Source organism: Leptolyngbya sp. Cla-17 (assembly GCF_016807185.1).
In the GTDB taxonomy this organism is placed as follows: domain Bacteria; phylum Cyanobacteriota; class Cyanobacteriia; order Leptolyngbyales; family Leptolyngbyaceae; genus ULC077BIN1.
The window spans coordinates 2,003,403-2,118,745 of the sequence record NZ_JAEVYN010000002.1 but is presented as its reverse complement, the minus strand read 5'-3'; the positions used below and the strand labels follow the sequence as shown (position 1 = coordinate 2,118,745).

At 46.8% G+C, this 115,343-nt stretch carries 95 protein-coding genes, 2 tRNA genes and 3 pseudogenes (2 of these 100 cut by a window edge); 47 read left to right on the top strand and 53 right to left on the bottom strand.

The features are described 5' to 3' along the window. From JOY44_RS20650 to JOY44_RS20640, 3 genes are all read left to right on the top strand, one after another. Nucleotides 1-2,489, top strand: the 3' end of a protein-coding gene (locus JOY44_RS20650; RefSeq protein ID WP_171575410.1) for an ATP-binding sensor histidine kinase. It extends 3,070 nt beyond the left edge of the window; only the last 2,489 of its 5,559 coding nucleotides appear in the window; its start codon lies beyond the left edge, outside the window; its stop codon occupies nt 2,487-2,489. A gap of 270 nt (nt 2,490-2,759) precedes the next feature. Continuing rightward, a complete protein-coding gene (locus JOY44_RS32910) occupies nt 2,760-2,846 on the top strand; it encodes a hypothetical protein (RefSeq protein ID WP_415881130.1) in 87 nt (28 codons plus the stop codon). Nucleotides 2,847-3,029: 183 nt separating this feature from the next. Next, nucleotides 3,030-3,830, top strand: coding sequence for an SDR family NAD(P)-dependent oxidoreductase (locus JOY44_RS20640; RefSeq protein ID WP_171575409.1), 801 nt, complete (start codon nt 3,030-3,032; stop codon nt 3,828-3,830). A 142-nt stretch (nt 3,831-3,972) separates the two neighbouring features. Here JOY44_RS20640 and JOY44_RS20635 read toward each other — a convergent pair whose 3' ends face one another. Further along, nucleotides 3,973-4,689, bottom strand: a complete 717-nt coding sequence (locus tag JOY44_RS20635; protein WP_171575408.1) for a phycobilisome rod-core linker polypeptide — start codon at nt 4,687-4,689, stop codon at nt 3,973-3,975. 134 nt (nt 4,690-4,823) lie between these two features. After that, nucleotides 4,824-5,297, bottom strand: coding sequence for a phycobilisome protein (locus JOY44_RS20630; protein ID WP_171575407.1), 474 nt, complete (start codon nt 5,295-5,297; stop codon nt 4,824-4,826). A 185-nt stretch (nt 5,298-5,482) separates the two neighbouring features. Here JOY44_RS20630 and JOY44_RS20625 point away from each other — a divergent pair, with 185 nt between their 5' ends. The 6 genes from JOY44_RS20625 to JOY44_RS20600 all read left to right on the top strand — a co-directional run bounded on the left by JOY44_RS20625 (nt 5,483) and on the right by JOY44_RS20600 (nt 12,415). Further along, entirely contained in the window at nt 5,483-7,417 is a 1,935-nt protein-coding gene (locus JOY44_RS20625) for a response regulator (protein WP_171575406.1), read from the top strand. Then, nucleotides 7,414-10,593, top strand: a complete 3,180-nt coding sequence (locus JOY44_RS20620) for a GAF domain-containing protein (protein ID WP_171575405.1) — start codon at nt 7,414-7,416, stop codon at nt 10,591-10,593. The genes JOY44_RS20625 and JOY44_RS20620 overlap by 4 nt, the downstream gene beginning before the upstream one ends. A 64-nt stretch (nt 10,594-10,657) precedes the next feature. Continuing rightward, nucleotides 10,658-11,035, top strand: a complete 378-nt coding sequence (locus JOY44_RS20615; RefSeq protein WP_171575404.1) for a response regulator — start codon at nt 10,658-10,660, stop codon at nt 11,033-11,035. Between the two features lie 201 nt (nt 11,036-11,236). Then, nucleotides 11,237-11,608, top strand: a complete 372-nt coding sequence (locus tag JOY44_RS20610; protein WP_171575403.1) for a response regulator — start codon at nt 11,237-11,239, stop codon at nt 11,606-11,608. 169 nt (nt 11,609-11,777) lie between these two features. After that, complete coding sequence (locus JOY44_RS20605) at nt 11,778-11,963, top strand: hypothetical protein (RefSeq protein ID WP_171575402.1); 186 nt, start codon at nt 11,778-11,780, stop codon at nt 11,961-11,963. A gap of 62 nt (nt 11,964-12,025) precedes the next feature. Beyond that, nucleotides 12,026-12,415, top strand: a complete 390-nt coding sequence (locus tag JOY44_RS20600) for a hypothetical protein (protein WP_171575401.1) — start codon at nt 12,026-12,028, stop codon at nt 12,413-12,415. 48 nt (nt 12,416-12,463) lie between these two features. Here the strand turns inward: JOY44_RS20600 and JOY44_RS20595 are convergent, their stop codons facing one another. Further along, complete coding sequence (locus JOY44_RS20595; RefSeq protein ID WP_197985617.1) at nt 12,464-13,240, bottom strand: fatty acid desaturase; 777 nt, start codon at nt 13,238-13,240, stop codon at nt 12,464-12,466. A 327-nt stretch (nt 13,241-13,567) separates the two neighbouring features. On the opposite strand from JOY44_RS20595, the gene JOY44_RS32905 reads away from it, so the two are divergent. Together JOY44_RS32905 and JOY44_RS20585 are read left to right on the top strand one after the other, a co-directional pair. Next, nucleotides 13,568-13,741, top strand: coding sequence for a DUF1830 domain-containing protein (locus JOY44_RS32905; RefSeq protein WP_171575400.1), 174 nt, complete (start codon nt 13,568-13,570; stop codon nt 13,739-13,741). 170 nt (nt 13,742-13,911) lie between these two features. Further along, nucleotides 13,912-14,586: an NYN domain-containing protein gene (locus JOY44_RS20585; protein WP_197985616.1), complete on the top strand. Its 675-nt coding sequence runs from the start codon at nt 13,912-13,914 to the stop codon at nt 14,584-14,586. Between the two features lie 18 nt (nt 14,587-14,604). On the opposite strand, the gene JOY44_RS20580 is transcribed toward JOY44_RS20585, so the two are convergent. The 8 genes and pseudogenes from JOY44_RS20580 to JOY44_RS20545 all read right to left on the bottom strand — a co-directional run bounded on the left by JOY44_RS20580 (nt 14,605) and on the right by JOY44_RS20545 (nt 25,509). Next, nucleotides 14,605-16,467, bottom strand: a complete 1,863-nt coding sequence (locus JOY44_RS20580) for an ATP-binding protein (protein ID WP_171575399.1) — start codon at nt 16,465-16,467, stop codon at nt 14,605-14,607. A 44-nt stretch (nt 16,468-16,511) separates the two neighbouring features. Continuing rightward, complete coding sequence (locus JOY44_RS20575) at nt 16,512-20,720, bottom strand: chemotaxis protein CheB (RefSeq protein WP_171575398.1); 4,209 nt, start codon at nt 20,718-20,720, stop codon at nt 16,512-16,514. 293 nt (nt 20,721-21,013) lie between these two features. Continuing rightward, on the bottom strand, nt 21,014-21,373 hold the full coding sequence (locus tag JOY44_RS31560) for a WGxxGxxG family protein (RefSeq protein ID WP_171575397.1): 360 nt from the start codon (nt 21,371-21,373) through the stop codon (nt 21,014-21,016). A 275-nt stretch (nt 21,374-21,648) separates the two neighbouring features. Beyond that, nucleotides 21,649-22,068 (bottom strand): response regulator, encoded by a 420-nt coding sequence (locus JOY44_RS20565; protein ID WP_171575396.1) that lies wholly within the window; start codon nt 22,066-22,068, stop codon nt 21,649-21,651. A gap of 300 nt (nt 22,069-22,368) precedes the next feature. Continuing rightward, nucleotides 22,369-23,544: a zinc-dependent alcohol dehydrogenase gene (locus tag JOY44_RS20560; RefSeq protein WP_171575395.1), complete on the bottom strand. Its 1,176-nt coding sequence runs from the start codon at nt 23,542-23,544 to the stop codon at nt 22,369-22,371. Between the two features lie 61 nt (nt 23,545-23,605). Further along, nucleotides 23,606-24,088: an SRPBCC family protein gene (locus JOY44_RS20555; RefSeq protein WP_171575394.1), complete on the bottom strand. Its 483-nt coding sequence runs from the start codon at nt 24,086-24,088 to the stop codon at nt 23,606-23,608. A 32-nt stretch (nt 24,089-24,120) separates the two neighbouring features. Next, nucleotides 24,121-24,852: pseudogene (locus JOY44_RS20550) on the bottom strand (MBL fold metallo-hydrolase); the annotation flags it as partial. Between the two features lie 279 nt (nt 24,853-25,131). Beyond that, a complete protein-coding gene (locus tag JOY44_RS20545; RefSeq protein ID WP_171575393.1) occupies nt 25,132-25,509 on the bottom strand; it encodes a hypothetical protein in 378 nt (125 codons plus the stop codon). A gap of 596 nt (nt 25,510-26,105) precedes the next feature. Here JOY44_RS20545 and JOY44_RS20540 point away from each other — a divergent pair. Then, nucleotides 26,106-26,627 (top strand): DUF2231 domain-containing protein, encoded by a 522-nt coding sequence (locus JOY44_RS20540; RefSeq protein WP_171575392.1) that lies wholly within the window; start codon nt 26,106-26,108, stop codon nt 26,625-26,627. Nucleotides 26,628-27,104: 477 nt separating this feature from the next. Here JOY44_RS20540 and JOY44_RS20535 read toward each other — a convergent pair whose 3' ends face one another. Both JOY44_RS20535 and JOY44_RS20530 read right to left on the bottom strand, forming a co-directional pair. Next, on the bottom strand, nt 27,105-27,680 hold the full coding sequence (locus JOY44_RS20535; RefSeq protein WP_203032073.1) for a methylmalonic aciduria and homocystinuria type D protein: 576 nt from the start codon (nt 27,678-27,680) through the stop codon (nt 27,105-27,107). Between the two features lie 31 nt (nt 27,681-27,711). Then, nucleotides 27,712-27,785 (bottom strand) — tRNA-Arg (locus JOY44_RS20530). Nucleotides 27,786-27,820: 35 nt separating this feature from the next. On the opposite strand from JOY44_RS20530, the gene moaC reads away from it, so the two are divergent. Together moaC and JOY44_RS20520 are read left to right on the top strand one after the other, a co-directional pair. Next, nucleotides 27,821-28,336: a cyclic pyranopterin monophosphate synthase MoaC gene (gene moaC / locus JOY44_RS20525; protein WP_171575391.1), complete on the top strand. Its 516-nt coding sequence runs from the start codon at nt 27,821-27,823 to the stop codon at nt 28,334-28,336. A gap of 103 nt (nt 28,337-28,439) precedes the next feature. Further along, entirely contained in the window at nt 28,440-30,071 is a 1,632-nt protein-coding gene (locus JOY44_RS20520) for an alpha-D-glucose phosphate-specific phosphoglucomutase (protein WP_171575390.1), read from the top strand. 353 nt (nt 30,072-30,424) lie between these two features. Here the strand turns inward: JOY44_RS20520 and JOY44_RS20515 are convergent, their stop codons facing one another. Together JOY44_RS20515 and JOY44_RS20510 are read right to left on the bottom strand one after the other, a co-directional pair. Continuing rightward, nucleotides 30,425-31,816, bottom strand: coding sequence for a sensor histidine kinase (locus JOY44_RS20515; protein ID WP_197985613.1), 1,392 nt, complete (start codon nt 31,814-31,816; stop codon nt 30,425-30,427). Between the two features lie 32 nt (nt 31,817-31,848). Then, complete coding sequence (locus tag JOY44_RS20510; RefSeq protein ID WP_171575389.1) at nt 31,849-35,442, bottom strand: PAS domain S-box protein; 3,594 nt, start codon at nt 35,440-35,442, stop codon at nt 31,849-31,851. Nucleotides 35,443-35,948: 506 nt separating this feature from the next. Between JOY44_RS20510 and JOY44_RS20505 the strand changes: the two genes are divergently transcribed. Together JOY44_RS20505 and JOY44_RS20500 are read left to right on the top strand one after the other, a co-directional pair. Continuing rightward, nucleotides 35,949-36,263 carry a hypothetical protein gene (locus JOY44_RS20505; protein ID WP_171575388.1) on the top strand — a complete coding sequence of 105 codons (315 nt, stop codon included), beginning with the start codon at nt 35,949-35,951 and terminating at the stop codon, nt 36,261-36,263. Between the two features lie 180 nt (nt 36,264-36,443). Then, nucleotides 36,444-36,517 (top strand) — tRNA-Pro (locus tag JOY44_RS20500). Nucleotides 36,518-37,682: 1,165 nt separating this feature from the next. On the opposite strand, the gene cas12k is transcribed toward JOY44_RS20500, so the two are convergent. From cas12k to JOY44_RS20485, 3 genes are all read right to left on the bottom strand, one after another. After that, entirely contained in the window at nt 37,683-39,977 is a 2,295-nt protein-coding gene (gene cas12k, locus JOY44_RS20495) for a type V CRISPR-associated protein Cas12k (RefSeq protein ID WP_171575387.1), read from the bottom strand. A gap of 468 nt (nt 39,978-40,445) precedes the next feature. Continuing rightward, nucleotides 40,446-40,757, bottom strand: coding sequence for a hypothetical protein (locus tag JOY44_RS20490; protein WP_197985612.1), 312 nt, complete (start codon nt 40,755-40,757; stop codon nt 40,446-40,448). After that, nucleotides 40,754-40,999 (bottom strand): hypothetical protein, encoded by a 246-nt coding sequence (locus tag JOY44_RS20485; RefSeq protein ID WP_171575386.1) that lies wholly within the window; start codon nt 40,997-40,999, stop codon nt 40,754-40,756. Before JOY44_RS20485 ends, JOY44_RS20490 begins: the two co-directional genes overlap by 4 nt. Before the next feature lie 98 nt (nt 41,000-41,097). Here JOY44_RS20485 and JOY44_RS20480 point away from each other — a divergent pair, with 98 nt between their 5' ends. Then, nucleotides 41,098-41,424, top strand: coding sequence for a helix-turn-helix domain-containing protein (locus tag JOY44_RS20480; protein WP_242541811.1), 327 nt, complete (start codon nt 41,098-41,100; stop codon nt 41,422-41,424). Nucleotides 41,425-41,585: 161 nt separating this feature from the next. On the opposite strand, the gene JOY44_RS20475 is transcribed toward JOY44_RS20480, so the two are convergent. Next, nucleotides 41,586-41,879, bottom strand: coding sequence for a CU044_2847 family protein (locus JOY44_RS20475; RefSeq protein WP_281063332.1), 294 nt, complete (start codon nt 41,877-41,879; stop codon nt 41,586-41,588). Nucleotides 41,880-42,218: 339 nt separating this feature from the next. On the opposite strand from JOY44_RS20475, the gene JOY44_RS20470 reads away from it, so the two are divergent. After that, nucleotides 42,219-42,374: a hypothetical protein gene (locus JOY44_RS20470; protein ID WP_171575385.1), complete on the top strand. Its 156-nt coding sequence runs from the start codon at nt 42,219-42,221 to the stop codon at nt 42,372-42,374. Here the strand turns inward: JOY44_RS20470 and JOY44_RS20465 are convergent. Both JOY44_RS20465 and JOY44_RS20460 read right to left on the bottom strand, forming a co-directional pair. Continuing rightward, complete coding sequence (locus tag JOY44_RS20465) at nt 42,371-45,826, bottom strand: tetratricopeptide repeat protein (RefSeq protein WP_171575384.1); 3,456 nt, start codon at nt 45,824-45,826, stop codon at nt 42,371-42,373. The genes JOY44_RS20470 and JOY44_RS20465 overlap by 4 nt on opposite strands. Beyond that, the gene (locus tag JOY44_RS20460) at nt 45,823-47,856 is read right to left on the bottom strand and encodes an AAA-like domain-containing protein (protein ID WP_197985610.1); all 2,034 of its coding nucleotides are present in this window, start codon (nt 47,854-47,856) and stop codon (nt 45,823-45,825) included. Before JOY44_RS20460 ends, JOY44_RS20465 begins: the two co-directional genes overlap by 4 nt. A 43-nt stretch (nt 47,857-47,899) precedes the next feature. Between JOY44_RS20460 and JOY44_RS20455 the strand changes: the two genes are divergently transcribed. Genes JOY44_RS20455 through JOY44_RS20445 form a run of 3 tightly spaced genes read left to right on the top strand, consistent with a single transcriptional unit; the run spans nt 47,900 to nt 48,852 of the window. Further along, on the top strand, nt 47,900-48,313 hold the full coding sequence (locus tag JOY44_RS20455) for a hypothetical protein (RefSeq protein ID WP_197985609.1): 414 nt from the start codon (nt 47,900-47,902) through the stop codon (nt 48,311-48,313). A gap of 40 nt (nt 48,314-48,353) precedes the next feature. Further along, entirely contained in the window at nt 48,354-48,581 is a 228-nt protein-coding gene (locus JOY44_RS20450) for a calcium-binding protein (protein ID WP_171575383.1), read from the top strand. Beyond that, nucleotides 48,568-48,852 carry a hypothetical protein gene (locus tag JOY44_RS20445; RefSeq protein WP_171575382.1) on the top strand — a complete coding sequence of 95 codons (285 nt, stop codon included), beginning with the start codon at nt 48,568-48,570 and terminating at the stop codon, nt 48,850-48,852. Before JOY44_RS20450 ends, JOY44_RS20445 begins: the two co-directional genes overlap by 14 nt. A 217-nt stretch (nt 48,853-49,069) precedes the next feature. Here JOY44_RS20445 and JOY44_RS20440 read toward each other — a convergent pair whose 3' ends face one another. Together JOY44_RS20440 and JOY44_RS20435 are read right to left on the bottom strand one after the other, a co-directional pair. After that, entirely contained in the window at nt 49,070-53,947 is a 4,878-nt protein-coding gene (locus JOY44_RS20440; protein WP_171575381.1) for an AAA family ATPase, read from the bottom strand. Nucleotides 53,948-54,113: 166 nt separating this feature from the next. Further along, nucleotides 54,114-56,381, bottom strand: coding sequence for a hypothetical protein (locus JOY44_RS20435; RefSeq protein WP_171575380.1), 2,268 nt, complete (start codon nt 56,379-56,381; stop codon nt 54,114-54,116). Between the two features lie 144 nt (nt 56,382-56,525). On the opposite strand from JOY44_RS20435, the gene JOY44_RS20430 reads away from it, so the two are divergent. The 3 genes from JOY44_RS20430 (at nt 56,526) to JOY44_RS20420 (ending at nt 61,807) form a co-directional block, all read left to right on the top strand. Continuing rightward, nucleotides 56,526-57,077: a hypothetical protein gene (locus JOY44_RS20430; protein ID WP_171575379.1), complete on the top strand. Its 552-nt coding sequence runs from the start codon at nt 56,526-56,528 to the stop codon at nt 57,075-57,077. A gap of 46 nt (nt 57,078-57,123) precedes the next feature. After that, complete coding sequence (locus JOY44_RS20425; protein WP_171575378.1) at nt 57,124-57,495, top strand: calcium-binding protein; 372 nt, start codon at nt 57,124-57,126, stop codon at nt 57,493-57,495. Nucleotides 57,496-57,661: 166 nt separating this feature from the next. Further along, nucleotides 57,662-61,807 (top strand): hypothetical protein, encoded by a 4,146-nt coding sequence (locus JOY44_RS20420; protein ID WP_171575377.1) that lies wholly within the window; start codon nt 57,662-57,664, stop codon nt 61,805-61,807. Here the strand turns inward: JOY44_RS20420 and JOY44_RS20415 are convergent. Beyond that, nucleotides 61,785-62,762: an AAA family ATPase gene (locus JOY44_RS20415; RefSeq protein WP_197985608.1), complete on the bottom strand. Its 978-nt coding sequence runs from the start codon at nt 62,760-62,762 to the stop codon at nt 61,785-61,787. The two genes, JOY44_RS20420 and JOY44_RS20415, sit on opposite strands and share 23 nt — an antisense overlap. A 329-nt stretch (nt 62,763-63,091) precedes the next feature. On the opposite strand from JOY44_RS20415, the gene JOY44_RS20410 reads away from it, so the two are divergent. Together JOY44_RS20410 and JOY44_RS20405 are read left to right on the top strand one after the other, a co-directional pair. Then, the gene (locus tag JOY44_RS20410; protein ID WP_207211199.1) at nt 63,092-63,340 is read left to right on the top strand and encodes a hypothetical protein; all 249 of its coding nucleotides are present in this window, start codon (nt 63,092-63,094) and stop codon (nt 63,338-63,340) included. A gap of 195 nt (nt 63,341-63,535) precedes the next feature. Continuing rightward, nucleotides 63,536-63,715 (top strand): hypothetical protein, encoded by a 180-nt coding sequence (locus tag JOY44_RS20405; protein WP_171575376.1) that lies wholly within the window; start codon nt 63,536-63,538, stop codon nt 63,713-63,715. A 13-nt stretch (nt 63,716-63,728) separates the two neighbouring features. Here the strand turns inward: JOY44_RS20405 and JOY44_RS20400 are convergent, their stop codons facing one another. From JOY44_RS20400 to JOY44_RS20390, 3 genes are all read right to left on the bottom strand, one after another. Further along, nucleotides 63,729-64,244, bottom strand: coding sequence for a TniQ family protein (locus JOY44_RS20400; protein WP_171575375.1), 516 nt, complete (start codon nt 64,242-64,244; stop codon nt 63,729-63,731). Between the two features lie 65 nt (nt 64,245-64,309). Beyond that, the gene (locus tag JOY44_RS20395) at nt 64,310-65,275 is read right to left on the bottom strand and encodes an AAA family ATPase (RefSeq protein ID WP_171575374.1); all 966 of its coding nucleotides are present in this window, start codon (nt 65,273-65,275) and stop codon (nt 64,310-64,312) included. Nucleotides 65,276-65,280: 5 nt separating this feature from the next. After that, a complete protein-coding gene (locus tag JOY44_RS20390) occupies nt 65,281-67,245 on the bottom strand; it encodes an integrase catalytic domain-containing protein (RefSeq protein ID WP_197985607.1) in 1,965 nt (654 codons plus the stop codon). Nucleotides 67,246-67,577: 332 nt separating this feature from the next. On the opposite strand from JOY44_RS20390, the gene JOY44_RS20385 reads away from it, so the two are divergent. Next, nucleotides 67,578-68,072 carry an Arm DNA-binding domain-containing protein gene (locus tag JOY44_RS20385; RefSeq protein WP_171575373.1) on the top strand — a complete coding sequence of 165 codons (495 nt, stop codon included), beginning with the start codon at nt 67,578-67,580 and terminating at the stop codon, nt 68,070-68,072. 135 nt (nt 68,073-68,207) lie between these two features. Here the strand turns inward: JOY44_RS20385 and JOY44_RS20380 are convergent. Beyond that, nucleotides 68,208-68,750 (bottom strand): annotated as a pseudogene (locus JOY44_RS20380) (DUF928 domain-containing protein); the annotation flags it as partial. 127 nt (nt 68,751-68,877) lie between these two features. Next, nucleotides 68,878-69,603, bottom strand: coding sequence for a hypothetical protein (locus JOY44_RS20375; RefSeq protein WP_171575372.1), 726 nt, complete (start codon nt 69,601-69,603; stop codon nt 68,878-68,880). A 248-nt stretch (nt 69,604-69,851) separates the two neighbouring features. Between JOY44_RS20375 and JOY44_RS20370 the strand changes: the two genes are divergently transcribed. Then, nucleotides 69,852-70,673: an MOSC domain-containing protein gene (locus JOY44_RS20370; protein WP_171575371.1), complete on the top strand. Its 822-nt coding sequence runs from the start codon at nt 69,852-69,854 to the stop codon at nt 70,671-70,673. A gap of 220 nt (nt 70,674-70,893) precedes the next feature. Here the strand turns inward: JOY44_RS20370 and JOY44_RS20365 are convergent, their stop codons facing one another. Further along, complete coding sequence (locus JOY44_RS20365; protein ID WP_171575370.1) at nt 70,894-71,574, bottom strand: hypothetical protein; 681 nt, start codon at nt 71,572-71,574, stop codon at nt 70,894-70,896. A gap of 226 nt (nt 71,575-71,800) precedes the next feature. Between JOY44_RS20365 and JOY44_RS20360 the strand changes: the two genes are divergently transcribed. Beyond that, entirely contained in the window at nt 71,801-72,148 is a 348-nt protein-coding gene (locus JOY44_RS20360) for a hypothetical protein (RefSeq protein WP_171575369.1), read from the top strand. A 90-nt stretch (nt 72,149-72,238) separates the two neighbouring features. Here the strand turns inward: JOY44_RS20360 and JOY44_RS20355 are convergent, their stop codons facing one another. Then, the gene (locus JOY44_RS20355) at nt 72,239-74,020 is read right to left on the bottom strand and encodes an amidase family protein (protein WP_197985606.1); all 1,782 of its coding nucleotides are present in this window, start codon (nt 74,018-74,020) and stop codon (nt 72,239-72,241) included. Nucleotides 74,021-74,330: 310 nt separating this feature from the next. Here JOY44_RS20355 and JOY44_RS20350 point away from each other — a divergent pair, with 310 nt between their 5' ends. Then, complete coding sequence (locus JOY44_RS20350) at nt 74,331-76,088, top strand: amidase family protein (protein WP_203032072.1); 1,758 nt, start codon at nt 74,331-74,333, stop codon at nt 76,086-76,088. 77 nt (nt 76,089-76,165) lie between these two features. On the opposite strand, the gene JOY44_RS20345 is transcribed toward JOY44_RS20350, so the two are convergent. Together JOY44_RS20345 and JOY44_RS20340 are read right to left on the bottom strand one after the other, a co-directional pair. Beyond that, complete coding sequence (locus tag JOY44_RS20345) at nt 76,166-77,827, bottom strand: amidase family protein (protein ID WP_171576143.1); 1,662 nt, start codon at nt 77,825-77,827, stop codon at nt 76,166-76,168. A 168-nt stretch (nt 77,828-77,995) separates the two neighbouring features. Continuing rightward, complete coding sequence (locus JOY44_RS20340) at nt 77,996-78,208, bottom strand: hypothetical protein (RefSeq protein ID WP_203032071.1); 213 nt, start codon at nt 78,206-78,208, stop codon at nt 77,996-77,998. Nucleotides 78,209-78,747: 539 nt separating this feature from the next. Here JOY44_RS20340 and JOY44_RS20335 point away from each other — a divergent pair. After that, nucleotides 78,748-79,635 (top strand): hypothetical protein, encoded by an 888-nt coding sequence (locus JOY44_RS20335; RefSeq protein WP_203032070.1) that lies wholly within the window; start codon nt 78,748-78,750, stop codon nt 79,633-79,635. Nucleotides 79,636-79,907: 272 nt separating this feature from the next. On the opposite strand, the gene JOY44_RS20330 is transcribed toward JOY44_RS20335, so the two are convergent. Beyond that, a complete protein-coding gene (locus JOY44_RS20330; RefSeq protein ID WP_197985605.1) occupies nt 79,908-81,299 on the bottom strand; it encodes an LCP family protein in 1,392 nt (463 codons plus the stop codon). A 318-nt stretch (nt 81,300-81,617) separates the two neighbouring features. Here JOY44_RS20330 and serA point away from each other — a divergent pair, with 318 nt between their 5' ends. Next, the gene (serA, locus tag JOY44_RS20325) at nt 81,618-83,201 is read left to right on the top strand and encodes a phosphoglycerate dehydrogenase (RefSeq protein ID WP_171575365.1); all 1,584 of its coding nucleotides are present in this window, start codon (nt 81,618-81,620) and stop codon (nt 83,199-83,201) included. A 146-nt stretch (nt 83,202-83,347) separates the two neighbouring features. Next, a complete protein-coding gene (prmA, locus tag JOY44_RS20320) occupies nt 83,348-84,259 on the top strand; it encodes a 50S ribosomal protein L11 methyltransferase (protein WP_171575364.1) in 912 nt (303 codons plus the stop codon). Nucleotides 84,260-84,270: 11 nt separating this feature from the next. Here the strand turns inward: prmA and JOY44_RS20315 are convergent, their stop codons facing one another. Next, nucleotides 84,271-84,636 carry an EamA family transporter gene (locus JOY44_RS20315; RefSeq protein WP_171575363.1) on the bottom strand — a complete coding sequence of 122 codons (366 nt, stop codon included), beginning with the start codon at nt 84,634-84,636 and terminating at the stop codon, nt 84,271-84,273. Between the two features lie 112 nt (nt 84,637-84,748). On the opposite strand from JOY44_RS20315, the gene JOY44_RS20310 reads away from it, so the two are divergent. Then, a complete protein-coding gene (locus JOY44_RS20310; protein ID WP_171575362.1) occupies nt 84,749-85,456 on the top strand; it encodes a Mo-dependent nitrogenase C-terminal domain-containing protein in 708 nt (235 codons plus the stop codon). A gap of 7 nt (nt 85,457-85,463) precedes the next feature. Here JOY44_RS20310 and JOY44_RS20305 read toward each other — a convergent pair whose 3' ends face one another. Next, complete coding sequence (locus JOY44_RS20305) at nt 85,464-86,510, bottom strand: zinc-dependent dehydrogenase (RefSeq protein ID WP_171575361.1); 1,047 nt, start codon at nt 86,508-86,510, stop codon at nt 85,464-85,466. Nucleotides 86,511-86,777: 267 nt separating this feature from the next. On the opposite strand from JOY44_RS20305, the gene JOY44_RS20300 reads away from it, so the two are divergent. The 3 genes and pseudogenes from JOY44_RS20300 (at nt 86,778) to JOY44_RS20290 (ending at nt 90,010) form a co-directional block, all read left to right on the top strand. After that, nucleotides 86,778-87,851, top strand: a complete 1,074-nt coding sequence (locus tag JOY44_RS20300; protein WP_171571797.1) for an IS630 family transposase — start codon at nt 86,778-86,780, stop codon at nt 87,849-87,851. A 53-nt stretch (nt 87,852-87,904) separates the two neighbouring features. Beyond that, nucleotides 87,905-88,006, top strand: a pseudogene (locus JOY44_RS32900) (hypothetical protein); the annotation flags it as partial. A 153-nt stretch (nt 88,007-88,159) separates the two neighbouring features. After that, a complete protein-coding gene (locus JOY44_RS20290; protein WP_171575359.1) occupies nt 88,160-90,010 on the top strand; it encodes an FAD-dependent oxidoreductase in 1,851 nt (616 codons plus the stop codon). A gap of 33 nt (nt 90,011-90,043) precedes the next feature. On the opposite strand, the gene JOY44_RS20285 is transcribed toward JOY44_RS20290, so the two are convergent. The 5 genes from JOY44_RS20285 to JOY44_RS20265 form a co-directional block, all read right to left on the bottom strand. Further along, nucleotides 90,044-90,316 (bottom strand): DUF1816 domain-containing protein, encoded by a 273-nt coding sequence (locus JOY44_RS20285; protein ID WP_171575358.1) that lies wholly within the window; start codon nt 90,314-90,316, stop codon nt 90,044-90,046. Nucleotides 90,317-90,390: 74 nt separating this feature from the next. Beyond that, nucleotides 90,391-91,923: a 23S rRNA (guanosine(2251)-2'-O)-methyltransferase RlmB gene (gene rlmB / locus JOY44_RS20280; protein WP_197985604.1), complete on the bottom strand. Its 1,533-nt coding sequence runs from the start codon at nt 91,921-91,923 to the stop codon at nt 90,391-90,393. 110 nt (nt 91,924-92,033) lie between these two features. Next, complete coding sequence (locus JOY44_RS20275; protein ID WP_171575357.1) at nt 92,034-92,489, bottom strand: Mini-ribonuclease 3; 456 nt, start codon at nt 92,487-92,489, stop codon at nt 92,034-92,036. A gap of 217 nt (nt 92,490-92,706) precedes the next feature. Then, complete coding sequence (locus tag JOY44_RS20270; RefSeq protein ID WP_171575356.1) at nt 92,707-93,300, bottom strand: sulfite oxidase-like oxidoreductase; 594 nt, start codon at nt 93,298-93,300, stop codon at nt 92,707-92,709. Nucleotides 93,301-93,313: 13 nt separating this feature from the next. Continuing rightward, nucleotides 93,314-93,490 (bottom strand): 50S ribosomal protein L32, encoded by a 177-nt coding sequence (locus tag JOY44_RS20265; protein ID WP_171575355.1) that lies wholly within the window; start codon nt 93,488-93,490, stop codon nt 93,314-93,316. Nucleotides 93,491-93,789: 299 nt separating this feature from the next. Between JOY44_RS20265 and JOY44_RS20260 the strand changes: the two genes are divergently transcribed. From JOY44_RS20260 to JOY44_RS20245, 4 genes are all read left to right on the top strand, one after another. After that, nucleotides 93,790-94,806, top strand: coding sequence for a sulfate/molybdate ABC transporter ATP-binding protein (locus JOY44_RS20260; protein WP_171575354.1), 1,017 nt, complete (start codon nt 93,790-93,792; stop codon nt 94,804-94,806). A 122-nt stretch (nt 94,807-94,928) separates the two neighbouring features. Further along, nucleotides 94,929-96,488, top strand: a complete 1,560-nt coding sequence (gene lnt, locus JOY44_RS20255) for an apolipoprotein N-acyltransferase (RefSeq protein WP_242541810.1) — start codon at nt 94,929-94,931, stop codon at nt 96,486-96,488. A gap of 112 nt (nt 96,489-96,600) precedes the next feature. Further along, on the top strand, nt 96,601-96,912 hold the full coding sequence (gene clpS, locus JOY44_RS20250; RefSeq protein WP_322091354.1) for an ATP-dependent Clp protease adapter ClpS: 312 nt from the start codon (nt 96,601-96,603) through the stop codon (nt 96,910-96,912). Nucleotides 96,913-96,972: 60 nt separating this feature from the next. Next, the gene (locus JOY44_RS20245) at nt 96,973-97,263 is read left to right on the top strand and encodes a DUF2103 domain-containing protein (RefSeq protein ID WP_197985603.1); all 291 of its coding nucleotides are present in this window, start codon (nt 96,973-96,975) and stop codon (nt 97,261-97,263) included. Between the two features lie 9 nt (nt 97,264-97,272). Here the strand turns inward: JOY44_RS20245 and JOY44_RS20240 are convergent, their stop codons facing one another. Then, a complete protein-coding gene (locus JOY44_RS20240) occupies nt 97,273-97,587 on the bottom strand; it encodes a hypothetical protein (protein WP_171575351.1) in 315 nt (104 codons plus the stop codon). A 211-nt stretch (nt 97,588-97,798) separates the two neighbouring features. Beyond that, nucleotides 97,799-98,638 (bottom strand): MORN repeat-containing protein, encoded by an 840-nt coding sequence (locus JOY44_RS20235; protein WP_171575350.1) that lies wholly within the window; start codon nt 98,636-98,638, stop codon nt 97,799-97,801. 457 nt (nt 98,639-99,095) lie between these two features. On the opposite strand from JOY44_RS20235, the gene JOY44_RS20230 reads away from it, so the two are divergent. Next, nucleotides 99,096-100,550 carry a DUF3370 domain-containing protein gene (locus JOY44_RS20230; protein WP_171576139.1) on the top strand — a complete coding sequence of 485 codons (1,455 nt, stop codon included), beginning with the start codon at nt 99,096-99,098 and terminating at the stop codon, nt 100,548-100,550. 28 nt (nt 100,551-100,578) lie between these two features. Here JOY44_RS20230 and JOY44_RS20225 read toward each other — a convergent pair whose 3' ends face one another. From JOY44_RS20225 to JOY44_RS20195, 7 genes are all read right to left on the bottom strand, one after another. Further along, nucleotides 100,579-101,097 carry a GNAT family N-acetyltransferase gene (locus JOY44_RS20225; RefSeq protein ID WP_171575349.1) on the bottom strand — a complete coding sequence of 173 codons (519 nt, stop codon included), beginning with the start codon at nt 101,095-101,097 and terminating at the stop codon, nt 100,579-100,581. 52 nt (nt 101,098-101,149) lie between these two features. Further along, nucleotides 101,150-101,392 carry a hypothetical protein gene (locus JOY44_RS20220; RefSeq protein ID WP_171575348.1) on the bottom strand — a complete coding sequence of 81 codons (243 nt, stop codon included), beginning with the start codon at nt 101,390-101,392 and terminating at the stop codon, nt 101,150-101,152. A 172-nt stretch (nt 101,393-101,564) separates the two neighbouring features. After that, nucleotides 101,565-102,839 (bottom strand): AmpG family muropeptide MFS transporter, encoded by a 1,275-nt coding sequence (locus JOY44_RS20215; protein ID WP_171575347.1) that lies wholly within the window; start codon nt 102,837-102,839, stop codon nt 101,565-101,567. 110 nt (nt 102,840-102,949) lie between these two features. Next, the gene (locus JOY44_RS20210) at nt 102,950-103,576 is read right to left on the bottom strand and encodes a transglutaminase-like domain-containing protein (RefSeq protein WP_197985601.1); all 627 of its coding nucleotides are present in this window, start codon (nt 103,574-103,576) and stop codon (nt 102,950-102,952) included. Then, entirely contained in the window at nt 103,554-104,159 is a 606-nt protein-coding gene (gene lexA / locus JOY44_RS20205; protein WP_171575346.1) for a transcriptional repressor LexA, read from the bottom strand. Before lexA ends, JOY44_RS20210 begins: the two co-directional genes overlap by 23 nt. 142 nt (nt 104,160-104,301) lie before the next feature. Further along, nucleotides 104,302-106,719, bottom strand: coding sequence for a uroporphyrinogen-III C-methyltransferase (gene cobA / locus JOY44_RS20200; RefSeq protein WP_171575345.1), 2,418 nt, complete (start codon nt 106,717-106,719; stop codon nt 104,302-104,304). A gap of 32 nt (nt 106,720-106,751) precedes the next feature. After that, nucleotides 106,752-106,928 carry a hypothetical protein gene (locus JOY44_RS20195; RefSeq protein WP_171575344.1) on the bottom strand — a complete coding sequence of 59 codons (177 nt, stop codon included), beginning with the start codon at nt 106,926-106,928 and terminating at the stop codon, nt 106,752-106,754. On the opposite strand from JOY44_RS20195, the gene JOY44_RS20190 reads away from it, so the two are divergent. Both JOY44_RS20190 and JOY44_RS20185 read left to right on the top strand, forming a co-directional pair. After that, nucleotides 106,928-107,407, top strand: coding sequence for a DUF29 domain-containing protein (locus tag JOY44_RS20190; RefSeq protein WP_171575343.1), 480 nt, complete (start codon nt 106,928-106,930; stop codon nt 107,405-107,407). The two genes, JOY44_RS20195 and JOY44_RS20190, sit on opposite strands and share 1 nt — an antisense overlap. Further along, complete coding sequence (locus tag JOY44_RS20185) at nt 107,408-108,274, top strand: NAD(P)-dependent oxidoreductase (RefSeq protein ID WP_171575342.1); 867 nt, start codon at nt 107,408-107,410, stop codon at nt 108,272-108,274. On the opposite strand, the gene JOY44_RS20180 is transcribed toward JOY44_RS20185, so the two are convergent. Together JOY44_RS20180 and JOY44_RS20175 are read right to left on the bottom strand one after the other, a co-directional pair. Then, complete coding sequence (locus JOY44_RS20180; RefSeq protein ID WP_171575341.1) at nt 108,267-108,974, bottom strand: potassium channel family protein; 708 nt, start codon at nt 108,972-108,974, stop codon at nt 108,267-108,269. The two genes, JOY44_RS20185 and JOY44_RS20180, sit on opposite strands and share 8 nt — an antisense overlap. 174 nt (nt 108,975-109,148) lie before the next feature. Continuing rightward, complete coding sequence (locus JOY44_RS20175) at nt 109,149-110,495, bottom strand: TrkH family potassium uptake protein (RefSeq protein ID WP_171575340.1); 1,347 nt, start codon at nt 110,493-110,495, stop codon at nt 109,149-109,151. A 222-nt stretch (nt 110,496-110,717) separates the two neighbouring features. Between JOY44_RS20175 and JOY44_RS20170 the strand changes: the two genes are divergently transcribed. From JOY44_RS20170 to JOY44_RS20160, 3 genes are all read left to right on the top strand, one after another. Next, a complete protein-coding gene (locus tag JOY44_RS20170; protein ID WP_171575339.1) occupies nt 110,718-111,419 on the top strand; it encodes a DUF4333 domain-containing protein in 702 nt (233 codons plus the stop codon). A gap of 79 nt (nt 111,420-111,498) precedes the next feature. Next, nucleotides 111,499-112,365 (top strand): methyltransferase domain-containing protein, encoded by an 867-nt coding sequence (locus JOY44_RS20165; RefSeq protein ID WP_171575338.1) that lies wholly within the window; start codon nt 111,499-111,501, stop codon nt 112,363-112,365. 22 nt (nt 112,366-112,387) lie between these two features. Next, the gene (locus JOY44_RS20160) at nt 112,388-113,371 is read left to right on the top strand and encodes a homogentisate phytyltransferase (protein WP_171575337.1); all 984 of its coding nucleotides are present in this window, start codon (nt 112,388-112,390) and stop codon (nt 113,369-113,371) included. On the opposite strand, the gene JOY44_RS20155 is transcribed toward JOY44_RS20160, so the two are convergent. Continuing rightward, a protein-coding gene (locus tag JOY44_RS20155) for a GAF domain-containing protein (RefSeq protein ID WP_197985600.1) crosses the window boundary here: on the bottom strand, nt 113,352-115,343 show its 3' portion. The gene runs 1,998 nt beyond the window's last position; only the last 1,992 of its 3,990 coding nucleotides appear in the window; its start codon lies off the right edge, out of view — the gene reads right to left on this strand; its stop codon occupies nt 113,352-113,354. The genes JOY44_RS20160 and JOY44_RS20155 overlap by 20 nt on opposite strands.

The following is a 115,343-nucleotide window of genomic DNA, read 5'->3' as shown; positions in this document are numbered from 1 at the left end:
CGCAAATGCTGACCTATGAAATGTGCTTAAGCTGGAAGCATCCCATTGAACTGACTGAAAAGCGGCTCCATGAAACCTTTTTGCTTTGTCAAAACAATGGCGATTTGCAGTACTCTAGCTACGCCCTAATGGGGAAATATATTGCCAGTTTGGTGCAAGGTAAAGACTATGTTTATATTGCTGAACAGTGCAAAGTCTGGCATGATTTTTGCAAAGAATATGTGCCCTTAGAGTTGGGTCAAGCAAGGATTCGGCGATCGCTCCATCATCAATTGATGGATATTCCGGTTGACCCAATCGACATGAATGCGATTATTAAAAGCTATCAATCAGAAGGAAACTATACAGATGCTTGTGAGTCCCTAGCTGAAATGGCTAGCATGAATACACTCTTTGGCGACTACCAGACTGGGTTTGAAAACTTCCAATACATCGAACCCATTTTTGTAGCGGGTGCTGCCGGAAACCTCTTATTCCATGTTCTGCTATATCATTACTATGCAATTTGTTGTGCTCGTCTCTACCACTGGACTACAGATATTAAAGACAAGCAAAACTATCGCACAAAGCTAGAATCTAACCTGAAACGATTGGACTCTTGGGCAAAGCTAACTCCTGATAATTTCTACTCGTATTACTCACTCGTTGAAGCAGAACTAGCCCGCGTTGACTCAGACCCTGAAAAGGCAACCATTTACTATTTAAAGACCATTTGGCATGCTAGAGCACACGAATATGTCTTGCTAGAAGCTCTGGCAAATGAGTATTTGGGAGAACTGTATTGTCTAGAAGGCTATGCCACTGCCAAAGGACACTTTGAGGAAGCTTATAACCTTTACTGCAAGTGTGCTGCTAGAGGTAAAGCGAAAGACTTGAAAGCTAGATTTTCACAGTTTTTTCAAGGGGAAACTAGAGAATCTAACCAATTTGATGTCACATCCAATCGTTCTACGACAGGAGTAGCTGCGGCACTCGACTTAACAACGGTTATCAAAGCCTCCCAAGCACTGTCGAGCGAAATTCGTCTCAACAATTTGCTAGATACATTAATGCAAATTGTGATTGAAAATGCCGGAGCGCAGCGCGGTGCCTTAGTGTTGGAGCAAGCAGGGCGTTCAATGGTGGTGGCGGAGGGATCAGTTGAACAAACAGAATTAAAGTTAGTAGACGCGATCGCACTAGAAACAAGCCAAACTTTGCCGATCGCTCTCATTCACTATGTGAAACGGACAAAAGAAGACTTAGTGTTATATGATGCCGCAAACGAAGGGACATTCACCGCAGATCCCTACGTTCTCTTACATCAAGCTAAATCAATTCTCTGTATGCCAATCATCCATCAAGGTAAGTTAGCAGGGGTTTTGTATTTAGAAAACAATCTCACCATTGGGGCGTTTACTCCCAATCGCTTAGAAGTTTTGCGGTTGTTAACTTCTCAGGTCGCTATTTCAATCGAAAATGCCAACCTCTACACAAACTTGCACACCCACTCTCAAGCATTAGAGCAAAAAAATATAGCGCTTCAGCAGTCAGAAAGCCAACTCCAACAACAAGCCCAGCAGCTTGAACAGGCATTACACAACCTAAAGCAAACCCAAGCGCAACTAGTTCAGACCGAAAAGATGTCTAGCCTAGGGCAACTCGCTGCTGGCATTGCTCACGAAATTAACAATCCAGTTAACTTCATCTACGGAAACTTGACCCATACGAATGAGTACGTGAGCGATCTGCTGCATATGCTAGAGCTGTATCAACAGCAGCACTCCCAACCCAATCCGGTTATTCAAGCGGCGGCAGAAACAATTGACTTAGAGTTTCTCGTCGAAGATCTGCCCAAAATGTTGAGTTCGATGAAAGTAGGAGCTGATCGCATCCGGCAAATTGTGCTATCACTACGAAATTTCTCTAGGGTGGACGAGGCAGCGTTTAAACCCGTTGATCTGCACGAAGGGATTGACAGCACGCTCTTGATTTTGCAGCACAAGCTGAAAGCTAGCCCTGATCGCCCTGCTATTGAAATCATCAAAGAGTACGGCAATTTACCGTTGGTTGAATGCTTTGCTGGACAGCTCAATCAAGTATTTATGAATATCTTAGTTAATTCGATCGATGCACTAGATGACTCTAAACAGACACCGACTGGATCGCTCCAGGGCCAACCAAGTACCATCAAAATTCGTACTGAAGTGAGCGATCGCAACTATGTAACCATTCACATTTCTGACAATGGTCCGGGAATGTCAAACGAAGTGCAGCAGCGAATTTTTGATACCTTTTTTACCACTAAGCCAGTTGGTAAAGGTACGGGGCTAGGGCTGTCAATTAGCTATCATATTGTTGTAGAAAAGCATCGGGGGCAACTGCTATGTATATCTACCCCTGGGGCCGGAACGACCTTCAGTATTCACATTCCTCGCCCAAGTTTAAGTGAGAGCGATCAGCATCAAATGCTACAGTGCAGCACAGCCGCATCAACCACTATTAAATAAAACTGCAAAGAAAACTCACAAACCTTGTTTTTCAACTGTTTCTCAACGTTCGGTGGTGCAGGAATTGACTCGAAAGTCGCTTGAGCAAGACGAGTTAGTTTTACTGGCAACGTCAAAATTCTTGCATCCAAACTTAGTGCCGCTCTTTCCTTTAAGCGTCTAGTAATTCAAGTAGATTCTCTCTAACGATAGAGAGCAAGAAGCTTTCAGCTTTTGTTAAGATTGATTGCAGTGAATTAATCATAAATATCGAGAAGAGGATTCATCTCATTGACTGGTGCTGGAGGAGTGGCGATCGCCCTTGATAGCCTACCGCCATCATCGTCAGTTGAAACCGCATCGATACCAGATGCGTAAAGAGAAGCCGTACTAAGTAAGTTAGCTGCTTTCAATGCACCACCGCTCGATAAACTTCGCCCAAAAATGCCCGTAATAGCCCCAGTGCGTTAACTGTGGCAACGATTTACGCCAGAAGCCTTATTCACTTTTCCATATTCTGATCAAAGCTAAGCCTGTTAATTTAACAAAGAGAAGCAATCTATGAATAGTTCATCAACCCGTCCTTTGGCTGTCATCACAGGTGCCTCTAGTGGCATTGGCTACGAACTCGCCAAACAGTTTGCTCAAAATGGTTTCGATCTGCTGATAACATCGACAGGTTCAAGCATTGATGAGGCGGCTCCAGCCTTTGAGGCCCTGGGCGCTGATGTTAAAACCGTGCAAGTAGATCTTGCTACGTATGAGGGCGTTGAGACCCTTTACGACCAAATCAAGGCGACCGGACGACCTGTGGAGGCGATCGCTATCAATGCAGGGGTTGGTGTTAACGGCGCTTTTATTCAGAACGACCTGCAAGACGAACTCAACCTAATTAACCTGAATATCGTGTCATCTGTGCATCTGGCTAAACGGGTGGTGAAGGATATGGTTGCTCGTGGTAATGGCAAGGTTCTCATCACGGCATCGATCGCTGCCCTGATGCCAGGCCCGTTCTATAGCGTTTATGCCGCCTCCAAAGCGTTTTTGCACTCCTTCTCGCAAGGGTTGCGGAACGAGTTGAAAGATACAGGCGTGAGCGTGACTGCCCTGATGCCTGGACCAACCGATACCAACTTTTTTGACCGGGCAGACATGGATGACACAATAGCATCGGTAAGTCCGAAGGATGACCCCGCCCAAGTTGCCAAGCAGGGCTTTGAAGCACTGATGGCAGGCAAGGACGAGATTATTGCAGGGTCATTGATGACAAAGATTATGACCTCGGTGGGTAGGGTCTTGCCGGAAACCGTCAAGGCTGAATTGCACGGTCAGCTAATAAAACCAGAGTCGGCTAAGAATTAATTCACGCGATACTATATTGCCCCTCCTGTAACGCCCGTTTGAGATCGATTACGAATCAATTGCTATTAGGGTGACCCAGCGAAAGCGATCACTTTACTGGAACGACTTCCGTTTGGGGTTGTATATAGATAGCAAATAGATATTAAGTAGACTTGATGATGGCTTGCCGCAGTACTGCCTTTTGCTGGGGAGAGAGTGTTGTTAAAACCTGTTCAGCAGGGGCATATTGCAAAAGCTTGAAAACCTGCGACAAATCTTCCTGAGCCATTGTAGTTTGAATATCTTCGTAGGTTTCAGGAAGGTGGCAAACACCTGAATCACAGTGAAGCCCTAGCTGTCGCCAGTAGAGCGTGGGCAGCGATCGCCCACGCCGACCAATCTGTTCTTCATTGAGCAAATTAGATTCTAAATAAACATTGGGCGATAGATAGCAATTGGGCTGACGCGGATGAGGAACAGTGAAGCAACCAAAAGCTTTGAGATACTCCTCGGAATCCACAAGATCTAAAATCAATTGCTTCACCCCTTTATGGACCAATCGGTCAAAGTGGACTCTAATCTCCGCATGGTGTTGAGGAGCGCGTCCAAGAAAATGCTTAAAACATAGCTCTAGAAACTTCAGATTGGAAGTGGTGTAGTAGAAAGTATTGAGGTAAGGCTCTGACTGCCCAAACTCTTTCACAAAGCGCTTAACGCCAATCTTATTCGTTAAAAAGTCTTTTTCAATAGTGGCTAATAGGGTTCGTTCGCACCCATAGGGCTGCCGTTCTAAAATTTGTTGATAGATTTGGTGTAGTGCAATCTCACGATCCTTCAAGGAGGAAGAGTGATTAGTTGTAGTAGGTTGGGTGAAGGTCATTAAAATATCCTCAAATGTTGAATGAACTTGAGAAAACACTGGGGTTTGGAGAGCTAGGTCCGGCCGATAAGGAGCAATCTTATAGGAGGTGTTGAGCGAGGTCGAAACACCTCCTGACAAAAGGTGAAAGAAGCTCAAGCGTGAGATTCGAGGGTGTGCAGCATTAATTCCAAGTAGGGACGGATTAACCCTGTTTCTGCCGCTACAAAGTTAGCCGCGATCGCCTCTTGCAAGTTTTGATAGGCCTGCCTACAATGCACGTTTCGCTTATGGGCCAGCAAAATCGTATCTAGCCAGCCCAGCATTTGTTCCTTAAACAAACGTTCGTCATCTCGCAGAATTGACAACGCAATGTAGCGCAAAACCTCCGTCATATCGTATTTACAACGAGGTCCATGCTGCTGAATTAATTCTGGATAGAGCTGGGCAAGTTTTCGTAGAGCTAAAATTACTAGTTTTTCGCCGTGTTCCTGTAAGTGTCGATAGGCACTCAGTCGAGTCGTATAGCTTTGAATATAGGATTCTAACGGGTAAAGCTCTTGAGAGTCTAAGTAACGACCATCAGCATCTAGGATAGATTTATCAAGTTTGTAGTTAAGAGCATGCATAGGGCAGCGAGTAAAATTAAGAACCTTACTTATGAGATTGCCCTTAGAGAAATTTTATGGAACGGAATGCATAAATTTGAAAAAAAACGTAGTCTTTCTTAACACATGCATTGAATTGGTGCAAAGATTAATTGCCTAAACTGAATAGGTTTTTATTTATCCTCTCTCTATCTGTCAGTGAAACTGTGAAAATTTTATTAGTAGAGGATGATCAAGCAACTTGTGCCCTGCTTGAAAGCGCAGTGAGTGCTCATCATGTGGTTGAAACAGCGGCAGATGGGCAATCTGCGATGGATTTAGTAGAGCAGTTTGAATATGACTTGGTGTTATTGGATGTTGGTATTCCTGAAGTCGATGGAATCAGCGTTTGCAAGCGGCTGCGCGCTAGAGGATCTCAGGTGCCAATTTTGCTGCTAACGGCAAAGGATAGAGCAACCGATCGCGTGGTGGGTTTAGACGCTGGCGCAGATGACTACATGATTAAGCCGTTTAATACCTCAGAACTGCTGGCGCGGATTCGAGCTTTGTTGCGACGTGGCAGAACAGCGACTCCTTCTACCGTTACCTATGGAGATTTGCAAATTGACTGTGCAATTAATGAAATTCGCTATGGGCAGCAAGCACTCCGCCTAACGCCTAAGGAGTACGGGATTTTAGAATTACTGCTACTGCATCCTCAGCGGATTTTTAGTCGCGCAGTCCTGATTGATCGCCTGTGGGAGTTAGATGAATCACCGACTGAGAGCGCAATCAGCAGCCATGTTAAAGCGATTCGACAAAAGCTAAAGGCAGCCGGAGCCAATCAAGATTTGATTGAAACAATTTATGGCTTTGGATATCGCTTCCGATCTCTTAAAACGCCTACGCCCACCCACCTAGACGCATTATCCTCAGATGCACACAAGGTTGCAACTGAAGCCGCTGAGTCGATGCTGCTGGAGCTGTGGGAGCGGTTCAAAGATTCGTTTGATGACCAGATTGCTGTGCTGGAACAAGTGATTGTGGCTTTAGAGAGTGGTCGTTTGACGGATGACTTGCAGCAAACCGCAAAACAAACTGTTCACAAATTAGTTGGGTCGTTGGGTGTCTATGGGTTTCCGCAGGGGTCTGCGATCGCTAGACAAATTGAAGGCTTATTACAACCGTCTGAGCCTCAGTTACAAGCGGCGGCAATTAACCAAATCGCGCAACTGGTGACGGCTCTAAAACAAGAACTTCAGCGAGAACCACAGTTGGCACAGGCTGCTCAAGGGGCGATCGCGCAGTCAACCGATCTCGCTATGCCATTGCCGTTCGTGTTGGTAGTTGATGATGATCAGATATTGACTGATCGCTTAAAGGCCGAGGCAAACGGGCGATCGTTTCAGTTAGAAGCCGCTGTTAATTTGGCGGAAGCCCAACGGATTGTAGAGTACACCATACCGGATGTAGTGTTACTCGATCTCACCTTTGCGGATAGTAATGAAAATGGTTTAACCTGGCTGGAAACTCTCAGACATCAACATCCCCAGCTTCCGGTGCTAGTGTATACTGCACGAGATCATCTTTCAGATCGAGTCGCCGCCGCTCGCTTAGGAATCCAGGCATTTTTGCAAAAACCCATTGCTTCCGCCCAAATCTTTCAGGCAATTCAAGCGACCTTGCAGCAAACCAAAGCACAGGGATTGCGACCCCAGCCAGCGATCGCTGGAAAAGTGCTGATTGTCGATGATGATCCGGTGATTCTACACCGAGTCTCGCTGATGCTCTCACCGTGGGGATTGCAAGTAACCCCTCTGATTGAACCCCAACGCTTTTGGGAAACCCTAATCGATTCGGCTCCTAATCTACTCATTTTAGATGTAGAAATGCCGGGATTAAGCGGAATTGAACTTTGTCAGGTTGTCCGAAATGACCCACAATGGGGTGACCTGCCCATTCTTTTTCTAACCGCGCATCAAGATGAAAAGACTCTCGTCCAAGCATTTTCAGCCGGAGGCGATGACTACATCCGCAAGCCGATTCTAGAACCAGAGTTGATTGCTCGTGTACTCAATCGTTTACAACCAGAGCAAATTCGCCGCCAGCAATTTACAGCCGCTTTCATGAATCAGCTGCATGATGTAGAGGAGATGGCATGACTCAAGCAGCCCACACTATTTTAATTGTGCAAGACCGTTCAGCAGACCGGGAACTGCTGCGTCGCTATCTGCTGCAAGGCGATCGCGATCCTTACACCGTGCTAGAAGCAGCAACAGGAACGGATGGTGTAGCCCAGTTTCGTACTGCCCAACCGGACGCAATTTTGCTGGATACTCTCCTGCCAGACATGACTGAATTGCAGTTTTTGCAAGCTTTAGAGCAATATGAATCCTTGATTGCACCTGTAGTTGTTTTAACGGATGGTGAAGCACATACGGCACAGGCAATTCAGGAGGCACGGCACTATTTAAACAAAGCAACCTTAACGGCAGAGTCGTTGCAGCTAGCGCTCCACAGTGTGATTCAGCAAGGAAATTTGCTCCGTCAGGTGGCAGATTTGCGGAGTCAAACTCACCTGACCTTGGAAGCGCTGAGGCAGCAAGTTGAGCAGCAGCGCCTTGTAATGGAGATTACTCAACGCATCCGGCGATCGCTTAATTTGCAAGATATTCTCCAAACGACAGTGGATGAAGTGCGGCAGTATCTTCAAACCGATCGTGTGATTATTTTTCAATTTGCTTCCAACTGGAGCGGTACAGTCTTAGTTGAGTCAGTTAATGCCCCCGAACGAGCCATTTTAGCAACTCAAATCTACGACCCCTGCATTGGGGAAACCTACGTCAAACCCTTTAAGGACGGGCTTATTACGGCAAAATCTGATATTTATGCCGCCGACATTAGTCCTTGCCATCTTGAACTGCTGGTGAGGTTTGGAGTGAGGGCAAATTTAGTCGTTCCTATTTCGCAGGGCAACGATCTCTGGGGGCTGTTGGTTGCCCATCATTGTGCAATTCCGCGTTCATGGCAGCCATCCGAAATTGATTTATTGCGACAAATAGCGGCTCAGGTCGGCATTGCCATTCAACAATCTTCCTTGTTTGAACAAGTCCACACTGAGCTTGGATCTCGCAAACAAGCAGAATATGCCCTGCAACAGTTGAATATAGAATTAGAGCAGCGAGTTGCAGAGCGCACGGCTGAGCTGACCCAAGTCAACGATCGCCTATTGGCAACCCTACTGGCGAGACATCAAACCCAACTGATCCTGCAAGAGCAGGCACAACTGCTCGATTTGGCGCACGATAGCATCATTACCCATGACCTGAACGACATCATCACGTTTTGGAATGAGGGTGCTGAATATATGTATGGTTGGACAAAAGCAGAAGCCTTAGGTCAAGAAACTCATGCATTGTTGCAAACTCAGTTTCCTTGTCCTTTGATTGATATCAAAGCCGAGTTTCTAAACCAAAGCTATTGGGAAGGTGAACTAACTCAGGCTCACAAAAACGGTTCACTGATCACAGTCGATAGCCGCTGGGCATTGCAAAAAGATGAGATGGGTAGACCGATGAAGGTGTTGGAAATCAACAACGACATCAGTGAAGCAAAGCGTGACGAAATCGTGCGCAAACGGGCAGAAGCAGCCCTACAGCAGCAAGCGAAACAAGAGCAGTTGCTTTGGCGGATTACTCAAGCCATTCGTCAACCGCTGGAGCTTAACGTCATTCTCAATACGGCTGTGACTGAGGTGAGGCAACTATTACAGGCAGATCGAGTAGCAGTTTATCGATTTGATTCAGATTGGAATGGAACTTTTGTTGCCGAGTCCGTTGGGACGGAGTGGATGCCCCTCGTGGAAACCGATATTCAAAAAGTGTGGGAAGACACCTATCTACAAGATACGGAAGGAGGACGCTTCCAAAATCACGAAACCTTTGTGGTCGAAGATATCTACACATTTGGGTTGCGCCCTTGCCATATTGAACTGTTGGAGCAGTTTCAGGCAAGAGCTTACACGATCGCCCCTATTTTTTCAGGAGAGATGCTGTGGGGGTTGCTGGCGATTTATCAAAATGCCGCGTCTCGTCAGTGGCAAGCCTGGGAGATCGACTTATCTCAGCAGATTGCTAGCCAACTGGCGATCGCCATTCAGCAATCCGAACTCTATAGCCAACTGCAAATTGAACTGCAAGAGCGCAAGCAAACAGAAGCAGGGTTGCGAGAAGCCGAACGCCGCTGGCGATCGCTGTTTGAAAGCACAAATCTGGCAGTCATTAGCTTAGATACTGTTGGCACAATCCATGCAGCCAATCCTTTCTTTCTTAAATTGACGGGTCATACCGAAAGCGAAGTGCTGGGTCAAAACTGGTTTGATTTATTTATTCCCGCTGATCGTGTGCAGAGACAGCGACAACTATTTCAAGACAATCTCAAGCAAGAATTTTACCCCTCCGCTCAAAACAAAATTCTGATTAAATCAGGAGAACAAAAGATTATCAACTGGAGCATTACGCTGCTGCGGAACCCGAAAGGCGAGGTGATTGGCGTGACCAGCATTGGCGAAGATGTCACCCAACGGCAAGCGGTTGAGAAACTCAAGGATGAATTTATCTCCATTGTCAGTCATGAATTGCGAACTCCTTTAACTTCTATTCGAGGCTCGCTGGGTTTATTGGCAACTGGCGTGATGGACGATGAACCCGTTGCCATGAAACGGATGATTGAGATTGCTTCGATCGACACAGAACGGCTGGTGCGATTGGTTAACGACATTTTGGATTTGGAGAAATTGGAGACGGGCAGATTGTCTCTAGTACGAGAATGGTGCGATGTCGCAGACTTGATGCAAAGGGCGATCGCTGTCATGGAAAGCAGCGCTCAAGAGGCAAACGTGCAGCTTATAGTGCAGCCCTTATCGGTACAGATTTGGGTTGCCCCCGATCGCATTATTCAAACTTTTACCAACCTGCTCAGCAATGCCATCAAATTTTCTCCAAACAGCACCGTTTGGCTTAAGGCAGAATCGCCATACCCCACCACCCCAGCGCTCCAAAGTCCTACGGACATTTGTGAACACCCTAATACTTCGCCTGCATCCATTCTTTTCTCAGTCACCGACCAAGGCCGTGGCATTCCAACAGATAACTTGGAGAGTATTTTCGGTCGTTTTCAGCAGGTGGATGCTTCAGATTCTCGCGATAAAGGCGGCACGGGTTTAGGGCTGGCAATTTGCAAATCGATTGTGCAGCAGCATAGCGGTCAAATCTGGGTGGAAAGTGTGTGGGGGCAAGGCAGCACATTTTTCTTTACGTTGCCTTTGCAGCCTGAATAGTTCTCTTTGGTGGGTTTTGCCTTACCAATTTGGTTACCTTGGATAAAATCGGGTGGAAACTGCCATGACAAGTAAACGAATTTTGGTTGTGGATGATGAAGAACGGATTCGTGAAGTGGTGCGAATGTGTCTAGTAAAGCTTGCCCAATGGGAGGTGATGGTCGCTGGCTCTGGAGAGGAAGCCATTCAAGCCGCGATCTCCGAGAGGCCCGATGCCATCTTGCTAGATGTTTCAATGCCTGGAATGAATGGTCTCGAAATTTTGCAACACCTTCAGCGCCAACCCCAGACCGCTTCAATTCCAGTTATTTTTCTGACTGCAAAAGTTCAACCCAATGAGCAGTTACAGTACAAACAGTTAGGAGTTGCAGGATTGATTGTTAAACCCTTTGATCCAATCCAGATCTCAAAAGAAATTAGTCAACTACTAGGCTGGAACTAATCGGTAAATTCATCCGCAACTTAACGCTTCTTTACAACTTAGGATGGTTTCTGCAAACTTTCTCCATATTTTTTGCTTATTCTATAGCCACTGCTTGAGTTCCTACTGTGGGAGTAGTGTCTTTTGCCCTACTCCTAGCAAGGTTGCAGGCTATTCCAATCTGATCAGATTGGTTGAGAGCAAACAGTTGGAGTGTTTGATGTGACTGTTAAGCAAATTTTAGTTGTGGATGACGACGCTGCGATTCGAGAAGTGGTAGCAGCCTGCTTGCAGTATTTAGGTCACTGGGATGTGCGAACGGCAGCTTCTGGGAAAGAGGCATTGCGCCAAGCTAAAACTGAAAAACCAGACGCGATCGTTTTGGATGTGATGATGCCCGAAATGGATGGGTTTGCCGTTTTGCAGGATTTGCACTCTAATCCGACAACCCAACCGATTCCAGTAGTGTTATTAACGGCTCACAGCTATCTGCTCAACACTGACCGCTTACCAAACTTGGGGGTGGTGTTAGTTATTTTTAAGCCGTTTAATGCAGTTGATCTGGTTCGGCAAATTGCTCAAGCCCTGCAATGATTAGAAGCCACAACACTTCGACATTGTTCGCAAAAAAACTTAGTCAAATTCTTATCGTTCTCCAAACTTTCTCCATAATTCCCAAATATATTGAAGTCGTTGGATTTGAAAGATTGCTCAATCTTTTCTGTATCTTTCAATCCTCGTCCGGTCTATCTAAGGAATTTCCATGAACGACTGCCCTTGCTGTTCTCATTCCATGTTGCGCCACGTTCGCCAGCATCAAGTGTATTGGTTTTGCCGAAGCTGCTGGCAGGAAATGCCTCTATATGATCAAGGTGCTCGTTTAACATCCACAGCATTAGGACGAGAACTCAGTCTTTTAGCTCAAAAACATGCCTTACTAACTGCTTAAATCAAGCGTTTTACTGTTAACTGTCTAATAAATTAATCGTTTTTTATTTTCAGGGATTTAGCATGAAAATCGTCGATCAGTCCTATCAGTGTGTTGTTCCTGGACAAAACTTTGGCACTTGGCACTTACGATGCTATTTGCAAATTTTTCGCTCAAAACGTGGGCAAGACATCGTTGTAGTGTCTGATATGGGCTGCGAAACCGGATGGTTTTTTCCCTACAAAATTGAACAACTGGCGATCCAGATTGTGCAGAAGTTCCAGTTAAATCCCGATCGCTTAGTTTGGATCGAGCATTGCCCTGCTGATATCGATAGACCAAAGTGCAGCGGGTTTAGCCAGGTTTCATTTCAGTGGAAAGCAGGAAAAGCAACGAATCCACAATGGCAAGCGATTGATGCAGAGCTGGCAGCAACATTAAAAGAAGAAATGACCCAATTGGTGGCTGTTTAGTCTCATGTTGACCGCATCCACGTTGGCAGAGTATGGGAAAAGTCAGTATCAGGATGCTGAATTGGCGATCGCTGCTTTTGCTTGATGCTGTCTGCTGTGGTGAGCCTGTGGCAACTTATACCAAGCAATGTCAGGATACTCGTGATGCTCCCAGTGATAGCCAAAGTGGTAGCAGGTGAAGAAGGAAACAATTGTAGGAAAGTTGCTACTCACAGCATTGTGAGAATTGTGACTATCATAATTATTGCTCGATCTATGGGGTAGATACGTTCCAAAATAGAATAGCTGTAGGGAGCTGAGAATCAGCGGCAAAAGCCAAAATAAGAATAGGTTCAAACCAGAAACCTGTAGTCCAAATCTCAGGCTCACAAACGCGATCGCCATATATAGCAACAGCTTGCGCCGTAGTTCAGCGTCTACATATTCGTCTGTCATAAACTTGATGTACCAGGCAAGGAAGCCACGATGGACGCCATCATGAAAATCGGGGTCATCTGGTTGACCTGGAGAACGATGATGCTTCCAATGGTTCAAGGCCAACTTCTCGTAAGGCAGAAAACCATACAATGTAATTGCAAGATTGCCAATCCGATGGTTCCATAGGCGGCTTTTGGGAAATACACTGCCATGGATTGCGTCATGGACAACAATAAATAGTCCGGTTTGAATAAAAGTTCGCCCTAAGACAGCAGGCACAATTGACAGTAGCGTCCATTGGGTGAGATCAGCTGATAAAGAAATGACTAGGCTGCTAACCCAAAGAGAGATAATAACTGCGGCAACCAGAGGACCTGTCCATAAATCTGATCTTGACTTATTTTGCACGGGGATATACCTCGTTGAGAAGCACTGCCGTTTCATCACCAAGGCTGCTGGTCCAATCCGCATTTTCTTGAATTTTGGTCATAGATACTCCGCAGATTTATCGCTTGCAACTATCTTAACTGTTCTTAACAATAGCGAAAGCGATCGTAGATAACTTGCATCTTTCTAAATAAAAGAACAATCCATCAGCTATGTCTTTTGGAGGATTTTATAGAACTTATACAACTTATACACAACTCAAACTCGTATTCAAACAGGTTCAACAACAACAAGATGCCATATTAGTACTACTCAAAAATTTAGTCACATCGGTGACTCAAATACTAAATGTGTTTACTAGATGCGTTGCCAGCTAACTTGATTGACCAAGTAGGTTGTTATATCAATCGTAGTCATCAGATTGAAATGATTCAGATTGAAGATAATCCGAATGGGTATTTTGAGCGGGTCGTTTTCCAGGTGAGCGGCTGGTGTTTGAAGGGATACCAGAAGCTTACTTAGAAGTATAGACACGGCTCTAGTCTACCGTTGTTTTAATCAATCGCGTTCGGAGTGGTCGTCTAAGCAGTGAAGAGCTTCAAGCTCAACCAAATTACAACGTTTCCTAAGCAAAAGCTTCATAAACAAAATTTTATTAGACGACATTACTAAATTTTAGGGGTCAGCCAGCAGTGGATAAAATAATCTCTCAGAAAAATAATATAGCAACAGGTCCGAGGAAGCTTGAGCAACCAGGCTTTACAGATATTCCAGATCACGGCAAAGCCACGGCTCCGTTGCCTGCTGTTCACCATGGGATGCCTAACTACGGTAAGCGGGGTCGAGTCATCGTTTTTATTGATGGTGCGAATCTGTTTTATGCAGCAGCGCAACTTTGCATTGAGGTCGATTACGCCAAACTGCTGCATTATTTAACGGCACAGGATAATCTTGTGCATGTATTTTTCTATACGGGCTGTGATCCTGACAATGAACGACAGCATGGGTTCCTCCGCTGGATGGGTCATAACGGTTTTCGTGTGGTTACTAAAAATTTGGAACCCTGTTCACGGAATGGCAAAAAAGCCAATTTGGATGTAGAGATAGCGGTAGATATGATGAATTTGTCCCCCTACTGCGATACTGCTGTTTTGGTGAGCGGCGACGGAGATTTTGCTTATGTTGTGAATGCCATTGCCGCCCGGGGTGTTCGGGTGGAAATTGTTGGGTTGCGATCGATGACCAATAGCACTTTAATTGCAGCGGCTGATTGCTATGTTGACCTTGCCGAAATCCAACAGATTTTTCAAAAGTTTGATGGCTTTTGCGGCGTTCAGCAAGCAGCAGGCGATCTCAACATCTACTGATCTTTCATCTATTGACCCTTACCGATGGGGTAGATCAACAATAAAGTGAAGTTGTCCTATAGTCTGCTGAACGGCAATGGTGCCGCCCAATTGATGGGTCAAATGTTGCACAAGAGCCAATCCTAAGCCAGTGCCGCTTTGCTTCCACGGATCAGAACTGGGAATCCGGTAAAACTTTTCAAAAATGCGGGTAAGTTGATCAGGCGCAATCTCTGCGCTTGTGTTGCTAATTTTTATTTGCGTTGAGTCAGCTTGAGTTTGAACCATGATAGTGATGTTGCCACCTTGAGGCGTGTATTTGTAAGCGTTATTTAATAGCTCCTCTAAAATGCGTTCTAAACTGGCTGCATTGGATAGTAAGGGCGGTAAGTTGAAGGCAAGGATTAACTGAAGCGTTTGTTGACGGGCTTCCATTAATCCTTGTAAGGGTGCGATTAAGTTAGGCAACCATTGCTGTAGCTGAATAGTTTCCAAAACTAAGGGCTGCTGTACTGTCTGAAAGCGTTGCAAATCGAGCAGATCGTTGACCAACTTAATTTCACGATCGCACTCTGCTTCCAAAATTTTGAGGTACTGGTTAATCCGGTTTTCCCCATTTGATGGTGCGGATGTGGAACTGCGGTCTTGAGCGAGGGCAAGTTTCAACATCTGGGCTGCCATTTTTACATTGGCAATGGGCGATCGCAGTTCATGAGAGATGGTGCTAAGGAAATCATCTTTGAGGCAATCGAGTTTTTGCAATTCCTCAATTTGAGCTTGAGATGCTTGATAGAGCCGAGCTTGACGAATCGCGATCGCGCATTGATTTGCCACCTGCTGCACTAGTCGAATTTCTAACTCACTAAACGTATCTTGTCGCTGCTTAAAGAGCCACAGATCACCCAATACGCCCTGATCATCAAAGATTGGATGAGCCAAGATTGCGTAAGGACGCACTGAGTGGGTATCAATCTCACAGAACTGAAAATAGCTTCCCTGTAAAAGCTGATAGTAGTTTTCTTGCAAGGTTGACATTGAAACCACTTCGCCTAAAGCCGAGGGCGATGTCAGTTCGTCGGCCGTGGTGAACTCGTAGAGAATGGTGGAAGTGGCTAAGTCGATATCATATACCGCTGTATCGCAGCAAACTAAGCCAAGCACGAGGGTTAACTCCTGGACTGCTGCTTGTAAAATATGGCTTTCATCTAAACTATCCCGCACCTTATCGGTGATTCGTTTGAGACCCGCTTCAAAATGAAAAGACTGCTGCAATTGAGCGGTGCGCTCTTGCACCCGTGTTTCTAGCTCAACGTTGAGCCATTCTGTGAATCGCTGTAGCTGTTTGTGCTCAGTGATGTCGCGCACCGCCCACCGCAGGTTGATCAACTCATCGGTAAAATCGCAAACCGCAGAAACCGTTAGCGCTGCATCAAAAGGCAGACAAAACTTTGAACGTAGACGAACTTCCCAGTTTTGAATCTTGTCTATCAGCCGTAATTCATCGAGTTTGATGTGAAATTTAAAGCGATCGCCCTGTTCAATAAACATCAACAGCGGCTTACCGACCAAAAATTCCTGCGACACCTTTAGCATCTGAGCCATGACTTGATTGGCTTCTTGAATTTTTCCAGCCCGGTCGGTGACCAAGTATCCATCGGGTGCAAACTCAAATAGATCTTGATAGCGCTGGCGTTCTATCTCAATAGTTTGGTACGCCTGAATCAATGCTTCACTTTGAGCGCGCACTTCCTCTTCTGAAGTTTGCAACTCTTCTAAAACGGCTTGGAGTTCCTCAAATCCCTCTGCCAAGATTTTTTGGTAAGCGGCTGGCAATTCATCACTCTGCTGATGTAGAGAGAGAACCCGGCGATATACTGCATTTAGCTGAGGAGAAATAGTCATGCCATCCCTGATTTAATGTGAATCATCCTTTTCTTATAAATCCCCTAATCTCGTTCCGCCAACGTTGCAATCATCGCTGCCAGTTGAAATGGCTCGATCGGCTTAGTAATATGCACCTGAAACCCAGCATCAATCGCAAGTTGACGTTCGAGATCGCTGGCATAGGCAGTCACCGCTGCGGCAGGGATTTGTCCAACCGTTGATTCCATTGCTCTTACTTGACGAATCAAAGATAGACCATCTTCTTCCGGCATCCCAATATCAGAGATCAGCACATCGAATTTTTGAGGTGCGTTCGTCAGGGCAGCGATCGCCTCCCTTGCCGATGCCACCACCATAACCTTTGCTCCCAAATCCTCCAAAATCCATTGAATCAACTCTCGACTATCGGCTTCATTATCCACCGCTAAAATCCGCAAGCCAGTCAAAGAAGGCGCTATCGGCGTTGAATCAGCCGCCAATTGTATACTGTCGTCGTTTGCTGGCAACCCGCTGAGAGCTAAGGGATCGAGCACATCTGCCACCTCAAGCGGCTTGCCGCCTAAAGGCAATCGCACAATTATCGTGGTGCCCTGCCCCTCACCCCCACTCTCTGCCCTAATCTTGCCGCCATGAGATTCCACAATATGACGCACAATCGACAAGCCCAACCCCAGCCCTTGACTCGATTTACTGCTGCTGGAATCTCCTTGGCGGAAGCGATCGAAAATATAGGGCAGCAGCTCTACCGAAATCCCTTGCCCAGTATCGCTAACTCGAATCTCGGCATCCGTTTGCACGACCTCTAAGGTCACCTCCACTCGTCCAGCGGCAGGCGTAAATTTAATCGCGTTGGTGAGTAGATTCCACAATACTTGCTGAAGGCGATGGCGATCGCCCGTCATCATTACCGACGTTAAGTGAGACACCAGTTGAATTGTTTTTTCTTCAGCAGACACTTGCACTGACTCGATCGCGCCTGCCACCACCATCGCCAAATCAATCAAATCAGGGCTGAGATTCAGTTTGCCGCTAGTAATTCGGGAAACATCTAGCAAATCTTCAATTAACTGAGCTTGCGCCCTAGCGCTGCGTTCAATCACTTCTAAGGCACGCATGACCGTGTCTTCGCTTAACTGACGCGTGCGAAGCATTTTTGCCCAGCCCAACATAATGTTGAGCGGATTGCGGAGTTCGTGGGATAGGTTGGAGAGAAAATCATCTTTGGTGCGGTTGGCAGTTTCCGCCAACTGACGGGCTTCTTGCTCTTGCGTCAAAAGTCGCGATCGCTCTGCCTCATACTGCCGCCGCAGGGTAATATCTTCGATCGCCAACAGCAACAGTAGAGTGTCATCCGAGTGCAAAATCTTGTAGGCGTTCAGCAGCATGGTCTTTTGCCCAATCTGCTCAAAATAATGAGTGATTTCAAAATCTTGAAGCTGAGCATTGTTGAGAAGCACGTTTTCTAAGCGCGATCGCAGACCAGGCAGATTCCACTGTCCATTGCCCAAGTCATAGACTCGCGTTTGCTGCGTTTCGGGCGGCGCAACCTGAAACGTTTGATAAAATGAGCGATTGGCGCTATTGACCCGCAGTTGAGAATCCAGCACAATCAGCGGCATCTGCACGGTCTCAACGATCGCTTCTGCATAATTCCGCGCGGTTTCTAAGGCAACGGCTCCTCGCTTTAACGCATCAATATCCAGCAGCACCAGCACGACCCCATCAATCTGATTTTCGGTAGTGCGATAGGGACGAATACGCAGGGTAAACCACTGTCCCTGTTGGGTTTGCACCTCTATTTCCTTAACCGTCAGCGTTTCCAGAACTTCTGATATCCACACTTCCAAGTCGGGAAGATTAAGGTTCGTGCGAATATCGCTCACATGCCGTCCGGTATCCGTAGGAATGAAGTTAAACAACCGTTGCGCCATCGGTGTGAATCGGCGAATCCGGAAATCGTTTGCCAACATCAGAATTGGAATGTTGATACTGGCAAGCAGATTGGTCAAGTCGTTATTGGCGTGGTGTAGCTCAAGATTGCGGCTACGAAGTTCTTCATTCGTCGTATTGAGTTCTTCATTACTTGCCTGAATCTCTTCTTTGGCAGTTTCCAGCTCCTCATTGGTGCTTTGCAACTCCTCATTGCTCGACAAAATTTCTTCGTTGGCAACTTTCAGCTCTTGGTTGACATTCTCCTGCTCTTGGAGCATTGACTGTACATACTCTTGGGTCGTGATCTGCTCTTGAGTCATGGCTGCAAGTGCCTGCCGCAACTGCGCCACCTCCTGCTCCAGGTTTTCTGGTGCCCCTAGGGCGATCGCATCGTTCACCACCACTGAAGCCGCTTCAAACAAAATTAGAAAACAAGACTCGGCGCTCTCGGCTGGCTTGAAGGGAATCACCTTGAGAGTAACCGTACTGGGATTGTTTTCTCCTATGCGAACGCTGTCTCGTTTCACCACCACCGTTTGCTGTTGTGCCTGATAAATCGCCGCCCGAATCTCTACCAGCAACGCTCCACGCGCTACTTTAAGCAAATTGAGGCTGGCTTTTCCGGGGGCAAGCTGCAAATAAGCGCTGGTATCTCCTCGCACTTGCACAATCTCTAGCTTGTCATTCACTACTACCCCTACGGGCGCATAGTGATTGGCAATCAGTTGATCGGTTTGGGTTTGCAGGTCAACACCATTCGATGAGGGTTGAGTCATCGTTTTACGGTCTTTTACTTTGGCAATGGAATGTTTGCTAATCGCAAAGGAAAAAGGAGTGCGGTTAGCGTTTGGCTTTTTGGTATAAATTTTATACTTACGGTCAATCAAACTAAACAAATCTGAATATTTGCCCCTACTTTCTGAGGTGCCCAACATCAAAAAACCCGTGGGCTTAAGGCTGTAGTGAAAGAGCGGCATCAACCGTTGTTGCAGCTCCTCTCCCATATAAATCAACACATTCCGGCAGCTAATTAAATCCAGGTTAGAAAATGGCGGATCGCGGCTCAAATCTTGGCGGGCAAACACACATAGTTCCCGCACTGCTTTACAAATTTGATAGCTGCCGCCTTCCAAAGGAATGAAGAAAGCCTCGCGCCGTTCGGCTGAAACCTCTGCCATTTGGGATTCTGAATAGATTCCTGACCGGGCTTTATTAATGGCTGGATCACTAATATCTGTTGCAAAAATCTGAATTGAGGAATGCATCGCTTGGTTTTTGAGAAACTCTAGCAAGCAAATGGCAATGGAGTACACCTCCTCACCCGTAGCGCAACCTGCCACCCAAATGCGGATTGGAGTCTCGGCTGATTTATCCTGCGTGATGATGGGAAAAACGGTTTGCGTCAACTGATCAAACACTTCTGCGTCGCGGAAAAAGCTCGTGACGTGAATCAAAATTTCTTCATACAGTGCCTTCACCTCGTCTGGATGGGCTTGCAAGTACTGAGCATATTCATCCAAATGTTCCAGCTTATACAGCAGCATTCGTCGCTGAATCCGGCGATCCAGGGTCGTGCGTTTATAGAGTGAAAAATCAACGCCGCAGAGCGATCGCAGCAACCCAAAAATGATAGAAATGGCATCTGCGCTGACAGGGCTAATCTCTGGTGCCGAAATCAGCGGGATCAGCTGGGAAATCAGGGGGTGGCGACTGAGCTTGCCAATTTCCTCGGCAATTTGTTGCGGTGTCAAAACAAAATCTACGTTGCCCGTTGCCACTGCGGTATTCGGCATACTGTTAACCTGTGCAGTTGCTTCACACTGGGCAAAGGTGATTCCGCCTGCCGCCTTGATTGCGGTCAATCCACGGGAACCATCGCCATCGCCGCCAGACAAAACAACCGCGATCGCTTTGTGCCCGCGATCGTTGGCTAACGACTCAAATAATGCAGTCCCCGGTTGGTAACCATGCCCCATCACCTTCTCACGGGGAGCAAGTCTCAGTGCTCCCTCCACCAGAGTCATCTGACAGTTGGGCGGGATCACATAAATGTGATTTGGCTCCACCACCACGCCCTCCTGCACCTCATTGACAGGCATCTGAGTCGCCCGCGCCAAAATGTCAGACAGCATACTTTTATGGTCAGGGGATAAGTGCTGCACCAACACAAACCCCATCCCAGTATCGGTGGGTAGATGGCTTAATAGCTGCGTGAATGCTTCCAATCCACCCGCAGAAGCCACAATACCCACAATTGGAAATTCAGCCTCGGCATCTGTTTGCGGTGACCCATCGTTTTTCCCAACTGTTGATTCCGAAGGTGCCTGCTCAGCGGTCATAGGAAAAAGTATAAATATATCTGGATTTCATGGGCTATCAGCCAATCATGCTTTAGTTTAAGGCAAGCTTCTAGAACTTCCTTGTTTATAAGTCGTTTTATTTATATTAAAGATTCAAGCTAAAACCTATACATCCTTCTTCTGCGTAAGGAATCTCGCCTCTGAATATCGCATCTATGTAGGGCAATAGTGATCTGTATAAATTAAACACGCATAAAAGGTAAGCAGTGCTATGAGTTAAACCTCTGCACTGCTTACCTATGACAACTACCTAACTATTAAAAAGTCAACAACTAACGAATGTCAGAGCGAGTCGATGTAGTGGTTGGCTCATAGCGATCAACGGTTTCGTGCTTAGGACGACGAAGTCCTGCCAAGCCGGCTAAGCCTAGCAAACCTAACCAGCCCCAGTCGGTACCATTGTCTTCTCTGGTCATAGTGCTCATTGAACTGTCAGTGGAGGAAGGAGACGACATGCTGCCAGTTCCGTCAGGTGCGGTAGTTGTACCACTGCCTGGAGCCATTGTGCTGCCTGGAGCAGTTGTGGAACCAGAACCAGGGCTGGTTTGAGCAAAAGCAGAGATAGGTAAAGCAGCAAACGCGATCGCGGCAGTGCTGGTCAATGCGATTTTGGATAGTTTCGAGATGTTCATGCGCAGATCTCCTTAATGTTGTGATGTTTGAAAGATGAAAACTTGTTGGGCGGATTCGTCAATACAATTTGAAATTAATCAATACTTTGAGAGGAAGTAGCGCTCAGCCATTAACGCCTCGCCTTTCATTAAAGATAATCGTTAACCATTAGAACCAACTCTTACCCGAGAGATAGGTTTGCGCGATAATTTGCAGGTACAAGGCATAGATTGTGTGCGTTCCTATCAAGTTAACGAGATTCAAATTGACTCAAGCAATTTGTTCTCACCTACGTCTATATAGACGGATTTATCAGGTGACTAGGCTGCAAAATTGCTTTGACTTGATGCAATAAATTGTCAAAATCAATCGGTTTACGAATGAAACCATCTGCTCCCGCGTCAAACCCTTCAGCTGGCATAAACCCACTGTAGCCAGTCACTAAAAGAATCGGAATAAACTGTAAATGAGTATTCTCCCGAATTTTTCGTGTCACTTCAAAGCCATTCATTTCTGGCATCATCACGTCCAAAAGTACTAATTCTGGTGGATGCTCAGCAATTTTATCTAAAGCAGCTTGACCACTATTAGCCACCTCAACTTGATACCCCTCATTTTCTAAAACCGTTTGGAGTAGAAAGGAGTTATCAGAAAGATCATCGACCACTAAAATGCAGTCGATTTGTAACTCTGGTTTAGAGGATAAACTATTCATTACGTTAAACAATGCTTTTTAAAAGCTAAAGAATTTTGATAGTGATACTTACATTGTCTCTATCAAACTCCGTGCTTCACTCTTACCACAGAGAGACTTCTCCTAATTACCTAAAAATATTTGCTCTGTCACTGCAAATTGTTCTCAGCCCCCAGCTACTAATTTGCACAACTTTGGGCTACTCAAAGTTGAGAGTAGAAGACTCAACTTTTATATCTCCCTCCCAAACTTGGGAGGGAGATATAGGGTTAGACAAGGTGCCGAGTTAATAGTGCGGACTTGATACTCGGTTTATCTGTCTTACGGTTTGAGTACAATCTTGATGCAATTATCTTTTTTGTGCTTAAAGATCTCGTAACCACGGGGCGCTTCATCCAATGTAAGACGATGGGTGATTACAAATGATGGATCGATATCGCCATTTTGAACATGTTCAAGTAATGGGCGCAAGTAACGGTGCAGATGGGTTTGTCCTGTTTTCATGGTTAGCCCTTTGTTCATAAAAGCACCCATGGGTATCTTGTCTACAAAGCCGGTATACACTCCAGGAACCGAAACGGTACCTCCTTTACGGCAGGCAACGATCGCTTGACGAAGGACATTGGGGCGATCAGTTTCTACCCGGGCTGCTTGCATCACTTTGTCATACATTCCTTCTAAACCCATTCCGTGAGCTTCCATGCCCACGGCATCCATCACAGAATCAGGACCGCGTCCACCTGTCATTTCCTTTAGGGCTTCACCCACATCAACTTCTTCAAAGTTTAAGACTTCTGCTTTGCCCTGGTCTTTAGCCATTTGCAAGCGTTCAGGAACGCGATCGATGGCAATAACGCGACCTGCGCCCAGCATATAGGCGCTGCGAATAGCAAACTGCCCAACCGGACCACAGCCCCAAATTGCGACCGTATCACCAGGTTGGATATTGCAGTTTTCGGCTGCCATGTATCCTGTGGGAAAGATGTCGGTTAAAAATAGAACTTGCTCATCCGATAATCCATCGGGAACTTTAAATAATCCCGTATCTGCAAACGGAACACGGGCATACTCTGCCTGACCACCTGCATAGCCACCCGTGAGATGAGAGTAGCCAAAAAGCCCTGCTGGTGAATAGCCCATCACTTTCTCGACCATCCAAGCATTGGGATTGGAATTGTCGCAAAGTGACCATAGGTCGCGATTGCAAAAGAAACAGCTCCCGCAAGAAATGGTGAAAGGAACCACGACGCGATCGCCGATCTTCAAATGCTTGTTTTGAATAGCGCTGCCCAGTTCAACGATTTCACCCATAAATTCATGACCCAAGATGTCGCCCTTTTGCATCGTGGGGTTAAAGCCATCATATAGATGTAGATCGGAACCGCAAATCGCTGTTGATGTAATTTTTACGATCGCATCCCGTGGATTGATCAGTTTAGGATCAGGTACCGTTTCGACTCGGACATCGTTAGTCCCATGCCAGCAAACTGCCTTCATTGGTGAAATCTCCTAGAGTTGAGTGGTTAGTGAACAATCTATTTATAGATATCTACTTGATTTACTTGTTGCCTCGCGATTGCCCTTCAGTTGTAGCAATTTCACCTGTTTCCATCAGCATTTTGAAGCGACGCAGATCATCGCCTATCTGTTGCTCTGGCGATTCTCCGAACAGCTTGGCGATCGCGGCTCCAATTGCACCCGCAGGCGGAGCATATTCAGTGACAACTTTCACCTCGGTTCCACGATCATCGGGTGCTGGCTGAAACTGAATAAAACCCGAATTATCAACATCTGCACCTACAGCAGATTTCCAGGCAATCAATTCGTTCTCGCGATCCTCAGTGATGTCTGCATCCCATTCAATGCTGGTATTCAAAGGAGCGCTAGCAACCCAGTGCGATCGTTTAGCATCTTGCACAGTCACCGATTTGAGATGCTTCATGAAGTGCGGCAAGTTCTCAAAGTTATGCCAGAAGCGGTAAAGCTCTGCCGCTGGTTTGTTAATTGTCATCGTCTTCTCAACCTTAATCGGTTGGCTCATACTTATACCTCTATTGATAATTATTCGATGGTTTAAGAATGGTGCTGATCAGCAAATGCTTTGAACTCTATCGCGTCGTGACTACAGAAAAGCTGGACATCTTTATCGCGATCGCACGATAGGCTATACAAACGATCTTGATTAAATAGCCGGGTCTTGCGATCGACTTCCATCATCCATTGATAGATCTGCAAACCGGGTGTGCAATGTCGTTTATCGGCATTCATTTCATGACGATAAAAGTAGGCATCTCCAGCATGAAGCAACCATCCATCCATGGTATTGATAGCAACACCCGCATGACCTCGCGTATGACCCGCTAGCGGAATTAAGAGAATTTCTGGTGGTAATCCCTCTAAATCATGAACGGCCTCAAAGTCAAACCAGGCTTCTCCTCCAGCTTCATAGAATTTCCACTGCTTGACTTCATCCCATTGTTGACGTTGATAACGCCGATTATCGATAAAGCTATGGTGATCCTTTGCTGCATCCATCTCAGATTGCATCACATGCACAGTCGCATTCGGAAAATCCTCTAATCCACCCGCATGATCAAAATCAAGGTGTGTCAATACAATATGGCGAACATCTTGTGCTGAAAAACCAAGCTGCTCAAGCTGAGCGATCGCAGTGTATTTCTGCTCAAACTGGATGTTGTTTAATGCAATAAAAAATGGACTTAATCGCGACTTTTGCGACTGGATATCGCGCAGCCCAAACCCAGTGTCTACCAACACTAGACCTTTCTCCGTCTCGATTAGAAGACAGTGACAAACTAGATGAGCCGTTGCACCAGAACTAAAACCATCAAATTATGTGCCACCAATTGGGCACATACAGCCACAATTAAGATGATGAACTTTCATAAGTTTTCGTGAGTCTCATCTTCAACAATTGATGTAAAGGCATAAGTTGACATGCCCTTATCATCAATTGCAGACTAATACTGTTTTATTGCTTACACTGTATTACCTGATAGTTCTGACCTAGTTAAAAGTCCGCTTGGTCAAAGAATAAACAAGCATTTCAGCGACATCGACTACTTAGTCGCGACCAATTTGTGCAGCACCACTTTGAATATCACCAGCAGTTTCTTGAGCACCCTTTACGTAGCCAGAACCAAACTGCTTAAATGCTTCTCCTGATTCCTTCGCAATTCTTCCAATTCTTTTTCCAGGGTTGCCTTCGGTCTCTTTAGCTTCTCGGTTCCATTCGCCGGTGGTTTTAGGTCGATCTGCTTTGTCGGTTTGTTCAATTCGCTCACGGACTTTTGCCCCCAAAGCGTCGTTGTGGGGTACAGCGTTTGCGTTGGTGGTCAATAGGATGAAACCAACTAGAGTAAAAGCAAAGAATTGCTGAAGTTGAAGTCCCTTAAATAAAGAGCGAATGCGAGCGATCGCCTGAGAAAATAAAGTCACCATGATACTGCTCCTTAGAGATTTTGATATTTTTTACTTGCTTTGATGAACAAAACAAACGGTAATTTTTGAAGTCTTTCCTATGAAGAAAATCAACTTGTCTTCTTACAATCACATAAGACTTCTAAACATGACTTCAAGACTACCTGTTAAAAAAGAACAATCCCTCTAGCAAAAGTTATAGCTTGAGGATAGGGAGATGCAAATTGTTTGAAGTTTGAACTGATTTAGCTATGAAGACTGTTTAATCTGCATCGGCTACCCTTAGCTGTAAACAATTAATGAAATTAGATGTTATCTAGTTCACAGATTAAATCGTTAGATTGTCTTCCTTTGGATAGATTGAGTTTTCACTCGTCTCTACATTAAGCTACATAACGTTTGTATCCCTTCAGATAGATTGGTCTTCAGCCTATCTTTGCTGAAGTATGAATATAAATCGAAAGTATGACTGCTTAATTTTTGAGTTTCTAAACCAAAAAAGTCAAAGCGCAACATAGGTTTGAAAAAGGAAACTTTACTAGTGTTAAGTAGAGTTTAACGAGTATCAATTAAGCATTCCTTTTCCTTACTTTTATTACCCATTTTCAGGAGAGACCATGACACAAATCCCTAATATTCCACCCTTTATTGAAGGTGATGAACGTGAGTATCGTGATAGTGGTATTCCTAGCACAGTAGCGATTGCGGGTCATCCGCTTCATCCTTTGATTGTTACCTTTCCGATTGCATTTCTGAGTGGGGCTTTTGCCACTGATCTAGCCTACTGGTTCACTCAAGACTCATTCTGGGCACGAGCATCTTTGTGGTTGATTGGTGCCGGATTTACTGCTGGGTTGTTGGCAGCCTTTACTGGCATGATGGATTTTCTCAAAATTGATCGCGTTAAAAAGCACAGTGCTGGCTGGATTCACATGTCTGGGAACGTTGCGGCCATGTTTTTAACCCTCGTTAATTGGTCTTTGCGTTGGAACAATGTAGAGGGAGCGATCTTGCCGATTGGAGTGATTATTTCAACGGTTGTGGCGACGCTGCTAGCGATCGGAGGCTGGTTTGGCGCTGAACTGATTTATCGACATAAAATTGCCGTGTTTGGAACGAGTAGCCGCAATGAATCATGATTAGTCTGCTAAAAAAGCAGATTTCTCAATGAGTTGTAGTTTTATACAGTACGGAATGGCTGGGTATGAGAAGGGATCGCCTGTCTGCAAAAACAGGCGATTAAGTGTAAAAAAGTGAAATCGTAGGTCTCATGATTTATGAGATTTTTTACGATCGCAGCTGCCAAATGCAGCAAACTGTGGCAAAATCACTGCCATGCTTCATCCTTTAGAACACGGACAAATCATTACTAGCCCCGGTTGCCATTTTAGCTACCGAGTCATTGGCGCTTGCTGTCGCCTGTTTGATCGAGAGCAGTTACCCTGGCCCTGCTGTCGGTTGCAGTGGCACAGCAAAGAACCCAGTTGGCGGCGAATTGGACGGCGACTAATTTTAGATATGGCAAGTCGCGCTCATCCAACCTACAGCGTTGAAATGGTGGGTCAAGGTCGCAGCAACCCATCACAGGACTCATCGGAATCAATGATTCTGACTTGTTACTGGGTCAAACTGCCGCAGCCGATGAATGAATGGTGGTATTCCGATCGCCTCAAGCGAGATGTGCTGTTGTCGATTAAGCCACCTGTATCGATTACTCGACTGGCAACCCGCTCTACTACTGTCGGCACTGCCGATGACACCAAAACAGCGGGATAAACTGAATTTCCCCACTCTGGATGTATCAGAATCGAACAGCCATCAATTTCCATCGTGCCATAGCCCAAACAATCTCTGACCACAGCAACATCATCCATGAATCGCCCTGTCTGAGACAAAATTGGCAGACCTGTTTTCGGATCAAACACATCGGCATGATAACCTTGAGCCTGCAATTGAGCCGCGATCGCACCGCCTATCTGCAAAAAGCGATCGCGCAATAAATGCTTTTGCGTTTCTGTGATGGGCGATCGCTCCACCAACCCACACCCCGCATGCTGTAGCACAATCAACACCGATGCAATCGGGCAAGACCAACCCGGAAGGAGTTGGTTGGCATACCGACAAATAAACGGGCTAGGCGGATGAACCGAATAAAGCATCGGATAGGATACTGAATAAAAAGAAGGACGCATTAAAATGCGTCCTCTAACCATATTATTAAAACGGGCGAGGAGGGATTCGAACCCCCGACACCGTGGTTCGTAGCCACGTGCTCTAGTCCACTGAGCTACACACCCTTATCAGCTTTGCTATATTAGCATATTCAATCCAAATGACACAAGAATTTGTTCCCCTTTCTGACTATTCTATTCCGGCGCTGACTCACCTAGATGAGCAGGGACAGGCGCAGATGGTCGATGTTTCTGGCAAGGCTCAAACCATTCGAGAAGCCATCGCGGTTGGGCGAGTGAGAATGCTACCAGAAACCCTCACCGCGATCGCCGCCGGAAACAACCCCAAAGGTGATGTGCTCGGAACGGCACGATTAGCAGGGATTATGGCAGCCAAACAAACCGCTAATCTGATTCCTCTCTGCCATCCCCTGCCGATCCATAAAGTAGACGTTCAGATTACGCCCGACCCCACTCTACCCGGCTACCACATTCAGGCTATCGTCAAAATTAAAGCCGAAACAGGGGTTGAAATGGAAGCCCTCACGGCCGTTGCGATCGCTGCCTTAACGCTTTACGACATGGCAAAAGCCCTAGAAAAATCAATTTGCATCGAAGATATTCACCTACTCAGTAAAACGGGCGGTAAATCCGGCGATTATCGCAAAGAGGAGTAAGGTACGGAGTGCGAGGTACAGGGTATGGGGTACAAAATGTAAAACTCCAAACTTTTTACTCCAAACTTTTAGCTCCGAACTTTTTACCCCGCGCTCTTTTGTCATGATTCAAACTATTTTCACCCAACCTTTTCTCGATCAACAACCAGGGACTTCTGGACTCCGCAAAAAAGTTTCGGTATTTCAGCAGTCACACTATTTAGAGAACTTTGTCCAGTCTATTTTTGACAGCCTGAAAGGTTTTGAAGGAAAAACGTTGGTAGTGGGCGGCGACGGGCGGTATTACAACCGCGTAGCGATTCAAATTATCCTGAAGATGGCGGCGGCAAATGGGTTTGGACGAGTGTTGGTCGGGCATGATGGCATTCTTTCTACCCCTGCCGCTTCCTGCATTATTCGGAAAAATCAGGCGTTTGGCGGCATCATTCTCTCTGCCAGTCACAATATAGGCGGTGTTAAAGGAGACTTTGGCATCAAGTACAACATTGGCAATGGCGGACCCGCACCGGAAAGCGTTACAGAAGCAATTTTTGCCCATAGCCAGACGATTCATACCTATAAAATTTTGACTGCACCAGACGCAGACCTGAGCAAGGTGGGCTTTTCTAAGCTGGGCGACTTGGCGGTAGAAGTGATTGATTCGGTGAATGATTATGCTCAATTGCTGGAGTCGTTGTTCGACTTCGATCGCATCCGAGAACTGCTGACTAACGGACGGTTTCGGTTGTGTATCGATTCGATGCACGCCGTGACCGGAGCCTACGCCCATCGCCTATTTGAGCAGCGACTTGGCGCATCTTTAGGCACGGTGCAAAACGGTGAAAGTTTAGAAGACTTTGGCGGCGGACATCCCGATCCCAACCTGGTCTATGCCCATGACTTAGTGGCACGGCTGTTTGGAGACAATGCCCCCGATTTTGGTGCTGCCTTTGATGGGGATGGCGATCGCAACCTAATTTTGGGTCGCCATTTCTTTGTCACTCCCAGCGACAGCCTGGCTGTGCTTGCCGCCAATGCAACACTGGTGCCTGCCTATCGCACTGGACTGGCAGGAATCGCTCGTTCTATGCCCACCAGTCAAGCGGCGGATCGGGTTGCCGCTCACTTGGGCATTGACTGTTATGAAACTCCTACAGGATGGAAGTATTTTGGTAACTTGCTCGATGATGGCAAGATTACCCTGTGTGGCGAAGAAAGCTTTGGCACTGGATCAAATCACATCCGCGAAAAAGATGGATTGTGGGCGGCATTATTTTGGCTAAATATCCTTGCGGTGCGGCAGCAGTCGATCGCCGAGATCGTCCAGGAACATTGGCACACCTTTGGACGCAACTATTACTCTCGGCATGATTATGAAAACCTGGAAAGCGATCGCGCCCATGCCTTGATGGATAACTTACATGGCATCCTGCCAACTCTCAAGGGTAAGCAGTTTCGCAGTCAGCAGGTTAGCTACTGCGATGACTTCACCTATACCGACCCAGTAGATGGCAGCGTTAGCAGCCATCAAGGTATTCGACTGGGCTTTACCAATGGATCACGGATCATCTTTCGGCTCTCTGGTACTGGCACTCAAGGGGCAACCCTGCGAGTTTATCTGGAACGCTATGAGCAAAATGCTGCCTATCACCAGCTAGATCCTCAGGTAGCTTTAAGAGATTTAATTGACATTGCAGAAGAAGTTGCCCAAATCCGCACCTTCACATCCAGAGCTACTCCAACAGTGGTTACTTGACGGCTAAGATTGCTTAATAGCTAAGATCATGAAACCCTAAGTTCTCTAAAGCTGGCTGCTTGCCTCACACAAGCGCAACGACTGCCCATGTCAGGAAATCAAGCCGACAGATATATCGCCAAATCGCTGGGTCTGTATCGAGGCCTCGGTACTCTGCTACACTTTCCATCGTCATCACCTCACTATCAGCTAAAGCAGGGGCAAATCCTTTCTGTCGAATCGGTTTCCCTGAGTAATTTCCTCCAGCAAGTCCTCTACACAGCAAAAATAGCGTCCATAGTAAACCTATGTCCCACTCGTTCTAGATGGTTTGTACTTCTAGCATCGTTGAGTGGGTCTTTTGTGCAGCGAATTTAGTTGCACATCGCATCCGCCAGATCCATTGGTTGTTGAATTGGAATTTCAATAACAAATTCTGTGCCCTGTGTCGATGCTGAGTGGCAGTGGAGTTTTCCACCATGCTTTTCTACTACAATCTCGTAGCTAATCGACAGTCCCAATCCAGTTCCTTGACCCACAGGTTTAGTGGTAAAAAAAGGATCAAACAGCCTATTTTTCACATTTTCACTGATTCCCATTCCATTGTCAGCAATGCGGACAGTAATCCATTTATCGCCGACAACCTCAGTGCTTATTTGAATTCTGCTGGGTTGTTTGACGCTATCTTCAAACGATCGCTGCTGATTGTATTCTTCCAAAGCATCAATGGCATTAGACAGAATATTCATGAACACCTGGTTGAGTTGTCCTGCATAACACGCAATGGGTGGAAGTTGACCGTATTTTTTAATAATTTCGATCGCAGCGTGTTCCGGTCTAGCCTTCAATCGATGCTGCAAAATCGTCAGCGTACTGTCAATGCCCTCATGGATATCCACAGCTTTGGCACCATTTTCATCTATACGGGAGAAGATGCGCATCGAATTGACAATTTCATGAATGCGTTGTGCCCCAATGGTAATCGAACTGAAAAGCTTTAGTAGATCATCTCGGATGAAATCTAGCTCGATCGCGTCCTGTTCTGCCTGAATCCGAGGGGTTGGATTTGGATACTCAGCTTCATAAAGATTGAGAAGTCCCATAATATTCTCGATATAGTCTTTGGCATGGGTCAGGTTGCCATAAATAAAATTCACCGGGTTGTTGATTTCATGAGCAATCCCAGCCGCCATCTGTCCTAAACCAGACATTTTTTCACACTGAACTAGTTGGATTTGCATTTGTTGCAATTCAGAGTAAGCTTGACCCACTTCCGTAACTTTCTGCTCTAGCAGAGCATTTTTCTGTTCCAGGTTCTCAGCTAGGTCAGAAATTTTTAAGTGCAGCTTGATGCGAGCTAATACTTCCTCTTGTTGAAATGGTTTTGTGATGTAGTCTACGGCTCCAAGTTGAAATCCTTGGACTTTGTTTGCGGTATCTGAAAGCGCAGTCATGAAGATAACTGGAATATCTTTGGTTTCTGGATTTGCCTTGAGTTGGCGGCAGGTTTCAAATCCATCAATTTCTGGCATCATCACATCCAGCAGGATCAAATTGGGTCGGGCATATTTAACCCGTTCCAGAGCAATTCTTCCTGATTTTGCTACCCAGACTTCTAATCCTACTTGGTCAAGTGTGTCTGAGAGGACCCCTAAGTTTGCTGGGTTATCATCAACGATGAGAACGATTGCATTGTGATCACTAGCTAGATTCATAGTTTTTACTTGAATAGAAGCAGCGGCAGTTTGATTAATAGTTAAATTCATAGTTTTATACTTGCAGGTCTAGTGAACGGGACTTACTGATAGGAACGAATGAAAGCGAGAATCTCTTCGTCTTGAAATCCTTTTGCCAGTTGATGCAGCTTTTTGGCAAAGGGACTATATTTTTGATCTGTCTGCTCAAGCAGTGCGATCTGTTTCATAATTCCCTTGAAGTTGCCTTTCATCGCTAATTTATACAGCATTTCTAATTCGGCTGGGGGTGGGGCAATTAGTTCCGTATCGTTTACATCTGAATCGATCGCGAGCTGCTGCTCTTCGTAGATCCATTCCAGTTGCAGATGCTTTTGCAATTTCTGGAGTAACTCCGCTGCCAATACAGGTTTGGGCAGAAAATCATTGCCGCCTGCTTCAATGCTGCGGTACTGATCTGCCTCAAACACGCTGGCAGAGGAAACAACGATGATCAGGTCTTTGAAAGTTTCTGACTCTCGCATACGCTTGATCAGCTCAAAGCCATCCACATCGGGCATCACCAAATCAGTAATCATCAGGTCTGGCTGAACCTCTACCGCTTTGTGCCAGCCCTCCTGCCCACTGACCGCTTCAACAATATCAAAGCCGATCGGACTGAGCAACTTGGAAACCACAGAGCGATTTTCCCATCGGTCATCGACCACTAAAATCTTAGGTCGGCAGCCCTTAATGCCAATAATTTGTCCATGCACATTGGCTTGAGCAGTTTTTACCCACTCTGCCGCCTCAATTAAGTTGACATCAAACCAGAAAATACTGCCAGTCCCAACCTCGCTTTGAACCTGAATCGTGCTGCCCATCAGTTCCACAAGCTCTTGGCTGATTGCTAGTCCCAAACCTGTTCCCTCCGACTGACGTTGAGCATCACTCACCTGCTCAAACGGCTGAAAGATCGCCTGGAGTTTGTCTTGTCGGATGCCAATGCCTGTATCGCGCACTTCAAAGCGAATTTTTCCCTCATCTGCAAAGCTGATGGTGAAGGTGACACTGCCTGCATCGGTGAACTTGATGGCGTTGCTTAACAGGTTAATCAAAACTTGTCGCAGGCGTTTTTCATCCGCCCGAATGCCGATCGGCAGTTCAGCAGCCGATTGATATTGGAATTGAATCCCCTTGAGTTCGGCGCGAATGCGGCACATTTCAGCCACGCCTTGCAGAAAGGCTGGCAGATGAAAATCAGTGGGCATCAATGCCACTTTCTGCGCTTCGATTTTTGACAAATCCAGAATGTCATTAATCAAGGTCAGCAAATGCGATCCGCATTGGTGAATCACTTCAATCCGCGATCGATCTTCTTCATTCAGGGTGTTGGCACGCTGAAGAATTTGAGCATATCCAATCACCCCGTTGAGCGGAGTTCGCAACTCGTGGCTCATGTTGGCAAGAAATTCACTCTTGGCTCGATTCGCTGCTTCTGCCGCTTCTTTGGCTTGAGTAAGCGCCATCTCCGCTTGTTTGCGATCGGTGACATCGCGACAAACTACCATTCCTTTTTTTAACTGATTGGACTCATCTCTCAAGGGTCTGCCATTAATGAGCACCCATCGACCATCGGGTGTTTGGGCATGGCGAACAAACATTTCGACATCCTTAGTGCATCCACCTTGAATAGCTCTTGTCAAAGGCAGTTGATCTGCTGAGAACGGAGTGACTTGATCGGGCAGGAACAAGCCATAGTGCTGCGACCATTCATTCTCACCAACATCCGTTGCACCACTGCCGAACATTTGCTCGGCTGCCGGGTTAAATGCCAGAAACTGCCCTTGTTCATCGGCAACAATAACACCTTCACTCATCGAATGGAGAATGAGTTGCAGTAGGTTGGTTTGCTCTTGTAAGGCTGCTTCGGCGCGTTTGCGATCAGTAATATCGGTTGAAAATCCACAAGTTGCATAAGGAATTCCATCTAGATCTAAGAGGGGAAATTTCAGCGATAGATAGGTATGCAACCCATCATCATGAGGTGCCAGTTCTTCCCATTGCATCGCTGTTCCAGCTGCCAAAACCTTCTGGTCGTTTGCATCAAAGGCTGCCGCTAATTCTTGATCAAATAAGTCGCAATTCCGCTTACCAATGACCTCAGCTTTATTCAGGTGAAACAGGGATTCAAATTTTCGGTTGACAGTAAGCAATCGTCCTTGGGCATCCTTCATGTAGATAACTGCAGGCGAATTATCGAGAATGGCTTGTAGACGTTCTTCACTTTGACGTAACGCGAGTTCGGCTTCTTTGCGATCGCTAATATCCTGGATGATTCCCTGAAACCCTACAACCTCTCCAAGCTCATTCTTGACAGGAGAGACATTACTGGATACCCAGAACCAACTACTATCTTTATGCTTATGCTGAAACTCAAATCCATTTTGTTGCTCACCTGATTCTAAAATCCGTCTGAGAAATGCCAGACAATCTGAGAGGTGATCTGGATGAACGAGGGGTGCAATTGATTGACCTAAAAACTCCGAAGGGTCATACCCTGTCATTGCCTTAAAGCTGGGAGAAATGTAAGTCAGTGTTCCGTCTAATGTAGAAGACCAGATGAGATCGGTGGCATTTTCGACTAAATAGCGGAATTTAGCTTCACTCTTAGCTAATGCTGTTTGGGCCTGTTTGCGCTCGGTACTTTCGAGCACAACGCCACCCGCGCCAATGATCGTGCCACTCTCATCCAACAAGGGGTAATAAGATGCCAGCCAGTGGCGCATCACTCCTGGTTGTTTCGGTGTTTCACCCACTAATTCATAGTCAAGAATCGGGTTGCCCGTGTCTAGAATGTTCTGAAACATGGGTTCCAATACTTCAGCTAGTTGGGGCAGCACCTCCCGAATCGACTTACCAATGTGATCTGCTGCAGGAACCCCATTCGTCTCTGCCAATGCTTCGTTGATATGGACATAGCGAAGTTGGCGATCAAAAATCACTAATCCAGCATTGGCACCAGCAAAAAAGGCATCCAGGCGGACTTTGCTGGTGCGTAACTCAGCAGTGAGTTCTGCTTGCTGGATCGCGATCGCCAAGTGATCCAGAATATCTTGGAGCCATTCCACATCCTCATCGCCCCAGAGGTGCAACTCGCTGAAATTAGTGCAGTGCAATGCTCCTACAACACCAGAATGGGTGTGAATGGGCAAAACAAGCTGGGATTTGATACCCAGGCTACGAAATACCATCGGCAATTTGGGTTGATCTAATGTCTCAACATCGTTGACTCGCAAGATCCCTTGATTGAGAAGTATTTCTGCGATCGATTCTGCGTCTGCTTCTGAATGCCAGCCGAGGCGACTTGGAACGTCAGGTAATTTTGCCTCTTGAATGGTTTCCCAACCGAGAGAATCAGCATGAGGGCGATACCAGGTGAAGTGACAGGATTCAACTTGCAACAGTTCACGGATCGTGGTCACTGCTCCTTGCAAAATCTCATCCAGGTCAAGAGACGTGCGAATTTGGCTAGTAATTTGTCTTTTAAGCTGTTCCCGTTGACGGGTTGCCTGCAATGCCTCCTGTACTTGTTGCAGATCCTGTAACGCTTGTTGAAGTAGGGTGTGGCACTCTTCAACCTGCTGTTCTGGCGTTTCACCCGTGAGAGCCAGCCGTGCATCTGCCTGGGAGTTTTCAGGTTGGAATCGCTTACTCATGGTTGATCCTACACATCAGCTTAAAAATGGGAGCGTCTACTTAAGCGAATGCTGGGATGAGTATTCTTGCTGCCAGCGCTTGCTGTAGAAAGAGTTCCCAAAAAACCGCGAAGGAAACATATCTTAAAAAATATTTTTAAGGTTTAACAACTAGATGGGGATAAAAATATTTTCCTCAAAGCACTCGTTTAAACGACAGGTCAAAATTCAGTTTTTTTTAGTACGGTCCAAACGAGCTGCTCAGGCAATAAATATAAAATCAATGTAATCTTTGAAGAAATGTATCAAAGATTACTTGAATTCGTATAGAAATGTTGCCACTCTATGTATAGAGAAATTGGCTACACATCAAGCCCTGAAGTAATCCCGGAGATTAGTCCTTCCCTTGTGAATAAGTTTTATCAGGACAAAACGATTTGCAGCAGTAACGGCATTAGTTCCCTATGGGTTGTTTATGTTGCAAAGTCCTCTGATTGCTTGTTCCAACTATAGCTAGGAAAACGTAGATGTCAGTCCTTACAATTTCGCCTACCATCGCTATAGAATCTTCGCCTCGCATGATCCCAGAACAACAAATCACTTTGTTCAAGTTCTACATGGATCAGTCTATGCAAGATGGAGTGACCTATGGCCAGGAGCTATATCGGTTAGCAAGACAGTTTGCTGCAAGCGATCGGTTAGAGGCTTATCGGTACGGATGTGAGCTGCTTAAACAAGGTATTCCAACCCTCATCAGTGCCTCGAAACAGCGGTATATCGTATGGACTAGCTTACGGAGCCCCTTCAGCGGTGGAACCGCAATTGCAAATTCAAACTCTTGAATTAGAAAAAAAGGAAACGCACTTCAGCCTAAATGTGGCATTTCATACACCCCTCTTGGTTGGCATTTTGCTTTGCTGGAAATCGCCTAAAATGAACTACTGTGTCAATGATGGTAGGTAGATTCCGGTTTAATTTTTTCGTTGCTGATGTTCCGACTTATGCTATATTCTTAAGTCTGTCGGGGCGTAGCGCAGCTTGGTAGCGCACTACTTTGGGGTAGTAGGGGTCGTGAGTTCGAATCTCGCCGCTCCGATAGGTTGAAACCGCTCATGTACAGTCCAGAGATATTTGTCAGTTTTTCAGACTTATTTGTCAGAACTGACGGATTCTCTGGACTGTTGCCATTTGAGGAGGTCTACTTTCTTGAAAAGCCAGTTTTTTATGGCTCTTGCCAAAAAATAATAGTGTTGACAATCTAACTCTTCAGGATGCAAGTTTTGTACAACATCCTGATGCACATAATCTGAGATATGTAACCCCAAAGTAGTGCGCCTTTTTATCCGCCAAGAGTGCTAGGGTTGCCTGCCCAAAAATCGCAAGTAAGCGAATTAGACATGAAAAATTAAGAATATATCTTTCTACATTAATATTCTTTCAACCTCCCCTAACCGGAGAGAACATGCTTGTCAGCCAAGTTCCCAATGGCATAGGTAAACTTTTTAACCACCGATAGCCAGAGAGCCTATGGAGACTTTAAAGTTCGCATGGATCATCCCCGGTTCATTTCCTTTCTAACCACCGATAGCCAGAGAGCCTATGGAGACGAGGTGCGATCGCCCACAAGACCAAAAGCCTTAGATCTTTCTAACCACCGATAGCCAGAGAGCCTATGGAGACCCCGGCTGCTCAAACCCTTGTCCTGACTAAGTTCCTCAGATGATTTTGGCAAAGTCCTTAAATTCCTTCGGGTAGCAATGGTTTTTACCCTCAATGACTAACTTCTTTGTGCCACGTCCTTGCCTGAATTAGCAGACTAGCAAAGGTTTGAGCAATTCTGGCAAACCTCCCAGGGATTCCGACCCCGCTTCGGTTTGTCAGGTGAAGGATTGGCGGATACTCATTGGAATTCCTTTGAGCGTAATCGGTAGTTGCCTTTGGATATATCCCTACCCTTATTTCTAAGAGATTTACACTTTTTGCGTGGGGGCGACCTACATTACACTAATAGAACAGCAGTTCGTTCGTATAACTTAATCCCTAACCTCAACGCCTATCTCAAAATGAGATGCTTGTCCTGACTAGGCAGCTTCGGGTGCAGACAAACTCCGCAAGGAGTATTACTACCAGGGTCGAAAAGAAACCACCTTACGGTGGTAAACCCACCCATTTCTTCCGTATCAGAGGTTCCTTCAAACATGACCGGAGGCGCTATTCTTTACAAGAATATTACATTTTCAAGGTTCGGAACAAGGACACTTTTACGTCCCTACGTCTTTATGAGCCTGATGGGTTGACCAGACAATCTGCATAGCCTTTTCTTTGAAGTTTCCCTTAAACTGCTGTTGTCCCAATTCAATTGGAACTCCAATTTTGCCCGCTCGCTCTTCAATGCATTGAGTTAGCCTTTTGTAAGACCATCTGTGAAGGTTGATTTTGTACTGTTCTTCGTACTCCTGCTGTTTAGCTCTATCTTTTGGATCCCTTTCCTCTGCCTTGGCTTCAAGCTTGCTCTGAAGACTTTCTTTCAAACCTGTTAAATTTGGCAAAACAACTCTGCCAGCCTTGAACTCTTGAGCAACCTCCACGATCGCTTTTGCTATCAAACGATCAATGTATTTACCCTCGTTTGATTCTGATAGGTTGCTGACCTTCCCTCTTTTCTGTTGCTTATGACGCTCATTAGCGTTTCGTCCTTGCCGGAGGCGATAGGCAGCCAGCTTCTTATAATCTCTGCCTAATAATTGCCGAATGCTTCTATATGTAATAGCTTTGTGAGCCGAGCAATCAACCACTGCCACAGTCGCGACTTGTTCAATACTGAAGCAGACACCTACAATAATATTGGGGTTCCCCTTATAAGAAGGTTTAGAGGGTCGCGGATAAGGATTATCGAGGGCTGCTAGCTGCCCTTTTGTCTTCTTGAGATCTTTCTGCTGATTTTCTGTAAGCTCTTGGCTATCTTTCTGCGCCGTTTCGTAGTTATTAATTTTTCTGTTAACCTTCGCAATCTCTTCTGCTCTCACTAATTCAGCTCTTTCAGCAGTTAAGCATCTCTGATCAAATGTACATTTCAAGTACGGTTGAAATGTAGAAATATCATCTTTTGTTGATTGCCGCCAGATTAAAGCAGCAGATTGAAATGCAAATAACGTGATTGGATATTTTTTCTTATCTGAACTATAGATTTGCCAATCACTTAAAAAAGTTTGAAACTCTTGAAGCTGACGACGATCGCAATAAATTTCAAAAACATATTCTTTTCCTAATTCATACTTCTTCAGGTCTAGCTTCTTGAGCTTTTCCTCTAATTGCTGTTTCAAATATTTTTTTGATTCTTCGAGTTTGACAGAAATACGTTCCTTAAATTCTTGAGTGACCTTGTTTCTAGATCTAACGATTTTCCACTCCACCTCATCCAGGTTCAGGTCTAACTCTAATAATTGCTCTTCTATCTGTTTTTCTATTTGTTTTTTAGACTGCTCCTTTAAATAGGTAGTGAGTCCTCTAAATTTGACAAAAACACGCTCCTGAACATCTTTAGTGGCTGGATTCCTGCGCTTGATCAGGTGCCACTCTACATCGTCCCCACTATAAAGTAGGACGGGATAGGGCAGTGGTTTTGGTTTCCTTTGAAGTTCAGCTAGCTGTGCTACAAATTCAGCGTTGTCTAAAGTGACTACTTGCAATCCATCAGATAGTGCTTTTAAGGCTTTTTCACCTAAATCCCTAACTTCAGGCATTCGGGCAGTCAGTTGTTTCTCTATGCGCTCAGCTTTCTTATGCTTCTTCCTACAGGTATCGGAAAATTTCTTTGAATCTTCTGGCTTAGTCGCAACTTTGCAACCATTTTTAAGTAAATGAACGATCGCACATCGGTCAAAAAGACTACCGTCAGTCTCAACTAACGAAAAATAAACCTTAAATAATTCGTTGGTTAAGCTACGGCTTGACTCCGTACTTTCATTGCACGTATGACCACCTTCATTATCTGTATGAGCTGCGTGATTTGTGGCAGAGTTTGAAAGGTGATTAATACCGTCCGTAGATTGCTTTGCTTCTTTCAGTTGTGATCTAATCTCAGAAGCAATTTGGGTCGCTCTTGACTGAATTTCTTCTAACTCACACTTACTTATTTCAACCAGTTCGTGATCGCTTTTGATAATGCCAAGCCAGCGGTTAAGTCCATTCAATCTATTTAGAAGCTTCTTCTGTGTTTTGAACCAGCCAGCGTAAGTATTTTGAATCCTCAGCCAAGCAGAACGATTAAACCGCTCTGGCATTTGTTTGTAGGGAGCCTGACTTCTTTCTAGATTCCAAAGATCTTTTAACACTCCAGCAGGAATACTGCCATTGTTTCTCCAGGTTTCAAATTCAGGGTGCTGGCTAATCTGGTCATTTAGCACTTTGCCTAGCTGAGTACTTGCTATGGACAACTGTAGAAGCATTTGTCTTGCACTTTCGCTTGCAACTGCGATCGGCTCAACATTGTTTTTATTAGCAGGAAACCATTCGCTTGGAATGAGTCGGGCTTCAATCGTTTTAAGAGTTTGCATCTCTACACCTCCGCTATCACAGTCATTGGGCTTTCCCCGTCCTTGCTTGAAAGCCAATCCAGCCAGATTAAGAAATAACCGTTGTATCTCCCATGAGTTCGAGTTGGGTGAGCTGGGTTAAACAGGCGTAACTTCATTAGCACCTCAAGTTCAGGATAAACGCTGCCTCAAGCCTCTGGTAAGTTGACCTGGTAAACATGAACCTGTCTCGCCTTAATTCGCTGCATTTGCGAGTTAAAAAAGCGGCTCTCGACCAGAATCACTCCAAAGTGTGCGTTCTAAGCTGGTTACTCAGGATATGTGCCTCAAGCTGCTTTCCAAGCGTGGCGGCTCTGATCGTATCCATCATTGAACTGCTCATATCTGATTAACCTACCTGAGCAAAATACTATTGTGACTCCTATTAAAAATATTTCTTGACCAAAAGGCAAATCGTTTCTGGCACGGTGCGGGTAATTTACGGGTAGTTTATGGAGTTTGATGGCGATCGCCCCCGCACACTTGGTGGCGCAGGTCAGAAGGAATCTGTTCGTAGTGCTCCCAGAGAAAGTCTATTTCTGCTAACCGCCGCAGGTAAATCGGTTCTGGCAGTCGAACCCCTTTACCCTGCTGAAACCATCGGTCTACAGTGGATTCGGAGCAACCGCAGATTCTCGCCATTAGCACATGAGTCACGTTCCACTTGGCGTAGAACTGGGCAGGGGTAATGCCGAACTGACAATTGGTGTAGAAGTTCAGCAGAGTACGTTCTCTGGTGCCTAACTCTTTTTGGCTCATCATTCAATCCCCAGTATCGCCGGGGACTGAGTTGGAGTAAGAAGGCTTTCCAGGTCAAACTCCCAGGCGCTATCGGCTTTTATCCAGGCATGAGAAGGGCTAGCGGCATCCAGCCAAATCGTGTATTTCCACGCCCATGCGCCCAGATGCGAGGCAGGAGTATATTGCATTCCTGTAACAGTGCCAAAGTCTTGAGTAGGAGTGGGTTGCCACTGAACTTGATCGCCAATCTGAAATTTTGACATTGAAAGACCCTCTGGAAAATTATCTGGAAGGGAAGAAGGAACAGACCCAGATTGAAAACAATACATAAAAAAGAATTTTGTGTTCTGATAGTGATTGTATGGCAAAGACGACATTTTGTCGCCTACAACCGATGGATTTGTTGTCTGCACTCCACGACTATGGTGCAGTGACACAAAATAGTGAATTGAATGTCAAACAGCGCTTTGGCAAAGCTATCCGGCGAAGAAGGCGAGAACTAGACCTCTCTCAAGAGGAGCTAGCAGAACGTGCCGAAATGAATCGAACTTACCTCTCGGATGTGGAACGCGGAGAGGTCAATCCATCATTAGAAATTATTGATAAACTTGCAGGCGCATTAGGAATTTCCGTTGCCAATCTCTTCTCAAATTACGGAATTGATTTAGGGCAAAAGCCAAGCGATTAACAATACTCGTAGTCTGCAAACACTATGTAGTGAGAATTCCAACACGATGCGTCTGGCGCTGGTAAACAAATTCCTTGCTTCAGCTATAATCCGCAGCACAGACTGGTAATTTGGAGGTTCTCAGAGAAGGGGACACCGATAAGGCGAATCGCAGATTCTGGTTAGTCCGCTTTTTTAGGAAATTCGCACTTGACAGTGATTTCCATGTTGCAGCCGCCCTTGGCGTTGGCGATGTAGGGAATGCCTGCTTCGCTGCTGATGTTGACCCCGAATTTGAGGGTGACTTCGCTGACTTCCGCGATCGCCACGTTCTTGAAGGCCCTCAACGTGTAGGTGGTGTATGCCCGGATCGTGCTTTCAATCGCTTGAAAGGTTTGTGGAAGGTGCTGTTGTGGATCAGGAAATATGCCTCCCCGACTGGGGTTGTCACTTTCAACTGGATTTGCGGGGATCACCAAGCCGGAAACTGGACTGGTGCTTTCGATCGCTTCGATATAGATCGTAGTTCCGTCTTCAAGGGTTAATTGGGGTAAGTTGTCCCGTTTCGTTTAACCGTTGCATGGCAGCTACAGTTTAGCTTTGATGAGTGTTGTTCCCCAGTCTGAGTTGCAGCTTTTTACAATAACTGGGCAACGTTTTCGTAAAGGGCTGCGATCGCGTCATCTCGCATGGGTTGCAGTGAGCCTGAGCGTTTGGGGGTGAGTTTGAGTTCAGTCATAGAACACAAAAAAAGGTTTGAGCGCCTGCTTTGCAGTAGTGTTTTCATTTTGGCGGAGAGGTATCCTCAAGGAGGTATGGCGCGATCTGATTACGTCAAGCTATCGATCCCAGCCTTACTTTTTGCTGGTGCTGCCGCACCGTTGGCGATCGCTCCTTTTCCCATTAACACCCAATACCGTGCTATTTGCTCGGCTAGAGAATTGCATTCTGTCTCAACTTCTACCTTCTAGCGTTTCATCTGTTGTATAAGTTGGTTGCGAGCATCGATTGCCCATTGCAAGCCAGGATCAAGAGCGATCGCTTGATTTAAATCAGTCAAAGCTTCTTCATACCGTCCTAAAGCCTGATAGATTTGCCCTCGAGTGCCCAGTGCATAGGCAGCTTTGGGGTCGATTTGGAGTGCTGCATTCAAGTCAGCCAGTGCCTCGTTATAGCGCTTCATCAATCGATAAGTTTCACCCCGACCGCGCAGTGCATAGGCATCTTTGGGGTCGATTTGGAGTGCTGCATTCAAGTCAGCCAGTGCCTCGTTATAACGGTTTAACGACCGGTAGGTTGCGCCCCGACCGCGCAGTGCATAGGCATCTTTGGGGTCAATTTGGAGTGCTGCATTCAAGTCAGCCAGTGCCTCGTTATAACGGTTTAACGACCGGTAGGTTGTGCCCCGAACGCTCAGTGCATAGGCAGCTTTGGGGTCGATTTGGAGTGCTGCATTCAAGTCAGCCAGTGCCTCGTTATAACGGTTTAACGACAGGTAGGTTGCGCCCCGAACGCTCAGTGCATAGGCAGCTTTGGGGTCGATTTGGAGTGCTGCATTCAAGTCAGCCAGTGCCTCGTTATAACGGTTTAACGACAGGTAGGTTGCGCCCCGAACGCTCAGTGCATCGCCCCGAACGCTCAGTGCATAGGCAGCTTTGGGGTCGATTTGGAGTGCTGCATTCAAGTCAGCCAGTGCCTCGTTATAACGGTTTAACGACAGGTAGGTTGCGCCCCGAACGCTCAGTGCATAGGCATCTTTGGGGTCAATTTGGAGTGCTGCATTCAAGTCAGCCAGTGCCTCGTTATAACGGTTTAACGACCGGTAGGTTGCGCCCCGAACGCTCAGTGCATAGGCATCTTTGGGGTCAATTTGGAGTGCTGCATTCAAGTCAGCCAGTGCCTCGTTATAACGGTTTAACGACCGGTAGGTTGTGCCCCGAACGCTCAGTGCATAGGCATCTTTGGGGTCGATTTGGAGTGCTGCATTCAAGTCAGCCAGTGCCTCGTTATAACGGTTTAACGACCGGTAGGTTGCGCCCCGAACGCTCAGTGCATAGGCATCTTTGGGGTCGATTTGGAGTGCTGCATTCAAGTCAGCCAGTGCCTCGTTATAACGGTTTAACGACAGGTAGGTTGCGCCCCGAACGCTCAGTGCATAGGCATCTTTGGGGTCGATTTGGAGTGCTGCATTCAAGTCAGCCAGTGCCTCGTTATAACGGTTTAACGACAGGTAGGTTGTGCTCCGAACGCTCAGTGCATAGGCAGCTTTGGGGTCGATTTGGAGTGCTGCATTCAAGTCAGCCAGTGCCTCGTTATAACGGTTTAACGACCGGTAGGTTGTGCCCCGACTCTCCAGGACATAGACATCTTTAGGCTCAATTAAAACTACTGCATTGAAATCAGCTAATGCCTCGTTGTAGCGCTTCATCAACCGATAGGTTTCCCCTCTACTACCTAGCGCAAAGGTGTTCCGAGGGTTCTTCTCAAGCACACGATTGAAGATGTTGAGAGCTTCGTCATATTTACCCTGAACGAGCCGGACTTCTCCACGGCTGAAAGATCTGACATCTCTGAGATTATCTTTCTGCTGCTGGAGATCTGCCTTTGCTGTTTCTAGTTCCTTTTTTGCCTGCTGCCCCTGTTTCTCGGCTTCTGCTTGTTCTTTCTTAGCTGCTGCTGCCCCCCGAGTTGCCTGTTCCTGTCGTTGCTGGCTTTGAGCAACTTTGTTTTCTGCGGTCTGGACTTTTTGAGTCGCATCATCCACCCGTTTCACAGCAACAACTAAGTTTTGCTCGGTCTTCTTGACTCTTGCCTCGGCTACCTTCCGAGTGGCATTGGTTGATTCGATCTCCGCTTTTGCTCGACTGACTTTGTGTTCAGACTTGTCTGCATTCCGTTGAGCTTCGTTCGCCTTCTGCGTGGCAGTCCGAACGTTCTCATTAGCCGCCTGAGCGTCCTCATTAGCCGCCTGAGCCTCTTTTCCTGCTTGCAACGCTACATAGCCCAAGGTAATCGATCCCAGCGCCATCAGTCCTAGCGCCACCGAGCCAAACCGTATTCGCTGACTGGCTTTGTGGTTCGCCTCAGCTAAAACTTTCTTTGCTTGGGCTTCCGCCTCTAGCCTTTTTTGCATATCCCGCTTTTCCAGTTCTTGGCTGGCATCCAAAAAGCGGCGATCGTCGTCCCCTAAACTCTTTCCTTCCGCCCAACTTCGTGCATCTCGCAATGCCTGCCCGCGCAGCAACCGCGATTCATCTTGACAACTCGATTCCAGCCAAGCCGCGATCGCCACTCCATAGGGCCGTAACTCTGCCAGCGATCGCTCCAGCCAATCGCGGTTGAACACCTGCTGATAAATGCGGTTATGCACTCGCAGGTTGCCATCCCCCTTTACCACCAAGCCCGTCAGCCGCAATTCCATCTGCTCCGGGCTGTCATCCGCTGTAATCTCCCCCTGCTGCACAATTTGCTGATATAGCCCCAACAGTCGTCCCATGCGTTGTTCACCACTCAGAAGGAGGCGATCGCGAATCGTCTTCAAATGCTCTGGCGTGTCCTTTGCTTCCCAATTCTCAATCACCTGGTCTCGCACCAAATTCTCAATCCAGACGGCTTCTTGTCCGATAGGTGCCGAATCCTCCGCATTTAATACAAGTTTGCAAACTTTTTGGGTTAGGAAGGGTTGCCCGCCTGTCCAGCCCAACACAGCTTGCATTAGTGCTTTAGGATTGCTCGACTTTGCCGTCAAGCCTTGAACTAACGGTTGTGCTTCCTGTAACTCAAACCCCAGGAGTGCGATCGGGCAACCCACGTTAAACGGTGTTCGTCCCTTATCCTGCATTAAGTCAGAGGGTGTTGTGACACCCAACAGCGCAAACGTTAACCGACCATAATCCGGCTTCTCGGCGCGGCGGTTGTAGCATTCCCGAATCAATGCAAAGAAGTCATCCAGCTTAAACGGCAGACTGAGAACGCTATCAATTTCGTCAATGAAGATAACAACGGGCTGCGGCATCGCTACCAGCAGCACCTCATCAATAAACTTGTCAAATCTCCGCACAAACGAGAGTAGACGATGCTCTTCCCACCAGGTATAGAGGTCAAATGTCTCATACAAATCTAAACTGCTGACAATGCTATCGATGACGCTGCTATACCACTGCTCCGGCTCCATGTCTGAGGTGCCAATGCGGGTCAGGTCGATCGCGGCACACGCCACGCCCTCTGCCTGCAACCGCTGCATCGTCTGCACCTTCAGGCTCGATTTGCCCATCTGCCGCGAATTCAGCACGTAGCAAAACTCGCCTGCCTTAAGCGCCTGATAAAAGGTTTCATCCGACTGTCGCTGCACATAGGTGGGTGCATCAGCGGGCAAACTGCCGCCAACTTGATAGTCATACCCTGGAACTGCTGTAAAGCTCATGCACCCACCCTCAACCGCTCCCGAAAGTATTGGCGATACAGATTACATGATGGAGCAACTTCACTCCCCCGAAACTGCACTAATCCCATACTGGTCAGCTTAAACGCCTCGCTAGTATTGATCGAAACGGGCTGATCCACGGCGATTACCTGTTTCATTGCTGCCAGCAACTTCTCATCGCCTTCCAGATTCAATAGATGACGGCGAAGATGCTCCCCATACAAACCGCCCTCCGTCGGGGCAAGTTGCAAAAGTTGCTCTAACGATAGCTCACCCCGCACAATTGGATACAGGGCAGCCCGAACCAGAAAGGGATGCCCCCCAACCATATCCATTAGCTGCGTCACCTCTGCTTCTGACCAATCCAGTCCATGCCGTTTCACTAAATCCGTCACCTGCGGCGGTGTTAACTGAGGTAACTCAATTGGCACTCCCACATTAAACGGCGATTGATTGATGTTGAGCGGGATATACACCTCTTTGGAATGCACAATCACCAGCCGCAGATTCTTCCAAATTGGCTTAATCTTGGCATCCTCGTGCCACGCCCGCAGCATTCCAAAAAAGTCTCTGGCGATCGCTGGATACTCAAACACCTGATCCACTTCATCCAGACATAGCGTTACCGGACGCTGAAGCTCCGGCAGCAGATACCGCTGAAAGAAGTTTGTGCATTTATTTTTAGGACTAAACGATCCCTTCCAGTAGTCCGCCAGCTTATCCTCCAGGTTCAATTCACCAGCGATACTGTTGCAGAACCACTGCAAGAACTGATCCAGATTGCTGAGTGCATCGCGATCAACCATTTGAAAATTTAGCGTCGAGGTTTGGTAACCCTGCTGATTCGCGTGGTTGAGAATTCGCAGCATCAGCGAGGACTTACCCATCTGTTGAGGCGCTTTAATCCGAATTAGCGCTCCTGGCTTGACGATCGCCTCATAGCACCGAGCTTCAATTGGAGGACGCTCCACATAAAGCGAAGATTCCAGAGGAACCTGACCCTCTGGCTCATCCAAATCCAGAGTTGGGCGTGAAACGGGAAATGAATTAGTTACGACCCTGATGAGTTCGAGTTTGCGAGATGCACCCACGGTTACGGGGAGTTGCGGTTCTTCAGGTTCGAGTTCGGGCATTGCCTCTGGTTTCACCGCTTGGTGAGCAGGTTGTGTTGTCTCTCTATCTTCTGACACCGATCCATCTTTCAGTCTCAAATTTGCCAACATCGAAAATGCGAAGGCGCTAGCGTGGCGAGAGGCAATCTCTTGGCAACCTGCCTTATCTGACTTCTCTTTGCTATCAATCAAGTCTGAGATGCCCCGAATCACCATTGCTGATACTCGTTGGTTCGCTCGTGCTGCTTCCAGGAAACCAAATCCCTCCATCTCAACCGCGATCGCATCTCCGTAATGCGATCGCAGAAACCTAAAAACCTCCGATTCGGTCGAAGCAACCACCTTTTCACCAGCCGCGATCGGGGCGACATAAACCCTGGGAGTTGGGGAAGGTGCTGACGGTAATCTTTGTAACCAATCTGTTTTTCTGGCTTCGGCCATGGCTCGTTGTTTCAAGCCATAGGCGCTTAACCCAACTTCCGGTCTGGGTCTGAACGTTTCTTCGGCTTCGCCAGATTCATATCCGTAAACTTTTGTTGAGGCAACGACATCACCCAGCACTACATCTTTAATGCCTCCAGCGACCCCAACAAAGAGGATGACATCAGGGTTGAAGTAGGCGATCGCCCGTTCTGCCTCTAATGCTGCACCTGAATTGCCTGCACCAATCTCAACAATTCCGACCTCCCAGGTTTGCCCTTCATCAATGAACTGACCGCGCTCGTAAATCGTTCCTTGAGAGTGTGTCTCTTCTTGAAGGTCGGTCAGATGGAAACGAACCGCCAAGTATTCGACAGGAAGGGCAGTGAGAATAACGGCACGGGGCATAAATTTTCGTGACGGCTCATTTTTCCTTATTTTGGCTTTTTTATCAGCGATCGCCCAGTTTTTAGGGGTTGCTGGTGTTCGTTTTGCCAATCAGCCAAAATAGCAGAGCAAGTCTACAGTGCAGGATGGCGCAATGAGTGATAAAGATCCGGTGCTCGAAATCTTTTTCAAGGAATATGACAAGCTGAAGTCTGAGCAGGCTCAACGCATTGGCTTCCGGGACAATCTGCTCTACGTGACGCTGGGCTTGTTTGCCACGATCATCTCGTTTGCGGTTTCTAATGCAAGTAACTACTATGCCTTGCTGGTCGTTCCCTGGGCCTGCCTGATTCTGGGTTGGACTTACCTGGTCAACGATGAGAAGATTTCGGCGATCGGCAGGTACATTCGTCTCACGCTGGTAGAAAGGGTGAAGGAAAAGACGGGCTACACCGATCTGGAGTCACTGTTTGGCTGGGAAATTGCTCACCGGAGCGACCCACTGCGGATGCGGCGAGTGTTGAGACGTTCATTTATGCTGACCTGGCAAAGGGGCGCTAACCTTTAGCTTGGGTGTACGATTCAGCAATAAGCAGTAAGGTTCTGTGATGGCGAAAGACGAACGGGACGAGGAGCGGGAAGAGCGCATCACAATGGAAATTGTGGTCGATGCCTATGATCCAGAAGAGCTGGCGATGGGCTGGTACTACTACTTGCAAGACACGATGCAGTTTCCCTTCACCGCCACCTGCATCAGTAAGCGGCGCAGTTCGCCTATAAAGGAGGGCGCGACCGTTAAAGTGGTGGGCATGGCACCGGAGGATGAGTGCGAGTAGCTTGATTGAAGACTGTCTTGTTTCGTTAGCGCTGGAGATGGTGGTAGCGGTGCCCCTTCAGGCACGGTGTTACCTGGATTTGGAGCGTGTGCAAGCTCAAGAAGGCTGGGTGGTCTCAGGAGAATACTATCCGTTTGAGATCCATGTTGAGGATTTGACCTTTGTGGTTTCCTCGGCAGGGAAGGTTGGTTTTGCCTATCCAGAATTTTCCAGATTCGTTGGTTCGCCAGGTGCTGGAGAAACTGAGGGGGGTTGCCCAAATGCTGTATAGCGCAAGGAGACCTCTGTTTAGGGTACGGGAGGAGGCAGTTGAGTTTTTGCCGCCCGATGAGGGGGAGTAGTCTTTAGCTGATTTGAAGTTAGCGCTAGATCCGCTTTGGCACAACTGACAACTGAACTCAGACCAGTGGGGAACGGGCGTATGGGCGGATTAGACCGGGATTGGTTAACCATAACCCGAATTCTCACCTTTAAAGGGTTGATGACACTCAGTTACGACGAGCGCGATGGCTACGTAACCTTCTTCGAGGAGCAATGTATAAACCTGGTCTATCTGGTTTTCGATCGAGTGTTTCCAACGCAGATCTGGTTTCTCTTAAATTGAGAGCAAGGAGTTGTTCAAAAATTTTTAGACCAACCTCGCGGTATGAAGGTTGGCGATGCAGCTTGATGGCGATCGTGGTTAAACTCTCAGCAATGAGGGCTGTTGCCCTTGCTGGATTGCTGAGTTCTGCTGCGATACCAACTAGACTCTCACAAACTTCTACAACAATTTCAGGACGAGTTTCTACCAGTTCCTCTGCTTCAACGATTTCAGTTAGATGATTAGCAGCTTCCAGAAGTACACCTTGATTCTTGCAAACGGCTTGAATGATCTTTTCCATTCCCTGATCTAACCTAAATTTGTTTTGACTCCATCGGAAAACGGCTGCTACAGCATGTTGAACAGATGCATGGGAAGAGGACGCAAGGGTGTAAAGAATTTCTGCTGCGATCGCCCTACATCTCCTCTGAACCCACAAATGACTTGCCGCGTGAGCAAATCCACAAAGGACTGCTTCATTATCCTGAGTAGAAAGGTGACCGCGTATTCGATTAACTGACCACTCGTCCTGATATTGCAGATATTGAATCAGTAATAATTCACCATACGCCTGCTGGGAAAAGTTGGAGGTATTAGCCTGAAGCATTTCTAACCAGCCCTGTACGGTTTCCCTGGGTTCAAACCAGCCAATTGTGTGGGCGATGAAGTGCAGCGCCCAAGCATATTGAAGCACCTCCGGACAATTACGAATCACCTCGTCAAACAGTTTGGTTGCCTCAGTGCGATCGCTATTCAGCAACGGTGGCATTCGTGACAGCGTATCAACCCATACGGCTGGATGAGGTTCCATAGCCAGTTGTGATCGGATAAATCTTGCCCAACCCTCTAAGTCTGGAGGATTTTGCCTGAGATAACCCTCGGCAATCGCTCGTACAATGTTACCCCTACCACCAGGCAGCATATGAGAGCCGTGGACATTAAAAAGAATGGGTGATTTCAGGTCAGAGCGTTGCTCCTCTTTACTCCGATAATGTTCTAATTCTGGTTTGGTGTGTGTAGGTAGCCAACTCTCAAGGAGAGAGACAACTGCTGTTGGTAGTCCTTGCTTACGCTCTGCAATTTTTTCCAGAGCACGGGCGGCATCATCACGAAAATCTTCTGAATTGAAGCCACGCTCATTCAGTTCTTCAACAAGTTGAATCAATTGACTCGCAGGGAAATCTGTTTCTGAAAGACTGACTAGAGCCTTCCCCACATAACTTTCGTGGCGCTGCGGTTGAAGTTGGGGCAAAAGTCGTAGAACGCGATTGGGATCACTTTTAGCCAGTTCGCCAAATTCATGGGATTGTTGAATCGCGCCGCCAGTCCACGAGAGATTTTTATTCCATCTTTGCTGAGGATGATGCCAAAGGCTTTCGTCAGGCAATTCATTGACCAGACTTAGCAAATTCTGATCGCTTGCACGGCTCATTTCTTCTTTAGTCATGCGTGGACCAACAAACTGAGCTTCTGTCCCAGTTAGGTATCGATCTTCTGCAACTTCCCAGGGAAAAGCACGAATTTCCTCATCTCTAAGATTCCTACTTGCCGGACTCAAACAGCCATCAGGAAATGTCAGTAAGAGTTGGAGCCGATGTTGACGATTGTATTGCAAAAGTCGGAGGCGAGTGTCAGGTTCACAATTCTCCCAAGCATAGCAATGATCAAATTGACGAATGGCATTTTCAAGTTCTTCTCTATCATCAGGTAATAAATGTGGGCAAATTGATGAAATGAGGCGCTTTGTCTCATAGTGATACCCTTCTATGCAATCGCCAAGACACAAGCGCCTTTGATCGCCCAAAAGATAATCTAGGACGATCAGTGGTTCCTGGCTAGCTATTCTCTCTAACCCACGAGCAAGCAATCTATGAACTAAGAGTAAATCTGATTGCAGATTTTGCGTTACGAATGTCAAAAAGTTCTGTCGATCTTGCTGAGCTAATTCCAAGATGGCTGCCAATAGTGCTTCAATAATTTCACCATGATAGTGATCTAGGCTAATTAAATGGTCTTCACGATAACTTGTGTGATTTAAGTCAGATTCTCTTGCAATCTGATCAACGATATTTGTGAACCATGGCCAGATTGAATCTAGAAAAGCTTTTGGATTTACCTGAGCAAATTTCTCGATTTCGTATAAATCCCCTCCACTCTCTAGTAACCTCTTTAGAGGCTCTCTTGCGTCATACTTGTACGCATGAGCATACCGTTGTGCCTCATCAGCATCAGGTGGTAATTCGGGTGGAGGAACTTGGCTCTCCGCGATCGCTTGTGTCAATCGCTGATCTAAATAAGCACGAATCACTCTTCCTGCATGATTGGGCAGAACTTCAGTGATTCTTTGAGTGATAACAACTACAGCATCCCAATCGATGTTTGAGCGACGAATAACCTGTTCTAGAAGCCAAACTTTTTCAGAAGTCCATTGCCCAATATTCCAGATGACTCGAATACTCAGGGTGTCGTAGGTTTTCTCGTTTAGCCAATATTCTTCTAGCAATCCCCAGACATCTTCGGCTGCAAAACTTGCGGCGACTGTTAGGACTGGACAACAATAGACAGCCTGTTCTGCTGGTCTCTCTAACCACTGTCTGAACTCAGGGCGATCGCGAAAATGCCTAAACCAGCCAAGACTGGCAGTAGTCACATCTAAAACTTTTGGACCTTCTGTTTCTAACTTGAGTAATGAGATCAAGAGTTGTACCTCAACAGGTTCAGGATCTTGTTGTGAACCAATAAACTCAACTAAAAGGGTATAAATGTGTGTTCGTATGTAAATCAGACTTAAAGTCTGTAAAATACTGAACCCTTTGACTCTGAAGCTGTAAGATACATGCCTGAGCAAGTACAATGCTGATTTTGCTGTTTTATTTTTAAGTATGCAATTGTTTACTTCTGCATTGGTTAAAAGCTTTGTAAGCTCTCGTTCATATTGTTGAGGGGCTGTGCCCCTTAAATAATTTAAGCCACGTAGAAGGATCGGTCTAACAAAAAGACCATCCTGTCGTTCTAAAACGAGATCTGTCAGGGATTGCGAGCCACGAGCAAAACTACGGGCAAGGGTATGGTCGTAATAGGTTTGGTGGCGGAAGCCGATGGTTCCATTCTCTGGGTTGGTTATTAGTAGCCCAGCCTGCTCTAACGTCTGCCAAGTCTCTGAAGAAGTATCGGCGATCGCATGAGGCAACCACAAAACCTCTTCATCAGTCATACGATTAGCAAGTTTTTCCAAAAACGTGACACATTTTTCAGCTTCTGGTTGCTTGATCACTCGTTCTTCCCAGAGGCGATCTAATAGTTTCTGGGAAGATGTGAAAACATCTCCAGGTTGGGCAATATCGAGAAAAATATTCAGGTGAAGTGGATTCTGTAATAACTCTCGAAGCGGCTCCCCCATACTTGCAGGATGATGTCCTGCTGCTTCCAAAATCGGGGCAATCTTGTCCCACGTAGGAAGGTTCAAGACCAGTTGATCGATTTCTGCAAGCCGAGCAAACTGAGAGCCATAGCGAAATTCAAATTCCCGGCAGGTAGCAACGATATGAACGTTTTTACTCCCAGACAATCTCTGAATTAGAGATAGGAGCAGGCTCAGTCGCTCAGATTTGCGATCCAGTAGTTCAGAAACAGCATCTAGCTGATCAATCAGAACAACAATTTGCTCTCTAACAGCAACTGCATGGATAGCATCGCTGGGATGCAACTCAAGTTTCAGGTCACGCTGCAAATCTTCGATCGTGTTGATGGCCCCATTTAACTGATCGGCTTTGATTGCCAAAATTGCATAACCTTGCGCGCTCAGTTCATTGCCCAAAGTTGCGATCAAGGCGGACTTCCCTGACCCAGGAACACCCAGTACGATCGTTGTAGACGACTCTTCTGTTTTGACGCGGTTCAGCAAGTGGTCTAGCTCAGAGCGCTCAATCTGCTGATTGTTCCTCAACGTGCGTCGCCAACTCAGCGGCCCTTTCGACACATCCGCCAGATTCTGTTTGAGCTTGGTGTACTGAGCCAGACTTAGACCGATAGAGGAACCAGCCTCTAATTTTGCCAAGATTTCAAAGGCAAAGGCACTTGCATGTTGAGCCGCAACTTTTCTTGCTTTGGCTGGGTCGATTGTGACCGCTTGATCGATGACATGGGTAATGCCTCGAATAACTAAAGCATTAGTTCCAACATTGGCATGAACTGCTTTCAGGACACCATATCCTGTATCATCCACTGCCAAAGCATCCCCATAGTTTGCTTGCAAAAGCTGGTAAAGCTCAGATTGGCTAGAAGTAAGCTCTTTCTCACCCGCCGCGATCGCTCCAACAACAGCTTGGGGAGTCCAATTGGATTCTTCCCCCTGGATGCGATCTAACCAATTCTCCCGCCGTGCTTCCGCTTTTGCACGCTGTTCCAGGCTATAGCTTGCTAGTCCAATTTTCGGTCTTGGTAAAAAGCTAGACTCTATTACCTTGCCAGCCTCATAGCCATAGACCTCGATTGCAGCAACAACGTTTCCCGCAACAACATCCTTCAACCCAATCGCTACACCAACCGATAGAACTACATTGGGTTGCCAGTAGGCGATCGCTCGTTCTGTTTCTGTTGCAGCATCAGAATTCCCTGGTCCGATTTGGGAAATTGATACCTCCCAGGTTTGTCCATTAGCAGTGAACTGCCCTGATTCGTAAACTGTCCCTTGAGGATGAGTTTTCTCTTCAAGCTCTGTGAGATAAACACGAGTAGCCTGATGCTCATCAGGATGAGAGACTAGGATGACTGCACGAGGCATTCGTCAATACTTTGTATATGAATAGATCAATATTAACAATCCTTAAAAAGGCTATTCTGTGATACCTCGCTCCGGTGAATCTTTAATTAAGCTATTTGAGCCTCTAAATTGCATTATTTTATCTCTGAAGCCTTTGCTGATTTGGGATAGAAACTGAATTAACTTATCAGACTAATTTGGCACCTTGATAAAAAGGTTTCCAAGCTTCAGCCAACTTTACTGCATCTGGTTCCTCGGTCCCCACAAGAACTTCAATGATGTCAGTAGTAATATACTCGTCGTACATATAAGAATCTTTGCTCAAGTCACGACGTAATTGATCCTCTAAATCACGATATGAACTTGGATCAATCGTTAAAATAGCTAATCTTATTAATGTACCCTCTACCGTACTATTAGATTGATCGAGAGCACGTCGCAGGTCATTTTGATTTAGAGGGTATTTCAGCCGTGCAAGTGCCAGTGCAGAGGCTCCACGTTCTACAGGCTCACTCCCCTCAAGAGCTACTAACAACTCTGGATGTGATTCTTGATCTCTCCGTCGGCCAATAGCGCGAAAAATAAAATGATGGTCCCGGTTATAACGATGATTCCGATTATGGTGTTCACTTGTAAGAAGTTCTCTGACAACTTCGTGGAATAAAGAGAGATCTGTTATTTCTTCCATAGAAAATACAAGTCCATATCTCTCAATAGAACTTTCTGGAGTAGAGAGCAAATATTCTAACGCCGCAGATGTTCCAATACGGCCTAGTGCTGATGAAGCTTCACGAATAAAAGACCTTTCCGACTCAGTCAGATCAACGATTAGACAATTTTCTATACGTTTAATTAGAGGTTTGACAGCTCGCATAACTTTATGCCAACCAAGTAAAAACGCAGCAGTTGATGCAATTTTACTTGGCTCGGAAGCCAACCAGCCAATAAATGCATCTCCATGTTTTGCATTACATGGATCCTTCAAGATATCCGTTAGACTAGAATAGTTTGCATATTTTTTCCGAGATTGAGATTGTTGTATCAACTCCTGAAGCAGATGCTCAGAGGCATATGAGATATCTAATTCATTTGTACTTCGCGAGAATAAACGTGCTAAGGCGTTAACTACATACCAACCAAATTCATCGTTCTCTTCTTCTTGGTTAATTGGAGAGTCGAGGATTTTTCTAAGCTGAAGCCCCCAACCAATCCCTCCACATCGACCAAGAGCATCTATTGATATTTGTTTAATATCCCTATATATTCCTGGACCTAGATTTCTAACCAGTTCATCCACACAGTAAGGTTCATGAACTCGATCAAAGCAAGTTGCTGCTTTCACTCCTAAACTCCAATTTGTATGTGCCTGATTCACTCTGTCTAGCAGAAGTTCCCCAGACTGTTCAGGGTAGTCACGGAATAGAGTTCTTACTGCTTCCATTGAAACAGGACTTATGCCAGTGTCGAAATCCAGGATACGCGGCATGAGATCTGGTCGATCTCTAAGAAATTGAACAGCGTTAGCTGCAATTAATGGATCCCCAGAACGAATCTCTGAGATCATTTCTTCTATATCGAATTGTTTTGAGGTGGTTTCGACACTAGCTGTTGGTTCAACTTTGTCACTGAATCTCTTTGGGTTCATTCCCCACCCCTTAGGGCGAAATACCGACCGGGACTTGCCCTGTGGGTCCATACCATTGATTTTCAATTTAGCCAACATTTCAAAAGCAAATGCACTGACATTATGAGACGCTCTTTCCTGCCGTTCTTTCTCATTACCGTGGATAGGATCAGCCGCATTCTTATCCTGAATTAGGTCAGATATACCCCGAATCACGATCGCCTTAATATTGGGGTAGGCAAAAGCTGCGCTTAGAAAACCGAAACCTTCCATCTCAACAGCGATCGCATCGTTATAGCTTCCCCTGATGAAGTTGAGAACATCTGATTCCTTTGAGGCAACTACCTTCTCCCCAGCAGCAATCGGCGCGACAAACACACGAGGCTGTGAAGTGGAACTGTTGAATAGGCGCTGCAACCACTCTTCGTTTCTCGCCTCTGCTTTAGCCCGCTGCACTAATGCATAAGCTGATTGTCCTAATGCAGGACGTGTGAAGAACTGCTCTCCAACCTTGCCAGATTCGTAGCCGTAAACTTCTGTTGCTGCTACGACATCACCGATCGCCACATCTTTAATGCCTCCAGCGATGCCCACAAAGAAAAGAATGTCGGGCTTGAAGTAGGCGATCGCCCGTTCTGCTTCGACGGCTGCCCCCGCGTTACCTGCTCCGACCTCGGCAATCCCAACCTCCCATTCCTGCCCATTTGCGATAAATTTCCCGCGCTCGTAAATAGTCCCCTGAGGATGCATTTCCTCACGGATTTCTGTCAGATGCGTACGGACAGCCAAGTATTCAACGGGCAGAGCAGTCAAAATTACTGCGCGAGGCATGGCTAATCCCTTCGAGGAACCTGAGTATTCATTATTTTGGCTGTTTAATCTCGATTTGCCTAGAGTATGGAGAATTTCTTTGGCTGACTGAGAAATGGTTTTTCATCAGCCACAATAGATGCAGGGTTCGAGCAGGAGTCAGCCATGAGCGATAAAAACCAAATTCTTGAAATCTTTTTTAAGGAATATGACAAGCTGAAGTCAGAGCAGGCTCAACGGATTGGCTTCCGGGACAATCTGCTGTACGTGACGTTGGGCTTGTTTGCCACGATCATCTCGTTTGCGGTTTCTAATGCAAGTAACTACTATGCCTTGCTGGTGGTTCCCTGGGTCTGCCTAATTCTGGGTTGGACCTACGTAGTCAACGATGAGAAGATTTCGGCGATCGGCAGGTATATCCGTTACAAGCTGGTTGACAAGGTGAAGGAGCATACGGGCTACGAGGATCTGGAAACCCTGTTTGGATGGGAGATCACCCACCGGGACGACAAACACCGCAAGCGCCGCAAGATTCAGCAGTTGGTTGTGGATGAAATCACGTTTGTGGCTTCGGGGTTGATTGCTTTGGCGGCGTTCTGGTTTCTAGTGCCCAAGCCGCCTTTAGGGGTGACGCTTCTGTCCTGGGTGGAGCTTTTGCTTTTAATTGTGTTGGGGGTTGAGACGTTCATTTATGCTGACCTGGCAAAGGGACGCTAACCTTAGCCTAGGTGTACGATTCAGCAATAAACAGTAAGGTTCTGTGATGGCGAAAGGCGAAGGGGACGAGGAGCGGGAAGAACGCATCACAATGGAAGTTGTGGTGGATGCCTATGGTCCGGAAGAGCAGGCGATGGGCTGGTACTACTACTTGCAAGACACGATGCAGTTTCCCTTCACCGCAACCTGCATCAGTAAGCGGCGCAGGTCTCCCTTAAAGGAAAGCGCGACCGTGGTAGTAGTGGGCATGGCACCGGAGAATGAGTGCGATCGCGAAATGTTTGTGGAGATTGACTGGGAGGGCGATACGCTGGCAGTACCGTTGATTCATCTACAGGCACCAGCGGCAGATGCAGACACGCAACAAGCCATTGCCGACTGGCATTACTGGGTGAATCAGGGCTATGAGCTTGGGTAGGATTCAGTGACCGATTGCCCTATATACCTTGATTGCCGCTCATTTTCTACTGGTTCTGCGGGCACCGACCTACATTAAAAGTGTTGCACTATCCAGTCTTTGGGGATAAATAGTATTAAAACTAATGTAGAAGAGTACAAGACAATAATCTGCGGCGAAAAATTCTATGCCTTGTGCTGTTATTCTTACTGCAATTTCTATCGAGTACAAAGCTGTTCGAGATTATCTTCACGATCTTCAAGAAGTAGAGGATCCGCAGGGAACCATCTATGAGAAAGGCCAGTTTGTAGCGGATGACCAGAACTGGGAAGTTGGAATTGCTGAGATAGGGGCAGGAAACGCAGGAGCAGCGTTAGAAGCAGAACGGGCAATCACCTACTTCAAACCTGACGTCCTTTTCTTTGTCGGCATTGCTGGAGGAATTAAAGATGTTGCGATCGGCGATGTGGTAGTAGCAACAAAAGTATATGGCTATGAGTCAGGAAAGTTAGGAGACCAGTTCTTTACCCGTCCTGCCTTAGGACAATCAGCTTATGCACTGGTGCAGAGAGCAAAGCGAGAGGCGGGGAAAACAGATTGGTTGCTACGGCTTCCCAGCAGTCCCGTTTCACCGCCACATGTCTTTGTGGCTCCGATTGCTGCTGGAGAAAAGGTCATCGTCTCCAGACAATCAGACGTTTTCCAGCTTCTGAGAGAGAGCTATAACGATGCAATCGCTGTTGAGATGGAAGGATTTGGCTTCCTGAGTGCGGTCTTTGCCTATCCAGATATTAAGGCAATTGTGATTCGTGGAATTTCTGACTTGATTGAAGGCAAAAATGACAACTCCTTAGAACCCGAAAATATTCGCCAAGAGAAAGCCGCTCACCATGCCAGTGCTTTTGCCTTTGAGATACTTGCTAAGTTCACCTTTAACTTAGCAAGTGAAATAGCAAAACACGGTGATACGGCATTTCTTAAAAAAGAATTTGAATCTGAACTGAAATCTCTTTCAGGAAGTGGTCACAGTATTTCTGATGAGAAGCAGAGAACTTCATCAATTAAAACCTCTAATAAACAATCACAGCTTTCCTCAGCCGAGGACGATACATCATCAAACTCGAAATTTTTACTGGCAAAAGTCTGGCTTTACCTTATCAAATCGGAGAAGTCTATAGCACTCAAAGTAGATCACAGAAACATAGTTACTTCTCGGAGATCTAACGATCTAGGACTAATTATTAGGCGTACGGCTTCAGGGATATCTGCTGTTTTGTTTATTGCTGGAAGTATTGGTCTACCTGCTTTTCTTCTGCATTATCAAAATGCACAGGAAGCAACTCGCTTACAACAAGAGGGAAACAATAGCTTAGAACAATTTCAGACCAAGGAAATAGATGCATTATTAACTGCAATGAAAGCGGGCCAAGATTTACTTTTTAGCGCAGGTGATAAGAAATTACGTAAACAATATCTTGCAGCAACTCCTCTGTCTGCTTTGCAAAAAATTTTAAGTAATATTCGTGAAAAGAACCAGCTAATAGGACACACAGGTACTATTTGGAGTGTCGATGTCAGTCCTGATGGAAAACAAATGATTACAGGAGGGGAGGGTGGATCTGTTTTGGTGTGGGATGAGTTTGGGAAAAACATTAAGTCTTTAGAAGGCCATTCAGATACAGTTGTATCTGTGATCTTTAGTCCAAATGGGCAGCAAATAGCAACCGCTGGGGATAGTGGAGTTGTATTCTTATGGAACGCTTCCGGTAAAAGAACCAACCAGTTCAAGGGAAATCGAGGCGCTGTGAGAGGCCTCAGTTTTAGCCCTGATGGGCGGCAAATAGCAACTGTAGGAGATGATGGCATAACCCGAACTTGGGATACTTTTGGTATAGAGAATGCCCAATTTCCAAGAAGTACGGGGATTTCCAGAAGTGTTGCTTTTAGTCCAGATGGTAAACAGATAGCAACTGCTGGCGATGATGGTATTCTAAGAATTTTGGACATCGCTAAAAAACAAGTTTCTCGGCAGTTTAATGTAAGCTCAGATTATGTTAGAAGTGTCGCCTTCAGCCCTGATGGGAAACGAATAGCAACTGCAGGGGATGATGGAATCGCTAAAATTTGGGATACATCAGGAAACCTACTAATTACCTTTCCAAAGCAGCAAGGTAGCATCTGGTCAATTAAATTTTCTGAAAATGGACAACTCATTGCTACCGGTGGGGATGATGGTATCGTCCGAATATGGAATTCTGAAACAGGAAAACTGATTGAGCAATTAAAAAAACAAGGAGGAGTTAAAAGCTTAAATTTTAGCTCTAAAAATCAATACCTTGTTACTGCTGGCGAGGATAAAATTGCTCATATTTGGGATCTTTCAAGCAAACAAATACTTCAATTTCAACCTAGCCAGACCGCTATTTGGAAGAACTTTTTCAGCCCAGATGGCTTTAGTATTGCCACTATCAGCCTTGACGGTCAAGCCAAAATCTTTAACTGGAAAAACGAGAATTTAGCGAACTTGGATACTAAGCAAAGTTCTCCTGCATATGGTGATTTTTTGCCAAACGGAAGTTTTATAACTATTGGTCTGGATGGACTAATTCAACAATGGGATTTATCTGGTAAGAAAATCAAGGAATATCGGCATAATGATGGTGGTTTAAAGAGGGCAGTAATCAGCCCAGACGGTACTTTGATTGCTGCTTCGAAGTTGGATAATGCAGTGTATTTATGGGATATCGAAGGCAGAGAAGTTTTTAGATTCAAAGATCAGCTTGAAGGTCCTATCAGATTTAGCCAAAATAGCAAAAAAATTGCTACGGTTGGCAAGAACAATATCATCTACATTTGGGATACTTTAGGTAATCAGTTAACCCAGTTAAGGGAACAAGAAGGCGGTACTTCTGACCTGAGTTTCAGTCCTGATGGTCGATTAATTGTAACAGTAGATTTTGGCGGAACTGTTCGTATTTGGGAATCTTCTGGAAGACTGATTTCTAAATTAGAAGGTGATACAAGTTCAATTCGAAAAGTCATTTTTAGTCGAGATGGAAAAATATTAGCCACTTCAGGAACAGATGGTTTTGTGCGCCTTTGGAATTTATCAGGAAATCAGATAACAGAAATGATAGGGCATCAAGGTAACGTATTATCGATAGAATTTTCGCCTGATAGAAAATCTATCATCTCAACAGGAGAAGATAAAACCGTTCGCCTTTGGAGTTTATCAGGAAAACAGTTGGCTCAATGGAATGATCACCAGAAGCAGGTTTGGGGGTCGGCTTTTAGTCCAGATGGTAAATACATAGCAACTGCTAGTACAGATGGTATTCTGTATTTTCGTACTTCAAGTGGGAGGATTATTAGTCAGATCAATATTTTTCAAGGACACAGAGATATAGTTGAAATTCTTCGGTTTAGCCCTGATGGAAGCAGGATTATAACAGGGGGACCTGGTGAAGTTGTTCGATTGTGGGACAAATATGGTCAAATGACTAACCAGTTTATTACTAATCATTTTTTGCTTAGTCAAATACGCTTTAGTCCTGATAATAAGCACATAGCGACGGCTGGATACGATGGAGCAGCTCGTCTTTGGGATTTGACAGGAAAACAGCTAGCTCAAATGAATGGTCACACACAAATAATTTACGATTTAGTGTTTAATCCAGATGGCAAGTCTATAGCAACGGTTGGAAGTGATGGAGCAGTTCGTCTTTGGGATTTGACAGGAAAACAGCTAGCTCAAATGAATGGTCGTGAAGAACCAGTGTGGGGAGTAGATTTTAGCCGAGATGGCCAATTTATACTCACTTCTGGAGCAGATCAAACTATTCGTATATGGGAGAAATCTGGTAGAGAAAAAGCTAAAATTAAAGTGGAGGAAAATCAGGTCAGAATGCTTGGATTTATTGGAAATGAGAGTCAATATATAGTCATTGTTGGTAAAGAAGGTATGGCTGAAATCTGGGACTTAATGGGAAATCAAATTGTCCAGATGAAAGACCATAAAGGTACGGTTACTTCTTTCGCGTCTAGCCCCAGCGAAGAAATTTTAGCTACTGCTGGAGAAGATGGTATTATTCGACTTTGGCTTTTACCATCAGGTCAAAAAATTACTGAATTTAGTGCGGATCAAGGAACAATAAATTACTTAAGCTTTGCTAATGAAGAGGTTCTAGCTTCTGGTGGTGGAGATGGTACTGTCAGGCTTTGGCGAGTTGGTGGGCTTGGAAATCTTTTAAACTGGGGTTGTGATTGGCTTAAAGACTACCTAATTGCTCATCCTGATGCTAATAAACAACTTAGAGTATGCCATCAGAAATAAGATGATCTGAATCATTCCAAACTTCCTGGCTGCTTTGCGCCATTTGCGGACGACGGTGCTGAAGTGCCAGAGGCGCAACCGTCTTGAGATGGCTACGAGTGACCTGGGATGCTCCTTCCAGTGCAGCACACGCCTTCGCTGCCATCGCCAGCACATAATCTCCCCGGTTCCCTTCCGCCTGAAATTCGCCAGACAGCTTGATACACAGACCAAAGATCTTTGGGGAGACTTCAACTGAGTTGAATTGCTCCTTCGCCTGCTGTAATTTCTCTAATCTCTCTTGGTCTTGCTGCCTTGCCTGATCGAGCCAGTCAGATGCTCCAGCCTGCCCCAGAGCAGCAATCGCCTGGTCGAACGCCAGTACGTTCTGAAGAATTTCCAGCCGCTTCTCCACATCCGTTTCAGCAGCCACACTGACCATTAACCCAAAGCGATCGAGCAACTGAGGGCGCAGCCCTCCTTCCTCTGGGTTCATCGTTCCAACCAGAGTGAAAGCAACTTTCTCAGGTTGCTGATTCTGCCCATCCCGCTGAACCACCAGTACACCTGTGGAAGTCACGTCCAGGATGATGTTAACGATATGGTCATCCAGCAGGTTGACCTCATCGACATAGAGCAGGCGATCGTTGGCTTCCACTAGCAAACCAGTCTGCCACGTTGATTCGCTCCGCATCAAAGCATCAATCTTCCAGCCACCCACTACCCGGTCTTCTGTGGCATTAATGGGGAGTGTTACTGGCAACTGACCATAAACCATCTGGGCAAACGCCCGTACTGCTGTAGATTTGCCCGTCCCTCGCTGCCCACTGATCAGCACACCACCCAGTCGCTGCGGTGCCACATAAGCGATTTCTAACGCCAGCTTGATCTGCGCCTGACCTACAATTCGGCTGTAGGGCAGAATCGGAATCATGGAGGCTCTGTCCTGAATATTAATTGAAGGCTGGGTTTCCACGTCTTTATCGTCGCCTGTGCTCAGGTTGTTTGATCACTGCCTCGCTTAACTCTGTAGTCTAGCCTGCTGAAAGGCAGAATGCATTCAGAGAATAACTGCTTATCACGTTTTACCTCTGATAAATGAGTAAAGTACAGCCGTTTTTATGATCTCCAGCTTTCCAACCTTTACAAAAACTTCTTGAAAAGTGCCCTCCTTAATTCATCCACAACCAGTTTAGTTGGGAAACTCTAATCTATGATTGCTCATAGAATCTTTTCCTATCGGTCATACAAATGTTGCGGCTGTCTTTCAGAGATTCAGCCGCAAAGCCTGCCAGTACAGAATTAATGCCATCAATCAAACGACAAACTCAGGAAGATTATGACATTGCCGAGCCTCGTGCCTCAGCCATGATCGAATCTCTTCGCGCTTTTGGCTATAACATTCAGACCGCGATCGCTGATCTGATCGACAACAGCATTTCTGCTGAGGCAAAAAACGTCTGGTTGACCTTCTTCTGGAAAAGCGCAACCCATACTGCGACAACGATTTCGGTAACGCTCAGCCAGGATCTAAAGATCTTGAAGCGTCGATGACGTGTTCAATCTCAATTCGTTCAGCCGCCAGTTCATGATTTTTGGCTTGTCTGCTCGACTGAGTGTCTCCCTTTTGGTTTCTTAATCGGCAAACGGCTGTTGGGATGCAACCATTGGATGCCTTGATGGCCCGTATCCTGCATACTTTCATCTCAGGATGAAAGCGACCCCTAACGCTTGAAATAGCATGAAATCATGCTGACTGGCTTTGCCGAGAACCAGGCAGATAACCGCTCCAGTGCGCTGGTTGATGAAGACTTGACATTTGAGGATGTACCGTTTTTTCTTGCCCGAATAGAACACCCGTTGATGCTGCTAAAGACGCTCAATCGGCGTTTCGGTGACATCAATCGCCACGACTTTTGGACGACCTAAAACCTTCTACCTTTCAGTAGCCTTTTTGCTTTTTTGCCATTGTTTTGTATGGCATTCCGCATTTCTTGCACTCTAAAACTATCAATTGGCTGGGAATAGGAAAAGGTTCTCCACATTTGTGATCGGGGCATTTTGAGAGAAGGCGAAGCTGATGGCGATCGCACCCCTCCGTTGATTGGTACTGCCAACTCATTCGATGGTAGGGCGTTTCAGCATAGCAAGCAGCGCATATTCGGATTGGTTTAGGTTTAATTGGCTCATTTACAGATGAAAACATCAGAAGTAGTCTTTCCAAGCCCAGTCCCATTAGTTCATCTATTTTCTGCAACTCTTGAGGGCTTGGAGGAGGGTTGAAGTAAAAGTTTTCCCATCTCCACAAGGTTTTGCCTAACCTCAATCTTTTCCCCAAACTGTAGGAGTCAGCACTAACAACTTCTTGCCGATACCAACGTCCCAGATAATGGCTGATACTTTCGTCATCGTAGGGTGCTAGGTATAAGAGTGACCGATGAATTTCTTCGCTTTTCATCTGTTATGGCACTCAAAAAATATCTTCGTTAAACCTACTTGACCCAAAAAACTACAAGACCTTAATTATTTCTCTTGAAGCTTTGAAATCGGATGATAGCTAGTACCTATAGCTTCATTAATGTTCTTGAAGTTGACCTGTGCTTTGGGATGATCTATCTTCCAGGCAGCAATTTCTCGGAGATTCTCATAAAGGGCGCGAAGCTGTCCCTGTGCAGTCTCGCTCAGAGTTGCGACAATATCTTTGTTTACATACAAATTCAGCGGATTTGACCAGCCCAATCTTGTCTCCCAATTAGAAACAACCGTTGGCAAGTCTTCCTTGCTAATAATGTTATACGGGTGCCATTTCAAGAAAGTGTTGTGGATATTAATGTATTTGTTTTTCTTAACCGCTTTGGGATCAATAATCTCGTTGAGGTGCGGAGATCCTGCTAGAACAACCGAAATTCTAAGTTTCTCGGAAATTCGCATCAGCTCGTTAAAAGCGGAGAATGACAGCATATCTGCATTGTTAACAATTAGAATTTTGACTTTGTAGGCTTTCAAGGTTCCCCAAGCACGAGAGCGCAGTTGTCGCAGATGCCCACAGTCCAGCGGATTGACGAGAAATTCTAGAATTAGGAGCAACAAGTCTGTTGGACTGCCGTGTTGCTCAATTTCGACATACACAACTGGTGCTGGCATTACCAATAGACCACTGCGCCGTTTAGTATGATTCTGAGTGTAAAAGATCAGAGATTTCGCTAATCCCAGGCGATCCATCGTTGTGACACGAGCACAAATGCCGAGTTCACGCCAATTGTTCAACTTAGTAAACAAGTCCTCATCTCGTTGTAATCCAACAAAAGGTTCAATCTGCCCAATCCGTTCAACTTCTGCTTGTTGTTCAGGCGATCGCTCCTTTTGCCGACCCAGCTTTGGCACTGAGACATTAGAGGCAGGGGACGGCTTGTGCACTTCCCCCGGTTGCACTTGCGAAGGAGTAGGCTCCTCTTCAGGTGGTTGAACTGCCAGATTGGATTGACTCATACAATTTACCAACCATCCTCAACAAATTCGTTCCAGTCAGGGACGACATAAAGCGCAGGTTTTACCTGAATTTCAGATTGCTCATTGATAGACTCTACAATTGCTGTGTCCGTAAGACCAGCGTTTGTAGCAGTTTTAGATGGTTTCTTACTTTTTCGGGAAGCGTTTGGAACAGGCAGTTCCACAACATTAGAATGATTGGATGCGCGAGTGATACGAGCCTGCTCATCACCCCTAACTTCTTTCGCTTTTCTTTTACGTTTCCGATGCGCCGAAACTTGCTCATTTGAGAATTGGGTCAAATCTAATTGTTCCCTATGAATAGAAGACTGATCAACTGCTTTTCCCTCCTTACGGCGCTTTTCTTTGCGATCCTGCCATTCTTTGAGAGACAAGCGTTCTTCATCGCGATATAAATCCCTTTCTTCGGAGTGCTTAGCTCTAATAGTGCCTAAATACTTTGACGGCTGACCATTCTTCTCCTTGGTATAGATAAGAATATAGACAATATTGCTTGGATTGTATCTGATACTGACTTTTCCATCGTGATCCTTTAAAAAATCTGCGTCTTCATCGTATCGCCAGAGTCCCGCATCATCTTTCCTCCAACCAGCACCATATATGAGGCATTCAAATGCTATACAGCCATACTTTTGGATGCTTCGGTCTGTCTCCTTCATTAAGCAAACATCAAGGTCGCGTTCATTAGAAGGCATTATTGGCTTTCCACCAACTAAACCCGCCCACCAACGCTGTTGACAAGTTTGGTTTTTAACTTTTGGATAGAGATGGGTATTACGGTGATCGACGATATGGCGGACAAGCTTTCTATCGTAATCCTCATAACAAATGCAGGCATAGTTCTCAGTATTTTCTGGACGTTCCGCTAAGCTTCCACCTTTATAACCAGGTAGTTTAGAGGAATATTCATTCTTGATACCCAAGAATGGCCTTTCTATTGCTGCGCCTTGTTCCGTGTATAGGCGACGACGTAATTTGATGCCCAAATCTATCCCGACTCGGCGTAGATGGGCAGACAGAAAATCTTTTCCTTTATCGGTGACAATGTATTCCGGCAGCCCACAAGCTTCCCACTTTTCTCTAAGTTCGTACTCAGGACCATAATGCTTCTGCAAAATCGCATGACGGAGCGCCAAAGCGACTTCATGGGAACCTGGACCCACAAAACTGAGGTGGCATCCCATTAAGCAACTGGAGTAGGTATCAATGATTGCAGTAAGCCAAATAGTCCCGGCTGTTTCCCCGTTTGCATCAACCAGCAAATTATCTAGCAGAGTGTGATCAATCTGCCAAACCTGATTACTGCGTTCAACAACAATCTCTTCTTCATTTTTTTGAGCATCTAAGACCCTCATAACAATTCCTGGTCCTTGTCCTGGATTCCGTCCCTTCTTGTTTGGCTGAACCAACGGGTTTAGAACTGTATAAACAAACCCACGAGATGGGTACTCACCTTCTTCCTTGAGTCCTAACTCTAGCGTTGCGTGCCCTTTAACCTGAATAAAAACTTGGTTCCGACTCATGGAACGTCCGCACTTATTTCCTGTCTCGTATTTGTCTTCGATAAATTTTTTCCACTCTTCGAGTGTCTTTCCCCTCCATAGCTTTGAACCTTTAGTCATGCCTGCATCAGCACGAGTCAGCCTCGCTAAGGCAGCAACTCCCTCGTTTCCAACTTTTTCACATAAACGGGTGACCGTTCTTTCGTGAACTCCCAGTCTGTCTGCCCATAGCTTGATTTTTTCCTTTTTCAGCGTATCAGGGGCTTGGGATATTTCTGCAACTGCACGATAGCGAAGCAGTATTTTCTCCTTCTGCTCAGCGTCTTCAATGAGTTCCTCAAGAATCAGGCGCTCTTTAGCAGGTGGTTGAACCTCCTCTAACCCATAAGATTCAACCATTGGCAAGGACTCTTCAATTGTTAAGGGTAAGCTCTCCGATTTATTCATAAGAAGATCTGATAGCCTGACTGAGCCATCAGGGAATAGGCATTTATCGATGAATAGAATTTTGCCTTAATTCAGGGAAAAGGCAAGTAAAGATAAAAACTCAGCAAGAGCAAAAAATAAGCCTTAAAATGGCTGAAAGCATCTCATAGAGCGCTTTTAACCTACTAAAATTGACGTGACACTAAGTTTGTACAAATGACACTTTTCTGTGAACTGTACAGATGGTTATGGACGAGTCATTCTCACTAAGCTCTGTCAAATTTGGTCAAAATCAGTCAAATGTAGTCTCTGAATGTGATTCAGTTGTGATCTCAAATCTTAATGTGATCACAATGCGTAAAATCAAGGCACAGAAGGGAACTGTGAGAATTCAAAGTCTTAGAGGGCGGTTGAGGCTGATCTGGACCTTTGCAGGCAAACGGTATTTTTTTGCGTTGGAGTTGGGAGATGGTAAGGCGAATCGCGCAGTTGCTGAGTTGAAGGCGAAGCAGATTGAGCGGGATATTGTGAATGATTTGTTTGACCCGACGTTGGAGAAGTACCGGGCTGCATATCAACGGCGGGTGAATGGATTGTCTGCAACGGAGATGTTTGAGAAATACATTGCGTATAAAGCAAAGACTTTAAGGACGCGATCGCTGGAGAAGTATACGTTTACCCTCAGTCACCTACGGCAGTTCTTCAGAGATGGGGCGGCGAGTGAGGGGAAGTGTGAGGAGTTTAAGAACTGGCTGGCTAATCGAATGGAGCCAATCACGTTGAAGCAGCGGATCAGTTTCTGCCTGAAGCCCAGAAGAAAGCAGAAGTGCAGATTGAGCGACTGCTGAGATATGTGAGTGAGTCGATGCGGGATGGGATCTATGCCTTGGCTTGAGAGGATCAGGCTTCTAAAAAATCAGCGATCGCCCTTCTTCAACTTGGCTGATTCAGTAGTGCAGCATCCCCTAAACGGAGCCTGTGAGTTAGGCTCCGTTTAGGGGATGCTGCAACAAACTTGCCCAGGCTGCTGCCATTTGGCGTTCCTGGGGATTGGCACGGTAAAGGGGTGCTAGACCATTCAACGCCTCATACCAGATGCCATTCATTACGTATAACTTGACCTGTTCCAAGGGAGCAGAGGTGGACAAACGGCGCTGGAGATCCGGCCGGGCAGCCATGCGTTGAATTAAGCTATTCACAAACACCGCTTGAGACGGTTTGGCAGGATCACAATAGATAGAAAGTGTCCAGGTGTAAGATTTGCCGACTTCTAAAGGTTGGGCGGTGGTTGGGAGTGAAAGTTGCATCAACCCTGCCTGAGTTTTGGCAGCAGCAATTCGGGTGTTGTAGACGTAGCGATTGATCGCATCTTGCACCACAAACTCAATTGGCGTGTTACCTGTCAACGGTGCTGGAAGATAAAACCAGAAGGTCGGGCGATCGCTCACCGTCTGTCCCCAAACCCTACCATTGGTTGCCGGAACCAGAGCCGTTAGTGCTTCAAACTGACGGCAATTGCCCCGACTGGCTCCACCCCGCCGCCGTCAGCTGGGTGCGCCCTGACTAGGTGGTTTGGGGGCGTTGAACAGCAATTGTTCGGTTGGAACGGTGCTCGTTGCTGGAGGGAATTGTGCCCAAACAACAGCGGGTAGCCTACTGTTTTAGAGTCTTTGGGTCACACTCTGGTGCAGTAAGCGACAGTTGGCGTAGACGTTGCTGATTATAAAGTTGGGCGATCGCCTCCCAGATTGCCGCATCGGGTCGAGATAACCGTCGCGTTGTGGGAGTATCACCAGAGACACAAAGAGTTTTAAAGCACTGCCACGCTAGGCAATATTGGGCAATCGTTTCCACTGATAATCCTGCCTGCTGTAGAGATTCTGTTAATCGCTTTTGAATCAGCTTTCGCAGCAAGCCCCAATCAGTACGGCTGTCTGCCTCTTTTTGTTGCCGCAACGTGTCTCGAATCGTGTTACTAAAGATGAGGCTAGCGTAGGTTTGCAGGCTTGCACCATACTTTGGGCAATATCCCTTGAGGACGATCGGTAGACTGGCGATCGCAATTTGAAAAAAGTCCGGCAGAGAATATTGCACCCCAGTCTGGCGACTCGTTAGCTTATGATCGACCCAATAGCACGTTTCCTGCAAATAAGCGGTCAAATGTCCAGCCGCCATCGTAGATTGATTCATCCAGGCTCGATGCCAGTACAATGCCCAGTCAGAGTTGGAAAGGTTTCGCAAATCAGCCGTTACTGCCGACTCCAAACGATTTAACATGTTGCGGTGCAAGCGGCGATCACTCGTCCATTCATTAAAGCGATCGCCTGAAAATTCCACAAAAGTAGAAAAAATTTCTGTAATACCTTGTCGAGAATGCACAAGCAAACGAGTCAATTAAGGTGCAAAGATTATTATCGCTTCTCAAGTTCTTCTGAAAGTCAACGTCTCTGGCAGAACTTTCAAAAGATACTTTCAGAAAGGGAATTGACCATGGCTAAGGCTTGTTGATAGCTGGAGATCGCCCTAGTTGCAGTGATCCGAAAAACTATCAACAAAGTACATTCTGATACTCCTACATTGCTTCAGCCTTGCTAGCTTTGGCTAATTGTTCAACCAAGGTGTGATAGATGACAAGATCGGTCGTGGGTTCAATTGCAACACTCTGGCGTTATCCAGTGAAATCGATGCTGGGAGAGGAATTAGAGTTTACAGACGTAACGAAGCAGGGGCTATTGGGCGACCGCGCGTATGCACTGCTGGATGTACAAAGTGGCCGGATTGCCAGTGCTAAGAACCCTAAAAAGTGGGCAAAGTTATTGGAATTTCAGGCAGCATTCACAGAAGCTCCCCTGAAAGAAACGCTTCCCCCAGTAAAAGTAGAGCTTCCAAATGGTGGTTCTCTTACAAGCGAGGAGATCGACACCAGCAGCATTCTTTCTGGTTTGCTGGGTCGCGACGTGCAGTTGCTGTCCTCGGCACCACAGACAGCGAGCCTCGATCAATATTGGCCCAATGTTGAAGGGACAGCGCATCAGGAGACAACCACAGAACTCGTTTTACCTTCCGGTACGTTTTTTGATTCGTGCTCTGTTCATGCCATTACGACTGCAACATTGGCACGGCTGCAAGAGCTTTACCCGGAAGGACAATTTGACCTGCGTCGCTTTCGACCGAATCTTTTGATCAAGCCCGTATCTGATGAAGCCTCATTTATAGAAGATGCTTGGGTCGGTGGTGTGCTAGCGATCGGCGATGAGGTTCGCCTCAGCATCGACACCGCCTGTCCTCGCTGCGTGGTGACAACTCTGGCACAATCTGGTTTATCAACCGATCTGGGCATCTTGCGAACAACGGCTCAACACAACAACGTGATTGCAGGGATCCGTGCCTCGGTTTTGCAGAGCGGCACCATCCGCCGAAATGACTTGGTTTGGCTAGAGTCGCAGTAAGCAAGCTTATCTACTAACAGACTCGACTATAAGTAGTTCTGGTTGCACTGCGGCAACTTATAGAATTGCTCACTATGAGATAATCGTGATGAGCGGCATGAAGAAAGCGTATGAGGCGATAGCGATTACGGAGCAAGCCAATGCATTCGTATGTCAAAGAGGTGGGTATTGACTTGCCATGGCAAATTTTTGAATTCTAAATGTAGACAAATTGCTAGCGTTAACGCCTTAGGGCATGCCACACATTGGGGTTTGATAGATAACCAACAGTTACCAGAGAAAAGCAACAGTGCAAGATTAAACTGCTTTCTCCCCCAATTATAAAATTGATGAAGCCAAACAAAGCTGCTGCCTGAGTCATTAAAGCTCCATACCACGCCCATCGTTGTAAGAAATACACTCCACCTGCCATGCAGAGGCTCAAAATTCCGATTGATAGAACGAAACTCCACACACTAGACGGATTGTTGCGAGCGGTTAGCGATGAAGTCCACGGGTTGTTTGAGATCGCCCCAGCTAAACTCAGTACTCCTAGCAAAAGCTGAGCAGCAACAATAACATTGACTGCCCCAGGGCGAGTAGCTCTAGCATTGAACGATCTTTCAGTAGCCGCTTGAAATCTTGGTTGAGCCAGCAATAAGCCCCAAAGTCCGAACACTCCAAAAAGCGTAAACCATAAGCTACAAATCAGCAAAATGCAGATGACTAAGCCTAGGTGCAAAGCCCATTTTTCTGAACGGAGTAAACCTTGTACGACAGCTTCGACCAGTGCAGTAATCATAAGCACTATTGGTGCGACGATCAGTCCTAAAGCATTAGCACCAGGCAAAATGATGACAAATGCTCCAAGTGCCATAATCAAGACGTAAAACAGCCGCAGGCTCCAAATAGCTAAGTGCATGACGGTTTTTGTGGTTCTATAGAATGTGCTTCAAGATGCCATTTCTAAAGTGCCCAGTTTCGAAATTCAAATCTTCAGAATGGGTAATCACAGCACGCCAGAATTAGCAAATACCTCAGCAATCATCGTCGGCGTACTCCAGATAGCCTTTGACTCACTTGACCTTTAGCAGCTGAGTGAACGTTGATGCGTTGATTGCTTTTACACAAATTTGGAGAAAGTGAAGTTGGGACTGTCACCCTTTCTTCAGTTGCTTAGTTGGTGTCGTCCTTGGCGGCCCGAAAAACCAGGTAACCTCCTGCCACTTTTCCGCTCACGCAGCAACGTAACGATCGCTTGCAGCGTTATGCAAGCGATCGTTACCAGAACCGCATCTGTGGCTAGAGAAGTGTTTTTTCCAGCTCTACTGCAAAATCTAGCGATCTTTTTAGACGTACCTTGTGTTTTGGCTTCGGAAATTATTAGTCAGCAGCCTCTTATAGCGTTTCCGGCTCCTGTGAGGTACAAACTAAAGGCTCAAACCCTTGCTCTCTATTATTCTGCCCGTACCTCATCCGACAGAAAACCGCTATAAAGCTTCTAGAGCTAACTGCTTTCCCGTTTTACGATCGCACCTGAATGCTCAACGGCCCCAAAGTTAGCCCTTATTTTTTAACTACTTGGCTTACTTTGCCGACGATTGATGTAAGACTGGATTGAACTTCGCCATACGACGACGCTGCATCAGCTTCACCCCCACAAAACCCAGACCCACAATGACTACACCCGGCATCATGCTTGGCTCTGGAACTGCCGTATACTCAAACACCTCTCCTGGTAGATCGGCTAGCAACGAAGGTGGCAATCGTACTTGGGTTGCTTGCTCAAAGGCATATGCAAAACCCAGCAGTGATGACTCGCTGTAAGGACGACCCGTCAAAGAAAGCGTGACTGGCAAATTTTGGGAACCAAACCCGGCTGGAACCGTAACATCGGCGAATCCCAGCAGGCTGGCAAACTCAACCTGCCGAATGGGTGGCGACCCTGGTGGACTGACAAACGTTGGATCTGTTGTTCCTGGTAACGGGCGAGCAAAAGTGCCAATCGTTGGAAACACGAAAGCATCGAGATCGTTTGTGTCAAAAACATTTAACACAGTGCTTCGCAGCGATGGAATAATTGTGTTCGCAACGTTTAAGTATTGGGGATTGGTTAAGCCCCCGAAGGCAACAGTGTTGTTCAACGTGCCAACAATAGTGGAGGGTGTGGACGAGTTTGCCACTTCTGGCGATCGCAAGATTGTGATTATGTCTTCAACAATTTTGGGATATTCCGGCGATAGCGTCTGGAGATACTCATCGAGATAAGGTTTTTGTTCAGCGCGGGCGATCGTGGATGAAGCCGATGCCATTGTTTGCAAGAAACTGTTCTCAAAGGTAATGTCGACTGTTGTTGCACCGAGTCCGCGTAGCTGAGTTAGAGAAGTTTCCAGAATTTGATTTACCTCTGGATCAACGCCGTTAGTACCGTTACCAAAGTAGTTGCGAACCACTCCCAGTCGAGCACCATTAAGCGCATCGGGTTTCAAAAACTGGGTGTAGTCGCTGAAGAATTTATTTGGCTCTACCGTTGGGGCTGAAACGGGTGTTGCAAAACTGGGATTATTGGGGTCAAATCCAGCCATCACCCCTAGGGCCAGTGCGGCATCGGTTACAGTTCGCGCCATTGGTCCTGCCCCATCGCGGGACAGTGCAAAGGGAATGATGCCGTCTAGACTGACTAAACCACGAGTGGGTCGCACACCTACTAGGGCTTGGAACGAGGAAGGTGTCCGAATTGAGCCACCCGTATCCGTGCCAGTGCCAAAGGCCGCAAAACTACTGGCGATCGCGGCTCCTGTACCACCACTAGAGCCTGCCGATTGACGATTTAACTGATAAGGATTGAGGGTTTGACCGCCGAGGGAACTATAGCCAGAACCAGAGATCGCAAATTCATCTAGCTCCGTTTTGCCGAGGATAATTGCCCCAGCGTCTCGCAGTCGTTGCACCACGAACGCATCATCGGGTGCAACGGAGCCAGCTAACGCATCCGACCCACCTGTTGTTGGCAAATCAAACGTATCGTAGTTATCTTTCAGAAGAATTGGAATGCCATGCAGTGGACTGCGTCGCCCTTGAGAAATACGCTCTGCGTCCAGAATGCGGGCATACATCAGCGCATCCGGGTTCAGTTCGCGGATAGCATTAATTGACGGACCCTGCTCATCGTAGGTGGCAATCCGGTTCAAATACAGTTCTACTAACCGTTCAGATGTTAGCGCTCCAGAGTCAAACGCCAGATTAATGTCTGGAATTGTTGCTTCCGCAAGCCGAAACGTAGCAGCGTAAACTGTCTCGGCTGCAAGTGCAAGCAAGGCAACCGGAGTGACTACCAACGTTGCCGTCCGCTTCAAGAGATTCAGCACACAGATACTCCTATTCGTGAATTACTTTAGTTAATGGCTCAACGCAGCGTATGAATTGCTTTAGGGCGTGTGAGTGTTGCTCTACGTTCCTAGCCTTTGCTTTAGTATTGGCGAAACTACGTGTAAATACTGTATCTGCGTTAACAACTCAGACCTGAACCAACAAGAACAACCAAGCTTGTCAAGATTCCATGACATTACTCTCTAGTTGTAATTTCAGCTACGGTTTACATCCGTAGTTCAACTTAGCTTGTGACTGAAGCTTCTCAATTTTGTGCGTAGAATTTCTTAGTAAGGAGTGAAAATTAGAGTGTTCAAAACTACCAGTCGCTTTGCCACAGTACTTGCGGCTCAAGCCGCAGCGATCGCCGCCGTCTCTACGCCTGCCCCCGCGATCGCGTTTACGTTTGGGCAAACGACCTCATTCACGCTGCAAGAAGCAACCATCTCCAATATTCAGTCCGCGTTTGAGTCAGATTTGCTAACCTCCAAGCAACTGGTGCAACTTTACCTGAGTCGCATTGAAACCTATGATGCTTACGACAAGTCCGGACCCGGACCACAAAACAAGATTAATTCGATTCTGACGCTTAACCCCAATGCCCTAGCGGTTGCCGAAGCGCTCGATTTGGAACGACAACAAACGGGACCGAGAAGCCTGCTTCACGGGGTGCCAATTTTGTTGAAGGACAACATTGATACGTTTGACTTGCCGACCACCGCTGGCTCTGTGGCGTTGGCTGGTTCAATTCCACCTGATGATGCTTTTATTGCTCAAAAGTTGCGAGAGGCAGGAGCGGTGATCCTGGGTAAAGCAAATCTAACGGAGTATGCTAACTACCTGACAAATGGGATGCCCGCAGGCTATAGCTCGTTGGGTGGTTATGTCTTTAATCCCTATAATCCTATACCCTTACCTAACGGTGATGGCAGACCCATCCTTTCTCCGGGTGGCTCTAGTGCTGGTTCTGCGGCTGCAATCGCGGCAAACTTCGCAGCAGTTTCAATTGGCACCGAAACGTCTGGCTCAATCCTCAGTCCAGCGAATCAAAACTCCTTGGTGGGAGTTAAACCAACCCTGGGTCTTGCTAGTCGAGATGGCATTATTCCGATCGCAGCCAGTCAAGATACAGCCGGGCCTCTGGCTCGGACGGTGACCGATGCTGCCATCTTATTGGGTGCAATTACTGGCGTCGATCCTAAAGATGCGGCAACGGCGGGCAGTGCAGGCAAAACCTACACGGATTACACACCGTTCTTGAATACAAACGCTCTCAGTGGAGCACGCATTGGTGTACCCAGAGAGTTTTTCTGGACAACTGGGGTGTCTACAGAGCAAGCAGCGATCGCCGAAAATGCTTTGAGCATTATTCGCTCTCTGGGAGCGGAAGTGGTTGAAGCAGATATCACGACCGTTCCTCTACCCGGTTCTTCCGTGTTGAGCTACGAGTTCAAGCGTGATCTCAACCTTTACCTGGGTAGCTTAGGTGAGAACGCTCCGATTAAAACCCTGGCGGATGTGATTGCCTTCAACAGCAGCGCCAATCCAGAGGTTGCCCTTAAGTATGGACAGGTTCTGGCGCTTGCATCTCAAGCAAGAGATTTAGATCCATCAAGTGCAGACACACAGAAGTATCTTGCCGATCGCGCTCAGGATCTCTTGTTATCGCGGGAGCAAGGAATCGATGCCTACCTCAACACCTATAATCTAGATGCCATCTTTTTCCCTGGAACTCGGGGTGCCAACATTGCTGCTCGTGCTGGATATCCCAGTGTGATTGTGCCCGCAGGTTATCAGTCAGGAAATGCTCCGTTTGGCATCACTTTTTCTGGCACCGCTTACAGCGAACCAACTCTGTTAGGACTCGCCTATGCCTTTGAGCAGGCAACGCTTTTCCGTCGCGCGCCAGAGAGTGTGCCTTCACTTGAAGGTGAGACGGTAGCGGCGGTTCCTGAACCAACCACTGTTACCGGGCTGCTACTAGGGGTAAGTGGTCTATTTGCAGCTCGTCGTCGCCAACGAGATGGACAACGGATTGCAAGCGTTAAAACGCTAGGAAAAAGTTAACTGCTAGATAGCCTGCTGACAGATTCAATGTGAAGGGCGCATATTCTGCGCCCTTCATGACTTTCTGAGTGCTAACCTTACAAGTTGATGGTTTTACTCTGTCTGCGTCGCCGCTTTGCCCCTAGCAAGCCAAGACCGGCTAGTCCTAAAGCGACAACAGTACTCGGCTCAGGCACAGCCGCAACAGTCTCACCTGGCAACGCAGGGGTGCTATCAGGCGCTTGCCGAAATAGCGTTCCTTGCTCAAAGCTATACGCGAGTTTAATCAGCGTTGATTCATCGTAAGCTCTGCCTAAAAACTCTAGACCTACTGGCAAGCCATCAACCGTGAAACCAGCCGGAACGGTGATTGCTGGAAAGCCAGAAAAAGGACTAAGACGGTTGGCAGAACCAGACGCGAGATTTGCAGTCAACAAGTTCGGTGGGCTGGCAACGGATGGGTAAATCAGCGCATCTAGACCCGTTAACGCTTGCAGCAAGGAGCTTTGAGTGATGCCGGGACGCTCTTGAATAATCTTCTGATAATCAGGATTTTGGTCGGGTGGAGTAATCGAGTTGCGATCAATATATGCTGCTTCGCTAGCTTTCAAATACAGCCCACTTGCAATGATGTCCTCCAAAGTTCGCACACCCGAAGGAGGGACAGGACGGTCTGCCAGGTAATTATTCAGGTCACGCTTGAATTCAAAGCGACTGAGGCTAGGATAGCCCAGAATAGTTGCCAGATTGGGAATGGTGACATCTACGACTTCTGCTCCTAACAACCCGATGCGACTAATTGCGTCATTGATGACGGCATTGGTCTTAACGCTTTCAGGATTGGAGTTCAAGCCAAACACGCCACGGACGACACCAATTCGAGCCCCTTTAAGTCCGTTTGGATCAAGAAAATTAGTGTAGCTGATGGGCATATTGCCAATGCTACCTGCGGTAATGGGATCGTTTGGATCATAACCTGCCACCACGCTCAGGGCAGCGGCAGCATCCGCGACAGTTCTTGCCATGGGTCCGCCCACATCCTGAGAGAGCGCCAACGGAATAATCCCATCTCGACTGCTTAAGCCAATCGTGGGACGAATGCCCACTAAGCTATTGAAGGAAGACGGAACGCGAATAGAGCCGCCTGTATCAGTACCAAAGCCGAGGAGACCAAAATTTGCCGCGATCGCCGCTCCAGTGCCGCCGCTTGAGCCACCCACATTACGAGCGGTATCGTAAGGATTGAGAGTGGTGCCACCCAGAGAACTGACGCTAGTCAAATTAAAGGCAAACTCAGACAGGTTAGATTTTGCCAGAATTAATGCCCCGGCCTCCCGTAGTTTTTGCACCTGGAAGGCATCAGAACCAGGGTAAAAGTCCTTCAGCGCTAAAGCGCCCGCCGTGGTCGGTACGTCTACAGTGTCAAAGTTATCTTTTAGAATGACGGGGACGCAGTGCAACGAACCGGTTGGACCTGACTGAGCATATTGAGCATCTAGTTGGGCGGCGATCGCTAGTGCATTCGGGTTGACGGCAATAATTGAGTTGATTGCAGGTCCTTGTTTGTCATAGGCAGCAATGCGGTTGAGATAAAGCTGAGTCAACCCCGTACAGGTGATGTCACCCGCACTGAAGGCGGTCTGGACACTGCTTACTGTGGCTTCAGTCAAAGTGAAGGCAGGGGTGATGCTGGGTGTTAAGGCAACGATCACGCTTTGGGAGGCAAAGGCGATCGCCACCCGTTTAATGGACTGCAACATAAACGTCAATTCTCAGGGAAGGTAGATAAACTGCAAGCAAAAGCTCGGAATGCTTAAGGAGAAGCATACGAAAGGGCGAGGCTGGAAACTGTTAGGAGCGATACGCTTGCTTCTTGCTTTTACAGAATCTGTATATAAGACTCAACACAGGCGATTAGATGACTGTATTCAGCTAGTCGTCACATTCCGAACGCAATGTCCAACTGCGTAGTCTTGATTGTCTTTAACTTGAAACGCAACTCCGCTTTTAGCAAAGGCAGTCACGTAAATTAACTCTCCTGATTTCAATCTTCCGGTGCCAACTAGCTTCTCCTGTGAGTCATGCTGTATCTGCATCACAACTGTTTCCTGATAGCGATCGAATCTAGGTGCACTGTACATCCTCAATTCAAATCGAGATGCGATTCTATTCAATGAGTCCACAACATAAGAGCGGTTATCACTTACTGCTTCACAAGTCCAAATAATTGGCTCTGCTAAAAACCCCATTCCAAAATCACCTATCAATTTATTAGCAGAAAGTACCACCATTACAGGCAATAGCAAAACCGGGAGCGCCTTCACATTGAAATACGCCTAACTGAAAAGCTGAACATTCCCCTATCTACCTAATTGAAAGTTTTATACGGAAAACGGATGAATAGGCAGACGTTTTGAAGTGTTACGCGGAAACACTTTCAGTCAATCAATGGTTAGCTATCTCTAGTTCCCTATTTTGTGGTGATACTTTGAAAGTTTTGAGTGAATGATAAACGTATGATCAGCATCAGCTTCAACACAGTGATCCAGAAAATATGAGCCGAAATATACGCTTATTTCCGACCTACTCTCAAAAAGAGAATCAAACGACAAACCATTGCCTCCTGATACTAAAAATGTTATACGAGGAGAATCCCAAGTTTTTATCAGAAGCGCTAAGTATGTTACTGGGTGAAAACTTTTCTGGTACGGTGGGCGTGCAGTTCACACAGCAAAGACGGGGTAAAGAGAGTGTTCCCGATGGGGAAATTACTCAGGAACCTTTTTCTATCTTCATTGAGACAAAACTCGGCAGCAATTTTGACAAAGTTCAACTCATAGGACATCTGGAAACTCTTAAACAGAAGCAAGGTCAAAGAGTTCTGCTTGCTCTAGGTAACTTCGAGCAGGATAGTGCATACCATCCTGACTTTCCAGAAATTGAAGGTGTTGCAAAAAGTAATGACGTTTCTTTTGCTGCCGTTAGCTTTGAGCAGTTTCTTCAAGCAATTCAACTACCTTACTTGCCCAAAACCCTAGTTGATGCAGTATCAGATTTAGGTGAGTATCTTGATGAGAATGCTTTGTTACCATCCTGGAAATATCGATTAGATATCGTCAATTGTAAGATGAGCTTTGATAGTGTATTACGATACAAAATTTACACATGTCCAGCTCAAGGCGGTCCTTACAACCATCGACGCAGCTTGTACTTTGGTACCTATCGTAACAAGCGCGTTGAACAAATTGCTCAGATTGAGGCTGTTGTGGATCTAGAGTCTGAAGGTGAAGCTACCTTGATTTGGAAGAATGACAACCGATCAGAAGTAGAGCTAGTCAGAATTGCAGTAGAACGTCGTCAGCAAACAGGAGATTCTTGGTATCCCGTCCGAGCCTTTGTGTTAAGTGATTTATTTACTACTGATTTTATCAAAGCAAGTTCAGGCGGAATGCAAGGCAATAAGCAATATTTTGACATCGGCAAACTAAAAGTTGCTAATGCAGAGGATTTAGCTGCAAAATTGAGGGGAAAAACGTGGGAAAACTATGAGTCGTTGATTATTAGTTAATCGATGTGACCTGCCCAGACAGCTAACACTGAGTCAGTGCGGACGGAACAGAAGAAATAAGGTGGGCAATTGCCCACCTTGGTGCAAGACGAGTTTTCATTCCGTGAGGTCTTGAGTATTGGGCAATCGAAGTCGGTTCAGCGTTAAGCAACGCAGCATAATAATTCAAACGCAGCGGACAGTTGAGAGACGCTGATATTGAGTTCAGGGTTATCTGCTGCCGCTGCTTTGAGCCGTTAGACCCGAATTTAGATGCGATTGCCCTTTCCTCATTAACGCCTCAAAGCATCTTTGCCAAGCTGAACCGTAACATCCGATTCGAGATCGCCATTGCCATCGACGCGTACTTCGCCAAACCCTAGCAAGCGGCGAATGTTTTCAGCACTGGCAACGTCGCCCTGCTGTGCCAAAATGCGGGTGGTATCCAGCGGTTCGCCATAGGGTTCTGCGATCGCAACATCGCTATAGCCCGCTTTTGACAGCGGATTAATCCAAGAGCTTGCTGCTGCTTGACGAGTGGTGTCTTGAATGGCAACTCGCACTTTTTCAGGCGATATGCTAGCTGCCGTTGGATTTAGACCCAGATTAAAATGCTGAGCCATAATCACTTGAATCTTTGCCAAATTTGGTAGCCAGTAACTCGTGCCGTAGGTTTCGATGTCACCATATTCACCTGGCGTGATCAACATTTCCATCTTTGAGCGATCAACACGAACTGCATAGGCAACCAGCGCAAAAATCTCTTCCACGGTTAAGTTCGTATCAATATAAGCACGAATCACTGAAATAATTTTCGGTAGCCGAGCCAGAGTCATCGGATTAAGCACTTGTTCGGATAAGGCGCGAATCACCATTTGTTGGCGCTGCACCCGCCCAATATCACCATTTTCGTCACTGCGAAAGCGAAGTAGCTGGAGTGCCTGATTGCCGTTTAAGTGTTGCTTTCCAGCCTTGAGGTTGACATATAGATGCTGGCTATCGTCACTATATTTCATATCTTTTGGCACATAGACGGTGACACCGCCCAACGCATCTACTAATGCCTGCACACCCTGAACGTTGATGGTAATGTAGCGATCGACCCCAACCCCACCCAATAGGTGACTCACTGTTCTAGCCGCTAGCGCAGGTCCTCCAACCGAATTCGCCTCATTGATTTTGCCAACGCTATAACCCGGAATCTCAATACGGGTATCTCTGGGAATTGATAGCAGCGCAACTTTCTGAGCTTCAGGATTAAATCGAACCAGCATCATCGTATCGGTTAACCCTTCAAAGGAGTTCACCAAAGCTTGATATCCTAGATTTTTTTCTCCCTGTGGCGGATCTGACACATCGCTGGTCAACACTTTGGCTCCTAACACCAAAACATTGACTGGACGGGTTAGTTCAGGCAACTGTAAGTTACTAATACTGGAAAGGTCGCCTTTGGAAAACACTGCCGCATCTTTAGGGCTTAGTTTGCGCTGCAAGAGTGGAGCGCTTGCCATTGTCATTGCCAACATCGCTCCTGCTGTTGCCGATAACAACGCCACTCCTGCAAAGCCAGTTACCACCCATAACCAGCGGTAGCTTTTTTGTTTAGAAACTTTTTGTTTAGAAACTTTTCTTAAGCTGAGATTGGCTTTCTTAGGCTGAGCAGGAAGGGAGTTACTTTCTTTCACAAACTTCTTAAACACGCATCATCACTGAGCGTGAAAACAACTATGGCAGCAGAATAGTAACAACAATTTCCAAGAATGGCTAAAAAATGTGAATAATCTTTGGCTAAATTAGACAGGTTTCGGTTTTCAGATCCTAGCTCCGCACTTTTTATACTTCTTAAAGAAATCCAGCAAATTTCGTCGATCCGGTTCAAAAATGCCGTATCGTTAAGAGTCGGTTTAATGACGATATGCAAGCTTTTCCTTCTACAAACCTGTGTAAGGCGATCGCTGCTGGAACGTTGAAGAAGCCCTGTTGTTTAACCCCATCTGCCTGTTATGCCGAAGGTTCTTGTTTCTGACCCCATTGATCAAGCCGGAATTGATATTCTGTCCCAGGTTGCCCAAGTTGATGTCAAAACCAACCTGTCTCCTCAAGACCTGATCGGCATTATTTCAAACTACGATGCCTTAATGATTCGCTCAGGCACTCGCGTTACTCAGGAAGTAATTGAGGCTGCAAGCCAACTCAAAATTATCGGTCGCGCGGGCGTAGGTGTGGATAACGTAGATGTTACAGCCGCGACTCGCAAGGGGATCGTTGTTGTCAATTCTCCCGAAGGAAATACTATTGCTGCCGCTGAACACACGCTCGCGATGATGCTATCCATGTCGCGCTACATTGCCGTGGCAAATCAATCGGTGAAAAGCGGCAAGTGGGATCGCAAAAGTTATATGGGCGTTGAAGTTTATAAAAAAACGCTGGGCGTTGTTGGGCTGGGTAAAATTGGTGCCCACGTTGCTACAGTAGCTCATGCGATGGGCATGAAACTGCTGGCCTACGATCCGTTTGTTTCCCACGAGCGCGCTGAGCAATTAGGCTGCCGTTTGGTTGAACTGGATAACTTATTCCAAGAGGCAGATTACATTACGCTTCACCTGCCTAAAACGCCAGAAACCGCGAATTTGATTAATGCGGCAGCGATCGCCAAAATGAAGCCCACTACTCGCATTATTAACTGTGCCCGTGGTGGCATTGTGGATGAAGCGGCGATCGTCCAAGCATTACAAGAAGGCAAGCTGGCAGGAGCCGCATTGGACGTTTTTGTGCAGGAGCCGCTAGAAGAGAACTCGCCCTTACGCGGAGTTGGCAAAGAATTACTGCTGACTCCCCATTTAGGAGCCTCCACCGAAGAAGCTCAAGTGAATGTGGCGATCGATGTTGCCGAGCAAATTCGTGATGTGCTGTTAGGTTTGCCTGCTCGGTCTGCGGTCAACATTCCTGGCTTGCGCCCCGACCTGCTGGAGCAATTGCGTCCCTACTTAGAATTGGCAGAAACACTCGGTAATTTGGTTGCTCAATTGGTCGGTGGACGTGTAGAAGCCCTAAACGTCCGCTTGCAAGGAGAACTTGCCACAAACCAAAGCCAGCCTATCGTCGTTGCTGCATTAAAAGGACTCCTCTCTCACGCATTGCAAGAGCGGGTCAACTATGTGAATGCCAGCATTGAAGCTAAGGAGCGCGGCATTCGGGTGGTAGAAACTCGCGATGCGTCAATTAAAGACTATACAGGTTCGCTCCATCTGTCCGCCAAAGGTTCGTTAGGTGAACATTCTGTAGCTGGAGCACTCCTAGGTGACTCCGAAATTCGGATCACCAGCGTAGATGACTTTCCGGTCAACGTGCCACCCAACAAGTACATGGTCTTTACTATGCACCGAGATATGCCAGGAATTATTGGCAAAATTGGCTCTCTGTTGGGTAGCTTTAATGTCAACATTGCCAGTATGCAAGTTGGTCGCAAGATTGTTCGAGGAGATGCGGTGATGGTACTTAGCATTGATGATCCTCTACCCGATAACGTTCTTGCTGAGTTTCTCAAAGTTCCTGGTATCCGAGATGCTTACACCGTCACGTTATAGGAGCGTTTAAGACTGCCAAATGTCCTCACCCTAGCTCTCTCCCGATGAGGAAAGAATCAAAAATCGGAAATGTCTAAAGACTTTTTCCTGAGGATGAGGACACCTTCATTGCTTGCGTTTTTTCTGTCTTCTAGTCTCCTTAAACCATGGCAAATAGCTGGTGGGAAATTCAGATTCTCTCGGATCCGTTGCTAGAAGATACGCTCTTTTGGCGATTAGATGCGTTTGGCTGTCTGGGGGCATCCAGTCAGATGAAGGGGGTATCTTGCTTAATACGCGCTTATGTCCCTGAGGCACAAGTCCAAATGCTGGATTTAGCTGCGTTATCCCTGTTATTGCGGCAAGATGCTTTATGTTTCGGCTTTCCAATTCCAGTTGCCCAATGGAACTTAATAGAAGAAGAAAACTGGGCAACGAACTGGAAACAGCACTGGAAGCCGCAAAAAGTGGGCGATCGCTTGCTGATTAATCCTGCATGGTTGCCCACCCCAGAAATGGGCGATCGTGTTTTGCTTAAACTCGAGCCGGGGGTTGCTTTTGGCACGGGTGAACATGCCACGACTCAACTCTGTCTAGAAGCCCTAGAAATGAGATTGGGAGCGCCCGCCGTCACCACGGAGCCACTGCCAATAAATCTGGTGCTTGCAGATGTCGGCTGCGGCTCTGGCATTTTATCAGTTGGGGCACTTTTGTTAGGAGCCAAACAAATTTATGCCGTCGATACCGATCCCTTAGCCGTTAAGGCAACACGCGAGAATGGTGATCTCAACCAGATTGAGCAAGATCGGTTGATCATTGCTCAAGGCAGCGTAGATCAAATTGCTGAGATGATTGATGCTCCGGTAGATGGCATTGTCTGCAACATCTTGGCGGAGGTAATTATTGATTTGATTCCTCAAATGACCGCCATCATTAAGCCAACCACTTGGGGAATCCTCAGTGGCATTTTGGTCGAGCAAGCAAAACCTGTGGCAGACACCTTAGAAGCGAATGGATGGATGGTTGCTGCCCTATGGAAGAGAGGAGAATGGTGCTGTCTCAATATTCGAAGATCGTAAGCCAACGCACTCTACCGTTTCACAACCAAAACCACTCCGGCAACAATCAGCCCTAACCCAATCAGATGGTGCCGAGAAATTGATTCTTGGAAGAAGAAATAACCCAGCAGCACTGAAAAAATATAGCTAATAGAGATTGCTGGACCTGCAACGCTTAGCTTGACACGAGTTAAGACCAAGATAAAGAAAATGGAGCTGAAGGCATACAACGCTAAACCCGCTACTAGCTCAGGCGTTAACGCAATATTTAAAATATGAGAGACGAAATTATTGGCACTCACCTTGCCAAGCTTCCCAGCGCCTAATTTGAGCAGAAACTGCCCCCCAGATGCCATCAATATCGCCGATAGAAACAGAAAAAATTCTTGGAGGGTCACTTATACTCTTCCACACTGGATTCAGTCTCTTAGTTTACCGCTAAGTTGTTAAATAATTTATTGGAAGAACGGGCTAGAATCGACTCGGAACTTAACCGGACTGTAGCGAAAAATGGCTAGCACCACCAAATCTGCTTACACCGACGAGCAAACAGCTGTTTGGATTCGTGGCTTGGTTTCTTTAGCTTGGGCAGATGGAAACTTTGATACGAAAGAGCAAGCGATGATTTCTGCGTTGCTCCACAAAGATTTTAATGCTGAAGAAAAAACAGATGCAATGGAACCAATTTCCGCAGATGAGTTGGCAAAGGTTCTAGGTAGCGATCGCGACTTAGCAGAAAATTTTCTTAGAACTGCCGTCATGGTGGCACTAGCAGATCAAGATTACTCCGTTAGTGAAGACAAAATGCTGCAACAGTACTGCCAAGCGTTAGGACTCAAGGCAGATGCGCTAGATATCCTCCGAAATACATTTCATATTATTGCAAATGCCCAGCCAGCAGAGGGTTCAGAGTTAATAAAGGCACCTAATCTAACGTCACGTAAGCTGTATACAGACCCTGTAGACCTGCTGCATCCTGTGCGCGATTGGCTTGATCGCATGGATATTCAAGACCCAAAAATCGCACGGTTGATGTGCAAAATGATCCCCTCTCAATGTCCGTTTGAGCGAGACATTACCCTATTTGGACGCAAAATAGTTCATGTTCCACCGTTGTGCAAACTAAATCCACTGTATGACCAACTAGTCAGTTTGCGATTTCGCGCCCTTTCTTACCTCGCTGATGATTGCAAAGAAGACATTTCAGAGTATGTGTGAGGCAACCTCACGGATAAATTAGGATTTTGTAAGTGTTGGGGGTTGGTGCGATCGCCCGATCTACAGCAGCAGAGAGATCTTTTAGCGGAAAGCGATCGCTGACTAATGCATCCACATTGATCCACTGGTTAAAGACGATATCTGCGGCAAGCTGCTGTACCCGGTAAGACGAACTGTAGCTGCCCATCAGATCAATCTCACGGCGATAGAGAATATTAGGATTAATCGAGATTTCTAGCTCATCGGGAAACTCAGCAAAAAATAAGATCTTGCCGCCCTTACGAGTGCAATCCAAAGCTTGAAAAAAGGCTTTATCACTAGGAACAGCAAGCAGGCTAGTATCTACACCCATATTTTGAGTCATTGCCTGAATTTTTGCTGACAACTCTGGATCTCGCGCATCGAAGGCAGCATCTGCCCCTACCGCCAGCGCTTTTTCAACGCGGCTAGGAATCAGATCTGTAGCGATCGCCCGCGCCCCAAAATACTTCACCAACATGATAAACATCAGCCCGATCGGACCTGCTCCAGTAACAAGTACTGTTTGTCCGGGTTGAATCTGGGCTTTTTTCACCGCTTTCAAACAGCAATTTGTGGGCTCTACAAAGCTAGCCTGCTCAAAGGTGATCGCGTCTGGAATAGTCATCAAGCCACCATTTCGCACAATGTGCCCCGGCACCTTCACATATTCCGCAAAACCGCCACCGCTAGGCGCAAAGCCTGCGGTTGTCGTGATGTTTTTGTAGACATCGCACATAGAAAAATTATCATTCAGGCAGTAGCCACAGTGCATACAGGGAATATGGTGCAGCACAACTACGCGATCGCCCACCTGCCAGTTTTTCACCTCAGCCCCCACTGCCGAGATCGTTCCCGCTGTTTCATGCCCAAAAATGCGCGGGGGCTCATACAAGGGATAGCGAATCTTTTTAATATCCGACTGACATAGTCCCACTACCTGCACCTGCACCAACACCTCATCCGATGCAATCTCTGGCGTTGGCACCTCTTCATAACTTAGGTTATTCACCCCACGAAACACCTGCGCTTTCATCCGCTATTCTCCTGAAGACCCTCCGATGTAGACTGTATCATTAGCCGCCAGCATGAACCTATGTTATTGCTCCTGGGTTTTCACTTGCGATCGCTGCACTCTTCATTGAATTCGATTTGAAACCTCATATCGGCTACTTAGAAATGGCTGAAAGCCTTGAGGACAAACTAAATTTGATTTTTAGCCATTTTTCAATCGCATATCGACATCTTATACGGAATTGAGTAGGGGAGTATCATTTAGCAAGATGAAAAAGGTACTCTGTCCATGCCTCGACCCCGCACTCAAATTAGCCCTCATCTAGACTACGCAGATCTAACTCAGCGGTATGTTCAGTGCCAAGATGCTGGCGAGAAAAACCGTTGGTTGGTGATTCGATTGCTCAGTCATCCAAAGACTCCGATGAGCATCGAACAAACCGCTGAGATTTGTGGACTCAGTTGTAGTGGAGTGCGGAAAATTGCCCGTCGCTACAACGCCGAGGGTGCGGTCGGACTAGTCAATCGGCAACGCTTGAACCCTGGGGGCAATCGGTTGGCTTTAAGTGATGAACAGCAACGGCTATTGCGGCAACGCTTACAGAGTGCCCCGGATGATGGCGGACTCTGGAGTGGACCGAAAGTTGGGGAGTATATCGAAACCTACTTTGGCATTTGCTTACACCCCTCAACAGCCTGGAAGTATCTACGACGTTTGGGGTTGAGCTTGCAGGTGCCGCGTCCGGTGCATCATCAAAGCGCAACCCTTGAGCAGCAAGCAGAGTTCAAAGCAGGATTAGCAGGTCATGTGGCGTGGTTGCGCTCGTTGTTTCCCAATCGGGAGATTGTAATTTGGGCGGAAGACGAAGCTCGATTAGGCTTGCAACCCATTGTCAGGCGGGTTTGGGCACCCATAGGAGAACGCCCATCAGCGCATCATTCTCGCCGCTATCAATGGGTCTACACCTATGGTTTTGTCCATCCTGCCACTGGAGCGAGCTACTTCCTTTTATTGCCCCGTGCCAATGTCTCCATGATGCAGATGGCGTTAGAGCTATTTGCGGCTCAGGTCAATCCCCATCGTCAGCAGTTGATCATTCTATTGGTTGATCAGGCCGCGTGGCATATGAGCCAAAAACTTCAGGTGCCCCCCGGCATTTTCTTCTACCCGCTATTGCCCTATACCCTCCAACTGCAACCCACTGAATGTGTCTGGTCTTTGCTGCGCGAAGCAATCGCTAATCAAGTGTTTGACAATCTTGATGCTTTAGAGGATGTCTTAGTCAAGCGGTGCCAATGGTTGATGCAGCATCCTGTGATAGTTCAAGGCAAAGTGGGCTTTGATTGGATTCAAGCAATTTAATCTGGTCAAAAAGTACTGCCTTCCGCAATTCCGTATAATGAGTTCAGCAAGTTGGTTTGTCAGGCGTGGGAGATCCAGAAATTTTGGATTGGGCAGCGAAAGAAAAAAGAGTTTTGCTAACCCGTGATTTTAGGACAGTTCCCAAGTTTGCCTAAGAGAGGCTTGCGGCTGGACTGCCAATGCCTAGAGTTATTGCAATACAAAACAGCCAAGCATCAATGGGGCGAATTATTGAGGACATCCTAATGCTGGCAGAATTTGAAGAGGACTGTGTCGGGCAAAGTCAGTATGTACCTTTGTGAGGTGAGATGGAAACATTAAAGACGGATGTTTTGGTGGTGGGTGGAGGAACGGGGGGAACAGCAGCGGCACTACAGGCGGCGCGGCGGGGAGCAAATGTAATTCTAGTGAGTGAATTTGCATGGTTGGGCGGAATGCTGACCAGTGCGGGAGTAACTGCTCCAGATGGGAATGAACTGGAAGCGTGGCAAACGGGCATTTGGGGAGCGTTTTTGCGAGAATTGGAGCGACGGCATCCGGAAGGATTGGATCATGGCTGGGTCAGTTTCTTTACTTACGATCCACGGGTGGGCGCTGCAATTTTTGCTGATTGGGTAGCGGAGCTGCCAAACTTGACATGGATTGCAGGGCAGGTTCCGCTGGAAGTTTTACGGCACGCAAATCAGGTGGTGGGAGTCCGGTTTGCAGATTATACGATTTATGGCAAGGTGACGCTGGATGGCACAGAACTAGGGGATTTGCTGGTGTTAGGAGATATTCCTCATCGCTGGGGTTGGGAGTTGCAGGCAGAGTTTGGGGAACCCAGTGCGCCCATTGAATCCAATGCTTTGACTCAAACTTATCCAGTGCAGACTCCTACTTGGGTGATGGTGATGCAGGATGTGGGCGAGGGCAATAAGGCGGCTGTGATTCCAGCGCCACCTCATTACAATCCTGAGTTATTTAAGGGCGCATGGGAGGATTATGGCGGCGAGAAGTTTTTGAACTATGGGCGACTTCCGGGCGATCGCTTCATGATCAATTGGCCGATCCATGGCAATGATTATGGTGAAGGGGTTCATCGATTAATTGGCACAGAGTCAGAAAAACAGCAATTTTTACAAGAAGCCGGTTGGCATTCCCAAGGATTTGCTCACTTTATCCAAACCCACTTGGGGCGACGCTATGGGCTAGCTGAGAATATTTTCCCTCACATTTCATCTAAATCTCACATCCTTAGTGATGGAGCGTATGCGTTGCACCCTTACTACCGGGAAAGCAGACGATTGAGAGGTCTGACAACGGTGCGAGAACGAGATCTGTTGCCGATCGCAAAGGGTAGCGTGGCAGCATTACCCATTGTGGTCAATGCTCAAGGATGTGAGCAGGCTGAGAATGTGTGTGACGCGATCTCGATCGGCAACTATGCCAACGATCACCACTATCCCAGCGGCGACATCAAGCTTGCGCCAAAATCAATTCGATGGGGTGGACGCTGGACGGGAACACCATTTACGATCCCTTATCGGGCTTTGGTTCCTGAAACTATCGATGGCTTTCTCGCCTGTGAAAAAAATATTTCTGTCTCTCACATGGCAAATGGAGCCACTCGTTTACAGCCCTGCGTTTTGGGGATCGGGCAAGCGGCAGGAATGGCAGCGGCGCTCTGCATTGAACTCCAGTGTCAACCCAGAGATTTACCAGTGCGATCGCTCCAAGAAGCACTATTAACCGACGCGATTGCTCCAAATGCCATTATTCCATTATTCAACCAACCGATTGATCATCCAGAGTGGCTTTACTGGCAGCAATTTTATTTAAATCAACCTGATGCCTACCCAGGATTGGGATATGCCCCAACCCAACAGGAGTTCACCCAACAAACTGTAGAGCGCAGTTTAATCCAAACTCAATTGGAAGTATCAGGTGTTTTTAAACGGTTAGACAAACAGCAGTACGAATTGTTTATTACGATGCCCACAAGTTTGACTGGCCAAACCGTTAGTTTAGTAACTCTAAAGGCTGACATCAATCATTTGTTTGAATGCTTGAACGCAGAACAAACTGTCGTCGTGGCGGGAAACATAAACTATGCCGGGAATTGGCTTTTGGTAGAACATTGTTATATTTTTCAAAGTCAATTAGCGAGCGACCAATGATATTGCAGTCTGATAGTTCAGGATATTTATTGCTTAAAGAACGGAGACTTTCAGACTTTTAGCAGGAGGCTCTGCCAATTCATCGTAAACCGTCAAATTTGTAGGCTTGCATCGCTTAATTGAAACTGCGATACCTTGAGCGCCTTCAAACTGTAAATCTTCTAAGTATCCTGGCTCCTCAGCTTCTGCCTGTTGGCGATTTAGAAAAGGACCGAAATAATACGTACAGCGAGGAGAATTGGTTTTAACTTTTACCCACCAGGCAAAGCCAAAAAAATCAACAAGTCTTACTAGAGATTCCTGCATTGCTGTCTCGCTATTTTTTCCAGGGGAATTCTACAAAGCTTTATAGCTTTAAACAGTTTCAATTATTTCATCAGCTATGGTTTGTTATACTCTGTAACCTCGCCTTTTTTCAACCCCATCGGATGAGATCTGTCTAAATGTAAGGTTTTGAATTGGCGCTGACGATAAACTTCATACAATGCCATTCCTGTTGCAACAGATGCATTAAGGCTAGGCGTATTTCCTGCCAAAGCAATAGAGACTAGACGATCGCAGCCCCGTTGAATTAGCATACTCAGGCCTTCTCCTTCTGCCCCAATCACCAAGGCGATCGCCCCAGTAAACTCGACTGTATGAATTGGCTCACTTGCTTCTAATTCGAGTCCATACATCCAGAACCCGGCTGCCTTCAAATCCTCTAGTGCACGATTTAAATTGACAACCCTTGCTACTGGGAAAGTTTCCAGCGCTCCAGCGGCTACTTTCGCAACTGTTGCGGTGATCCCGGCAGCTCTTCGTTGTGGAATGATTAAACCTTGTGCCCCCATCGCTTCTGCTGAACGAATAATGGCACCTAGGTTATGAGGATCGGTAATGCCATCTGCAACAACTAGCACAGGTTGATCAACCTTCGCTTTAGCCTGCTCAATCAAAGCGGCCAGTTCGATGTACTCATAGGGTGCTACTTGCGCCGCAACTCCCTGATGATTGGCTCCTTGAGTCATTTGATCCAATCGGCGGGGATCAACTTCATCAATCACCGCACCGTTGTTTTTTGCCTGCTGTAACAATGTGTGAAACCGATGGTCATAGCGCAAACGAGGAATAATCCAAATGCGATTCAGGCTACGCTCTGATTCCATTGCTGCCAAAACTGGATGACGACCATAAATCAGTTCAGCAGAATCTTCTTGAGACGCGTTAGACAAATCCCCCTGCGCTTCTGAGAAATCTCGTCTGCTACGAGGAATAAAGGTTTCTGCACGCGATCGCTTGGGTTCTCTAATGCGCTCAGGGTGGATAAATGCTCCAGAGCGCGTTCCTTGAAAATCTCCAGAGCCAGATTCTACAGAATTTGACCGGGCATCTCTAAAGTCTCTAGATGCCTGCTTAGGTCTGGAGGTATAGCTTTCAGACCGTGATCCTCTAGCATCTCTAGAAGTCCGCTCAGGTCTAGATGTATAACCTTCCGATCGCGATCCTCTAGAATCTTTAGAAGCGCGTTCAGGTCTAGAAGAATAGTCAGAGCGTGATCCTCTAGCATCTTTGGCAGCGCGCTTAGGTCTGGGAACATTACCTTCTGACCAAGATCCTTTCGCGTCTCCAGAAGCACGTTCCGGTCTAGAAGTATAGTCTGAGCGCGAACTTCTGTGATCATGCGAAGCCCGCTCTGGACGAGAAATTTTAGGAGAGGGAATTTCAGTATCACCATCTCTGGAAACAGGTCGAGGTCTGCCCGTTACAATCCGTTTTTTGTAGGGCTTGCCGTCTCTGGATGGCATGGCTGCGTCCCCCCGGACAGGGCGATCGCGATCGCGCCTTGCACCTTGTGGTTTCGGTAGACCAACGCTTCCCGAATCAGTACGGACACGACGAGGTGGATCAGACTTGCGCTTTTTATCAGTCATGGTTCGTAAAAATAAAAGATAAGGACTAGAAATTTAATGATCGATACAAAAAGACAATAATCTTCGCCTTTGAACTAAGAACGATCTCTTGATAATACAGAGGTTGCTAATTAACAGATATCAGTGTCGATTTGCAAATGAGCCAATAACTCCATGAGGCGGTGCAGATCAGAGAGATACAGATATCCAATTAGTGTCTCCAAACTCGTTGCCCGCTGGTAGGTATCTGGATCGATCCGTTTGGGACGGCTGGCTACAGCGTTTCGTCCACGCTTTAAAAGATCTAATTCTGTAGAGGTCAGGAAGGGAAGTAACTGGTTTAAGTGGTGAGCTTGGGTTTCAGCCCGAACTTGTGACACAACTTGATGATGATAAGCTTGAATTCGCTTGGGCGGGGTTAAGTAGTATCGGCGAATATAAAGCTCGTAAACAGCGTCTCCTAAATACGCTAGCGCTCCTGGAGACATTTGCTGAAGCTGTGCGGATGATAGCGTCTGAGAAAAAAGAGCTTGAGCGATCGCTTCCGTATCTAAATTAGCTTTCGAGGGATCACTGACTTGCATCATCTCAGATATCGTCTGTACCAAATTTCCGCCAGCATTGTGAGAAGCTATTCCATCTTAATCGAGAATCCTCGATTGAGGAAATCTAACCACTCCATAATCAATGGAGTGTTAATTTGGCACAAATTCTATTGAACCTCGGTTAAAGGCAATTTCTAGGCCGTATAGACATTTGCGGGAACAGCCTCGCCAAAATTCACACTCTTACCAACAACATTTTTCAACCGCTATACCGTTCCTCTGCCCAAGGCTCACCTCGTTGATGATAGCCATTTCGCTCCCAAAAACCTAACTCTTCTTGGGCAAGAAATTCCAATCCATTTAGCCATTTAGCACTTTTCCAAGCATACAGATGAGGAACCACGAGACGCAACGGCCCACCATGCTCAGCCGGAAGCGGTTCACCAAAAAGCGTATGAGCAAAAAAGTTTTCTTCTCGCAAGAAATCTTCCATGGAAATATTAGTTGTGTAGTCCCCATAGCAATGTTCCATAATGTGAATCGCTTTGGGATCTACTTCAACCTGTTTCATGAAATCCACTACCTTTACGCCTTGCCACTGGACATCCAACTTTGACCATGTGGTAACACAATGAAAATCAGCAGTAAAGTCACTTTGAGGCATTGCCATTAGGTCATCCCATGTAAAGATGACCTTCTGTGCCAATCCCCATACTTTCAGTGTCCAATCTTTAACCTCCACATAGGGAGTATCACCATAGGTCAAGACCGGAAAGCCTTTCGCCAAGTGCTGTCCTGGTGGAACGCGATTTTGTAGGGAAGAATCTGGTTTTTGGAAGAATTTTCCTAGCATCCTTAAAAGCGCTCTACGCCTCTTCTTCCTCTTCTTCAGCCTGTGGATAGACGAAGCCTTCAGCACGCCCAGTCAAAATCGACTTGCCAAGCGACAAGGCACGCTGTGCCTGTAATCGAGCTTTGCTATTCCAGGTTGCCCGCCGCTTATCACGTTTGGACTTGGATGTTTTCTTTTTCGGTTGAGCCATGACAAACGGAATGATTTTTTACAACCTTCCTATTCTAAAGCATGATTTCAGTTAGTTTATGCAGAATTATGAAATGTCTTGGCTGTATGAATAGTCGTGAGAAACCACTCGTGGTATAAACTACATAAACCCTATCAAAGAACTGGGTTTTGATTTGACGGCAGTATCCGCAAAGAATTAGAGCAGATCGTGGAGAAACAGCCATCCAATTCTGGCGTTGACCTTAAATATCTGAGCTGTAATTTGCCAATTGCTATTCATTTTTTCCAGTCATTTACTCTGAATTGAGGTTGCATTCCGTGGGCATTATTGTTGAGGACGTCTCTAAGCAGTTTGGTAGCTTTCAAGCAGTCAGCCAGGTCAGTCTTGAGATCAAAAGCGGCACCTTAATTGCATTGTTAGGTCCTTCTGGTTCAGGAAAGTCTACGCTACTCCGTCTAATTTCAGGGTTGGAAACTCCTGATAGCGGCAAGATTTGGCTGACGGGCGAAGATGCCACCCATCGTAGTGTGCAAGATCGCAACATTGGTTTTGTGTTTCAGCACTATGCTCTGTTCAAGCATCTGACGGTGCGGAAAAACATTGCCTTTGCGTTGGAATTGCGAAAAACCTCCTCTAATCAGATGAAAGCACGGGTGGATGAATTGTTGGAACTTGTGCAACTCCATGGATTGGGCGATCGCTATCCGTCTCAATTGTCAGGGGGACAACGACAGCGAGTCGCGCTTGCAAGGGCGCTGGCTGTGGAACCGAATGTGCTGCTGTTAGATGAACCATTTGGGGCGCTGGATGCCAAAGTGCGAAAAGACTTGCGCGTATGGCTGCGGCGCTTACATGATGAAGTGCATGTCACAACTGTTTTTGTGACCCATGACCAAGAAGAAGCAATGGAAGTAGCAGATGAAATTGTGATTATGAATAAGGGCAAAGTGGAGCAGGTAGGGTCTCCGGCACAAATTTATGATCATCCTGCGAGTGCCTTTGTCATGAGCTTCATTGGTCCAGTCAACGTATTGCCCAGTACCTCTCGGATTTTTCAAGCGAATGGGTTTGATTCGCCCCATCCAGAGGTTTTTTTGCGACCCCAAGATATTTTGGTGGAAACTCAGCAAACCGAAGCATCGGTGGCTGCACGGGTCAGCCGCATCATTCACCTGGGTTGGGAAATTCAGGCGGAGTTGATGTTGGATGATGGACAGGTGTTAATGGCACATTTGACCCGCGATCGCTTTGATGAACTGAACTTGAAACCTCAGCAGCGCGTTTTTGTGAAACCCAAAGATGCCAAGGCATTTCCCCTGTATTACTCGATTTAGCAGGTGCGTGAACCGGGAAGCAATCGCTGAGTATAGTGGTTTCTATGCCAAATTTTCAGAGCCGACTTGTTAAATTTCAACCACTGCTTTTCCAAGCTTGGAAGCCCCAGGATTGGAAACTTTTGGGTATTGCTTTTTTCAGCGGTGTTGTCATGAGTTTGGCAGTGGCTCCCCTAAATTGGTGGGGGTTGGCCTGGATTTCGCTGGTTCCATTGTGGATCATCGTCAATGGTGAAAGACAAAAAACAAATGGGTCAATGGTCTCTCCGACTACCTGCGCGATCGCGTGGGGCATCGGGTATCACGGTTCAGCGCTTTCCTGGATTACAGGCTTGCATCCCTTGATGTGGCTAGGCGTTCCGTGGCTTGCCAGTATTGCCATCACCCTTTTTTGCTGGGCGTTTATTACCCTCTGGGGCGTGGCGCTGCTGGTGATCTGGACAGGAGGAATGAGGTTGGGTGCTGCGAGTTGGGGAGTAGAACATAGAGGAATAGGTTCCAGCTTATTTCGTGTTCTTTTGGGTACGGCGCTCTGGTGTGGAGTAGAAACCTTGTGCAATCTAACTCCCTTAGCATGGACCTCTATTTCTTATACGCAAAGCCCAGGAAACCTGTCGATTTTACATTTGGGTCAGCTATCCGGCGCGATGACAGTAACGGCGGCGATCGCGGCAGTGAATGGGCTACTTGCAGAAGCTTGGATTAGTTGGCAGTCAGGATCTAGAGACAGGCTTGCCCGATTCTTACTCGCGATCGCGGCATTGCTGTTCGTCACCTGTCATCTGTTTGGCTACTGGCTCTACCGTCAGCCCTTAAATGATCTAGCGACCTCTGCCTTAAAAGTGGGGATTGTTCAAGGAAATGTGCCAACCAGAATCAAGTTGTTCTCAGAAGGATTGCAACAAGCAAAAGTAGGATATGCCAAAGGCTATACAACGTTGATCGATCAAGGTGCGGAAGCCGTATTAACCCCCGAAGGCGCACTGCCGTTTTTGTGGAACGATCGCAGTCGGGCGAACAGCCTATTTTATCAAGCAGTGTTAGACAAAAAGAAAGTTGCTTGGTTAGGGACGTTTACGGCTCAAAAGGGTGGGGTTGCTCGTAGCTTACTGACTTTAAATCCGCAAGGGGAGTCGATCAGTCGTTACGACAAAGTGAAGTTAGTGCCGCTAGGAGAATATATTCCGTTTCAAGAATTGCTGGGTACGCTAATTGGCAAGTTAACGACTGTCGCAGAAAATGGTTTACCCGGAACGTTGAATCAGCAGTTGAATACGCCATGGGGTCAAGCGATCGCTAGTATTTGCTATGACTCTGCCTTTCCTGAAGTATTTCGGGGGCAGGCGGCGCGGGGTGGGCAATTTATTCTAACTGCATCTAATCTTGATCCTTACAGCGAGGTGCTGATGGCACAGCATCAAGCACAAGATTTGATGCGGGCAATTGAGACTGATCGCTGGGCAGTGCGCGCCACTAACACAGGCTATTCAGGCGTGATCGATCCCCACGGAAGAATTGTTTGGCGATCGCAGCCTCAAACCTACGAAATTCATGCCGAAACTATCTATCGTCGCCAAAATCAAACTGGGTATGTTCGTTGGGGAGACTGGCTCACTCCTTTACTGCTAGGTCTGGCAACACTCATAGGAGGTGCTCGATGGATGCAATCGCAAAATACTTAGTCCGCCGGAAAGGCGATCGCACTAGCCTGATACTGATACCCTAGGAGTAACCGCTAAAGCTCCATAAACCTGTATGAGATTTTCTCGTGATTGCGCGTTCGCAATACGAACCTTGGCAACAACACCCACCCTGACGGCATCTCCAACCATTGCCCCGGCTAAGTCTGGTCAAACGACGCATCAGCCTTATCCCAATTTTAAAGTCATTGTGTTGAATGACGACTTCAACACCTTTGAGCATGTATCCAGTTGCTTGCTCAAGTATATTCCTGGAATGACGCCTGACTATGCTTGGGACCTAACCAATCAGGTGCATCATGAAGGGCAAGCGATCGTCTGGGTTGGACCTCAGGAGCAAGCTGAGCTTTATCATATGCAATTAGGGCGAGAAAACTTAACCATGGCTCCTTTAGAAGCAGCATGATTGATTTTTTGAGCAATTAGATTTTTTGCAGAATCGATTTCAACACCGCAGGACATTATTATGGCGAGTTCCAGTGGCAGACTAGTTCTCAACCATTCCACTCACATTCCAGGGCTAATCCCTATTCTGGATTGCCTGACTCAACAAGTGGGAATTCAAACTATTACCCCTGGAGTGATTGGTCCTGCGCGATCTAACACTCAAAGACTGACGCTAAAAGTGTCGGTTCCAATTCGAGGCGGCTTCAAACTCATTGCCAGAAAAGGGAAAACTGTACAAGAAGTGTTTGTGATTGCTTCCCTAGAACAAGCAGAGTTAGAAGCCGCGATCGCCGAAATTCTCACTCGATAGGATAAATGCTTACTCAGCTTGCCGATCCGCCACACGATTTAACGGCAGACTGAGAATGCAGCTAGCAGTGAGCAAAAAGGCAATGACACCGGTTAACTTAGCGCTGAGCATGGCGATTTCCCACTCAGGCAAAATGACCTTTTGCAAACCCAATGCTCCGCAATAGACCAACCAATAAGCAAAAGTCATTAGCATCAGCATATGATCGGCTGCTTCCACATCATCCTTCATGGGATCGCGATCGCTGACCAAAAGAGAAATTCCAGCAACACAAGCAAAAGATGAAAAAATAGCTAGCAATTCATGCAAGGAAAGTTCAGACATAATCTTACTCAAGCCGTTTTTAAAGAGGACGTTTTGAAGTGAGATTCAGTCTAAAGGACTACATCGTAAGACCGATAGTAATCCTTACAAAGATCAATAAATTTAGGGTTTAGCTTAACGAAACGCAAAAAAGCCCATGAATTAAACTGCCTATACACGGCGATCAAAACGCTTCATCTTGATGCTCTTTATCCAGTTCGATTCACTTAACTCAAGGTTCGTTTGGCAAGAGTCGTTGAATGGTGTTTAGCTTATTTTTTGTCTCAACAAACTTTCCATTTTTCCAGGTCCCCTCAAGCCGCGCCCCATTTGCCAACGTGTAAACTCCTTTTCCACTTTGCCGACCCATGCGAAACTCCCCTTCATAGCGCATTCCGCTTGGAAGACTACATACCGCAAAGCTGTTGAGCAAATCATTTTGAAATTCTCCCTCGCAGCGAGTGCCATCTGCCAATACCAATATTCCTCTTCCTTGCTTTTTGCTATTTTGAAAATTGCCTTCGTAACGGTTGCCGCTGGGATAAGTGCAAACCCCTGCCCCGTTTAAAGCATCACCTCGAAAAGTTCCTTGGCAACGTGTTCCATTTGCAAAAAAGAATGTTCCCTGTCCTGCTCGGATGCCTTTTTGAAACTCGCCTTCATACCGATTTCTCCCTGGAAAGACGCATGTACCCTTGCCATTGAGTAAATCATTCCGAAAGTTTCCTTCGCAGCGAGTGCCATCAGCAAAGGTGAAAGTACCTTTCCCTTGGCGCTGACTATCTCGCAGTTCTCCCTCGTAACGATTACCGCTCGGAAATGTACAGGTCCCTTTTCCTTGCAGCAATTCATCTCGCAGTTTTCCTTCACAGTAGTTTAAGGCAATAAGAGAAGGAGCATCGGCTAAAACAGGTAACGCAGTGTCAAAAATAGAAACACCTGCAAGCACGATCGCACTTATAAGCAGCGCCTGATTTCGGAGCAAACGATTGTTTGATGCGATCAACCAGAAAGTGGGCACGCGTAAGCGATCGCTGACGTAGAAACTAGATAGATTAAAAAGCTGTCGCATAAACCTGGAATTGGGGAAACCTTGTCTAAACAGTGCCTTGCTCGAGGTTGCAACGACAACTATCTAAAGTTTGAATCAAAGCCTACAAAAAATTTGAAAGCTAAAAGCTAACAAATAATGACCAAAAAGACGAACTAAATTAAGGTTCAAAGCTCAATCTATTCGACAGCTTAAAGAAAATACAGTAAAACTAACAAGGGGAAAATCCCATCAACTTCAAGATTCTCTTTGCACTATAAAAATAGGTCTTTGAGAAATTACTGATTTTGAGGTGCATCCTCGATTTATGATTGCAGGCGGGGCATTTTTTATTGAATATCTTCTTTTTAATTCATTCTTTAAAGGTCGAAGTTTGTTAGGCACTTAGATTGACTGTGTATAAAATATTGCCATATCAGCCTGCTGGCACTTTTACTCAAGCTTACGCTTTCAACTAAAAGAATTGATAGATTCCCTCATGCTGCCTCTGTTTTCTTTCATCACACTTGCTCAAGTATTCCCTTTTCCCTCTCCGCTACCAACCCAACCGTTACCTAGGGTTACTCCACAAGAATTGTTATTACCAAGAGAATCTCTTCCTACTCAACCTACGCTTCAAATACAGGAAGTTTTTCAACCTCAGGAAATTCGCCCCCTTCCAGGGCAGTTAGATACGGTGCCTGTCCTCAATAGCAATAGCCCCGAAGTAGTGCAAACAGATGGCATCCTCACCTCTACGTTTCCACCGGAGGGTAAAGCCTCTCCTAGCGCTCATTTGAACTATGCCTTTCAAGGGCGGTTTGATATTTTTGCTCATCACATCGCTAGGTCTCGCAGCGGTACTCCGAGAACGTTGTTTCAGGCCATCCTTCTGAACAACCCAACCTCTAGACCTGTCACGATCGAAATTTTGCAGGGAGCTAGTTATCTGACTCGCCCGGATGCATCATTCATTCAGTTGCCGGCTTATGTCGAAGACCCTTTAGGAACGGTCTATGCCGGACCTGGTAGCCGAGTGATGAATGATCTATTGCGAGGTCGCCGCCAAGGATCATTTCCCCGCATAGTGGTCATTCAACCCGGTGAAAATCATCTGTTAATGAATTTGCCGATTCCTGTGAGCGGTTCTCCAGGGTCTAATGGGCGAACAACACTGATGCGCTTGCAAAGTAATGGTTCGGTGTATGGGGCAAGTTTGGCAATGTTTGCCCCTCTAACTGAAGATAGACGAGAGCGCAGCCCAACTCTAGAAGAATGGCAAACACTAGTAGTAAAAGGGGGGTTAGCAGGACCGCGGGATGTCCCTCCCACACCGCCGAACTTAAATGTAGTGAAGGTTTTTTATGGACGCGTATCTGGGGTAGCGGTAGGCTCCCAGTGGCAGTCAATGGTCACGGATGCACCGAAGGGCGATCGCTTAACGATTCCCAAAAAAGGGCGATCGTTTTCTTACGGCTTAAGCACGCTATACCGGGGCACCCTCGGCACGGGGCAAATTCAGAGTGCAAAACTATTGGCGCGTTATCCTGATACGGCTTATCAAGCCCATGGAAATTATGGAATTCAATATAGTTTAACGATGCCGCTCTACAACCCAACGAAGCAAAAACAAACGGTGACGTTGGCGATTCAAACACCCCTAAAAGATGATAAAAGCAAGGGGGGATTATTATTTTATAAGCCACCTGAGAACCGTATATTTTTTCGAGGTACGGTGCGGTTGCGCTATACAGATGATACGGGAACCACTCAAACTCGCTTCATTCACGTAACCCAGCAACGTGGAGAGGCAGGAGAACCATTGTTGACACTAAACTTACCGGGCGGCGATCGCCGAATTGTGCAGGTCGATCTTCTGTATCCGCCAGACTCGACCCCACCTCAGGTAATTACAGTGAAGACGCTAGATGATATTAGGGATGCCTCCAGGTAGAAAGCTGTTTGAGATGGTAATTAACTTATCAGTGAAGAGGTCTCTCTCTCTCTTCTAAATCTTTACTACCGCTCAAAGACTTCGCCATTCCCAAAGATTGAACTTCATATCCTAGGCGTTTGTAGAGGGTGACAGCGGGTTGATTGGATTGGAACACCTGAAGTCCGATTTTGCGATCGCCCCGTGCCAATGCCCACTGTTCAGCTTGATACATCAAAGCTAAACCAATTCCTTGACGACGATAGATAGGCGAGACGTATAGCAAAAAAATATGAGCGTGGCGATCGCCACTCACTTGATCGATCGCAGTGCCAAGCCAAAGACAGGCGATCGGATGATTCAAAAAAGCTTGAACATCATCGCCATTACTGCTTAATCTTACCCACCAAAGCGGCGTTTCCTGAGAAAAATACTGGTCTACGGTGGCAGCTAAATGACCGTAAGTACCAGTAGACTCAATTTCAGCGTAAGTACACTGCATGAACTTTACTAACAATGCACGGTCTAAGCCAGAGCCTTGAGAAAGCTGGTAACCGGGAGGAAACATGGTGGTTGTTAATGAAGTTGCCTAAGCATTAACCTATAAAGCAACAACCCCATCAAGTGGACTCATCCGTTAATCCTGTAATCAATGCAGACAACGACGGAGGAAGATTCGTAGTTTTATGAGAATTTGTTGGTTGATAGAATGCCGAGTTTTGAGCCTGATGTGTTGTTGACTCAATAGGTGCCGGAGCCGCCATATCCATCGGCATGAAAATGCGGGAACTGACTGCTACCAAAGCAAATAGAAAGACAAAAACAATCAACAGGGGAGCCACATACTGCCGGAAAATCGCCATGAGAAGTACAATATAAGTTTTTCTTAAACGCTAAAAGCTTTTCTGAAACTTCACTCAAGATTTGTAAAGCCTACTCATTTAATCCTACCGCAATAAACTTCTTGCCTACTACCCAATTTGCAGTTTCTAGAGCACTTTTCTCAGGCTTTTTTCCAAAAAAATCAAATCATTCTTAAAATATATTCTCATCGTTATTAGGAAGTTGGGTCGGCACAATAGCAGTCCAGGAGACAACAAGCGGTAAAAGAAGCAGCCCTGGAAGAGATGCCAACAAGGTGAGTAAAAAGAAGACTGACCAGCCTGTTGCCTTTGCTAAATCGCCTGCTGGAGCCGCCAAGATAATGTTGCTAGATGCCATCAAGCTGGAGAGGAGGGCATATTGGGTCGCTGTAAAGGCATGATTGCATTGGCTCATCAGATAGGCAACAAAGGCAGCTGTTACTAGCCCTGCACAAAAGTTTTCCAGGGTAATGGCAACTAATAACCACTGGGTTCCCTTGGGTAATAGAGTCAAGGAGAAATAGCCGAAGTTGCTAAGGGCTTGCAATCCGCCAAACACCCATAGCGCCCGATTTATGCCGATGCGAGTCAGAAAAATGCCGCCCCCAACGACTCCAAGAGTGGTCGCTAAAAAGCCAAACGTTCCTTGAATTGCGCCAATCTCGGTTTTGCTATAGCCAATATCCAATAAAAATGGCGTTGCCATGTTGCCCACTAGGGCATCGCCTAACTTGTAAAACAGTACGAATAAAAGCACCAAGATGGCAGATTTAAAGCCCAACCGATCAAAAAACTCCTTAAAAGGAAGATAGATAGCATCTGCAATCGTTTGGGGAGGAGAACTGCGATCGCTGGGTTCCGGTGCCCATAAGGTTGTCACGATGCCGATCGCCATTAGCCCGGCGATTAGCAAATAAACCAGTTGCCAGGAGAGATAATCTGCCAAAATAAGCGCCAGAGAACCAGATACCAAAATTGCTACTCGGTAGCCTAGTACCCAGGTGGAGGCTCCAATGCCTAATTCAGCAGGCTCTAAGACATCAGTACGGTATGCATCGTTGGCAATGTCTTGAGTGGCACTCAAAAATGCAATCACTACGGCGTTTATTGCAAGCAGTTGTAGCGCTTGCTTCGGTTGCTGTAGCGACATAGCGGCGATCGCCAGCAGTAAGCCAATCTGAGTAATCAACAGCCAGCCTCGTCGCCGTCCCAAAAAAGGAGGAACAAAGCGATCTAAAAAAGGTGACCAGAGAAACTTAAGGGTATAGGGCAATCCAATTAAGCTAAACCAGCCGATAACTCCTAAATCGACCTGTTCATCTTTCATCCAGGCTTGTAGAGTGCGGCTCGTTAGAAACAAGGGCAAGCCAGAGGCAAACCCTAGCAGCAGCAGTGCCACCATTTTACGGCTGCGTAAAACCTTGAGAAGCGGTTGGACGGCATTCATCAATACAAATCACTAACTAGACTAAACAATCCAATGACGGATTTAATTCAGCCATCATGCCATAGTTAGTGCGATCGCCTCGCCACTTTTACCCATCCCAGCGGCTCACCCTACTGGAAAAATCCTTCTTTTGCGGCAGCTTCTAAGGAAATATCTGGCAAGTTGCACAGCATTTCACTCCAAATGCTGTGCGCTTGGAGTGCTTCTACAACCCCTACAGAAGGCTTTGGAAAAATGGTTGAAAAGTCTGCCTCTTCAGAAAACTGAATGGTGAAAGCAAGCTGTTCGATCGGAGGCGTAAACTGGGCATTAACGCCTTCGCGGTTGCCTCTCGCATCGACCCGATACCAACCAATATCTTCTAAATAAATAGCATTAAATCCATGCAAACTGTAGGGCGCGCCTTTGTCATCAATGCTTAATCGCTGATAGCAAAATCCTGCTGGAATGCCGTTTGCACGCAGCAAAGCTGCCAATAAATGGCTTTTTGCATAACAGTAGCCTGTTTCATAGCGCAACACCTCTGATGCTTTGCAAGTCACAGGATTCATCTGATAATCAACGCTGTGAAAAATGTTGTCGCGCACCCACTCAAAACAGCGCTGCGCGATCGCCGCAGAGGTTATCTGCCCAAACGACAGTTGCTTTGCCTGTGCCAAGATATCGGGATGATGCCAATCGATCACCTCATCCGCTTCAAGATAATCTTGCAGATTAGTTGTAGTCGCGCCAGACATGCGCTAAAGCTCCCTGAACATCTACTTGAGAAGCAGGCACTTCAATCGCTTCGTAGTTTTTGTTTGCAGGTTGCAAGGTCACTTTGCTACCTCGGCGGTGAAAATACTTTAGAGTGGTTTGATCTTGAACTCTCGCGGCAACAATCGTGCCATTTTTAAGAGCTTTTGGATCAGCAACAGGCTTGAGAATGACAATATCACCGCTGTCAATCATGGCATCCACCATGCTGTCTCCCCGCACCCTTAGCGCAAAGTAAGTCGGTTGAAGTGACATACCCGCCAAATCTAAATACTCAATCTCAGAATCGGGGAATGCATCAACCAGGCTACCCGCCGCAATCATTCCTCGAATTGGAACCCCTCGTGACACTTCATTTGTTGCTCGAATAGTACGCGCCTTACCTTCTGTCCATTCGATATAGCCTTTCGTTCTCAAATGCTCTAAACGACTTTGAACGGGGGCTGGAGACTTCAAATCCATTGCCTTCATCATTTGACGGATTGAGGGCGGATACTGGTTTGCGCGGATGTATTCTATTAGCCAGTCGTATAGCTCTTGTTGCGCTTCGGTAAGGGTTTCCATGATCTTAGACAGAATTGTAGTAGTTTAATACACTTGTACCATCATTTTTTATTTCTGTCTAGTCTTTCAGAGAATTTGACGATAAAGCTGCGTCAACAGAGAAACATATTGTTAAAGCAGCAAAGTAGATTTAAAGCCCATATCACTCATTATCCTGAAATTCAGGGTTAGCGGATGTAGACGGCGTTTTTAAGTTTTTGATGCGTGATTTATTTACTGCAATCACCTCGGCGTCTTTAATTTCAAGCTCTACAACTTCTGGCATGGGCGTTTGTCTATTTCCAGTCTTTCGTTGGTTGGGTTTTCTGATATCTAATATTTCTGGTTGCAAAATTTCTGATTCGGGTGCTTTGGGTATGGGTAAGCCGGAAATTGTCTCCATATTGCCTGATACCTGATTGCCTAATAATTGCGATTCTGGTGCATTGGGCACGATCTCCTCTGCAAAAATCGCCTCCTGCCAATCCATTTGCGGCTGAGTCGTTTCAGGTTGGCTGTCAGGAGTTTGAACCATCTGAAGGTTGTTCGGTTCTGGTTGGGTTGCTTCCGATACCAATTCTTCTGTGGCGACCGCTTCGGGCTGAATATCTTCGGATCGAATGTTGGCTTGGGTATCTTCGGGCTGAATATCTTCAGGTTGAATATCTTCGGATCGAATGTTGGCTTGGGACTCTTCGGGCTGAATCGGTATTACTTCTGGTGCTTCAGCAGCCTGAATGGACTCAGATCCTGTCATGATTTCAGGCTGCCGAATTTCAGGCTGCTGAATTTCAGGCTGCTGAATCTCAGACTCCAAGGTTGGTTCAGAGATCGCAGGTTCTGTCGCTTTTGGAGTTGCCCATTGCACGATCGCCGTTGTCAGCCCGTCTAGGGTAAACTCAATGGCTTCTACATCCACCCGCCCCAGCAAACTCTGGCAGCTTTCACTGGTTTGAGGTCCAATAGAAGCAATACAAATATTTTCTAAATAGGTTTGCCATACTGCATCGGCTTGTTGCAGCAATTGGCAAAAATGCTGCACGGTTTTGGAACTGGCAAAAGTGATGACATCCACTGATCGCGATCGCAACGCTTGTAGGGCTTGAGGCGAGATCGCCGCTGGACAGCGCGATTCATAGGCGGCAACCTCTCGCACTTTGGCACCCTGGCTCGCGAATTCCTTAACTAGCATTTCTCGACCGCCGCTTTCAACGCGGGGAAACAAAATCCGGAGTCCGCTTAGTGGCTCAGGAAAATTGGCAGCTAAGGAATCGGCAACAAATTTGGGTGGAATAAAATCAGCGGGAATACCCAATTGCTGCAATCGCTGCGCTGTTTTTTCGCCAACTACGGCAATTTTGATGTTGCAGGAAAGTGAATCGTCGCCTGTTTGAGTTTTGAGGCGTTTAAAGAAAGCATCTACGCCATTAGTAGAAGTCAAAATCAGCCAATCAAATTCGTCAAGTTGGGCGATCGCGTTATCTAAATCTCGCCAGCTAGACGGCGCTCCAATTTCTAGGGTTGGCATCTCAATCACAGTGGCTCCCTGAGCCTCCAACAGTTGCGTGAACTGGCTAGACTGGCTGACGGCACGAGTGACCAAAACGGTTTTGTGGGTTAGGGGCAACGGTTCGGTGGAAACAGGCGGCACGATGGGCAAATTGTCATCGCTCACAGGAGGCACTGAATTGGAGAATGGCTCACGATTATCGGGTGGCTCCAGTCTGGGAGCGGGATTGCGATCGCGTTCTGATTGCCGAATGGTTGAGTTTGCAGGTGTCCAGGGAGATTCATCGCGCCTCCGTTCAGTTGGCGGACGATCGCGCGGTGGTTCTGAAGCCATATTGCGAATTTTTTTTGGCTGTAGCAGAGATCGCAGCTTTACCACTTCGCCAATCACAATCACGCAAGGAGCCAAAGACTGATTGGCTGTTTCTACCAAAATATTGCCTAGCGTACCTTCCCAAATCTGCTGTTCCGCACGACCGGCCCACCGAATGACCGCGATCGGGGTTTTAGGTGATTTGCCATGCCCCCGCAACCGCCGGACAATTTCGGGCAGAGTTCGCCCCCCCATCAAAATCACCAGCGTTTCCAGTTTAGACAGGGAAACCCAATTCAACGAATCGGGATTGTGAGCCGTGCAAACTGTAAATGAACTGCTCAATTCAGGATCAGTTAGGGGAATGCCCGCCAGCAGCGGAGCCACCAGCGCAGAGGATAAGCCCGGTATCACTTCATAATCACAGCGCTGTGCGACTAATGCTTCTATTTCTGTCTGCGCTCGACCAAATACAAACGGATCGCCACTTTTTAGCCGCACCACTTTTCTGCCGCGCTGGCAGTGCTGCACTAACAAGCGATTAATCTCGGGTTGAGCCATGCTGGGCTGTCCGCCTCGCTTGCCCACATTCAGCTTGAGGCAGGCTTCGGGTACGAGGTCTAGCAGTGCTCCATCGACCAAGGCATCATAAACAAGCACCTCAGCTGCGGCGAGTATGGCTTGCGCTTGCGTGGTCAGGTAGTCAGCATCTCCGGGACCAGACCCCACTAGATAAACTTTGCCTGCTTGTTCAGCCATAAACCACATTGCTCACATCTGCTGGATCTAGTTTAGGCGGTTGGCAGAATATTCACCCGAAAAAGGCGCGATCGCTGTTTGGCTTTAACAGCAACCTGCAAATTCACGTTGAGTTCACCCGATAAGTGTGCTGTTCGAGCCAGGGCGATCGCCCACGCCAAACCGCGCCTATGATAGCGTTGAAAGAACCAAACTTGGGTAAACCCCAATGACTGAAACCACCCAACTCAAATCTCCCTCCAAATATCACCAGGATTTTGTTGCCTGGTGTGAGGACACCGTTGCCAAGCTCAAAGATCGGGACATCGAGGGACTAGATTTTGAGGCGCTGATTGAGGAGATTGAAAGCTTGGGACTGAGAGACAAAAGAGAATTAGAAAGTCGCTTGCGGGTCTTACTAGCCCATATTCTAAAGCGATCATATATCCAGAATTCTTACGATTATCGCGGTTGGCAAAATACGATCGCTGAACAACGTGGTGAGTTAGAGCTTTTGTTAAAACAATCTCCTAGTCTAAAGAACTATTTTGTGGAAGTATTTGAGGACTCGTGGCGACACGCCCTTAAGCGAGTTAGGCAGGATTATCCAATGGTGCAATTTCCCGACGAGTGGCAGTTTAACCAAGATTTAAACGCGGTCCTGACGGAAGATTTTTGGTTGATAGGTGAAGACGTGGAGGAGAATTGAATGCAAATTGGCTTGATTGGAACGGGTCTCATGGGACTACCCATGGCACAGCGCCTGTTGGATGCGGGTTTGTCGTTGACGGTGTATAACCGGACATCAGCCAAACTGGAAGGGCTGAAAGAGAAGGGGGCTGCGATCGCCCCAACAGCTACCGCTTTAATCCACGATTGCGACTGCATTATTTTAATGCTGACCCATGCCACCGCCATCCGAGAAATACTTTTATCAGACACAAATCGTGCCTATTTAATTGGCAAAACAGTGATCCAAATGAGTACGATCGCTCCCAGCGAAAGTCGTTCTATTTGTGAGAAAGTTGTCGCGGCAGGGGGCGACTATTTAGAAGCGCCTGTTTTAGGCAGCATCCCCGAAGCCACAGCAGGCAAACTCATTGTGATGGTCGGCGGCACAACCGAGCAATTTGAAACCTATCAGCCAATTCTCAGCCACTTTGGAGCAACGGTGCGTTTAGTCGGTGAAGTGGGAACTGCCTCTGCCCTCAAACTTGCTTTAAATCAAATGATTGGCTCCCTCACCTCTGCCTTTGCCACCAGCCTCAGCTTCATTCAGCAAGAGGGCGTAGAAGTAGAGCAATTCATGGAAATTTTGCGGGGAAGCGCTTTGTATGCCCCCACCTTTGACAAAAAATTGCAGCGGATGCTGGATCAAAACTATGCCAACCCCAATTTTCCGACCAAGCACCTGGCAAAAGACATGAAGCTATTTCAGGCAGAGGCGGAGCCATTAGGCTTAGATGTTCACATCCCAGCAGCGGTCAATCAAATTTTGTTGGAAGCCATCAATCGAGGGTTGGCTGAAGAGGATTACTGTGCGCTGTTTGCGGTGATGAATCAAACCTCTAAATAGGCAAGCGATTAATATCCTGGTTCGAGCCAATCACTACCATAGCGCTGCCTTTTTGCAGTCGTACACTTGGACCTGGATTGATTTCAAACTTACCGTCGCGGCTGACTGCCAGCAGGTTCAAACCGTAAGAGTTTCGCAGTTGCAAATCTGCAATGCTTTTGCCATTAAATTGATCGGGCACTAGCACTTCCACGATACTGTTATCGGGGTCAAGCTCAAACCGATCTAAAATGCCAGGGCGAGTAAGAGACTGTGCCAAAGCGCAACCACACTCATGTTCTGGAAACACCACATGATCTGCGCCTACTTTTTTCAATAGCTTCACATGCACTTCTGAAGACGCTTTGGCAACCACATGAGACACGCCGCCTTCTTTAACGTTCAGGGTCGTGATGATGCTTTCTTGCACATAATTCCCGATCGCGACAATCACCGTGTCTTGCTCAAACACGCCCGCCTCCTTTAAAGCTGCGGGTTGGGTTGAGTCGAGTTGTCGAGCATGGGTGGCAATGTTGTCTGACAATACCTGAGCAACTCGGTTTTCATCTGAATCCACACACAGCACATCGTACCCTTGCCTGCTCAGGGTAGACGCAACAGCTCGACCGAATCGCCCCAATCCGATCACTGCAAACTGCTTATTCTTACTCGAATCAAGCCGCAGACTATGAAAAAAACTTAAAGATGATAGGTTAACCACTGCTTATATCGATACAAAAACCAAAGTTTTTGGAATTTGCATCGTCTCCTTTACTTAAAGACTTAAATACTTAATGTTGCAGACTATTGAAGGGCATTACCGCTATCTAACTTAGCAGAATGGCAGAGCAAATAAATGGTCGAGCGATCGCCTTTTGTACTCCGCACAGACTTTTCATCCAACCAAAAGCGTTTCTTCGGGATAGCGCACAAAGCTCGGTTTTGGATCGCCCAAAAGCGCCGACATCAGTAGCAATACCCCAACCCGCCCGATATACATCATCACCACCAGCATCAGTTTGGCAAACACCGAAAAACCAGCATCAAATGTGATGCCAGTGGATAAGCCCACCGTGCCAAAGGCAGATACCACTTCAAACAAAATCTGGATGAAGTTATATTCTGGGTCGGACAGTGAGATCAAAATTGTGACCACAATAACCGCTGCAACCGATCCGACTGTGACTCCCACCGCTTTCAACACCAGCGTCATCGGAATTTGACGCTCATAAAGTTGCGCCTCTTCTTTGCCTTGCAGCACTGCCTTTGTACAACTGGTCAGGATTCGTAAGGTTGTGGTTTTGATGCCGCCTGCGGTCCCGCCTGGGCTGCCACCAATAAACATCAGCGCAATAGTAATAAACAGACCAACGGTGGTCATTTTACCTACATTGATCGTGTTGAAGCCTGCGGTTCTTGAAGTCGCTGATTGAAACCATGCGGTCATCAAACGGGTGGGCAGATCCATCACGCCCAACGTCTCGGAATTTTGGCTTTCTACGAGGAAGAAGGCAATCGTTCCCAGTGTTAGCAGCAGCAACGTAGTACTGACTGCAACTTTAAAGTTGAGCGAAAAGATCATTCTTTTCCGCTGGCGGGTTAAGCGTGCCCGCAGCCAGAGATACATCTCAAAAATTGATTCATAACCAATTCCGCCAAAAATAATTAGCCCTGGAATCACTAGATTAATTAAAGGGGATGCTTGATAGCCCACAAGATTATCTGAGAAAACGCTGAACCCAGCATTATTCCAGGCGCTAATGCTATGAAAGATAGATATCCACAAGCCCTTATCCAAACCATATTGCGGCACAAACACGAACAGCATCAAAAAGGCACCTGTTAGTTCAAATAACAGCGTGGTGGCGATGATAGAGCGGATGAGTTGACTGGCTCCGTGAATTTCGGTGCGATCGAGGGCTTGCTGAACGGCAACTTTATTACGCAGTCCAATTCGTCGCCCTAGCAGCAACAGTAGGAAGGTGGTGGCGGTCATGTAGCCCAAGCCCCCAATCTGAATCAGCATCAGGATGAAAAAATGCCCAAGCGTGGAAAAATAAGTACCCGTATCGACTATGATGTGCCCCGTTACACACACAGCCGAGGTTGCCGTAAACAACCCTACAAGGACGTTGTTCCAATCCCAGTCTGCGCTAGTTGTGGAAATGGGCAAGCTGAGGAGCAGTGTTCCTGCACTGATCACCGCGAGAAAACCCAAACAAATTGTGCGAGAAACCGTCATGAATTAATTGCACCTGGGGTGGTGAAGGATGTGAAAACTGAAGATTTAGAGAAAACTATTCAAAGCATTTTATTTTTGCACCTTTGTTTTCTCATTGTTCCATTCTTCACAGTGCCTAGAAAAATTTCGCTGGCAAAGCGTGGCGTGAGTTAGGGTGGTTTTGTGATTTTAGTCATACTCACTTGTCTGAGTGGGTTGGTTTAGAGATTAATCGGGTTGGCTATGAATTATTTATGGATTGCTCAATTGAGCATCGCTGGATTGTTGCTAGGGGGACTGGTGGGATGCACTGAGTCGCGATCGCCCACAGGAACTGCGCCAACCGTGCCGCCTTCTTCCACCGTGGCAGCGAATCCATCGGTTATGCCCAGTGCAGCGGCGATTCGTTCCACGATCCCAAAGGGAATCGCTCAAAAACCTGCCGCTACTAAAGCACTGGAATATCGTCTGAAAACTGAAGTTTCTAAAAAATCGGGAATTCCAGTTCAATCCATTACCTGCCCCATAAGTGCCAATCCAGAGGATGGAAAACCGTTCGACTGTCGGGCAATAGCAGCCAATCAAACTTTTTTGGTTGCTCTCCGTCCTAAAGAAACTCCTTTAGCACCGACGGCTCAAGCGGGCACAAAGCCAAAGCTTGCGATCTCGCCAGATCCCCAACCCCAGTTCCCCAACCCTGCTCAAAAAAGCGAACTTCAATGGAGCACCAAAGGGTTGCTCGTGTTGCCCAAACTAGAGAAAACAATTCAGAAAGACATCAAGGCTCAGTTTCAAATTGAGGTGAAAACCAACTGCGGCGGTAAAATTCGCGTGGTGAAACCGGGCGATACGTTTGCCTGCCAGGTGACGGATCAAAAGGGCACTACCAAACCAATTACGGTGCGGGTGGATGATGAAAAAGGAAATGTCACCTGGAAATTTTGAAGGGGCAGAGAATAGGGTGTAGGGTGTAGGGTGTTGTTTAAAATCCAACATCGCCCTAGTTTAGCGATCGCATTTTTATATGACTTCGACGCTCAATCAACGCATTCAACAGTTTTATGATGCCTCCTCTGGGCTGTGGGAACAGACATGGGGAGAGCATATGCACCATGGATACTATGGTGCAGACGGTACGCAAAAAAAAGAGCGTCGCCAAGCCCAAATTGATCTAATTGAAGAATTGCTACACTGGGCAGGAATCCAACAGGCAGAAAATATCTTAGATGTGGGCTGCGGCATTGGCGGGAGCACGCTCTACCTCGCCAAAAAGTTTCAGGCAACTGCCACGGGCATTACCCTTAGTCCTGTGCAGGCAAACCGGGCGACCCAACGAGCAAAAGATGCAGGACTCGCTTCAGATTCTTCGGCTGCCCAATCTGCTTCTGCTCAATTTTTGGTTGCCGACGCATTGAAGATGCCCTTTGCTGATCATTCATTCGATTTCATTTGGTCGCTGGAAAGTGGGGAACATATGCCCACTAAAGAAAAGTTTTTGCAGGAATGCTACCGAGTGTTAAAGCCAGGAGGCAAATTTTTGTTTGTCACTTGGTGCCATCGACCGACAGAGCAACAACCTCTGACTGCCGACGAGCAAAAGCACTTAGCAGATATTTACCGGGTCTATTGCTTGCCTTATGTGATTTCGCTGCCAGAGTATGAGGCGATCGCGCGATCACTTTCTTTCCAATCCATTCGCACCGCAGACTGGTCTACCGCCGTCGCCCCGTTTTGGGATGTGGTGATTGATTCTGCGATCACGCCCTCCGCTATTTTTGGGCTGCTGCAATCAGGCTGGGGCACCATCCAAGCAGCGCTCTCCCTGGGTTTAATGCAGCGTGGCTATCAACGTGGGCTGATTCGGTTTGGGCTGCTGTACGGCGAGAAATAAAGAGGAAAGAGTGGGAGAACCTATGAAACTAGGGATAGAATCCGGCGTACCGCTCAGGTTCGTCAAACAGCCGATCGCATGGTTAAAAGCGTTTTGGAAATTTTCGCGCCCCCACACTATTATCGGCACCAGTTTGAGTGTGCTGGCACTATATCTGATCGCGATCTCCGAAAGTGGGTACTCCCCCCTTCCTCCTATTTCTGCTGCCCTTTCCCCTCTTCGCTCCTCCTTTTTCCCTACTCTTCTCGCCTGTCTCTGCGGCAATGTTTACATCGTGGGCTTAAACCAGCTTGAAGATGTAGAAATCGATCGCATCAATAAACCACGGCTACCCCTGGCATCGGGTGAATTTTCTCGACGACAGGGCGTGATGATTGTGGTCGCAATGGGAATTCTGGCGATCGCGATCGCCGCTCTGCAAAGTCCCTATCTGCTGACGATGGTTGGCATTAGCCTCCTGATTGGCACCGTCTATTCCCTACCGCCCATTCGGCTGAAGCGCTTCCCGTTTTGGGCATCCCTCTGCATCTTTACCGTGCGCGGCATCGTCGTAAATTTAGGATTATTTCTTCACTTCGATTCCCTTTTACTTTCCCCCTTTGCCATTCCCCCTTCAGTTTGGGCCTTGACTGCCTTTGTGCTGGTGTTCACCTTTGCGATCGCTATTTTCAAAGATGTGCCCGATATGGAAGGCGATCGCCAATACAACATCAGCACCTTCACCCTCAAATTGGGACAGCAAAAGGTTTTCAACTTGGCGCGGTGGGTGATTACTGCCAGCTATATCGGCATGGTGCTAGCAGGATTTGCCCGTCTTCCAGGTGTACACATTTTCTTTTTAATTTCAACCCATTTGATGTTGCTGGGAATTCTCTGGCTCCGCAGTGTTCAGGTTGATCTGCACGACAAAGGTTCCATCAGCCGCTTTTACCAGTTCATTTGGAAGCTATTTTTTTTAGAATATTTGCTGTTTCCCATTGCCTGCCTCATCGCTCCGCTCGCTTAGAATGGCGGGTTAATTGCGCGATCGCTTGCACCAGTTCTTCAGCATCCACCGGCTTAGTCATGTGCGTCTGAAATCCGGCGGCGATGGCTTGCTGCTGATCAATTTCTCCAGCATAGGCAGTCAACGCGATCGCGGGAACTTGCCCACCTTGATCCGATGGCAAGGTGCGAATATCTTGAATCAGCCCGTAACCATCTTTCCCTGGCATCCCAATATCGCTAATCAGAATGTCTGGCTTTGCTTGGGAAAAGCAATCTAAAGCGGCGATCGCAGAATCGACCACCGTGGCGATCGCCCCTGACTGTTCCAAAATAAACGCTACCAAATCTCGGGCATCGCTATCGTCATCCACCAACAGTACTCGGATTTTATCCAGTGGAAGGTGGAGGAAAGAGGCTGGAGAAGAGAGCTGGTCTGCGTGATCCCCTGCCGATTTTTTGCTTTCTAATAGCGGTAGCTGGACCGTAAATGTAGCTCCTTTGCCTTCCCCCACACTGTCAGCTTGCACAGTTCCTCCATGCAGTTCCACCAAATGACGCACGATCGCCAACCCCAATCCCAACCCGCCAAACTGGCGAGTCGTTGTTGAATCTGCTTGCCGAAAATATTCAAATACATGGGGCAAAAAATCTGGATGAATGCCTTTACCCGTGTCTATCACTTGAATTTGGGCGTGGCGATCGCTGGAGCTAAGCCGAATATTAACCTGACCACCAGCGTCAGTGAACTTGACCGCGTTCGTGAGTAAGTTCCAAATAATTTGCTGTAGCCGCACTGAATCTCCCAAAACCACCAACCGTGGAGGATGCGCAGTAGAAAATAAGGGATTCTCTATAGGTTCTCTGCCAATTTCTTCGCTCTCAGTCTGAAGTGCAATTTCCTTTGCTTCTGCGGCTAATTGCACAGTTTCAATCGCCGATTGAATGGTGAATGCCAGATTCACAGGCATAATGTTTAACTTGAGCTTGCCTTGCAAAATGCGAGAAACATCTAACAGATCTTCGATGAGCTGAGTTTGCAATCTGGCATTGCGCTCGATAGTTTCTAACGCATGGGCTGTTTTTACAGCATCTAATTTGCCGCTGCGAAGTAAACCTGTCCACCCCAAAATAGGATTGAGGGGCGTTCGCAATTCATGGGACAACACCGCTAAAAATTCATCTTTGACTCGGTTGGCTTCGGCGCTGCGGGCTGCTTCGCGAACAGCGTCATTCCGAGCGATGCGTTCAGATTCGTAGAGATGGGCACGGGCGATCGCCTGGGCACATTGTTGCGCTAGCGACAGAATAAATGCTTGCTGATCGCCATCTAACTGTTGCGGTTCGGTGAAACCCAAGGATATGCCACCAACAGCTCGATTTTCTACCATCAGGGGAATGGAAATCCAGGCACCAAAATTTTGTTTGGCATACATTTCAGCTAAGTGCGGATAGTGGACGGCTCGTACCTCCGATGACTCCGCCCAAATGGGTTGCCCCGTTCGCACTGCTTTTGCCAGAGGCACCGGAGCATGCAGGGGGAATCGCTGCCAATCTTTGCCTTGGTCACCACCACCCACCATCCGCACAACTTCCAATTCGCTCTTTGTTTCATTGAGCAAAGCAACCATGGCAAATTTGGCATTCAAAACCGCCATCCCTTGAGCCACAATCACCTCAGCCACTTGATCTGGAGTCACCGACTCAGAAAAAGCAGCCGTGACGGATTGGAGTCGGGCGATGCGTTCGGTTGATCGCTCTGCGGCTTGCTGTGCCTGTTGGGCTTCTTGGTAAAGACGCGCATTATCGATGGAGATGGCGGCGCGATGAACAATATCATCTGCCAACGCCAGATCAGCCTGACCATAACGGCGATTAGATTCAGCCGTAACAAACAAAATTGCGCCTAGAATTTGCCCCCGCACAATCAACGGCGAAATAATATAAGACTTTAAGTCAAGTTCACGCAAAATTTGCAGATGTTCATCATTTTT

Coding starts and splice junctions, on each gene's coding strand:
- JOY44_RS20640 (WP_171575409.1), top strand. CDS start 3,030: ATGAATAGTTCATCAACCCGTCCTTTGGCTGTCATCACAGGTGCCTCT.
- JOY44_RS20635 (WP_171575408.1), bottom strand. CDS start 4,689: ATGACCTTCACCCAACCTACTACAACTAATCACTCTTCCTCCTTGAAG.
- JOY44_RS20630 (WP_171575407.1), bottom strand. CDS start 5,297: ATGCATGCTCTTAACTACAAACTTGATAAATCTATCCTAGATGCTGAT.
- JOY44_RS20620 (WP_171575405.1), top strand. CDS start 7,414: ATGACTCAAGCAGCCCACACTATTTTAATTGTGCAAGACCGTTCAGCA.
- JOY44_RS20615 (WP_171575404.1), top strand. CDS start 10,658: ATGACAAGTAAACGAATTTTGGTTGTGGATGATGAAGAACGGATTCGT.
- JOY44_RS20605 (WP_171575402.1), top strand. CDS start 11,778: ATGAACGACTGCCCTTGCTGTTCTCATTCCATGTTGCGCCACGTTCGC.
- JOY44_RS20600 (WP_171575401.1), top strand. CDS start 12,026: ATGAAAATCGTCGATCAGTCCTATCAGTGTGTTGTTCCTGGACAAAAC.
- JOY44_RS32905 (WP_171575400.1), top strand. CDS start 13,568: ATGTGTTTACTAGATGCGTTGCCAGCTAACTTGATTGACCAAGTAGGT.
- JOY44_RS20580 (WP_171575399.1), bottom strand. CDS start 16,467: ATGACTATTTCTCCTCAGCTAAATGCAGTATATCGCCGGGTTCTCTCT.
- JOY44_RS20575 (WP_171575398.1), bottom strand. CDS start 20,720: ATGACCGCTGAGCAGGCACCTTCGGAATCAACAGTTGGGAAAAACGAT.
- JOY44_RS31560 (WP_171575397.1), bottom strand. CDS start 21,373: ATGAACATCTCGAAACTATCCAAAATCGCATTGACCAGCACTGCCGCG.
- JOY44_RS20565 (WP_171575396.1), bottom strand. CDS start 22,068: ATGAATAGTTTATCCTCTAAACCAGAGTTACAAATCGACTGCATTTTA.
- JOY44_RS20560 (WP_171575395.1), bottom strand. CDS start 23,544: ATGAAGGCAGTTTGCTGGCATGGGACTAACGATGTCCGAGTCGAAACG.
- JOY44_RS20555 (WP_171575394.1), bottom strand. CDS start 24,088: ATGAGCCAACCGATTAAGGTTGAGAAGACGATGACAATTAACAAACCA.
- JOY44_RS20545 (WP_171575393.1), bottom strand. CDS start 25,509: ATGGTGACTTTATTTTCTCAGGCGATCGCTCGCATTCGCTCTTTATTT.
- JOY44_RS20540 (WP_171575392.1), top strand. CDS start 26,106: ATGACACAAATCCCTAATATTCCACCCTTTATTGAAGGTGATGAACGT.
- JOY44_RS20535 (WP_203032073.1), bottom strand. CDS start 27,680: ATGCGTCCTTCTTTTTATTCAGTATCCTATCCGATGCTTTATTCGGTT.
- moaC (WP_171575391.1), top strand. CDS start 27,821: ATGACACAAGAATTTGTTCCCCTTTCTGACTATTCTATTCCGGCGCTG.
- JOY44_RS20520 (WP_171575390.1), top strand. CDS start 28,440: ATGATTCAAACTATTTTCACCCAACCTTTTCTCGATCAACAACCAGGG.
- JOY44_RS20515 (WP_197985613.1), bottom strand. CDS start 31,816: ATGAATTTAACTATTAATCAAACTGCCGCTGCTTCTATTCAAGTAAAA.
- JOY44_RS20510 (WP_171575389.1), bottom strand. CDS start 35,442: ATGAGTAAGCGATTCCAACCTGAAAACTCCCAGGCAGATGCACGGCTG.
- JOY44_RS20505 (WP_171575388.1), top strand. CDS start 35,949: ATGTCAGTCCTTACAATTTCGCCTACCATCGCTATAGAATCTTCGCCT.
- cas12k (WP_171575387.1), bottom strand. CDS start 39,977: ATGCAAACTCTTAAAACGATTGAAGCCCGACTCATTCCAAGCGAATGG.
- JOY44_RS20490 (WP_197985612.1), bottom strand. CDS start 40,757: ATGATGAGCCAAAAAGAGTTAGGCACCAGAGAACGTACTCTGCTGAAC.
- JOY44_RS20485 (WP_171575386.1), bottom strand. CDS start 40,999: ATGTCAAAATTTCAGATTGGCGATCAAGTTCAGTGGCAACCCACTCCT.
- JOY44_RS20480 (WP_242541811.1), top strand. CDS start 41,098: ATGGCAAAGACGACATTTTGTCGCCTACAACCGATGGATTTGTTGTCT.
- JOY44_RS20470 (WP_171575385.1), top strand. CDS start 42,219: ATGGCGCGATCTGATTACGTCAAGCTATCGATCCCAGCCTTACTTTTT.
- JOY44_RS20465 (WP_171575384.1), bottom strand. CDS start 45,826: ATGAGCTTTACAGCAGTTCCAGGGTATGACTATCAAGTTGGCGGCAGT.
- JOY44_RS20455 (WP_197985609.1), top strand. CDS start 47,900: ATGAGTGATAAAGATCCGGTGCTCGAAATCTTTTTCAAGGAATATGAC.
- JOY44_RS20450 (WP_171575383.1), top strand. CDS start 48,354: ATGGCGAAAGACGAACGGGACGAGGAGCGGGAAGAGCGCATCACAATG.
- JOY44_RS20445 (WP_171575382.1), top strand. CDS start 48,568: ATGAGTGCGAGTAGCTTGATTGAAGACTGTCTTGTTTCGTTAGCGCTG.
- JOY44_RS20440 (WP_171575381.1), bottom strand. CDS start 53,947: ATGCCTCGTGCAGTCATCCTAGTCTCTCATCCTGATGAGCATCAGGCT.
- JOY44_RS20435 (WP_171575380.1), bottom strand. CDS start 56,381: ATGCCTCGCGCAGTAATTTTGACTGCTCTGCCCGTTGAATACTTGGCT.
- JOY44_RS20430 (WP_171575379.1), top strand. CDS start 56,526: ATGAGCGATAAAAACCAAATTCTTGAAATCTTTTTTAAGGAATATGAC.
- JOY44_RS20425 (WP_171575378.1), top strand. CDS start 57,124: ATGGCGAAAGGCGAAGGGGACGAGGAGCGGGAAGAACGCATCACAATG.
- JOY44_RS20420 (WP_171575377.1), top strand. CDS start 57,662: ATGCCTTGTGCTGTTATTCTTACTGCAATTTCTATCGAGTACAAAGCT.
- JOY44_RS20410 (WP_207211199.1), top strand. CDS start 63,092: ATGCCATCAATCAAACGACAAACTCAGGAAGATTATGACATTGCCGAG.
- JOY44_RS20405 (WP_171575376.1), top strand. CDS start 63,536: ATGCTGACTGGCTTTGCCGAGAACCAGGCAGATAACCGCTCCAGTGCG.
- JOY44_RS20400 (WP_171575375.1), bottom strand. CDS start 64,244: ATGAAAAGCGAAGAAATTCATCGGTCACTCTTATACCTAGCACCCTAC.
- JOY44_RS20395 (WP_171575374.1), bottom strand. CDS start 65,275: ATGAGTCAATCCAATCTGGCAGTTCAACCACCTGAAGAGGAGCCTACT.
- JOY44_RS20390 (WP_197985607.1), bottom strand. CDS start 67,245: ATGAATAAATCGGAGAGCTTACCCTTAACAATTGAAGAGTCCTTGCCA.
- JOY44_RS20385 (WP_171575373.1), top strand. CDS start 67,578: ATGCGTAAAATCAAGGCACAGAAGGGAACTGTGAGAATTCAAAGTCTT.
- JOY44_RS20370 (WP_171575371.1), top strand. CDS start 69,852: ATGACAAGATCGGTCGTGGGTTCAATTGCAACACTCTGGCGTTATCCA.
- JOY44_RS20365 (WP_171575370.1), bottom strand. CDS start 71,574: ATGCACTTAGCTATTTGGAGCCTGCGGCTGTTTTACGTCTTGATTATG.
- JOY44_RS20345 (WP_171576143.1), bottom strand. CDS start 77,827: ATGTTGCAGTCCATTAAACGGGTGGCGATCGCCTTTGCCTCCCAAAGC.
- JOY44_RS20340 (WP_203032071.1), bottom strand. CDS start 78,208: ATGTACAGTGCACCTAGATTCGATCGCTATCAGGAAACAGTTGTGATG.
- JOY44_RS20335 (WP_203032070.1), top strand. CDS start 78,748: ATGTTACTGGGTGAAAACTTTTCTGGTACGGTGGGCGTGCAGTTCACA.
- serA (WP_171575365.1), top strand. CDS start 81,618: ATGCCGAAGGTTCTTGTTTCTGACCCCATTGATCAAGCCGGAATTGAT.
- prmA (WP_171575364.1), top strand. CDS start 83,348: ATGGCAAATAGCTGGTGGGAAATTCAGATTCTCTCGGATCCGTTGCTA.
- JOY44_RS20310 (WP_171575362.1), top strand. CDS start 84,749: ATGGCTAGCACCACCAAATCTGCTTACACCGACGAGCAAACAGCTGTT.
- JOY44_RS20305 (WP_171575361.1), bottom strand. CDS start 86,510: ATGAAAGCGCAGGTGTTTCGTGGGGTGAATAACCTAAGTTATGAAGAG.
- JOY44_RS20300 (WP_171571797.1), top strand. CDS start 86,778: ATGCCTCGACCCCGCACTCAAATTAGCCCTCATCTAGACTACGCAGAT.
- JOY44_RS20290 (WP_171575359.1), top strand. CDS start 88,160: ATGGAAACATTAAAGACGGATGTTTTGGTGGTGGGTGGAGGAACGGGG.
- JOY44_RS20285 (WP_171575358.1), bottom strand. CDS start 90,316: ATGCAGGAATCTCTAGTAAGACTTGTTGATTTTTTTGGCTTTGCCTGG.
- rlmB (WP_197985604.1), bottom strand. CDS start 91,923: ATGACTGATAAAAAGCGCAAGTCTGATCCACCTCGTCGTGTCCGTACT.
- JOY44_RS20275 (WP_171575357.1), bottom strand. CDS start 92,489: ATGATGCAAGTCAGTGATCCCTCGAAAGCTAATTTAGATACGGAAGCG.
- JOY44_RS20270 (WP_171575356.1), bottom strand. CDS start 93,300: ATGCTAGGAAAATTCTTCCAAAAACCAGATTCTTCCCTACAAAATCGC.
- JOY44_RS20265 (WP_171575355.1), bottom strand. CDS start 93,490: ATGGCTCAACCGAAAAAGAAAACATCCAAGTCCAAACGTGATAAGCGG.
- JOY44_RS20245 (WP_197985603.1), top strand. CDS start 96,973: ATGGCGAGTTCCAGTGGCAGACTAGTTCTCAACCATTCCACTCACATT.
- JOY44_RS20240 (WP_171575351.1), bottom strand. CDS start 97,587: ATGTCTGAACTTTCCTTGCATGAATTGCTAGCTATTTTTTCATCTTTT.
- JOY44_RS20235 (WP_171575350.1), bottom strand. CDS start 98,638: ATGCGACAGCTTTTTAATCTATCTAGTTTCTACGTCAGCGATCGCTTA.
- JOY44_RS20230 (WP_171576139.1), top strand. CDS start 99,096: ATGCTGCCTCTGTTTTCTTTCATCACACTTGCTCAAGTATTCCCTTTT.
- JOY44_RS20225 (WP_171575349.1), bottom strand. CDS start 101,097: ATGTTTCCTCCCGGTTACCAGCTTTCTCAAGGCTCTGGCTTAGACCGT.
- JOY44_RS20220 (WP_171575348.1), bottom strand. CDS start 101,392: ATGGCGATTTTCCGGCAGTATGTGGCTCCCCTGTTGATTGTTTTTGTC.
- JOY44_RS20215 (WP_171575347.1), bottom strand. CDS start 102,839: ATGAATGCCGTCCAACCGCTTCTCAAGGTTTTACGCAGCCGTAAAATG.
- JOY44_RS20210 (WP_197985601.1), bottom strand. CDS start 103,576: ATGTCTGGCGCGACTACAACTAATCTGCAAGATTATCTTGAAGCGGAT.
- lexA (WP_171575346.1), bottom strand. CDS start 104,159: ATGGAAACCCTTACCGAAGCGCAACAAGAGCTATACGACTGGCTAATA.
- cobA (WP_171575345.1), bottom strand. CDS start 106,719: ATGGCTGAACAAGCAGGCAAAGTTTATCTAGTGGGGTCTGGTCCCGGA.
- JOY44_RS20190 (WP_171575343.1), top strand. CDS start 106,928: ATGACTGAAACCACCCAACTCAAATCTCCCTCCAAATATCACCAGGAT.
- JOY44_RS20185 (WP_171575342.1), top strand. CDS start 107,408: ATGCAAATTGGCTTGATTGGAACGGGTCTCATGGGACTACCCATGGCA.
- JOY44_RS20175 (WP_171575340.1), bottom strand. CDS start 110,495: ATGACGGTTTCTCGCACAATTTGTTTGGGTTTTCTCGCGGTGATCAGT.
- JOY44_RS20170 (WP_171575339.1), top strand. CDS start 110,718: ATGAATTATTTATGGATTGCTCAATTGAGCATCGCTGGATTGTTGCTA.
- JOY44_RS20165 (WP_171575338.1), top strand. CDS start 111,499: ATGACTTCGACGCTCAATCAACGCATTCAACAGTTTTATGATGCCTCC.
- JOY44_RS20160 (WP_171575337.1), top strand. CDS start 112,388: ATGAAACTAGGGATAGAATCCGGCGTACCGCTCAGGTTCGTCAAACAG.